Raw genomic sequence first — 83,281 nt, forward strand, 5'->3', positions numbered from 1 at the left:
TCACCAGCCAGGCGCATGTCAACTTCAACGACCTGGCGCGTGAAGTCATTCGGGAAATCGGCTACACCGGCAGCGACACAGGCTTCGATGCCGATACCAGCGGCGTGCTGGTTGCCATTGCCAAGCAATCGGGCGACATCGCGATGGGCGTGAACAAAGCGCTGGAAGCCAAAATCGGCGAGATGACCGAGGAAGAAATCGAAGCCGTGGGCGCAGGCGATCAGGGCATGATGTTCGGCTACGCGTGCAACGAAACCGACGTTTTGATGCCCTTGCCCATTTACCTGGCGCACAAACTCACCCGCCGCCTGGCCGAAGCCCGCAAGCAAGGCTTGCTGCCGTGGCTGCGCCCCGACGGCAAAAGCCAGGTCACCGTGGAATACGCCTACGGCAAGCCCAAGCGGGTGCACACCGTGCTCATCAGCACCCAGCACGCGCCCGACATCAGCCGCTCCGATCTGGAAGAGGGCGTCATCGAGGAAATTGTCAAACCCATCATCCCGCCGGAACTGGTCGATGGCGAAATACGCTACCTGATCAACCCCACCGGCCGCTTCGTGGTGGGCGGCCCGATGGGCGACGCCGGCATGACTGGCCGCAAGATCATTGTGGACACGTACGGCGGCATGGGGCGGCACGGCGGCGGCGCATTCAGCGGCAAAGACCCGACGAAAGTGGACCGCTCCGGCGCTTACGCAGCCCGCTGGGTGGCGAAGAACATCGTGGCCGCGGGCCTGGCCGACCGCTGCGAAATTCAGGTGGCCTACGCCATCGGCGTTGCCAAACCGGTTTCGGTGAGCGTGGAAACCTTTGGCACCGGCCGCATCCCCGACGAGCAAATCGCCGAACTGGTGCAGCAGCACTTCGACCTGCGCCCCGGTGCCATCATCCGCGACCTGGATTTGCGCCGCCCCATCTACCGCCAGGTAGCTGCTTACGGGCACTTCGGCCGCGACGACCTCGACCTGCCCTGGGAACACACCAATAAGGCCGAGGCGCTGCGGGCAGCGGCAAACGTCTGAACTGCAGATTACACAGATGACGCAGATTTATTTAGAAGGGCGAGGCGATAGTCTCGCCCTGATTGCATCACTGAGCGTGTCAGGTGTCGGGGTGACAGCGTGTCAGGTGTCAGGTGTGTCAGGATACCCAGATGCCCGGATGCCCTGATGCCCAGTGCAACCAAGCAACCACCCGACTACCCAACCAAACGACTAAACGACTAACTGACCAAACGACTAAACGACCAAACGACTAAACGACCAAACGCCCCCCGACTAACTGACCAAACGACCAAACGACCACCCGACTAACTGACGACTTCGTGTAAAATAGAGCCATCCCTTCCCCAAGGAGCCTGCCATGCACAAACTTGCTGGAATCTACGCCGCCGCGGTCACGCCCGCGGACGCCCACGGCGCGCCCCAGCCCGAAGACCTGCCCCGCCTGCTGGATTTCCTGGCCGAACGCGGCTGCCACGGTGCGCTGCTGTTGGGCACCACCGGCGAAGGGCCTTCCTTTTCCCCCGAAGAGCGCCTGAGCATCATGCAGGCCGCGACCCACGTGCGGGAAACCCGCGCCGACTTCCGCCTGCTGGCCGGCACCGGTACCCCCAGCCTGAGCGAAACCATCGCGCTCACCCGCGCTGCGTTCGACCTCGGCTTCGACGGCGTGGTGGTGCTGCCGCCCTACTATTTCCGCGACGCGTCGGAAGATGGCCTCTACCAATGGTTTGCCGCGCTGCTGCAAGCCGCGGTGCCCGCGGACGGCGCTCTGCTGGGTTACCACATCCCGCAGGTTTCCGGCGTGGGGCTTTCGCTGGATTTGCTCGCCCGCCTGCACGACAGGTTCCCCAATTTCGTCGGCATCAAGGATTCCACAGGCAGCGCCGACCATGCCGCCGCGCTGGGGGCGCGCTTTGGCGACGACCTCTTGGTGCTCAGCGGCAACGACCGCCTGCTCACCCACGCGTTGGCACACCGCGCGGGCGGAGCGATCACCGCGCTGGCCAACGTCGCCTCGCCGTGGCTACGCGAGGTGTGGGAAGCCCACCAGCAGGGCCGCACCGTGCCCGCCGCGCAGGCAACTCTCAACCGTGGCCGCGATGCGCTGGAAGCCTACCCGCCCTTCGGTCCCACCCTCAAAGCCCTGCTGCATACCCTGCACGGCTTCCCGCAATGGGGGGTGCGCCCGCCACTGGTGCCGTTGGCAAGCACGCAGGCAGAAGAAGCAGGGAAGCAGATGAAGGAAGCGTTAGCGTGAGAAGATGCGAAATGACAATTGAAGATTTGCTCCCCCAATAACCCATATCCACCACTTAATACCCCAATATCCCCCGCGTCCAAACAAACGACTACCCCGGAGGTTCCCCATGCCCACCCACCCCTACGGCCTTTGGCCTTCACCATTTTCGGCGAAGATGCTCGCCAATTTCTACCGTTTCAACGACGTCCAATGGGCGCCCGACAGCACCCTGCTGTGGGCCGAGGGCCGCGGCGCGCAGACATTCCTGCTCGCGCAAAAGGGCACCGAAGCCCCGCGGGAACTCTTCCGCAACCTCAGCCTGCGCCCCGGTGTGGGCTACGGTGGCGGCGAATTCGGCCTGGGGCCGGATTTCGCGGTGTTCGTGGCAAACAACCGCCTCTACCGCCAGGCCCTCACGAGCGGCACGCCCCGCGCCATTACCCCCGCGTTCGGTGGCACGGCCTCGCCCGTGGTTTCCCCCGATGGCCGCTGGGTGGTTTTCGTGCACACGTACGAGGAAACCGACGTCCTTGCCTCCGCACCCGCGGACGGTAGCCAGTGGCCCCAGCGCATCGCCCAGGGCGCGGATTTCTACATGCAGCCCGCGTTTGCGCCCGATGGCCGTCACCTCGCGTGGGTAGAATGGGATTTCCCGCAGATGCCCTGGGACGGCACCCGCCTGATGCTCGCACAGTGGGCAGATGGCCGCGCCCACACGCCGCGGCACATCGCCGGCGACGACGACACCCCCATCTTCCAGCCCGCGTTCTCGCCCGATGGCCGCTATCTGGCCTATCTGGCGCAGGACGCTGATCGCGACACCCTTTACCTCTACGACCTGAAAGGCGGGGAAACCCGCGCGCTGCTGAGCGACAAAATCATGCTGCTGCCCGCGTGGGTGCAGGGGATGCGCGCATTCACATGGCTGAACGCCCAGCGCCTGCTGGTGCTGGAAAATCGCCTGGGCTTCAGCCGCATCTGGCTGGTTTCGGTAGACGGGCAGGCCACGGAAAGCGACCCCGCGCCCTACACATGGCTGCGACAGCCCGCGGCTGCCCCCGATGGGCAACGCCTCGCGTTCCTGGCTTCCGCGCCGCAGATTCCAGAACGAGTGGTGGTATGGCATCCCGCAAGCGGGCAATGGGAAACCCGCGCCCGCGCGGCCACCGAGAGCATTCCCGCTGAGCACCTGCCCGTGCTCAAGCCGATTTCCTGGCAGGCCGAGGACGGCACCACGGTGCACGCGCTGTATTACGCGCCTGTGCCCGCGGCGTGGCGCGATGACACGCCCCCGCCCGCACTGGTCAGCATCCACGGCGGGCCGACTTCCCAGCGCACCGCGTCGTTCAACGCGCAGGCGGCCTACTTCGCCAGCCGCGGCTACGCGTATGTGGAACTCAACTATCGCGGCTCCACCGGCTACGGGCGGCGCTACATGCTGGCCTTGCGGGAGCGCTGGGGCGACGTGGATGTGGAAGACGCGGTCACGCTGGCCAAGGTGCTGGCCGAGCGCGGCCTGGCCGACCCGCAGCGCATGGTCATCATGGGCGGCAGTGCGGGCGGCTACACCGTGCTCAACGTGCTGGTGCGGCACCCCGGCGTTTACAAAGCCGGCATGGAGTTCTACGGCGTGAGCGACCTGTTCGCGCTGGACATGGACACCCACAAATTCGAGCGGCACTACACCGCCACTTTAGTGGGGCAACTGCCAGAAGCCGCGGAGAAATACCGCGCCTGGTCGCCGGTGTTCCATGCGGACAAAATCCGCGACCCCATTGCAGTGTTCCAGGGGCTGGAAGACAAAGTGGTGCCGCCCAATCAGTCGGAAAGCATCGTGCAGGCGCTGCGGCGCAACGGCGTGCCGCACATTTACAAGACCTACGAAGGCGAAGGCCACGGCTTCCGCAAACCCGAAACCCTGGAAGACTTTTACAGCACCATGGAGCGATTTTTGCAGAAGCATGTGCTGTTTGCGTAAAAAGGCAGATGCCAGGGCGTGCAGTGATGCCCGGGGCATCGAGTGTCAGGTGTCAGGTATCAAGTGCCCTGATGCCCCGATGCTACGCTGGCTCAACGCCCCAACGCCCTCTTGACCGCCCGCCTCCCCAACCACGCGACCATCCGACCACATCCCCATGCCCCTCATCCAAAGTCGTCAAAACCCCAAAATCAAACTGGCGCGTCGGCTGCTGACCCGACACGGACGGCGTAAGCACGGCCTCTTTCTGGTCGAAGGCCTGCGCCACGTTGGCGCGGCGCTGGAAGCCGGCACCGAGATAGCCTACCTGCTCTGGGCACCCGACCGGCTCACCAGCGCCTTCGGGCGCCAACTGGTGGCTCAAGTCGAAAAACAGCGGCCAGTCCATGCCGTGGCTGGTGAAGTGTTAGACAGCCTCTCGCCGCGCGAGCACAGCCAGGGGCTGATCGCCGTTGTTCCCATCCATCCCACCCCGCTCGAAGCCCTGACGCCCGCCACACACCCCTGGGTGGTTGCCATCACCACACCCCAAAACCCCGGCAACATCGGCACAGTGCTGCGCACGATGGACGCCGTGGGTGCTGACGCCCTCATGCTGCTGGAAGGCGGTGCCGACCCTTACCACCCGGCAGCCGTCCGCGCCAGCATGGGGGCGCTTTTCTGGCTTCCGGTAGTGCAAACGCCGTGGGAAGCCTTCATTGCGTGGGCCCAGCACCACGGTTACCACCTTTACGGCTCGTCAGCCCACGGCACCACTGCCTACACTGACGTTGGCTACACGAAGCCCGCGGTGCTCTTGTTAGGCAACGAGCGCCACGGGCTTTCCCCCGCCCAGCAGGCCGCCTGCGAAACCATTGTGTCGCTGCCCATGGAAGGTCACGGCACTTCGCTCAACCTCGCGGTGGCAGCGGGCGTGCTGCTGTATGCCATGAAAGCACGTCTCACCCCCACACTCTGAGCACTTTCTCTACGCTTCCAAGCCACCAGGCCCCCAGAAATACAAAACCCGCCTCTCGGCGGGTTTTTGCTGTGCCCCCAATGGGATTTGAACCCATGTCGCGGGCTTGAAAGGCCCGTGTCCTAGGCCAGACTAGACGATGGGGGCAAGCGGCCTGAATTTTACCAGAAGGCCTTCAGAGGGTCAAGTTTTTGCGGGCAGTGAAAAACACCTCTTTTCTCGCCCTCCGCTATTTGCCGTACACCGCGCGCACGGCTTCCAGCCGGGCGACGGCCTCAGGCGGCAGGGGAGCAGGCTTCCCCACCAGATGCGCCCACAACAGCGTTTTGGCCGTGTGTTCCAGCACCTCCATACGCGTCACGGCTTCTTCCACCGTGCGGCCAACAGCCAAAGCCCCGTGACGGGCCAGCAAAATAACGTCGTGCTCACCAATCAAACCGGCAATGGCATCGCGGTTTTCGGGCGTGGAAGGCGTGGCGTAAGCCGTTGTGGGCACGTTGCCCAAAAGGAGCACCGCTTCCGGCAACACCGGCTCATCCAGGCGAATGCCAGCCAGGGTCAACGCCACCGCGCCTGCAGGATGTGCATGTACCACAGCCCCCACATCCTCCCGCTGGCGGTAGGCTTCCAGATGCATCGGCCATTCGGAAGTGGGCTTCAGGTCACGCCGCCCCGCCAACACGCGGCCTTCCAAATCCACAATCAACAACTCTTCCGGCTGCAAAGCGGCTTTAGGCACGCCGGAAGGCACAATCAGCACCCGCTCTGCATCGAGGCGCGCCGAAAGATTGCCAGAAGGGCCGGGCATCAACCCCTGGGCTGCCATCCGCCGAGCAGCAGCCACCAATTGCCGTCGAAGCGTCCATGTGCCATCCATCACTTTTTGCCTTTCTCCTGTAAGTGCATGAAAATGTCGATCTTGCGGCGATTGATCAGCATCCCCGGCGCTTCCACCCGCAAATTGGGGAAAAGCACCGCCTGAAGCACCCCTTCGTAAAAAGCCAGGAAATCGCTGGTACCCTTGACCAGAATGGCTGCCGGGTCGAACTTGCCTGCCCAATTGAACAAGCCATGAAACTCAAACACTTGCGAGACAGCAGCCACACGATAGCGCACCACACGCGTAAAACCGCCTCGCACCAGCCCCAGGGGGCCGACTTCATCGCGCGTGCGCACGCAAACCGCGTGGATGCCGCGCTTGGTCAACTCAGCCACATCATACTGGGCAGCGCGCTTGGTGGGCATATGCAAACGCGCCAGCGTCGCCTCGTACACTCGCAGGTAAGAAGTCGTCTCATCGTTGAGCATTCCCAACAACCCACTGCTTCCCACCTGCACCTTACCCACCACACGGTAACTGGCCGTAAAAATATCCACAGAAATCAAACGATTGGTCCAGCCCATAGCCCCTCCTAAAACACGCCGCGCCCTATTTTTCGGGGCGCGGGCGGGTGGAATGTGTAGCATGGCGTCGCGGGCGGTGTTGCATGGGCGGCGAAAGCAGCGTATAAAGCCAGCCTAACGCCCGCTCATCGTATTCCACATAGCCACAAATGTCGCACACCCATGCCGGGAAGTTCGGCACCACCAACATTTGGCCGTCGACGGTGGTGAAATAAGTCAATTCATGCGGCTGCAACACCCCCGCCCGGCACTTCGGGCAGGGGTATTCCACGTCGTGCGGCGTTTTGTCCCTCGTGGTCATGGCGCTATTTTACCGCATTCCCATCGGCCAAGCCATAATCAGGGCGGTGGAAAACGCGCACGGCTTCCGGCGGCCAATATACCAACACCGCCCGTCCCACAATGCGATTGATAGGCACCGGCCCAAAAACGTGGGAATCGGTGGAATTATTGCGGTTGTCGCCCAAAACGAATACCTCCCCCGGCGGCACATGCCACACACCGTGATAACGTGGTGGCTCGGCAATGTAAGGCTCGTTCAAGGGCTTACCGTTGACATACACCTTGCCGCCCTCCACGCGCACCGTTTCGCCCGGCAGGCCGATGATGCGCTTGATGTAATCATCTTCCGGCGCATGGCGTGGTGCATTAGGGAAAGCTTGCGGGTGGAAAATAACGATATCCCCGCGCTGAGGTTCAGAAAAGCGATACGCCAGGCGATAGACCAACACAAACTCGCCGCTCTTGAACGTCGGGCGCATGCTCATGCCCTGCACACGCACCCGGGCTGTGACAGCATTGATGCCCAAATAAAGCAACCCGGCAATGAGCAGCGTTTGAATAATTTCCCACACAAAGCGGAAAAAGGCACGCAGGCAGCCCCGGCCCTTTTGAGGATGTTGCTCCACTGGCGGGAACACCCCATCTTGAGGGGGTGTGGCATCAGGGGAGGAGGAAGAAAACGACACGGTCAGCCTCTCAACATAAAGATAACTGCAAACAGGCAGCATTATACGCCGAATGCCGCCAAAGAGCAAAAAATTGCCCTTAAAATCGGGGCATGCGTCGGGCGCACGCGGAAAGCCAAAACACGCCAATCTGCTGGCACCACGTTACAGCAACCCGTTCCTCACCTTGGGACTGCGCCCACCGGCTCGGCGAGAACAGCATGGCCCTGCGCCAGGGAATTTATGCCGCGCCACTGGCTTCGGCCACAATGCGCACGCCTGCGCTGGCCCCAATGCGATTCGCGCCCGCGGCAATCATGGCCTGCGCGGCTTCGTAAGAGCGAATGCCCCCCGCCGCTTTGACGCCCATTTCGGGGCCTACCACTGCCCGCATCAACGCCACATCTTCGACCGTTGCTCCCCCAGGCCCAAAGCCAGTCGAAGTTTTCACAAAGTCGGCCTCGGCCTGCTTTGCCAGCAAACAGGCCGCGATTTTCTCTGCGTCGGTGAGCAGCGCCGCTTCAATAATGACCTTCACCAGCGCCCCTGCGCCGTGCACCGCCCGCACCACCGCCCGAATATCCCGCGCGACCGCGTCGTAGCGTTTGCTCTTGAGCGCGCCGATATTGATCACCATATCTACCTCGGTCGCTCCGTCGGCAATGGCTTGCAACGCCTCAAAGGCTTTAACCTGCGGCGTGGTCGCCCCCAGAGGGAACCCCACCACCGTGCACACTTCCACTTCGTCAACATCGGAAAGCAAATCCGCGGCCAGGCGCACATACCACGGATTGATGCACACCGACGCAAAGCGATATTCCCGCGCTTCCTCACAAAGACGCACCACCTGTTGCGCCGTGGCCTCTGGCTTGAGAAGCGTGTGGTCAATCAGCCGGGCAATGTTTTCGGGAAGGGCTGCAACTTCTTGTACCAAGGGTGCGCCCGCCTTTTCCACGCGAGCCGTCACCACCTGGCCTGCAGCCAACACAGTGTGGGCACGCAAGCCCTGGGCTTCGCTTTTCACGGTTTCCAACGCCGGCGCGCCCTGCAAGGTCGCCAGCACTTCCTGGGTCACACGAGCAATGAGGGCTTCCAGGTTTTCCATGCGTCCTCCAAATTATTTGTTTTTCTTGCGCACAATCAGCCGGATGGGCGTTCCAGGGAAGGGGTAAGCCTCCCGAATACGGTTTTCCAGAAAGCGCAAATAACTGAAATGCACCAGTTTGGGGTCATTGACTTGCAGCACAAAGGTAGGCGGCGCTACGGCGACCTGCGAGCCAAAATAGATCTTCGGCAGCCGCCCGCCTTTGGAAGGCAAAGCATGGCGGTCGAGGGCTTCCTGCAAAACCCGATTGACGAAAGAGGTGGGCAGGCGGGTGAAGCGGGCTTCGTTGACTTGCAGCGCCGTCGGCAGAATGGTGCGCACACGCTGGCCGGTTTTCGCCGAGACAAAGAGGATGGGAACGTAATCCAAAAAGTGGAGTTTGCGGCGAATTTCCTGCACATAGCCCTGCATGGTGTAAGTATCTTTTTCCACCGCATCCCACTTGTTGACCACGACCACCACGCTTTTCCAGGCATCCAGAATAAAGCCCGCAATGTGGGCATCTTGCGCACTGATAGGGGTGGTGGCATCCAGCACCAGCAAAGCCACCTCGGCGCGGCGGATGGCACGGAATGAGCGCAAGACGCTGTACTTTTCCACACCGGGGTCAATGCGCCCACGGCGGCGAATGCCCGCGGTGTCAATGAGGGTGATCGGGGTCCCTTCGTAAGTCAGGTGAGTATCTACGGCGTCGCGCGTCGTGCCTGGGATGGGGCTGACAATGGCGCGTTCTTCCCCCAGCAAGCGATTGAGCAGGCTCGACTTGCCCACGTTGGGCTTACCCACGATGGCAATGGCGACGCTTTCGTCTTCCTCTTCCTCAACGGGGGCAGGGGGAAGCACAGCAACCAGCGCGTCGAGCATATCGCCAGTGCCGGTGCCATGAAGCGCCGAGATGGGGTACGGATCGCCCAGCCCCAAAGCGTAGAATTGCGCCGCCTCGGCAAAGCGCTCCACGGTATCGCATTTATTGACGGCCAGAATAATCGGCGGGAAAGGTTTGCCCCCACGCCGTTTTTGATAACGGCGCAAAATGTCGGCCACTTCGCGGTCGGCAGGGGTAATGCCGCTTTCCACATCGACCAGGAACAGCACCGCATCGGCATCTTCGACGGCCATCTGCGCCTGACGGCGAATTTCGCGGATGAACTGCGCAGACCCCACCGAAAGCGGTTGCTTGCCCGGCGAGGCCACCCCCGTGGGGTCAATGCCGCCGGTATCTACGACATCGAACATCCGCCCGTTCCACTCGGTTTCCGCGACCAGGCGGTCGCGGGTCGTGCCGGGGGTTTCATCCACCACCGCCAGCCGCTCTCCGGCCAGCCGGTTAAAGAGCGTGCTTTTGCCTACATTGGGCCGTCCAACCAGGGCAACCACGGGACGCGATTTTCGACTCATTCCGCTCAACCTCTTCTCGTGACCTGCAACATCGCCAGGGAATGCCCTCCAGGCACCCTGCGCGAAGTCAGCATCGGGCAGGATGTTTCAGGGCTTGGTCGTTACCGGTTGCAGGGTGACTTCCACCGTCACCGGCAGGAAGGATTCCACCTGCACCTTATCTTTGAGCACTTCAACACTGGGCTTGAGCTGGTAAGTACCTGCCGTCAAACCGCTCACATCGACAGTCACCCGCACAGCAGAAGGCTGCAGACCTTCCAGCACAGGCAAAGGGCCTGAAAGAATGACATCCACCAGTTTGGGAGAAATTTCTTTGACTTCCATGTCGGCGCTCAACCCGGTGACTTCCACCGGCAGCGACATTGTAACGCTGGTCTCAATGGCAGCCACATTCACCTGCACCAACACCGTGTCTTCCCCCACCAAACTGATGCCCTCGGGCAGCACCAGTTTGAGACGGGCGTCAATGTCATCGGTGGCGCCGGAAATATCCAGTGGTTCGGTCTCCACGAAACCAGGCAAGTTGCGCACTTTCTGCGGCTGCTGGGAAAACACCGTGACCACCGGCGGCGAGACAGTGACATTGGTAATACGGTAACCGTTGGCGACCTGACCGACCAGCCGCACCTTGACGGCCACATCGCGATAGCCGCCCAGTTGCCGCACCGCCACCGACACCGTGGCGTGGGAAGGCTTGATCGTCACGCCCTGCACCCGCTGGCCGTCGGCATCGATTGGCACCAGCGCGGTTTCCCGCTTGAACGACTCTCTCGCCCCTTCGATGGAAACCTGTGCCTGCACCGCGGTGACCTTGCTCACCGCTGAGGCGGGCCCCGACACTTCCACCGTGAGAGGATGCACCACCGGCGCGGAGGCGTAATAACCAACGGCCACTTCACCGCGCATATCCACCGTCACCGGCACTTCGCGCGTCAGGCGCTTGTCAATCGTAATTTCCAGGCGGGCCGGCGTCACGCTTACCACTTCCACCGGCTGGTAAGCCACCTGCACCTTCACCGGCACCGCGTACACCCCCGGCTGCAAGCCCTGCAAATCTACATAAGCCTGCACGGCGGTGGGGTCGCCCTCCAGGGAAGCCCACACACTGCGCGGTGCGCGCAGGGTAATGCGCACCGATGCGGGCAGGCCGTCGACCGTCATCAGCCCTTCCTCCAGCCCCACCGCGCTCACTTCCACCGCGCGCGGATACACCCGCACCTCGTTGGGGTCTTCCGAGAGCACGGCCGACACCCACACCGCGACGGCCAGCAGAAAAGACATCAACAAGGTGCCGAAATTGCGTTTCAACCAGCGCCACAGGCTCATCAGGCGTCATCCTCCGCAGGGGGTGAAGCCATCAACCGGCGGACAAAATCCCACAATGTTTGCCACACCGTACGCGATTGGGCCTTCTCGGGGAAGAACTCGGTCAACAGCCGCTGCAAGCGTTGGGGCGAGAGGCTGTGCAATATACGCCCATCGTGCGCCAGTGAAATTTTGCCGGTTTCTTCCGAAACGACCACAACCACTGCGTCGCTCACCTCGGCAATTCCGAGAGCCGCGCGATGGCGCAAACCCATCTGACGTTCCGGCGAATGGGTCAAAATGCCGCTGGAAGACAAAGGCAACACACAGGCCGCGGCACGGATGCGGTTGCCCGCAATAATCACCGCGCCGTCGTGCAAAGGGGTATTGGGGTAAAAAATCTGCAAGAGCAATTCGGGGCTGACGTAAGCATCCAATAGCACCCCGGTGGACTCGTACTCGCCCAACGGCGTCACCCGCTGGAACACAATCAGCGCCCCATGATGGCGTTTTGCCAGCCGCTCCACGGCTTCCACCACCTTGGGGGTTACACTGGCCGTAGCCGCAGCCCGGTCGCGGGGAAACCACATCTCTGCCTGCCCCAGGCGCTCTAACGCCTGCCGGATTTCGGGGGCAAAAATGACTGGAATAGCAAGGATCAAAGCAGGCAATGTCGCCCGCAACAGCCACGAAAAAGCAGGCAGGTTGATCACACTGGTCAACAGCACCACCAGGATGATCAGCGCCACCAACCCCCGCACCAACGCCATGGCCTGAGTGGTGCGCAGCCAGCGCAGCATCACGAAAAACACCAGCGTCACCAACAAAACGTCAATGGCGCTGGCCCACGTAAAGCGTTGCAAGAGGAAAAGCAGGTTGGCGACCCAGGTGGACATGGCATTCCTTCAGCAGCAGAAGGTCAAAAACACAAACAACCCCCCGCCGGGAACGGCGGCCCTCTCATTTTACCACCGGAACGCCCACAACGGCTTTCCTTCCACTCAACCGCCCAAGGAAGCGGTATAATAAAGCAGCACCTGGTTTTCCCCCCAAGGCGTCGCAGTGGCGACCGCCCTGTGCGCCCCGCAGCCGTCGGGCGCCGTTAGCCTCTCATCGCACGCTCTTGCCGACCCACGCCTGAAATCACCGTGACTCCTCTCCTGTTAGGCGAACTTGCTGCGCTCGCGGCTTCGGTGTGTTTTACTTTTGGCCCCACCCTTTTCACGTTAGCAGGGCGGGAAGTCGGTTCGTTGACCACCAACCGTTTACGGTTACTGCTGGGGGCACTTTACTTCGGCATCATCCACTGGTTGGTCTACGGCACACCCTTTCCCCATGCCCGCCCCGACGCCGTGGCCTACATGCTGATTTCCGGCATCATCGGGCTGGCGCTTTCCGACGCGTTCCTGTTCGAAGCCTTTGTGCTCATTGGGCCGCGCATTGCCTTGCTGGTGCTCAACCTCTCGCCGGCGCTGGCAACGGCCTTCGCCTGGATATGGCTCGGCGAGCGGCTCAGCCTTTCTCAGATCGCGGCTATTGCCGTGGTGTTGGGCGGGGTGAGTTGGGTGGTGCTGGAACGCCAGTCGCCCGACGAGGAAGGCCATCGCCAGCGTCAACACAACCCGCGGGGGTTGATCTTCGCCTTGATTGCTGCCTTCGTCAGCGCGCTGAGCATTCTGCTTTCTAAAATGGGGCTCAACACCGGCCTCCCCACCCTTTCAGGGGCTACCATCCGCATGTTTGGCGGTATGCTGGCCCTCTGGACATGGACCGTGCTTGCCGGGAAAGCCATCCCCACCTTCGCCACTTTCCGCCAGCACCCCAAAGCCTTGCGCACCGTCGCCATTGCCGTGCTCATCGGCCCGGTGCTGGGGATGTCGTTAGGGCTGTTTGCCATCAAAACCATTCCGGTGGGCATTGCCACCACCCTGAGCGCCCTGCCGCCCATTTTGCTGTTGCCGGTCGGCCACTGGTTCTTTCACGAGCGTATCACCCCCCGCGCAATCCTCGGCACCATCATCGCGACCGCGGGCGTCATCTGGCTGCTGATCTAATCCCCTCCGCTGCCCACCACCTGCAACTTGCAACTTGCTCCCTGCAACTTGCATCCTGCCCCTTGCATCCTGCATCTTGCATCTTGCATCCTGCACCTTGCCCCCTCCCCCATGTGCGGACGCTTCACCCTCACCTTAGACACCGCGACGTTGCAGCGTATCTTCCAGCAATTCATCATTCCGCCGGAAGTGCAGCCGCGCTACAACATTGCCCCCGGTCAGCCCGTTCTGGCCGTGCCCAACACCGCCGAGCGGCGGGCGACGCATTTCCTCTGGGGGCTGGTGCCCGCGTGGGCGAAAGACCCGCGCCGCTACCGCTTCATCAACGCTCGCGCCGAAACCGCGGCCCAGAAACCCGCCTTCCGGGCGGCCTTTCGCCGCCGCCGCTGCCTGGTGCTGGCCGACGGCTTCTACGAATGGCAACACAGCGGTAAAAAACGCACCCAGCCCTACTACTTCACCCTGGCCGACCGCCAACCCTTTGCCATCGCGGCGCTGTGGGAGCGGTGGGAAGGCGCAGACGGCTCGGTCATCCTCGGTTGCGCGCTGTTGACGACGCGCGCCAACGCGCTGGTGAAGCGGGTGCACGAGCGGATGCCGGTGATTTTGCCGCCCGAAGCGTGGGAAACCTGGCTGCACCCCGGCGAGCAGCCCGCGGGGGCTTTGGAAACATGGCTGCGCCCCTATCCGGCTGAAGCCATGCAGATGTGGCCGGTTTCACCAGAGGTCAACAATGCCCGCCTCGACGCGCCTCACCTCATCGAGGTGTACGCACCATGAACGATTGTCGCACGGTGGCAGGGGTGGTCCTGGCTGCAGGGGGTGCGCGTCGGATGCAAGGCCGCCTGAAGCAATTATTGCCCTGCGGGGGGGAAACGTTAGTGCATCGGGCTGCGCGCGTGGCACTGGAAGCCGGGCTGACACCGGTATGGGTGGTGGTCGGGGCCGGCGCGGCTGCGGTAGAGGCCGCGGTGGCCAACCTGCCCGTCCATGTGCTACAAAACCCGCAGTGGGCCCACGGCCAAAGCACGTCGGTGCGGGTTGCCATACAGGCCTTACAGGCCAGCGGGGCCACGGCTGCCGTCTTCTTGCTCAGCGACCAGCCCTTCGTGCCGCCGGCACTCATCCAGGCCCTGTGCCAGGCAGCAACGACAAACGACGCGCCCATCCTGACCCCCGTCATCAACGGCCAGCGCGCCAACCCGGTGCTCATTCGGGCGCGGTTGTTCCCATTGCTGGCCAACCTCACCGGCGACACCGGCGCACGGGCGCTGTTTGGGCGCTTTCCCCCCGCAGCAGTTAAATGGCACGACCCGCAAGTGCGGGTCGCGATCGATACACCAGAAGATTACCGCCGCTGGTGCCCCGAAGGGCAGGCCGAGGCTACTTCCGCGGGGGATTGAAGTAATTGTAAACCGCCTCGCCCAGGTCAGCCAGCAGTTTCGAGCCGTAATCCCACAAGAGCACCTTTTTGCGGTAGAGGTAAATCGAGAGAATGTAGTTGCCGCCAGGGGTGTAGATGATGCCCGCATCGCTGATGAGGTGAATAGCGCCATCAGGACCGCTCACCCAGCCATGCTTGTGGGCTACCCGCGTGCCTTCCGGCACACTGGCTTCCAACAACACGCCAATTTTGTTGTTCGCCAGCAGGTCAATCATGCTATTGCACTCGGCTTGCGTAATTTCACCTGGGAAGGCCGCGACCAACGCGCCGCCGCCGTTCTCGGCGCACTGGTAAATATCGGCCAGCAACATGCCCATTTCAGCAGGCGTAGTCTGGTTATAGGGGTCCGGGTTGGTCGAAACATCGGTGCGCTGGTTCCCCGGGGTGCGGAACACGGCCAACAGCGGCGCTCCCTGGTAAAAATACCCGGCCAGGAAGGTGTTTTCCAGCCCCAGGGTGCGCATATCTTTGGTGACTTCCAACGGCCCACGATCGCGGCTGATGACGTTTTCCATCAGCCAGTCGGCCGGGTCGTTCCCCGATTTGTCGATCATCTCTTTCAGCCACCGTTCTTCCTCCCCCGGCGGCCTGGTGCCATCGATGCGGCGGAACACCGAGACCATAATGGGAATTTTGATCGTGCTGGCCGCGGTAAACGACACATCCGGCGGAATGGGCACCTCTTTGCCGTTGTCGGTGACAAAGTAAATTTCCTCACCGGTTTGCAAATCGAGCAAATACAGCCCCATCACCCCATCGAAGCCTTCGACCCTGGCCGTCTGCTGCAAGAGCACCCGCAGGTTCTGAAAAGAAGGCCGCGGCGGAGAAACCCGACGCAGCGGCAAATCGACAGTGCGCTCGGTAGGCGAAAAAAGCGCCCGCTCAATCATCGGGACCGCGCTGTCAATATCGAGGGTCAAGCCCGGCTGGCCGGGTTTGAAATTGACCGTGCCCACAATAGGTTGCGGCGGCAAAGGCGGCTGGTCGTAGCGCGCTGCGATTTCACTCTTCAAATAAGAGCGCAAACGGGTTTCCGAGTAGTGAGCAACCAGCGGCACTTTCGGCGGCGGCGGCCAGCGCCCCCACAAAAAATCCCAAAAACCGCGCCAAAAACCGGTTTGGCCGCGCGCCTGCTCTACGGCGGCCAACATGGTGTCCATATCCAGTTTAAAGCCCACCACTGCGGGCGAAACATGGATCACCGCATCGCCATAGCGCAGTTCGATCGGCTGGTTGAACACTTCGGTCAACCGCTCAGCCGCCTCCTGACGGGTCAGGCCGCCCACCGGCACGCCCCCCATCGTCGTGCCCGGCGGCAGCAAAGCGCGGAAACGGCTATACCGCACCAGTTGGAACGCCAAAAGCCCCACTGCGCCCAACAAGGCCAGGGTAGAAAGCAATCGCACGGCAGAAAGCGGAGACCGGGAACGAGGAGAAGTCGAAAACATGAGAAAAGCGTATCCCAGATAATGAAAGTTTCAGGACAGCAACGTTTCGGCACAGGCACGCCCTCCTCTCGCGAAGAGAACGCCGGGCACGCCCGCCATCTGTGCTCAGGGTGCTAATTTTACCACTTTGGAGTAAAATTGCCCCAGCGCTGAGACGCGATCTTCCTCTGCAGGCCCAACCCTTGCCAACAAACGCCTGCCATCCCTTCCCACAGAGAGGTTCCCAATGCTTCGTGCCTGGCTCATTTATCTTTCCAAAGCAGCATGGGCTCAACGTCTCATGACCCATTGGCGCCCCGCCTGGCGAGTGGCTTCCCGCTTCGTCGCGGGCAGCAAACTGGAAGATGCCATCCGTGTCATCCAGGCCTTCAATGCTCAAGGCATGTTCGTCACCTTAGACCACCTGGGGGAAGCCACCACCAACCTGGACGAAGCCCAGCAAGCCACCGAACACATCCTCGCCATGCTGGACGCTATCGACCAAGCGCAAGTCAAGGCCAATGCTTCTATCAAACTGACCCAAATTGGCCTTGCCCTGGACCGAGAGGCCTGCAAAGCCAACCTGCGCCGCATCCTCAGCCGCGCCAGGGAACACAACATCATGGTGCGCATCGACATGGAAGACTCGCCGTGGGTGGATGCCACCCTGGAACTCTACCATGAAATGCGCGCCGAGGGGTTAGACAACGTCGGCGTGGTCATCCAGTCTTACCTCTACCGCAGCGAAGAAGACGTCCGCAAGTTGATGGCCGAAGGGGCGCGGGTGCGGCTTGTCAAAGGGGCTTACAAAGAGCCGCCCGAGATCGCCTACCCCAAGAAGCAGGATGTGGACGCCAGTTACGACCGCCTGACGCGCTTGCTGATCGACGGGGCAAAAGCCGCGGGCGCGCCCTCAGTGAGCGAGGATGGCAAATGGCCACCCATCCCAGCCATCGGCACCCACGACGAAGCCCGCATTGCCTACGCCAAAGAGTATGCGGCCAGTGTTGGGCTCCCCAAACAGGCGCTGGAATTCCAAATGCTTTACGGCATTCGCCGCGACCTGCAACGCCAACTGGCAGAGGAAGGCTACCCGGTGCGCATTTACGTGCCTTACGGCACCGAATGGTACCCCTACTTCATGCGCCGCCTAGCCGAGCGCCCGGCCAACCTGTGGTTCTTCATTTCAAACTTCTTCCGCAAATAATGCCAACGGGGAAGCCAAATGGCTTCCCCGTTGATTTAAGCCTCAACGAAGGCCTGAAGGGGGGGGGAAACCCGCCAAGTCTCCGGGGGTTTTACCACCCTTGCAGGAAATCCTCCCATTCGCGGTGGGATTCCAGATAACGGCGAAAGCGATACCACGCGCTGGCAGGCGGCGGGGCAGGCGGCTTCAGCAAATGCATGTGGGCCTCTTCCAACGTGCGCCCGCCTTTACGAGCGTTGCAGGCCGCGCAGGCCGTGACGAGGTTATCCCACGAGTCGCCCCCACCCAACCGCCTGGGCACCACGTGGTCAATCGTGGGATGCGCTACCCTGCGACCGCAATACTGGCAGGTGTAATTATCGCGGCGAAAAATTTCCAGCCGGTTGAGGGGCACGCGAGGCCGCGGCCGCCTCACCATGTAGGCCAGCCGAATCACCGAAGGCACCTCAAACACCTGTTGTACCGTATGAATAACCCCGCGTCCGTTGAGCACCAGATGCGCCTTGCCGGTCACCAGCAAAACAACCGCCCGCCGGACGGTACACACATCCAGCGGCTCGTAATTGGCATTCAACACCAACACCGGTGCACGCAATCGAGCAACCATCTTCCCACCCCGCGAGATTGTTTGCCATTATAGCACAACAGGGGTAGAATTGAAGCACACCACTGCGTTCCTATCTTTACCAAGGAGGCCTCACCATGGACATGACCGCATTTTGGTGGTTTTTCGGTGCCCTGCTGGTCATTTTCTTCTTCATCTTCGTGTTTTCGCTCTACGATGTCGGCCCGGCGGTCAAAGAATCATACCACCCCGCGCCCTCGCCCGTCATTCCCCATCATCACGCTGAAGAGGCACCGGCTTCCAAAGCCGCCGCGCCCGCCGCTGAAGATGACCTGAGAAAAATCGAGGGCATCGGCCCCAAAATTGAAGCCGCGCTCAAGCAGGCCGGCATCCGCACTTTTGCCGATTTAGCCGCCAAAACGCCGGAAGAATTGCAGGCCGTGCTCGACGCTGCGGGTTTCGCCCGCATCAGCAACCCCGAAACGTGGCCCGAACAGGCAGCCCTGGCCGCCAAAGGCGATTGGGAAGCCCTGGCCGCCCTGCAGGGAACCCTCAAAGGCGGTCGCCGCCGCGCCTGACCTTTCTCTTCCTCCCTGCCTTTCGTTACGCCCGGCCCGTTCCCTGGCTGATCAATGCAACAGGGGAACGGGCTATTGTTTCAAGAGCCCGCCTTACCGGAGATTATCATGGCCACATCCACACCTTCAACGGAACGCCCCTCCGATTCCCCCGACGCCATCGAAGAAAAAGCCCATTTGCATCAGGTTGGTCTGCAACACCTCGTGGCCCAGGAAGCCACCCTGGAAGAAACGGCTGTGGGGAAAATGAGCGCCGGTGACGTGAAGTGCAGCGAGACTGCCGTCGGCCTGCTGCGCGCCCGCAGCGCCACGCTGAACGATAGCATGGTTAGCGCCCTGGCCGCCCACCAGGTCTTTGCCGATGAAAGCATTGCCGCCGGCCTCCTCGCCGCTCGCCAGGTTGAAGCGCCAGAGGTAGAAGCCAAAATCCTGCTGGCAGGCGAAGTCAAAGGCCACGTGACCACGCTGCTCGACACCCCGTTGGCCTTGCTGGCAGGGGCCGCCGCGGGTGCAGTTTTTGCTCTGGTCACCTGGCTACTGCGCCGGAAGTAAACGACCGCTTTGCCCCCCGAAGATCGGGTGTAACCCCATTCAGCCCGCCAGCAAAAGCGCAAAGGCAAAGAGCGCAAAGAGCATTTCTGTCTCTTCTGTGCTCTGTGGTTCTCTTTGCCAAAGCCCAACAGTTACGCTCGGCTTCTCGGGTTTCCTCTCACCGCACACCGACAAAATACTGCTGCTCAACCGTTTGCCAGGTTTCGCTTTCCGGCAAAGCGAGGAAAGCCGCCAGCGCCGGCGCCACGGCGCCGATTTCCTCAGCCATGCGCCACGCCACCCGCCGAATGGAAAAATGGGCATTCGGTGCGGTGCGCAGCCGCAGGAAGTGGAAGGCTTCGCGCAGGTTGAAGGCCGCCAGCACCCGCCGGTTGAACCCGTTGGGCACCACATACGCCGCCACGTCGGGATTCCAGGCAGCCAGAACCTCGTAGGTCTCCGCCGCGGCTTCCATTGCGGCGCGATAGTCGTCTTCCAGGCCAATCTCGGCCACCAGACGCGGCACGGCATAGCCCAACCGCGCCGTCAACGCCTGCGGTGACTGGCTCATCATCCGGTGGCGCTTGAATTCGTAATAAGCCCCCTGATCCATCACCAGGTCAAACGTAAACGCCGCGTATTCCAGCGCCCGCGGCGGAATGTCGCGGAAATCCAGCGCGCCCAGCAATTCCGCCGCCAGGGTGCGCCGCGCCTCAGCCGAAAGGCCGCGAGCATAGTTGAGGTAATCAACGTAAGGGCGGTCACCGTGGCGGTAAAGCGCCGCCGCCAGCACGCGGGCTTCCGCCCCGCGGTCCCACGAAACCAGGTGGCACCAGTCTTCAGCATAGGTGCCGCCGCCGCGGAAATCGGCCGTGCGGGCGCGCAGGGCTTCCCGCGCCTGCTGCCAGCCGCGCACGGGCGCCACATGGCGCACCAGCGTGGGCGTTTCAGCCTCAGCCACCTGTTGCAGCACCGCCCCCAGCTGCCGCACCTCGGCGAAGGGGTGGGAAAGCATCTTTCGCAGGCTGTGCGCCAGCGCGCGGGCGTTGATGGTCATGCCCAGCGTGACCTGCGAAGCCGCGGGCAGCAGGAAACGGCAGACATCGGCATAGCGGGAACGGTGGCGGGCATCCCAGCGGGTGGGGTCTTCCCCCGCAGCGGGCGGGTCTCGGCGGGCGATTTCGGCACGCGCGCTTTCCATACAGCGGTGATACGCCGCGAAGAGCGCCTGCACGGTTTCCCGGTAGCGCGCCGTCAGGTCGGGGCGGGCTTCCAGTTCCGGCGGGGTGACGAAATCCTCCGGCCCGAAGGGCTGGTAGCGGCTGGATTTTTCGGTGTAGGATGCCAGGCGGTGCGATTCCACCACCTCGGTCGCCAGGCGAGAAAGCCCCTCTACGGCAATGTGCAGCACGGCATGTTCAGCCACCGACGCATGGCCGTAGCCGATGACCCACTTTTCGTGAAAGCGCGCGCTGGCAGCCTCGCTGAGTTCCTCCGCGGTGGCATCCAGCGGCTGCGGCGAGCGGGAAGCCTTCGCGAAGGCCACCGCAATCACTTCAGGGGCATAGCGGCGGGGGGAAAGCAAATAAACGCGCATGAGAGCCTCGTTACTTGAGGGCTTCGCCATCTGGCGGTGCGCCATGCGGGGCAGAAGAAAGCGTTGCCTCATGAGGCGGCCAGGGCATGGCCTGCAGCACCTCGCGCGCCGCGGCAACATCGCGGGCAATTTGCGCGGCCAACGCTTCGGCCGAGGAGAACCGCTGCTCAGGACGCAAGCGACGCATAAAATGCACGGTCACCGTCTGGCCGTAGAGGTTGCCGGAAAAATCGAGCAAATGGGCTTCCAGCCGCGGGGCAACAGGGCGCTGCTCAAAAGTGGGGCGCACCCCCAGGTTGACTACCGCCGGATGCGCCCCTGTCGCCGTTTCAGCCCAGCAAGCATATACCCCTGCCGCGGGCATCATACGCCGCGGCCACACGGCCAGGTTGGCCGTGGGAAAGCCCAAATGCCGTCCCCGCCCATCGCCCTGCACTACCTCGCCAGGTACAGCATAAGGCCGCCCCAACAGGCGCGCGGCCAGTTCAACTTCGCCGCGCGCCAGGGCTTTCCGAATACGGGTCGAAGAAACCACCTCACCATCCAGGCGGTAGGCTTCGACCACATGCAAGGTATAGCCAAGAGCCTCGCCCAACCGCCGCAGGGTGGGAATATCGCCTTCCCGATTGCGGCCCAGGGCAAAATCGTAGCCTACCCACAGCCGCCGCAGCCCCAGATGGGCGCGCAGGTCTTCCATGAAATCGCGCGCACTACGCCGGGCAATGCGCCGGTCGAAAGGATGCGTGACGAGCACATCCACCCCCAAACGGGCAATCCGGGCGGCTTTTTCTTCAGGGGTAGAGAGGTAAAAAGGGTTCGGGCGATTGCCCAACACCTCGGCGGGATGAGGATAAAACGTCACCACCACCGCGGGCGCGTCATGCGCCCGCGCCTCGGCCACAAAATCTCGCAAGAGGGCCTGGTGCCCACGATGCACGCCATCAAAAGCGCCAATCGTCACCCATGCCCCTTGCAAATGCAGCGGCTCCAGGGAAGTGAAATGCTGCATGGGTCAGGAAGCGAAGAAGACTTTCTTCGGTTGCAGTTCGTCGCTCTCGGCGATGTAAACCATTACCGCTACCAGGTCGCCCTGCTCGGTCAGCGCCCGCACCATTTGGCCGTCGGTGAGTTCCAGATCTTTGGGCTTGATGCGGTGGCCGTGGCGCACCCGTTCCACCTCATCGGGGTCGAGTTCAATCATCGGCCATTCGGTCAGGGCCTCAGCCGCGGGGATAAGGTAACGATACCACTCGCCTTTGCGGAAGGCTTCTTCCAGGCGACGCAGGGGCACAGCATCCCGCAGCGTAAAACGGCCGCTCTGGGTGCGGCGCAGGCCCACCAGGTGCGCGCCGCAGCCAAGTTCCTTGCCAATATCGTGAGCCAGCGAGCGCACATACGTGCCGGAGGAACAATGCACGTCAACCACCACTTCCGGCGGCGCCCATTCCAGCAGTTCCAGGCTATAAACCTTGATTTTGCGCGGCTGAAGGTTGACTTCCTCACCCTTGCGCGCCATATCGTAAGCCCGGCGGCCTTTCACCCGCACCGCGGAATAAGGCGGCGGCACCTGCTCGATCTCGCCCACGAATTTCTGCAAAATCTGCTCAAATTGCTCTTCGGTAATCGTTTCCCACGGCGCCGAGCTGGTGGTGCGGCCTTCAGCATCGTAGGTATCGGTGGCACTCCCCAGGCGAATGGTCGCCATGTAGCGCTTGTCGGAAGCGGAAACCCACTCGCTCAGGCGCACCGCGGGGCCAATCAGCACCACCAGCACCCCCGAAGCCCGCGGGTCCAGCGTCCCGGTATGCCCGGCGCGGCGAATGCCAGTGCCGCGACGGATGACCTGCACAACCTGGTGGGAGGTCATGCCTACGGGCTTGTCCACCACCAGTACCCCCGAAACAACATCGCGAATCATACTTTCAGTGTCCATCAATTACTCCCTCTCAAAAGTGTGGTGAGTTTCGTCAAGGGTTTTCGCCATCACAACAAGGCGCGTGTGGCTTCCAGCACCTTAGCCTGCACTTCAGCCAAAGTGCCGGAAATCGTCGCGCCGGAAGCCGGAGCGTGGCCGCCGCCCCCAAAGCGCACCGCCACCCCGGAAACGTCCCAACCCGGGCGGGCCCGCCAACTGACCTTGACGGTGTTGTTTTCCTGCTCGATGAAAATCACGCCGATGGCTGCCCCCCGCACGGTCACCAGGTAGCCCACCAAATCGGCGTCGTCATTGCCGCCGTAGCCGCTGATTTTGCGGTCTTCCAGCGTCAGGGAAGTCCACACCAGGCCGCCTTCCCGCTGAATGCGGCTCAGCCCCTGCCCCCAATAGCGCAGGGCTTCGAAACTGCGCTCCACCAGCGCCTTGAAATACAGTTCGCTGAGGGGTGCGCCGCGGTCAACCAGGTCGGCAGCAAGGCGCAGGGCCTGGGCGGTCATGTTCGACGTGCGGAAGCCGATGGTATCGGTCAACATGCCGGTCAACAGCGCCGAGGCGGCTTCCGGGGTAATTTCCAGCCCCCAGCGGGGCAGCAATTCGGCCAGCATGGCCGCCGTGGCCACAGCCTGCGGCGCTACAATGTTCACAGCAGCAAAGCGAGTGTTGGTTTTATGATGATCGATGTTGATGTCCACCGGCCAATCGGCCTGCCACGCCTTGCCGCCCCGTTCATGGTCGCCGCAGTCCACGAAAACCTTGCAATCGGCTTCAGGGTCGCCGCGGGAAACCACGGTGTCGGCGCCAGGCAAATGGCGGCAGCAGGAAGGCACACCATCGGCCAGCGCCACCGTGACGGTTTTGCCTGCGGCGCGCAGGGCCAGCGCCAGTCCCAGGGCAGAGCCCACCGCGTCGCCATCGGGGCTGACATGCGAAACAATGCTCACCGTGCGCGCAGCCCGCAGGCGCTCGCCGGCAGCGGTGACGGCTTCGGGCTCAAAGGTCATGGTTCCTCTCGTAGGCTATAGGGGCAATGGAAGGCTCAAGCAGCATCGTCATCGGCCTCGGTTGGGGCTTGTTCGCCGCGCGCTTCGCGCTCGGCCCGAATTTGCTCTAACAGGGCCTCAATGCGCTCGGCGCGCTCCGGGGTCGGGTCCCAGTGGAAACGCAGTCGCGGGAACTGACGCAGTTCCACCCGACGGGCCAATTCACGGCTCAGAAAACCGCGGGCGTGTTCCAGCCCTTCCAAAATTTCCTCGCGCCGTTCTGAACCCTCTACCGCCGAAACGAACACATCGGCATAGGCCAGTTCGCGATCCACGCGGACATCAGTCACGCTCGCGCCGCGCACCCGCGGGTCAGCCACTTCGTAAAGTAACAACAGGGCCAGTTCTTCTTTCAAACGTTCGTTGATGCGGCGGAGCCGCAATTGCGAAACCATGTCACCCTCCGATTACCAGCCGCTTTCTTCCACTTCGGTGCGCGTACGGGTGAAGCATTCGATGATGTCGCCCACTTTGAAATCCTGAAAGCCTTTGAGAGCAATGCCGCACTCGAAGCCTTCGCGAATTTCACGGACGTCTTCCTTTTCATGTTTGAGGGAAGCCAGGGGCCCCTCAAACAGCACCTCATTGCCACGCACCACACGGGCGAGGGCGTTCCGGCGAATGACGCCTTCCCGCACACGGCAACCGGCCACCTTGCCCGCCTTGGGGATCTTGAACACGGCCAGCACTTCGGCCTTGCCGAGGGTGGTTTCCTCTTCTTCGCCGCCCAGCATGCCTTTGAGGGCTTTTTCCAAATCCTCGGTCAGCCGGTAGATGATGTTGTAGGTGCGAATGGAAACCCCCAGGCTTTCGGCCAGTTTGCGCGCTGGGGCATCGGGGCGCACATTGAAACCGATCACCACGGCTTTGGAAGCCGCCGCGAGGTTGACATCGTTTTCGCTGATGTTACCCACCGAAGCGTGCAACACGCGCACTTTGATTTCACTCTTTTCGGCCACTTCCTGAATGGAATTAACCACCGGCTCGAGGGAGCCGTGGACGTCGACCTTGACGACCAAACGCAGTTCGTTGGTCTCGCCGGCCTGCACCTGCTCGAAGAGGTCTTCCAGGGAAATCTGGCGTGTTTCTTGCTGCGCTTTGGCACGGGCAGCGTCTTGCCGCCGGGCCACGATCTCGCGAGCGACTTTCTCGTTTTCCACCACGCGGAAGAGTTCGCCCGCGGCAGGCACATCCACAAAACCCAACACCTGCACCGGCATGGAAGGCGGGGCTTCGCGTACAGCCTTGCCATGCTCGTCGGTCATGGCACGGATTTTGCCGTACGTCGTTCCCGCCACAACCACCTGGCGGAGTTTCAGCGTGCCATTTTGCACCAGCAGCGTCGCCACGACCCCGCGCCCTTTTTCCCGGCGGGCTTCGATGACCGTCCCGATAATGCGCCCGCGAGGGTTGGCCCGAATTTCCATGCTGTCGGCCACCAACAGGATGGCTTCCAGCAGGTCTTCGATGCCTTCGCCCTGTTTGGCGGAAACCGGCACGACCATGGTTTCACCGCCCCATTCGTCGGGCACCAGCCCCACATCGGCCAGTTGACGTTTGACACGCTCCGGGTTGGCATTGGGGCGGTCGATTTTGTTGAGTGCCACGATGATGGGCACCCGGGCGGCTTTGGCGTGGTCAATGGCTTCCCGCGTCTGGGGCATCACACCGTCGTCAGCGGCCACCACCAGCACCACGATGTCGGCACCTTGCGCGCCGCGCGCCCGCATGGCGGTAAAGGCTGCATGGCCGGGGGTGTCGAGGAAGGTGATTTTGCGCCCATCGTGCACCACCTGATAAGCACCAATATGCTGGGTGATACCGCCGGCCTCGCGCTGAGCAACATTGGTGTGACGAATGGCGTCGAGGAGGGTGGTTTTGCCGTGGTCGACATGCCCTAACACAGCAACCACCGGGGGGCGGGGCTGCAGTTGGTCTTCCGGCTCGTCGGCAATCAGCCGCCGCCAGAGGGGAATTTCCGCCTCGGCCTCTGTTTCCAGTTCTTCTTCTGGTTCTTCCAACACCACTTCGTAGCCCAGTTCAGTGGCTACGATTTCTGCAGTTTCAAAATCGATCGTCTGGTTAATAGAAGCCATGACCCCATTCGCCATCAACGTTTTGATGAGGTCGATGGGGCTGGCTTTCAAAGCCTCAGCGAGTTGACGCACTGTCATGCTCGCCGGAAGCGTAATCGGCTCCCGCCCGTTCTGTGTCATGTTCACCTCCTTGGAGGTCCGCCCGTCGTGGCGGCCCTACGATTCCATTCCGGCGTCGGCCGAAATGCGCGCTTTAGCCAGCGCGTGATGATGCTTCCGCGGCGTCTTCCTCACCGTCGTCGGGAAGCACGGCCATAAAAGCCTTCAAGCGTGCAATATCGTCGTCGGTCAGCTCGACCCGCAGGGCGCGGGCCAGCGTACCTTTCTTGAGCGCCCGCTCCCAGCAGGCACGCCGATCGTGCAGGTAGGCTCCCCGGCCAGGCAACCGACCGGTGAGGTCTACCCGCACCCCTTCAGGGGTACGCACCAGCCGCACCAGTTGCCGCTTGGCTAAGGTCTGGTGGCACCCCACGCAGGTGCGCTGCGGTACGTGTTTGCCACGCCGTTTCTTCGCCATTTCCGCCTCCTGCGCGGCGGGCTAAAAGTCCCATTCTTCCCATTCGTCTTCGCGCTTGTGGCGCTTGACGGGGATCAAATCGTCTTCGCTTTCGCCGTAGGCCAGTTCCACATACTGGCGCGGCTTCTTCTTTTTCTTCTTTTTCTTCTTCTTGCGTGGTTTGTCGGCCGCCAGTTCTTCCTCTTCAGCCTCTTCGTCCACGGCCACCTCGTCGGCCGGAATTTCGACCTGGGCGAAGATGTCTTCCAACGAAGCGCTTTCTTCCACTTCTTCGGCTTCCTCCGCCGCTTCAGAAGCAGCCTCAGCCTCAGGTGTGGCCTCTTCCACCGCTTCTTCAACCTCCGCGGCTACCTGAGTCTCTGCTTCAGCCTCTGCCTTGGCTTCCTCAACGGGAGCAAGGGCCTCTGCTTCGGCAACGGCCTCCTCTTCCCCGAGATGGGGCTCTCCCTCAGCAGGGGCAACAGGTTCCTCTACCTCGGCCTGCGGTTCTTCCGTCGGGTGGGCTTCCTCAAAGAGGGCCAGGGTTTCCGTAATTTGCTCCATGGCCTTCGGACCAATGCCATCCAAAGCCAACACCTCATCGGGGTTGAGCTTCATTTGCAGCATGAGATCACCGATGGAATTGTAGCCCGCATTGGTCAACAACATGGTAATGCGCGGCGTCAGGCCCAAAACATCCACAGGCAGTTCAAAGGCCGCTTCGGGAATTTGTGCCCGGGCTTCGGCCAGGCGACGGGCCTCTTCGGAAAGTTCCTCAGCCCGGCGGGCAATCACGCCCCGCTCGACGCGGTCGACAAAGCGGGAAAGTTCGCGGTATTCTTCAGGAGCCAGCAAGCGGCCTTCCGCCTTCTTTGCCAAAATGGCCTCCACCACCGGGATGGTTTCAGCCTCAGCCTCGGCAAAAGGTGCGTATTGCGGGTCGTTTTGAAGTTTGTAAAGCGCCTCAGACGCTGCTTCGGAGACGTTTTTGATATCAATGCGCCAGCCGGTCAATTTGGCTGCCAGGCGGGCGTTTTGCCCCTGTCGCCCAATGGCAAGGCTCAGCTGGTCCTCGGGCACCACAACGGTCGCCGTGCGGCTCTCGTGGTCAAGGTACACGCCGGTGACCTGCGCCGGGCTCAAGGCTTTCGCGATGAAGACCTCGGGGTCGGGGTTCCACTCAATGACGTCAATTTTTTCGCCATGCAATTCGCGCATGATGGCCTGAATGCGCACCCCGCGCAGGCCGACGCACGCGCCCACAGGGTCAATAGTGGGGGCAATGGCCGAGACCGCCACTTTCGAGCGCCGCCCCGCTTCGCGGGCAATGGCGCGGATTTCCACCTCGCCACGGTAGATCTCCGGCACCTCGTCTTCCAGCAACCGGCGGAGGAAATTCTTGTGCGCTCGCGAAAGGATGACCTGCGGCCCTTTGCCCGTCGGTTTCACCTCCAACAGCAAGGCACGCACGCGATCGTGAACCCGGAAACGCTCACCGGGTATTTGCTCTCGGCGGGGCAACAAGGCCTCGGTGTTCTTCTCCAGGCCCACCGTGACCCCGTTAGGGCGCACAGCCTGGACAATGCCGTTGACGATTTCGCCTTCCAGTTTGCTGAAGTATTGATATTGGAGTTCCCGCTCAACTTCGCGGAGGCGCTGTTGCAACACTTGCCGCGCCGTCTGGGCTGCAACCCGCCCCAGGCGCTCGGGGGTGACGTCGACCATCACAACATCACCCAATTGCACCTCGGGGTCGATTTGCTCAGCCTCTTCCAGCGAAATTTCGGTGGCGGGGTTTTCCACTTCCAGCACGACCTCTTTCTCGGCCTTGACTGAGAAGTGCCCGTCGGCCATATCGATTTCCACTTCAACGTTCTGGGAAGACGGCGCGCCCGCCTCTTTACGGTAGGCTGCTGCCAGTGCCTTCTCCAACACCGAGGTCACCGCCTCAGAGGGGAGATGGCGTTCTTCCAGCAACTCGTTGAATGCCAGTAAGAGTTCACTTTTTGCCATAACCTCATTTTCTCCAGAACAAAATCTCGCCGCAGGGCTCTCTGCAGCGCAGGCAAAACGCAAGGGGCGCTTAATCACAGAAAAGTGGGGAGCACCCACTTTTCGGCCACGGAAACCCGCCGTGCTCCCCCCACGGAGCCTATTTTAGCATGAGGACAGGGAAGGCGCAAGGTTATCTTCGCGCTTCATTCAGAGCCTGCCTGAAAATTTCGTGCAGTGCGCTACTGCATGGCAGGTTTAGGGGTAACGAAGCATAAAGAGAATTTAAAAATCCGAAAAAACACCTTGACACGCTCTTGCCCTTATGCTACAGTATCAGCGCAAAGTTCAGCAAAAAATCTCCCACGGTTGCGCAACCAAGAAAGGAGTGAGGCCTTGGCTCAATCACGCACCCAACAACTCGTGGAACGTCTTCGCAACTTGCAGGCTTCCTCTCCAGACATTGAAGCCTCGGCAATTGTGAGCGTCGACGGTCTGACCATCGCTTCGGCACTGCCACAAGGCATTGAAGAAGACCGCGTCTCGGCCATGTCGGCAGCCATGCTCTCGTTAGGCGAGCGCATCGCCTCGGAACTGGGGCGCGGGGCACTGGAACAGGTTTACATTAAAGGCAACCAGGGGTATGTCGTATTGATGGCTGTGGGTGAAGAAGCCGTGCTGACCGCTCTGGCGCGCGAAGGTGCCAAACTGGGCCTGATCTTCCTGGATATGCGCAGGGCAGCCGAAGACATCGCCAAACTTCTCTAAACCGACCGGAGGGCGCGTCATGGATCCAATCCCCGAAAGTGGCTACTACTACCCGAACAAGATCGCGCGCATCATCTTAGAGGCCCTCGAAGATGTGATGGGGAAAAACGGCCTAAACGCCATTCTCAACCTGGCACATTTGCCCCACCTCATCGACAACATGCCTGCCGACAACCTCGACAAAGCATTCGACTTTGCCTACGTGTCGGCCATCAACCTGGCACTGGAAGAGATGTACGGCCCGCGCGGAGGGCGTGGGCTGGCGTTGCGCGCAGGACGAGCCGCCTTTGCCGAAGGGCTGCGTAATTTCGGCGCCCTGGCAGGAGTAGGCGATCTTGCTTTCAAGGTGCTGCCGCTGAAAGCCAAACTGCGCATCGGCTTGCCCGCGATGGCAAAAATCTTTACCCAGGTCAGCGACCAGATTACCACGGTCGAAGAAAAAGAACACGAATACATTTACACCATCCACCGCTGCCCGGTCTGCTGGGGGCGTCAAGGCACCACCGACAAGCCGGTATGCTACATGGCCGTGGGGCTGCTGCAGGAAGGGCTCAAATGGGTCTCCGGCGGCAACGAATTTCGCGTCAACGAGTCAAAATGCGTTGCCAAAGGCGATGAAGTGTGCGAATTCATCATCCAAAAAGAACCGATTGGCTGAAAAGTGGAAAGCAAACGTCACCGCCTCCTCATCATTGAAGACGACCTGGATGTTGCCGAGATGCTGACATCGTACTTCCGAGTGCAGGGGTACGATGTGCAAACGGCAAACTGGGGAGAAGACGGCATCCGCGCGTGCCAAATTTCGCCGCCTGACCTCGTCATCCTCGACATCCGCCTGCCAGACATCGATGGCTACCAAGTGGCGGAACGCCTGCGCACCAACGTGCGCACCTCTCGCATCCCCATCATCTTCCTGACCGAAAAGCGCGACCGCAGCGACCGCCTCAAAGGCCTCAAACTTGGCGCCGACGACTACATCACCAAACCTTTCGACATCCAGGAACTGCGCCTGCGGGTGCGGAACGCCCTGCGCCGGGCTTCTCTGGGCCCGGTGACCAACCCGGTCACCGAATTGCCCGAGGGGGCTTTGGTAGACGAAGTGCTTCAAGAACTGCTCGATAGCGGCAAAGAATGGGTGGCTCTGCTGGTTTCCGTCCGCAACCTGGATGCCTTCCGCGAGCGCTACGGTTTCGTCACTTCTGACGATGTGCTGCGCGCGATCAGCCGCATGCTTCAAAACGCCACTCGCGACGCGGGCTCTGGCAACGACTTCATCGGGCATCTCTCCCCCAACGATTTCCTCATCATTACCGAACCTCCCCATGCAAACGCCATTCGCTCCCGCATCGAGCAGCGGCTGGGGCAGGCGCTGGATTACTTCTACCCCCTGAAGGACCGCCTGCGAGAAGATTTCGGAGACCGCAAACTGGCGCTGCGCATTCGCGAAGTGCGCTCTTCACACGGCCCCTTCATCGATGCCGATGCCATCAAGGAGGCCTTCCAGGTCCGGTAACCATGCGCCTCCTTGTCGTCATTCCCACCTATAACGAAGCGGAAAACCTGCCCCGGCTGGTTTCCGCTTTGTTTGCTTTACCGCTCGACCTCGGTGTGCTGGTCGTGGACGACAACAGCCCCGACGGCACCGGCGAAATTGCCGAGGCGCTGAAAGCGCGCTTTCCGGGGCGGGTTGAAGTGCTGCATCGCGCCGGGAAAAGCGGGTTGGGGCCGGCCTACCTCGCAGGCTTCCAAAAAGCCCTCCAAATGGAAGGCGTGGCGGCCATCGCCCAGATGGACGCCGACTTTTCGCACAACCCTGCCGTGTTGCCACAAATGGCAACCCTGCTGGAAAACGACCAGGCCGACCTGGTGCTCGGGTCGCGCTACGTGCCCGGCGGTCGGCTTGACGAAGCCTGGCCGCTGTGGCGCAAAGGGCTATCGGCCTTTGGCAATTTCTATGCCCGCGCCATCCTGCGAATGCCGGTGCGCGATGTCACCGGGGGCTACCGCCTCTGGCGGCGAGAGACCTTAGCCAACCTGCCCCTGGCACGCGTCCACGCAGCGGGCTACCTCTTCCAGGTCGAAATGGCCTATCTCACCCACAAACTCGGCTTTCGTATTGCCGAAGTGCCGATTTACTTCCAGGAACGCCGTTGGGGGCAATCTAAAATGTCATTCGCCATTCAGGTGGAAGCCGCCATTGGCGTGTGGCAACTGCTGTGGCGGTATCGCGACCTGTAAATTCGGGTTTCCTCAGCCCAGGCCTGCCCCGCTCTTCCTTCAGTTTTTTTCCATCAACGGCACCACCAGCATACTGGTCGCAACGCGGTGCCGCAAGGTGCTGATGGTCGTGCCAAACACCAGGTCGGAAACTCCCGAATGGCCGTGCGCTCCCACCACGACCAAATCGGCCTCCACCTCGGTGACCATGCGCGCCAGTTCCGCCGCGGGGTTGCCCGTTCCCAAATGCCACGTCGCCTGCACCCCCAGCGCCTCTACCGAGGCCGCCAGGCTCTGTAACCGCTGGCGGTCCATTTCCACTTCCAGGTCATCGGCGTCAGGGCCCAAAGCGCGAGCCGCAGGGCTTTCCACGACGTGCATCAAATGCAACGTCGCCTCCGCGGGCGCTGCCACCCGCAAAGCGGCTTCCAGCAAGCGCCGGTCGTTGCCGGAAAAGTCCAACGCCACCGCCACCCGCCGGTAAGGGGTCAACGCAAACGAAAGCGGTGCCACCGCCGAGCGCCCCAACGCCTTGTGCGGTACGGCCAGCCGGCGCGGCCACCTGCCCGCGGCGCGGCGTCGTTTCAGCCACGGGTGCACGGTCACATACACCAGCAACCCCAGAAAAGCCGCCGCCAGCGGGAAAAGCGTGCCCCGCACCAGCCACCCATAACGGCCGGCATGGGCTGCCCACTGACCGATTTCATCCCCCACCAGTTTTACATTCAGCCCCAAGATGATGCTGGCCACGCCCCACGCCAACACCTGCATCCAGCGCGGAATGATGAAATCTCCCATGCGTTCCCGGTCGGCCACGGCATGCACCAAAGGAATGACGGCAAACGGCAATTGCAGCGAAAGCACAACCTGGCTTAGCACCAGCAATTCCCCGGTGGCGTTTTCCCCGGCATAGTAAATGACCAATATTGCAGGCACAACGGCCAGCAAGCGGGTGATCAGGCGGCGCAGCCACGGGCGAATGCGCAGGTTGAGGTAGCCTTCCATCACGATCTGCCCGGCCAGGGTGCCCGTAACGGTCGAACTCTGCCCGGAAGCCAACAGCGCTACCGCAAAAGCAATGGGGGCAATAGAAGCCCCTAACAAGGGTTCGAGCAGATGATGGGCATCTTGAATTTCGGCCACCCTGAAGTAACCGTGACGGTAAAACACTGCTGCCGCCATCACCATAATGGCCGCGTTGACCAAAAACGCCAAATTGAGCGCAATGCCAGTGTCAATGTTGTTCCAGCGAATGGCTTCCTTGATGGCCTCTGGCTCGCGACCAATCTTACGCGTTTGCACCAGTGCCGAATGCAGGTAAAGGTTGTGCGGCATCACCGTTGCGCCCAAAATGCCAATGGCAATGTAAAGTGCGGTTGCATCGGGCAAAGAAGGCACAAACCCGCGCACAATGCCGCCCCAATCGGGCTGTCCCAGCGCGATTTCCACAAAAAAAGCCGCCCCAATCGTTCCCACCAATGCCAGCACCACGCTTTCCAGTTTGCGAATGCCAAAACGGGAAAGCACCAGGAGCAGCAACGTATCCAACGCCGTCAACAGCACACCGTAAATCAAAGGAAGGCCAAACAGCAACTGCAAGGCAATGGCCGAGCCGATGACCTCGGCCAGGTCGGTTGCCGTAATGGCAATTTCCGCCAGAATGTAGAGGGGAATGTTGACAAAAGAGGGATATTCCTCCCGGCACACTTGCGCCAGGTCGCGACGGCTGACGATGCCCAGGCGCGCCGCCAGGCTCTGGAGCAAAATCGCCATCATGTTCGACATCAACAGCACCCAAATCAAGGCATAGTTGTAGCGGCTGCCGGCGGCAATGTCGGTCGCCCAGTTGCCGGGGTCCATGTAACCCACTGCGGCCATGAGCGCGGGGCCGGTAATGGCCAGCCAGCGCCGCCACCAATGGCCGCGCGTGGGCACGACGACGGTCTCATGCACCTCCGAAAGGGACTGATGCCGTTGTTTCACCATATTGCCTCCCTCACGGGCTAAATTCCACAAAAATGGCCTCGGCCAGCGCAGGGCCTATCACCACGGCCTCATCGCGGCCTTCGACGCGCAAATACACCAGATTATCGCCAGCGGTGCGCTGCTCTACCCCAAAGCCCACCCCCGGACGCAGCCCCAACGCCGAAAGCCGCCGCAGCACCGCGGGGTCGGCATCCGACACGCTGACAATGCGCCCGCGCTCCCCTGCCTCGGCTTGCGTCAACGGCACCGCGTGGGAAAGCGGCAGCGTGAGGTCGTGCCCCGGAATGGGATGGCCGTGGGGGTCGAAGGCCGGTTCCCCCAGCAGACGAGCGATGCGCGCTTCCATGCGAGCAGAAATAGCGTGCTCCAAACGCTCCGCTTCTTCGTGGACTTCATCCCACCCATAGCCCAGGATGCGCACCAGAAACAGTTCCAGCAAACGGTGGCGGCGCAAGGTTTCGAGGGCAATGCGCTCGCCCGCGGGCGTAAGCGTCGCCCCCCGCCGAGGGCGGTAGGCCACCAGCGGCGGCTGCTCACCAGCCAGCCGTTTGAGCATGCCCGTGACGGAAGCCGGAGCCACGCCCAACATGGCCGCGAGGCTGTTGGTCGTGGCCTGGCCCCCTTCGCGGGTCAATCGGTAAATGGCTTTGAGATAATCTTGCACGCTGGGGGAAGTCTCAGGCATCACTAAACCCCAATTTAGGATAGGCTAAATTCTACCACAAAATTCCCCCTCGCAACAAAAAAGGCCGTTGCACCCATGCTCGCGCATCGGCCCAACGGCCCAACCCACCCTCTTCGGGCTTGCAAACCCTCAAAACCCCAAAATCACACCACTGTGACCATGACTTCTCCCTGGTCAACCGTCTGCCCGTCAGAGACTTTCACCTTCTCCACTTTGCCTGCTTTAGGTGACTTGAGTTCATTCTGCATCTTCATGGATTCCAGGACTACCAGGACGTCACCTTTTTTCACTTCCTGACCTTCTGTGACGGGCACGGAAACCACCAGCCCGGGCATCGGGGCTTTGAGCAGGAACGGTCCACTATCCTTGCCGCCACCGCCTCCTGCCAGCCGCAAGCGCCGCAGTTGCTCGTCTTCCACCCGCGCTTCGTAAAGCGTACCGCCCATCAGCACCTGCCACTGCCCATCGGCTTCGTAAACATAGCCCTCGAAAGAGCGGTGGTCGGCCAGCAAAGAATACAACGGCTGGCCGCTCACGGCAGCCATGTCGACCTCATACACCCGTCCATTCACGGCCACGTGGCGTTCATCCAGAATTTCTACTTCAAATTCCTGGTCGTTGACGGTGGTAATATATTTCATACCGGGGTCTCCTCAAAGATGCAAGATGCAAGTTGCAAGATGCAGGATGCAAGTTGCAAGATGCAGGTTGCAGGTCAGCGGTGGATGCGTTCCCAGCGAGAATACCACTTCCAGTTGCTGGTGTCGCGCTTGGCGCTGCGGATGACGTGCGCCGCCCGCAGGGTTTCCTGATGCGCCACCAGGGTCGCCATAATCGCTGCAATTTCGGGGTAGGTTTCCCGCACTGCATCGGCCTCTTCCATCGAAAAGCGCTCTTCGACAAAACGGGTATCGAAACTGCCTGCAATGAAGCGGCTCTGCTTGAGCAAATTCTGGTGAAACGGAATCGTGGTGCGCACGCCTACAATTTTGTATTCTTCCAACGCGCGGCGCATGCGCTGAATCGCGTGGCCGCGGGTTTCGCCCCACACGATGAGCTTGGAAATCAACGAATCGTAGTAGGGGGAAATCTCAAAACCAGAATACACCCCCGTATCCACCCGCACACCGGGGCCGGTGGGCAGCAGCATGTGCTCGATGCGGCCAATGGAAGGCATGAAATTGTTGTAGGGATCTTCCGCATTGATGCGGGCTTCCATCGCCCAGCCGTGCATTTGAATTTGCTCCTGCGTGTAACTCAGCGGCCTTCCTCTGGCTACACGAATTTGCTCTTTCACAATGTCCACACCGGTCACATACTCGGTAATCGGGTGCTCCACCTGTAAGCGGGTGTTCATCTCCAGAAAGTAGAAATTCTTGTCCTTATCTACCAGGAATTCGATGGTGCCGGCGTTGATGTACCCCACCGCCTCCGCAGCCCGCACGGCCACGCCTCCCATTTTCTGGCGAAAGGCTTCATCCTGCCCCACAAAGGGGGAAGGCGACTCCTCAAAGAGCTTCTGATGCCGCCGCTGGATGGAGCATTCCCGCTCGCCCAGGTGGATGGTGTTGCCATGGGTGTCGGCCAAAATTTGAATTTCGATGTGGCGGGCGCCTTCGATGAGTTTTTCCAGATAGACGTTGCCATCGCCAAACGCGGCCTCGGCTTCCGCACGGGCCGAGCGCAGGGCCGCGGGCATCTCGTCCAGCGAGCGCACTTCGCGCATGCCCTTGCCGCCGCCGCCTGCCACGGCCTTGATGAGCAGAGGGAAACCAATTTTCGGCGCGAGGGCCAGCAATTCCTCGTCGTTCAGGTTGCCTTCGCCTTCCGTGCCGGGCACCACCGGCACGCCCGCAGCCGATACCGTGGCGCGCGCCATGGCTTTGTCGCCCATGGTGGCAATGGCATGAGGCTTAGGGCCGATGAACACGATGCCCTCATCCTCGCAAGCCTGCGCAAACTCGGCGCGCTCGGCCAGGAAGCCGTAGCCCGGATGAATCGCGCCCGCGCCCGATTTTTTGGCGACTTCCAGCAGTTTGTTCATCCGCAGGTAAGACTCGCGCGCCTGGGGCGGGCCAATGTAATAGGCTTCGTCGGCATAACGGACGTGCAACGCGTTGCGGTCAACGTCGGAATAGACGGCCACGGTCTGTAAGCCCAATTCGCGGCAGGCGCGGATCACTCGGACGGCGATTTCGCCACGGTTGGCAATCAGCACTTTGTTGAACATGGGAACCTCGTGAGTGGTGACTTGGTTGCTTCGCTGCCTGGTTACTGGGTTGCCTGGTCGTGGTAAGCGCGCCCGACCTCAAAGGCTTTGCGGTTGACTTCCACCGCCTTTTGTGGCACACGGCGCACGATCACATCCAGCCAGTATTCCGGGGGCACGTCGGACATTTGGGCAGAAAGCGCGCCCAGCAAAATCGTGTTGGCAACCTTGCGGTTGCCGAGTTCCTCGGCCAGTTTGGGCGCGGGGATGAACACAATGCGGTCGGTCACAGCACGCGCCGCGGCAAGGGCTTCCTCAACCTCAGGGTAGCGCATGTCGCTCAGCGTGAGGGAAGGCGGCGGCAGGGTTTCGCTGCTCAGCAAGAGCACACCACCGGGCTTGAGGTAATGCAAAAAACGCATCCCCTCGACGATTTCCTGGCCGATGAGGTAATCCACCTCGCCCACCGAAATCAGGGGGGAATGCACCCGCTCGCCCCAGCGCACGTGGCTGACCACCACGCCGCCCCGCTGGGCCATGCCGTGCACTTCGGATTTCTTGGCTTCCAGCCCTTGCGCCAGCCCCACCTGGGCAATGATGTCAGCGGCCAGCAGGGTGCCCTGCCCGCCGACGCCAGTTACGAGGAAATTGGTTACGGTCATGGCATCCCTCACAATTTGAACTCAATCGGCGCGCCCGGCTCAATGGCCTGACGGGCGCAAACATCGTAGCACTGGCCGCAACCCACGCACTGGGCGGGGTCAATCCACGCCTTGGGTCGGCCGCTTTCCACATCAATCACGTCGCTCTTCAAAATGGCCGGGCAGCCGATGCGGAAGCACAAGGTGCAGCCGTTGCACGCGTCCTCAATGATGCGGTAGGGCTCGCGGGTGTAGTGCTCGCGGAAGACGCAGATGTCGTGGCTGACCACCACCGCCGGGCCGGGGAAATCCAGCGCCTCGCGGATGGCCTTTTCCAGCGCCGGCCAGTCGCGCGATTCCACGGTCGCCACATATTCCACGCCCATGGCGCGCGCCACTTCGGCGATGTCAATGCGCTTGCCGGGGCGGCCTTGCAGGGTGTCGCCCGAGGCGGGGTTGCCCTGATGGCCGGTCATGCCGGTGTTGCGGTTGTCCAGCACGATGACGGTGACGGGCGTTTGGTTGTACACCGCGCTGGCGAGGGCTGGCAGGCCGGTGTGGAAGAAAGTGCTGTCGCCGATGACGGCCACGTTGCGCCGCGGGCGGCCGCGGAACTTGCCCAGGCCCGCGATGGTCATGCCGCTGGCCACGCCGATGCTCGCACCCATGCAGCCGATGGTGTCGGTGGTATCCAGCGGCGGCAGCACGGCCAGCGAATAGCAGCCGATGTCGGAATTGACCACTACCTTGAGTTTGCGCAAAATCCAAAACACATCGCGGTGCCCGCAGCCTGCGCACATCACCGGCGGGCGGGGCGGCAGGTCGGCCAAAGGCGGTGCGGGCTTGCGGCCGCTGGGCGGCAGCAGGCCGGCCTTTTCGGCCGATTCGCGCACCACGTCCAAAGTGAATTCGCCCACCATGGGGAAAATGTCCTTCCCGCGCACCTGAATGCCCAGCCGCCGCACCCAATCTTCAATGAACGGGTCAAGTTCTTCCACCACGATGAGTTGCTCCACGCCAGCGGCAAATTCCCGAATCAGGCGCTCGGGCAGGGGCCAGGCCATGCCTAGTTTGAGGAACGAGGCGTTGGGGAAGACCTCGCGGGCATAGTTGTAGGCCGCGCCCGCGCTGATGATGCCCAACTTGCGGTCGCCCCACGCAATGCGGTTGATTTCCGCGGTCTCCGCCCATTCCCGCAGTTTGCGGATGCGCTCTTCAATGATGGGATGGCGTCCGCGGGCGTTGGAGGGAATCATCACATACTTGGCCGGGTTGCGCTCGTATTTCCGCTGGGGGTGCACGGTGCGCTCGCCCAGCGTTACCACCGATTTGGCGTGCGAAACCCGGGTGGTGGAGCGAATCAGCACCGGGGTATCGTATTCCTCGCTGAGTTCGTAGGCGAGGATGGTGAAATCTTTGGCTTCCTGACTGTCACTGGGTTCCAGCATGGGCACTTTGGCAAAACGGGCGTAGTTGCGGTTGTCTTGCTCGTTTTGCGAAGAGTGCATACCGGGGTCGTCGGCGGTGACGATGACCAGCCCCGCGTTGACGCCGGTGTAAGAGGAGTAAAACAGGGATTCGGAAGCCACGTTCAGGCCAACGTGCTTCATGGTCGCGAGGGCGCGCTTGCCCGCGTAGGCCGCGCCGATGGCTACATCCAGGGCGACCTTTTCATTGGCCGACCATTCAGCATACACATCGTCGAACGTGGCAAAGGCCTGCAAAATCTCGGTACTTGGCGTGCCAGGATAGGCCGCGGCAATTTCCACGCCCGCTTCCCACGCGCCGCGAGCAATGGCTTCGTTACCGCTGAGCAGGGCTTTTTCCATCAAAACCTCCGGGGTAGTCAGTTAGTCGTTTGGTCGGGCAGTCACGTGGTCTGGCTCGTGAGGAAATCAAGCAGCAGGGGGTTGAAGGCTTCAGGGCGCTCTTGGGGCAGCATGTGCGGCGCATCGTGGATCAGGGCCAATTGGGCATTGGGAAGCGCCTCAGCAATGGCTTCCGCATGGCTGGGGGGCGCGTATTCGTCTGCAGTGCCCTGCACCACCAGCGCAGGGGCTTTCACACGCTGCAAAAGCGGGCGGGCATCCCAACCCAGCACGCCAGGGCGATGCCAGCCGTGGTACCACATCTCAAACACCGCTGCCCCGCGGCCCCGGTGGGTGCGGTCCAGCGCCCGGCGGAAGGCTTCCGAGGTTTCATAAGTCCGCCGCAGGGCTTCCATGCCAGGCTGCATGGTGGGGTCCACATACACATGCGCGGCCACGGTGACCAAAGCCCGCACGCGCTCGGGGTGCTGAGCGGCAAAATAAAGCGCGATGGTGCCGCCGTCGCTGTGCCCCACCAGCGCCACCTGGTCCAGCCCCAAGGCGTCGAGCAACGCCCGCAGGTCTTCCACATCAGGCTCAAACCAGGGCGTGTGCAACTGCGCCCGCGGCCCGGCTGCACCGTAGCCCCAACGGTCGTAGGTCAGCACCCGAAAGCCGGCTTTCACGAGCGCGGGCACCTGGGCGCGCCATGCAGCGCTGCTGCCCAGGCCGTGGTGCAAGAGCACTACGGGGAAGCCCTCAGGCGGGCCGTGGAAGGTGTGTGCGAGGCGGTGCATGGTAAAACAAGGTGCAAGGCGCAGGTTGCAAGGGTTACAGCGGAATGTTACCGTGTTTCTTCGGCGGGTTGGAATCGCGCTTGTTTTGCAGCATTTCCAACGCGTTGATGAGCACCGGGCGGGTTTCTCGCGGTTCAATGACGTCGTCCAGGTAACCGCGCGCCGCCGCGATGTAGGGGTTGGCGAATTTCTTGCGATATTCGGCCACCAACTCGGCCTTGCGCGCCACCGGGTCGTCGGCTTCTTCCAATTCGCGGCGGAAGATGATGTTCACCGCACCATCCGGCCCCATCACCGCCAGTTCCGCCGAAGGCCAGGCAATGTTGAAATCGCCGCGCAGGTGCTTGCTGCTCATGACGTCGTACGCGCCGCCATACGCTTTGCGGGTCACCACCGTCAGTTTGGGTACGGTAGCCTCAGCATAAGCAAAGAGCAACTTGGCGCCCGAGCGAATGATACCGCCGTATTCCTGCACCGTGCCGGGCATAAAACCGGGCACGTCTTCGAACGTCAGCAGAGGAATGTTGAAAGCATCGCAAAAACGGATGAAGCGAGCGGCCTTTTCCGACGCGTTGATATCCAGCACACCGGCCAGCACCGCAGGCTGGTTGGCAATGATGCCCACAGTGCGTCCGCCCAGGCGAGCAAACCCCACCACAATGTTCGGGGCGAACTGCTCATGGATTTCATAAAACTCCCCGTTGTCCACCACCAGGTGGATGACATCTTTGATATCGTAAGGTTTACCGGGGTCGTCGGGCACAATCGTATCCAGCGCGTCTTCCATCCGCAGCGGGTCGTCGCCGGTTTCCAACAACGGCGGGTCTTCCATGTTGTTCTGCGGCAGGAAAGAAAGCAGCCGCCGCACCGACATCAGGGTTTCGGCCTCCGAATCGTGCACCACGTGCGCCACACCCGACTTGGTGGCGTGAACATCCGCACCGCCCAAATCCTCGAAAGTCACATCTTCATGGGTCACGGCCTTGACCACTTGCGGGCCGGTGACGAACATGTAAGACGAACCGCGCACCATGAAAATGAAATCGGTGATTGCGGGGGAATACACCGCGCCGCCCGCGGCAGGCCCCATGATCACGCTAATTTGGGGCACCACGCCCGAGGCCAGGGTGTTGCGCAGGAAAATTTCCGCATAGCCACCAAGGGAATCCACGCCCTCTTGAATACGCGCCCCGCCCGAATCGTTCAAGCCAATAATCGGCGCGCCATTTTTCAGCGCCATATCCATAATTTTGATAATTTTGCGGGCGTGGGCTTCGCCCAAACTGCCACCCATTACCGTGAAATCCTGCGAAAAGACATACACCAGGCGGCCTTCGATCGTGCCCCAGCCGGTCACCACCCCATCGCCGAGATAGCGTTTCTCGGCCATGCCAAACTCGGTGGCCCGGTGGGTCACGAACATGTCGATTTCGCGGAAAGAGCCGCGATCGAGCAGCAAATCGAGGCGCTCGCGCGCCGTCAACTTACCTTTCTTGTGCCGCGCCTCAATGCGCTTGGGACCACCACCCAGGCGAGCCTGGGTCTTCATCTTTCGCAGGCGTTCGATTTTGGGGTCGGGATGTTCACTCATCGTCTGCTCCAAAAAGAGAATTCCAAATTGGCGGCGAGGTCAACACCAGCACCGCGACCACGATAACCGCTGTCAAAACGAGCGCAAAACGCTCATTCTGGCGAAACACAGCGTTTTGCGCCAGCACATAGCGGTCGAGCCACCAGAAAGCACTAAACAACGTGACCGTGGCCGCCGTGGCCGCCGCAGCCCACCGGTGGCTGGTCAACAGCATCATCCAGGTCATGAGGCCAGCAACCAGCCACGCTGCGCCGCTCACAGCCAGGTAAAGCCACGGCACCTCCAGCGGCAGGGCTTGCAACCACGCAGCGCCGCGCCACGCCGCGCCGAGACGCAAACCGCCCCAGGCCGTTATGAACAACACCACGACCTGCAAAAAAGTCGCGGCGAGAAACGAAATCGCCCTGGCCCCTGCAACGCGCCTGCTCATGGGATTTCCAGCGTAATTTTGCCCAACTGCTCACCTCGCGCCAGCCGCTCCTGCGCCGCGCGAGCCTCTGCCAGCGGGAAAGTTTTGTCCAGCACCGGCTTCAGTTTGCCCTGGAACACCAACCGCATGACGTCCCGAAAATCTTTCTGGGGCGACATAGTGGAACCAATCACGCTCAGATGCTTGCCGAAAATGTAGCGGTTGTCAATCTGGAACTTCGGGCCGCCGGTATTGCCCACGGTCAGCACCCGCCCGCCCTTGCGCGCGGCCTTGAAACTCAGCGGGAATGTGGTGCCGACATTGTCCACCACCACATCCACGCCGCGCTTGCCGGTCAGGCGATAAACTTCCTTTGCCCAGTTTTCGGTTTGCGAGCGGTCAATCAAGAAATCTGCCCCCAGCGCCTCGGCCAGCGCAAGTTTTTTTGCACTGGAACCCACCACGACCACCCGGCAGCCCGCGAGTTTGGCGATCTGAATGCTGGCGGTGTTCACGCCGCCCGAAGCACCAACGACGAGCACCCACTCGCCCGCTTTCAGGCCACCGCGGGTAATGAGGGAATGCCACGCGGTTTGGAACACCAACGCTGCGGCCGCGGCTTCGTGATAGCCGAAACCGTTGGGCAAGGCTATCAGGTTGGCTTCCGGCACGACCACATATTCGGCATACGTGCCCGCGCGGGTCTCGCCCAGCAACTGCCAGTGCTCGCAGAGGTTATCCTGCCCCGCGAGGCAGAACTCGCACTTGCCGCAGCCAATGTTAGGGTTGATGACCACCCGGTCGCCCACCTGCCACTGCGTGACGCCCGCGCCCACCGCGGCCACCTCACCCGCACCATCGGCGCCCAAAATGTGGGGATAAGTGAGGCGGATACCCGGCCAGCCTTCCCGCACCCACAGATCAAGCCGGTTGAGCGCTGCAGCGCGCAGCCGCACCAACACTTCCCCCGCGCCAGGCTCGGGGGTGGGCACGTCGCCATATTGCAACACGTCAGGCCCACCGTGCTCGTGGAAGAAAACGGCTTTCATGCATCACGCTCCGTATTTATTGCGAATTGCAAATTGCGAATTGCGGAAGCAACTTCCACAATTCGCAATTCCTCATTCCTTCATTCGCAACTACTCACACCCGCAAGCCGGTTTCCAGGCGGGCAATCACCAGGCGTTGAATTTCACTGGTGCCTTCGTAAATTTCCGTAATTTTAGCATCGCGGAAGTAGCGCTCCACCGGCAGTTCTTTGGAATAACCCATCCCGCCGTGGATTTGCACTGCCGCCCACGCGCAATACATCGCCGTCTCTGCCGCGAAGAGTTTCGCCATCGAGGCTTCCAGCGTATAGCGCTCCCCGGTTTTCTTGGCCTTCTCTTTAGCCAATGCAGCGTTGAAAGTCAAGGCGCGTGCGGCCTCAATGCGGCTTTTCATATCGGCAATCTTAAAGCCCGTGCCCTGGAATTCGCCAATAGGGTGCCCGAAGGCTTCGCGTTCCTGCACGTATTGGCGAGCGGCCTCGTAAGCAGCCTCTGCAATGCCCAACGCCTGCGCGGCAATGCCAATGCGGCCGGCATCGAGCACCGCCATCGCGATCTTGAAGCCCTGGCCTTCTTCGCCAATACGGTTTTCCACCGGCACCTTGACGTTCTCGAAGCCAATTTCGCTGGTGGCCGAAGCCCGAATGCCCAGTTTCGGCTCCTTGCGGCCGCGTACCAGGCCAGGGGTATCGCCATCCACGATGAAGGCAGTGATGCCTTTGTGCCCCTTGGAAGGATCGGTCATGGCAAACACCACGAAATAATCGGCCACCGGCCCGCTGGTGATCCAGTTCTTGCGGCCGTTGAGAATGTAATAATCGCCTTCCCGCACGGCACGGGTGCGCATGTTGGCTGCGTCGGAACCGGACGAAGGTTCGGTTAACGCGTAAGCGCCGATGGCTTGACCCGACGCCACCGGCACCACATACTTTTGCTTCTGCTCTTCGGTACCGTAGTGAAGAATACCGTGGCAGAAGAGCGAGTTGTTGACCGACATAATGGTGCCGTGGGCGGCATCCACCTTGCTAATCTCCATCTCTGCCAGCACATAAGCCAGGGTATCCATGCCCGCGCCGCCGTATTCTTCCGGCACTTCGATGCCCATAAAGCCCATCTCGCCCATCTTGCGGATGGTTTCCATTGGGAATTCGCCGCTTTCGTCGAATTCAGCCGCAATGGGGGCAATTTCTTGCTCGGCAAATTCGCGCGCCGCTTGCTGAATCATGCGGTGCTCATCGGTAAGAATGTGTTCAAACGCAAAACGGCCCATGTCAACCTCCGTCAAGGATAGATAACAATTAGTCAAGCGTTGCCATTATAGCACGGGAAGCCGCGCGACACGCTCAGCAAAGGCACCTTCAGGAAGCCAGCATCTCTCCCCGGCCAGCCCTACCGCCAGCGGCGCAAAGCCCCAAAGGCCAGCAACAACCCCAACAAGGCCCCTGCCCCATACAAGCCAGCCCGCGTCAGGGTTTCGGCGGGCAAGCGCGCCGGGTTAGGGGGAAAGGGTGTAGGCGTAGGCCAGCGGGGGGTCGCGGTGGGCAAGGGGGTCGCGGTGGCCGTAGGACGCGGCGTTCCCCCCACGGCAGGGGCAGGGGTGGGGGTTTCCACGGGGGTGTAATTGCGCACGCGCACCGGCACAGTGGCTTCCCATTGTCGGCCATCAGCGGCCTCCACCACCAGCCTGAGCACATAATCGCCATCGGTCAGGGTCGTCGTATCCCATCGGGCAATCAACCCCTCATGGGCAGGGATGTGCCGGGTGGCAATCCAAAACCAGGTGTGGGTGGGATCATCCGCATAGCCAAAATACAAGGTCGCCGTCTTAAAACCTGCCACATCGGTCACCCCCAAAACCCGCGCCTGCCCTTGCAGCGCCTGATGGGGTTTGGGCGCTGTAATTGCCACCGGGCCGGGGGTAGGCGTAGGCGTCAAGGCATGCGCCGGCCACACCCTGCCCAGCCATATCATCCCCAGCCCCAATATCACCACCCAGCGCCACAACTTCACGCAGCACTCTCCGCGCATTGGCTTCCCCAGAAAAAGCAAAAGCGCGCCACAAAGGGCGCGCTTCTGCTCACCAGGGTTCAGTCCGCCAGGTCAGAAACATCCTCCCCGGCCACGCCGCTGCCGACGTAATCCTCCAGCCGCGGCAGCACCACCACCGGCTTAATCGTGCGCGCCACCACTTCGCGCGTGCCACCGATTTTCAGCTGGTGGAACAGACGGTGGAACTGGGCATCCCAATCGGCGTAAACGGCTTCCTTTACCGCCTCGTCCAAAGCCCAAATCTGTTTCTTGAACGGCCCTAACGCCCGCTTGCGGGTCTTGTAATAAAACTGCTCGTCGGTCATATCGGGCTTGCGCTCATTCGCATGACGCTCCCGCAAATAGGCGTAAATTTCCTCTTTCAAATCGGCAGGCATGTGTTTGTAGAGGATATTCATAAAATTGGTGGCGAGGTGAATTTCGCAGGCTTCGGCTTCAGGGAATTTGCTGAACGCGTCTTCCGGCAGCGTCGAAGCGCCGTGCTGCACCGCGCCCGCCAGCCCATAGACTTCCCGCGCCACACGGCTGAGGTGCTTCAAAGTGTTGAAATCGACTTTGACTTTGGCAATCGAGCCATCGGGCAACACCACCCCGCCATGCGACGTGCCGGTTTGGATGCTGATTTTGCTCAAGCCCGTCGCGCCGGGGGCCAGTTCGGCCAGATGGGCTTTGTAGCCATCCATGTACGCCCGCAGTTCCGGCTCGGTGGAATTATGACCGCCCACTTCGCCGATTTCCCCGCCCACCGAGACATCAATGCCTTCCGGCTGAATGCTGCGGATGTAAGCCGTAAGTTCAGCCGAGAGTTTGTAGTTGAGTTCCTGCTGCTCGGGGATGGTGGGGCGAGAAAGGTCCACAAGGGTCGAAGTGTCAACGTCGATGTTGTAGAACCCTGCTTTGATAGCCTCCAGGCTCAGGTCGCGCACCGCTTGAACTTCGGCGTCGGCGTTCTCGGCAAAGCGCTTGGGGGAAATCTGAAAATGGTCGCCCTGGATGAACACCGGCCCGCGAAAACCCTCGGCAATCGCCGCGGCAAGCACTTGCGCGACGTATTCCGTGGGACGCTGGTCGGAATAGCCAATCTCGGAGCGGGCAATCTCAAAGATGAAAGCGCCGGCGTCGATCGCCAACGCGTTCTTGAAGACCGCGCGAGCGGCCCAAAAAGGCAACACCCGCAAATTCATGGCGGGAACGGTAAAGGACGGCGCGACCTCGCCGCGGCCACGTGCCAGGTACAGGTCGTTGATCGAGGAAGGCACAATGCCCAAATCCAGCGCGGCACCACGGATGAGGAACTGCGCCAGCCCTTTTTCGGGCTGCTCCCCCAACGCCGCGGCTTCCACCAACGTGCGCAAATGGGTTTTCAGGCGGGCTTCGTCTTCCACGTGCACCACGCCGTCGCGCACCACGACGGCGTGGTCGATTTTCGTCAGTAAGGCTTCCAGGGCTTTCATCAGGCATCCTCCTTGAATGTGAGTGCTTCAATTATAGCACGCCGTGAAGGCCATGCCTGCGTCTTTGCTTCGCATCGCCTGCCAATTCTGGCTATACGAAACGCATGACCTCTCCTCCCTGCTTTGCTTCAGGCAGTGGTATACTTTCCCCCGCTATGACCGAGCACATCCGCAATTTCTCCATTATCGCCCATATCGACCACGGCAAATCCACCCTGGCCGACCGCCTGCTCCAACTCACCGGCACCATTGCTGACCGTGAGATGACCGAGCAGGTGCTGGACGACATGGACCTGGAACGCGAAAAGGGCGTGACCATCAAGGCCTCCGCGGTGCGGATGCGCTACACCGCCGCCGACGGCCAGACCTACGAACTCAACCTCATCGACACGCCCGGCCATGTGGATTTTGGCTACGAGGTCAGCCGCGCCCTGGCGGCATGTGAAGGCGCGCTGCTGGTTGTGGATGCTTCCCAGGGGGTGGAAGCCCAAACTTTAGCCAACCTCTACCTGGCCCTGGAAAACGACCTGGAAGTCATCCCGGTAGTCAACAAAATCGACCTGCCCTCGGCGCGCCCCGACGAAGTGGCTCAGGAAATCGAAAACCTGCTCGGCACGCCCACCGACGAAGTGCTGCGGGTTTCTGCCAAGGAAGGCACCCACGTCGAACAAGTGCTGGAAGCCATCGTCCGCCAGGTGCCGCCGCCGAAAGGCGACGAAAACGCGCCCCTGCGTGCGCTGATTTTCGATTCCCACTACGATGCTTACAAAGGCGTGGTCATCTACGTCCGCTTGGTGGACGGCCGCCTGAGCGCCACCGATACGCTGCGGTTGATGGCCTCCGGCGCCACGTTCAAGCCTGTGGAAGTCGGCGTCTTTGCACCACACATGACGCCCACCGGCAGCCTGCGCGCCGGCGAAGTCGGCTACATCGCCACCGGCCTGAAAACCGTGCGGGAAGCCCGCGTCGGCGACACCGTCACCCATGCCCAGCGCCCCGCCGTCGAACCGCTGCCCGGCTACCAGCACCCCAAGCCGATGGTCTTCGCGGGCATCTACCCCGTGGAAGGCGAGGACTATCAGGACCTGCGCGACGCGCTGGAAAAACTGCAACTCAACGACGCCGCCTTAGTCTTCGAGCCGGAAACCTCGCAGGCCCTCGGCTTTGGCTTCCGCTGCGGCTTCCTGGGCATGTTCCACATGGAAATCGTGCAAGAGCGGCTCGAGCGGGAATACGGCCTCGACATCGTGGTCACCGCCCCCTCGGTGGAATACGAAGTCGTGCTGCGCGACGGCCGCACGATCGTTATCGACTCGCCAGCCGAATTGCCCGACGAAGCCCAAATCGAGGAAATCCGCGAGCCGTGGATGAAAATCCAGATCTTCACCCCCACCGAGTTCTACGGCCCGGTGATGGAGATGGTGACCAAACGCCGCGGCGTCTTCCTCGGCCAGGAATACCCCACCCCCGACCGGGTAGTGCTGAACTTCGAACTGCCGCTTTCCGAACTCATCGTCGATTTCTTCGACCAGTTGAAATCGCGCACCCGCGGCTACGCCTCGCTGGACTACCAGTTTTTGGAATACCGCGCCGGCGATCTGGTGAAACTGACCATTCTGGTCAACGGCGAGCCGGTAGACGCGTTAGCCACCATCGTTCACCGCGACGAAGCCTACACAAAAGGGCAGCGTCTGGTTTCCAAACTGAAAGAACTCATCCCGCGGCAATTGTTCGCCGTGCCCGTGCAGGCCGTGGCCGGCGGGCGGGTGATTTCCCGCGCCAACATCAAGGCGCTGCGGAAAGACGTGCTCGCCAAGTGCTACGGCGGCGATGTGACCCGCAAACGCAAACTGCTGGAAAAGCAAAAGAAGGGCAAGAAGCGCATGAAAATGGTGGGGCAGGTGGAAATTCCGCAGGAAGCCTTTCTGGCCGTGCTGCGGGTGGGGGAGGACAACCGTTGAAGAAACCCCAACGATTGCCGTGGCGTCGGGCGCTGCCGGGATTCATCGTCAGCGCAGCGGTGCTGGTGGTGGTGTTCGCCATCAGCGACCCGCGAACGCTGTGGCAGGCCCTGCGAAGCGTGCCGCTATGGGTACTGGCGGCGGCCAGCGTACTCCTTGCCCTTTCCCTGGTGCTGCGGGCGATCTCGTGGCAAGTGCTGCTGGGGCACCGGGTCAAATGGGCCGACGCCTTCTGGGCCTTGAGCACAGGCTATCTCATCAACAACATCATCCCTTTCCGCGCGGGGGAAGCCGCACGCGCCTTCCTGGTTGCCCCTAAAGCACGCGTCTCCTTCTGGCATGCGCTTTCCACCGTGATGGTCGAGCGGCTGTTCGATGTCGTGCTGCTGGCAAGCATGCTGGTCGGCTCGCTGCCCTGGGTGCTGGATGTCCCCTGGGCGCGGCAAGCCGCCTGGGGGTTCGGCGGCGCGGCGTTGGGCGTGTTGATCGCGTTGGCCATCATCGCACGCTATCGCGCCCGCCTGGCCCCCGCCCTGACTTCCTGGCAACAGCGCCACGCGCATTTCTCCTGGGGTAAACGGCTGCTCCACTGGGCGCTCTCCTTCCTCGACGGGCTGGAAGCACTGGCGTCCCCCACCTCGCTCACCGCAGTGACCTTCCTGCTGGCAGCCTCTTGGGGCGTGCAAGTCGCCGCTTACGGCCTCACCTTGCGGGCGCTGGTGCCCCAGGCTTCCTACCTGTGGGCTGCTTTTGCCCTGGGCAGCGTGGGCATGGGCGTCGCCGTGCCTTCTGCGCCGGGTGGCCTGGGGGTGGTGGAAGGCGTGATGGTCTTCGTGCTCGGCGTGTTGGGCGTAGGCCCTTCCGTCGCACTTGCCTATGCCCTGGCCATGCACGGGATTTACTACGTCGTGACCGGTGTACTGGGATGGGGCGGGGCAATGGTCTATGGTGTTTCGCTGCGCGGTGCCTTTGGGCAAGCCCAAAACTGGGAAAAACACCATGAGGCCCCAGAATAAGAGGCACTGGACCATCACTGTCATCGCCACGTTGTCGTGGTTGAGCCAACCCACATAGATCGAGAAATCTTATCCCTGCTCTTGGACCCAACGCTTGATCGCTTTCTCTAAAACCCTGGGAAGCAACCTGACCAGCATGAGCGAGTCAATTTTCCCCATCCTTTTATAAGAAACAGGTTTCGAGAGGTCCAGGATGCTCCCTGCAATGCTGCTGCTCTAATATTCGGCCTGCATGGCATTTGTGCAAGACAAACGCGTTTTTCCACACACCGCCCACCCTTGATTTGAAGGAGGAAGCGTGTCCCTGCACTACCTCATCACCGGCGGGGCCGGTTTCATCGGCTCCAACTATGCCGCCCGCCTGCTGGCCCGCGGCGAACAAGTGACCCTTTACGACAACCTCTCACGGGGCGGTGCAACCCGCAACCTCGCCTGGCTGCGCGAGCAGTTCGGCCCCACAGCCTTCCGGCTGGTGGAAGGCGACGTGCGCGACGCTGCGCTGCTCACCGCCACCGTGCGGGAAGCCGACGTCATCGTCCACCTCGCCGCCCAGGTTGCTGTGACCACTTCGGTGGCCCACCCCCGACTGGATTTCGAAATCAACGCCCTGGGCACTTTCAACGTCATGGAAGCCGCCCGCCTCTCGCCGCGCCGCCCCTTCGTGCTTTACGCTTCCACCAACAAAGTGTACGGCGGCATGGAAGACGTGGCCGTGGTAGAGGAAGCCACCCGCTACCGCTACGCCACCCTGCCCCACGGCGTGCCCGAAACCCAGCCGCTCGATTTCCACTCGCCTTACGGCTGCTCCAAAGGTACCGGCGACCAGTATGTGCGCGACTACGCCCGCATCTACGGCATCCCTACGGTGGTTTTCCGCCAGAGTTGCATCTACGGCACCCGCCAGTGGGGCGTGGAAGACCAGGGCTGGGTGGCGTGGTTCGTGATCGCCGCGGTAACCGGCCGCCCCATCACTATTTACGGCGATGGCAAGCAAGTGCGCGATGTGCTTTTCGTGGACGACCTGCTGGATGCCTACGACGCCGCCATTGCCCGGCGTGAAGCCGTAGCCGGCGAAGTCTTCAACATCGGCGGCGGCCCCACCCACACGATCGCCATCTGGCGGGAGTTCGGCCCACTGCTGGAACGCCTGCTGGGCCGCCCTATCCCCGTCACCTACGGCGACTGGCGGCCTGGTGACCAGAAAGTGTATGTTTCCGACATCCGCAAAGCCCAACAACGGCTGGGCTGGCAGCCCCAAATCGGTGTAGAAGAGGGTGTGCGACGCCTGGTGGCGTGGGTCCAGGCACAGCCCACCGTTTTTGCCGCCTGAGGTAGCCTATGAAAATTCTCATCATGCTCACCTACTACCGTCCGCACACCAGCGGGCTGACCATCTACGCCGAGCGGATGGCAAAAGCCTTAGCCGCCCGCGGCCATCGGGTCACCGTGCTCACTTCGCAATACGAGCGCAGCCTGCCCCGCCGCGAAACCGCCGACGGCGTGCAGGTGGTGCGGGTGCCGGTACTCTTTCGCATCAGCAAGGGCGTCATCATGCCCACCGTAGGGCTGGAAGCCACCCGCCACGTGCTTGCCAACGATGTGGTTTCCCTACACCTGCCCCAGTTCGATGCCGCAGGCGTGGCGCTGCGCGGTCGGCTGTTCCGCCGCCCCACGGTCATCACCTACCACTGCGATGTCAAACTGCCGCCCGGCCTGTTCAACCGCGCCGCCAACGTGGCCGTGCACCTCATGGATCACCTCGCCGCGCATTTCACCCACCGCATCGTCACCTACACGCAAGACTATGCAGATCATTCCCCCTACCTGCGGCGCTACCGCCACAAACTGACCACCATCCTGCCCCCCGTCACGCTGCCGCCGACCACGCCAGAGGCCATCGAAGCCTTTGCCCGCCAGCACAACCCCGAAGGCCGCCGCCCGGTCATCGGCATGGCCGCCCGCCTGGCTGCTGAGAAAGGGGTGGAATACCTCGTCGCAGCGATGGAGCGCGTGCTGGCAGTGTACCCCGACGCCTTGGTGCTCTACGCCGGGCCTTACGAAAACGTCTTGGGCGAAGAAGCCTACCGCCGGCGGGTCATGCCCGCCATCCGCAAACTGCAGGAAGGCGGCCACTGGCGCTTCGTGGGGCTGCTCTCGCCGCAGGAAATGGCCGCCTATTACCCCAACCTGGATGTGCTGGTGCTGCCCAGCCTGAACGCGACCGAAAGTTTCGGGCTGGTGCAAATCGAAGCCATGATGAACGGCGTGCCGGTGGTGGCTTCCAACCTGCCGGGGGTGCGCCAGCCAGTGAAAATGACCGGCATGGGCGAAATTGCCGAAGTCGGCAATGCTGCCAGCCTGGCCGAAGGCTTGCTGAAGGTGCTGGGCAACCCCGATGCCTATCGCGGCAACCCTGAAGAAGTGCGGCGCAAGTTTGCGCCGGAAGCCAACGCCGCGGCCTACGAAGCCCTCTTTCAACAACTGCTGGCCGAACTGGGCAGCAGCAAACCCGCTTGACGGCGCGGGGCTCTTATGCTAAAGTAACCTTGCAAGGCGGTAGTTTGGCGTGGCCGTGCCAGGCCCACCAGCGCCTGCCGAGCAATTTTCTTTCTGGAGGTGCTGCGGTGGCAGAGCGCCAAACCGGCACGGTCAAGTGGTTTAACGCCACAAAAGGCTACGGCTTCATTACCCCCGACGAAGGTCGCGACGTGTTCGTGCACTACAGCGGCATTCGGGGCGAAGGCTATCGTTCCCTGGAAGAAGGGCAGCGGGTGGAATTCGAAGTCGTAGATACCCCCAAGGGCCCTCAGGCCCAAGATGTGGTTGTCCTTGGCTGATTGAACCATCTTGACCAACGCGAGCCGAGCCTTCCCGGCCCGGCTCGTCGTGTTTAAGTCACTTTTACGGCATTCACAGCCCCCAACTACGGCGCTTCTTCCTCCGAAGGAGCGTAAAACACCAGTAACGTGCTGCCATATTTCCGCTGGTCGAAGGGTTCCAAATGCTCCAGCGCCACGTCGCGATATTCGGTCGGGTGAATCTGCACAATAACCCAACCGTCTTCGGCCAGCCAGTCGGGGTGAGCGTCAATCAGCCGCAAGGCTTTCTCCCACAAGCCGTGATATTGGGGCGGTGCGATGTAGATATAGTCGAAAGCCCGGTCGGCAGGCTGCTGGAGGAGTGCAAAAGCATCCATAAAACGCACCTCCGCCCGATCGTCATCCAGCCCGCAATGCCGCAGGTTCTTCTTCACTGTTGCCAGAGCCGGACGGCTCCATTCCACAAAGCGGACAAACGCCGCACCCCGGCTCAACGCCTCAATCCCCACGCCCCCTGTGCCGGCAAACAAATCCAACAGGCTGGCCCCCACAATATCAGGCCCCAGAATGTTGAACAAAGCCTCTTTGACGCGGTCGGTAATCGGGCGGGTGCCCGTTCCCGGCACGCTGTAAAGCTTGCGGCCTTTCGCCAGGCCGGAAATCACTCGCGGCATCGTCTTCTCCCAAAGGGAAGTCAGGCTTCCCGCATGGCCTCGGTCAACAAAGCCTCTTCATCGGCGCGTTGCCTGGCATAAGAAGCCATAAAATCGGAACGGCGGAAACGCAACGCCAGCGGGGCCACTTTCCGCAAATCGTCAGGTGTCACTTCGGTGCGCCCATCCGCCGCCGCATGGGCTCGGGCGGCTTCAAAAAGGGCCACTTCAGCCCGCAGCGAGGGAATGCCCAGGCGAGCAACCCACTGCAAGCCCAAGGCAGCCACCTCATCGGCAATTTCCACTTCAGGCAACCGCTGGCGGGCTTCCTGAATTTCAGCCCGCAGCGCCTCGGTCTCTTCGGCATAGCGGGCAAGGAACTGCCGCGGGTGCTCCCGATAGGCGCGCGCCCGCCGGTAGGCCTCCAGCCGCTCAGCGGGGTCGGTCAATCCCTGCACCCACAGCCGCAATCCAAAGCGGTCGAGAATTTGCGGGCGCAGCGCCCCCTCTTCGGGGTTCATCGAAGCAATGAGCACAAAGCGCGCCCGATAAGTAGCCGCCAACGCCCCCCGCCGCACAGTGTAGTGCCCCTGTGCGGCGGCGTCTAAAATGGCATCGGCCACGGCGTCTTCCAGCAGGTTCACCTCGTCCACATACAGCAGATTGCGGTCGGCCAAAGCGAGAATGCCTTTGCGAATGCGGTGAGGGTTCCGGGCATCGAAGCGGCCGAGGACATCATCCAAAGGAGCATGCAGGGGCAATTCCACCAGCCGCACGCGGTCCATCACGGCCAGCGGTTTGCCTTCAGCATATTTACGGGCGCAATCGGGACAAACGGCATCAATGCCGCCCTGCTCAATATCTTCGGGAAGACAGCCATAGAAACACAGGCTGCGGGGCACTTTCGGCAGCAAATCGGCAAGAGCACGCGCTGCGGTCGTCTTCGCCGTGCCGCGCGCGCCAAAGAGCAGCGCCCCACCCACCGCCGGGTTGATGACGGCCAGCAACAGTCCCAGTTTCATCTCCTGCTGGCCCACGATAGCAGCAAAAGGGAAAGCCAGCGGCTCGGCAAACCCGGCGTCTTCTTCGGGCAACGGCTCACGCGGGCGGCCAGCCGCCCGGGCGGCCAGTTCCTTCAGCGAGTGAATGCCACCCGGAAGCCGTACCGGCTCACCGCCGGCGTCGTCGGGCGCAGGATACTGAGAGGCGTCAGAAGTCATGGCGAAAAAGAGGGCTGGGGAAGCCCCCCTTACTCGGCTTCCATCTGAGCGCGCTGCTGTAACCGGAAAGCCTGCCGGGCTTCGGCCTGTTCCATCCGGCGGCGGTCGGCCTCCGTTTCCGGAATCAGTCGCGGCACTGGCGCCGGTTGGCCCTCCTCATCCAGCGCCACATAGACCAAATAGGCCGTGTTGGTGTGCGTTTGCTCGCCGGTGATGGGGTTTTCTGCAACCACCCGCACTTCGGCTTCCATTGAAGTGCGCCCGGCATAAGAAACCTCCGCCGTCAGCGTCACCAGGTTGCCCACGTGAATTGGCTGGCGGAACATCATCTGATCGACGGCCACCGTGACCACCCGACGGTTGGCAAAACGCATACAGGCCAACGCCCCGGCCTCGTCCACCAGTTTCATGATCCAACCCCCATGCACCGAACCGGCGCTGTTGGCATGCTGAGGCTGCATCAACTGAGAAATCGTAATTCGCGAAGCACTCACGGGCTTGGCATCTGGGCGTTTCATCATCCACCTTCCTTGTAGGGGGGCAACAGCTGTGGCTGGGAAGCCAAAACATCCACCGTCCCTGCGGGGAGCTTGGGCGGCGGTGGCGGTAGGGGCACCGTCCAGGTCGTTTTAGGGGCGAAGGCAGGCGGCGTTGGCGGCTCGACCGGCGGGTGCAAATGCGCCGTCGCGACATGGCGCAAAATGCGGGCAAAACGGGGGTCGGGGTCTAAAAAACCGGCATACTTGCCTTCGACCGAATAAACCGCGCCATCAGGCGTTACGAAACCAATCCACTCTCCTTTAGTGTTGAAGAGGTAAGGGTAACCAAGGAAACCGGCCACCGTGCGTACCGAAGTGTAAATCGGAATCCAGCGAACACTTTCCTGCATCGCGCACCTCGCTTAAGCGCCCAAGGCGACGTCGTTGTAAGTCCACATGCGGTTAGCAAAGAAATTCCACACCATCACGGTAAGAATCACCACAGCGAGGGAAAGGTTGTTGCCCCAAAACGTGGGCGTCAAAGGCAGCGGCGGCACGAAATGCGCCATCAAAGCCACCAGCGGCGCGTGAATGAGCGAAAACAACAGGGTGCGAATGCCCAGCCCTACCGCGCTCACCGTGCCAAACTGCACCCACTGATGCACCGCACGCTTGCTGCGCGATTCGGGGAAGGTCCAATGGCGATGCCAGAGGAAATTGTGGGTCATCGCGGTCATGAAAGAAAACACACTACTCAACAGCGGCGGCAGCCCCACCCACTGCGTGAGAAGATTGAACACGGCGAAATCCACCGCCGCGCCCATAGAACCCACGAGGGCAAACTTGAGAAAACGTTGACGCTCTTTGCGATGCTGCAAAATCATGCGGCTTCCAGCCTCTGGCGGAAATCGTCAATGGTGCGTGCCAGCCCCTCTTCCAGCGAAATCTTCGGCTCCCACCCCAGCACATGGCGGGCGCGCGAAATATCGGGGCAGCGGCGCTGGGGGTCGTCGCGGTCGCGGGCTTCCTCGAGGAACACCACGCCGGCAGCATTCCCCAAAATGCGATTGACGGTTTCGGCAAGTTCCAAAATGGTGAATTCCGCAGGGTTGCCAATGTTGACCGGCTCGTGCTCATCCGAAAGCAGCAAGCGGTAAATGCCGTCAATGAGGTCATCCACGTAACAAAAACTGCGGGTCTGGCTGCCGTCGCCATACACGGTCAGCGGCTCACCCCGCAAAGCCTGCTTGATGAAATTGGGAATCACCCGGCCATCATCCAGGCGCATGCGCGGCCCGTAGGTGTTGAAAATGCGCACAATGTGCGTATCTACCCCGTGAAAACGGTGATACGCCATCGTCATCGCCTCGGCATAGCGCTTAGCCTCGTCGTACACCGACCGCTCCCCAATGGGGTTGACCCGGCCCCAATAGCTTTCCGGCTGGGGATGCACTTCAGGGTCGCCATAAACCTCGCTGGTGGAAGCCATCAAAAAGCGCGCGCCGTGGGCTTTGGCCACCCCCAAGGCGTGATGGGTGCCCATGGCACCGACCTTGAGGGTCTGAATGGGCAGGTTAGGATAGCCATAAGGCGATTTGCGGTTGGGGCTGGCGGGCGAAGCAAAGTGCAACACGGCATCCACCTTGCCCGGCACGAAAATGAACTCGGTCACATCATGCCGGATGAACGAAAAGCGTTCATGCCCCGCGAGGTGTGCCAGGTTTTGCGGGTCACCCGTGAGGAAATTATCCATTCCAATCACTTCATGGCCTTCGGCCAGCAAGCGGTCGCAAAGGTGCGAGCCCAAAAAGCCCGCAGCACCAGTCACAAGGATTCGCATGAGAGAAACTCCACACTGTGAGGTTGGGCGCCTGAAGTTCAAGCGCCGGTAGATTGCCATGCCACCACCACGCCGGCCAGTATCTCAGCGCCAGGCAATGACGGTGGTCAGTCCGTCGCCGGTAATTTGTTGGGCCTTGCCGGTCACGCTATCGACCAAGTAGATGTTGCCCTGGGAAAGCACTGCAAGGGCAAAATGGCCGTTGGCCAGCGGTGCAGGCGACCACGTCAACGGCTGCGGCACCAGCCCTAACGCCCCTTCCGGCGGGAACAGCACCCGCCGGTTCGAGCCATCGCGGTCCATCACCACCAGGCGATAGCGGCTAATATCGCTCTTCTGGGGGAAGATGGCCTGCAAGAAGGCTACCTGATAGCCGCCCGGTTGCAGCGGCGAAGGCGTGGGGGCTGCAAACATGCCCACATCCGGCACCAGGTCAATGGCCCGCTGAAGCGGCAACACATACGCCGTAAGGTCGAAGCGCGGCGAGGTTTCCTGCCCTTCGCCCGTGCCGCCGTGGGTGACGGTGAACAGCACCTGCCCATCGGGGCTCCACCCCAGGGGCGGCACCCACGCCCAATCGGCACGGGTCTGATAGGGCACAATCGAGAGCAGTTTTTCCAGCCCAACGTCGGGGTCGAAATCATACAGCCCCACGGCGTCAGGGCGGGCAAAGGCCATCCGCACGCCCACCGGCGCCCAGGCGAAAGTCGTGCCCCACCAGCCATAAATGCCGCCCGCGTTGGCTTCCAGCCGCAGCCGCGGCCCCGAAATCCAACCGGTAGTGCTAAAACTGAGGGTGTAGAGATCGTTGTTGGCCTGCCAGCCAGGGGCTTGCGGGCGCGGCTCGACGGTCGAATAGGCAATCGTATAAGAGGAATAAGGTGCAAAATCGGCGAAATGGGCAATGTTCTTCACGCCCAGGTCGGTCAGTTCAGACGGGTCGGTGCTCAAGTCAGCCACCCACAGGCTGTTGAGCGTATCTTTCGCCTTGCTCTTGCGAGTAAAGAGCAAAAAGCGGCGGTTCGGGGAAAGGGCAAACACCCGCCCATCCAAATCGCCGGTGGTCACCACGGGGCGGCGCTCGCCGGTGTTGCCATCCATCACCCAGGCATTGCCACCCGCCAGATAAGCCAGTTTACCAGGAATGGGCTGCGGCGAGAAGGGCGTTTGCACTCCCACCATCACAATCTCTGGCACCGGCTGCTTGACGACCACCGTCTTGACGGCCTGGTTGGAAACCTGCTGGCCGTCTTCCAACACCTCGCGATAGGTGACTTCCCGCCGCCCGTTCTCACCGGCCTGAATCAGGCGGGTTTCCCCTTCGGGCAGCGCCTCGTTGCGCAGCACTTCCCGCTCGAAGGGGATGATTTCTTCGCGCACCGTGAACTTTTCCTGCACCCGCACCACCCGCACCTGTGCGCCGTCATCGAGCACGGTGTAAGTCGGCGGCTCGGTGCGGTCCAGGTTGCCCAGTTCCACGCCTGCTGCCTCAAGCGCCTGCTGGGCCGTGCTTCCAGCAGGCAGGCGCACTTTGTAGGTATGCCCATCGGCCACCACTGTGACGGCAATCATGCCCTGCGCCCGTCGCGGCGCGGCGCAACCGCCCCAGAACAGGGCCAGGATGAAGAAGAGCAACCCAAAGGCAAAACGTGGCTTCATAGGCAGGGTGGTATAATCGGGCGTTAGCAGTTGAAAAGCCGCCGCCGCTTTCAGCACCAGCCGATGCCGCGGCCTTTCCACAACCCTCAAATTATAGCATGAGCCCAGCCCAAACACCCCTTTCGTTAGAAGCCCGCCTTGAAGCGCTGCTGTTCGCCGCCCCCGAGCCGGTCACGGTGCGGCGGCTGGCGCAGGCTTTGGGCATTTCACTGGCCGAAACTGAGGCCGCGTTGCAACGCCTGGAAAGCGCTTTACAGACGCGCGGCATCCGGCTGCAACGCCATCGCGACCGCTGGCAACTGACCACTGCGCCCGAACTCGGCACCCTGGTGGCCGACTTCCTGGGGCTGGAAGCCACCCACCGCCTCAGCCGCGCCGCTTTAGAGACCTTAGCCATCATCGCCTACCGCCAGCCGGTCACCCGCCCCCAGGTCGATGCCATTCGGGGCGTGAGCAGCGACGGCGTGCTGCGCTCGCTGCTCAACAAAGGGCTCATTGAAGAAGTAGGCCGCAGTGAAGGCCCAGGGCGGCCCATCCTCTACGGCACCACGGCGCTCTTCCTGGAAACCTTTGGCCTTCCTTCGCTGGCGGCCTTGCCGTCATTGGAAGACGAAACCGCACCGCCAGAGCCTACCACGCCAGTGCTGAAAGATTAGCCGCGCCGAAAGTTCCCGACAAACATATCCCTGCGAGGCAACGCGCGGCCAGCGAAACAGCCCCCTGCCCAACACCCCGGCACCCCCTACCGAGGAGCCTTATGCCTGAAGAACGCTTGCAGAAAATTTTAGCCCGCGCCGGCTTGGGTTCGCGGCGGGCGTGCGAAGAATTCATTCGCGCCGGCCGCGTCACCGTCAACGGCCACGTGGCCCAACTGGGCGAAAAAGCCGACCCTGCCCGCGACGACATCCGTTTAGACGGCCAGCGCGTCCAACCTGCTGAAGAAAAGGTTTACATCGCCCTTTATAAGCCCCGTTTTGTGCTTTCCACCACCGAGAGCACCGACGGCCGCAAAACCGTGCGCGACCTGGTGAGCGTGCCGCAACGCATCTTCCCGGTGGGCAGGCTGGATCTGGAAAGCGAAGGGCTGATGCTGTTGACCAACGACGGGGAACTTGCCAACCGCCTCACCCACCCGCGTTACGGCCACGAAAAAGAATATCGGGTGCTGGTAGCGCGCCGCCCCGACGCCCAACAACTGGAAGCCCTGCGCCGCGGCGTGGTGCTGGAAGACGGCACCCGCACCCGCCCCGCGGAAGTGCGGGTAGAACGCTTCCACGGCAAGGGCGCGTGGCTGCGCATCATCCTCAAAGAAGGCAAAAAGCGGCAGATCCGTGAAATGTGCCGCATGGTGGGGTTGCCCATTGTGCGACTGGTACGCATTCGCATCGGCACACTGCGGCTCGGCGGGCTGAAGCCCGGCGAATGGCGCCCGCTCACGGCAGAAGAAGTAGAAGCCCTGCAACGCGGCGCTTTCCCCAAAAGCAAACACCGCGCCAAAAACAAACGCCCACCCCGCCGCTAAAGCCCCGCCTTCACCAGCGCAGGAGTGCGCCAGCCCATTTTCCGAAACGGCCTTCACCTCCCCTCTCGCCTGCCGGTCGTGATTTTCCCACGGGCCTTTGGCAAAGCAAGAGGGAAAGGGAAGGCGCTTCGATGCAAAACCCAACGCCCCAAGCATCGTCTCACACCGTTTCCCGCGAGGCCGCCTATGCCTGAGAAAACCTCCTCCACCGCCGAAAACACCTCCTGGCTTGACCGCCCCCTGCAGGCTCTTTTTTCCATCCGGGTGGAAGTACTGATCTTCGCTCTCATCGTGTTGTTGGCCGCGTTCACCCGCTTTTACCACCTCGGCGACCGGGTGATGAGCCACGACGAAAGCCTGCACACCTATTTCTCATGGCAACTTTATAAAGGCAACGGCTACCAGCACAACCCCATGATGCACGGGCCGCTGCAATTCCACCTGATTGCGCTGTCTTTCTTCCTCTTTGGCGATAGCGACTTCACCGCCCGCCTGCCCCATGCCCTGGCCGCCGTGCTGGCCATCGCGATGGTATGGATGTGGCGGCGCTACCTGGGGCGCAAGGGGGCCTTGATTGCCGCCGGGCTGATGCTGATTTCCCCTTACATGCTCTACTACGGGCGCTACGCTCGCAACGAGGCACTTATCATGCCTCTCGCGCTGCTGACGCTGTGGGCCACCCTGCGCTACCTGGAAACCGGTGCCACGCGCTACCTCACCTGGCTAACCGTAGCCACCGCGCTGCACTTCGTCACCAAAGAAACCGCCTTCATTTATACTGCCCAGTTGCTCCTTTTCCTGGGGCTGTTGCTGTTAGACCGGCTGAGCACCGCCCGCTGGCAACGCCCTGCCCAGCGCACCAACTTCTACATTGCCCTGCTGGTGGCCGCCGGCGCGCTGGCCTTTGCCATCATCGCCGGAGCAGCACTCCAGAGCGGCATCCAACCTGCTCCCAACGCGCCTTCCCCCGGCCTCGGGCACGCCATTTTCGGCAACCCTCTTGGCAAACTCTTCCTGCTCATCGCGGCGGCAGCGCTGGCCGCCTCGGTTGCCTTCCTGTTGCGCGGCTACGGCTGGAAAGCCCTCTTGCAAGAGCGCGCTTTCGTGCTCATGCTTCTTCTGCTCACCCTGGTGCTGCCCCAACTGGCCCCCCTGCCTATGGCCGCTTTCCACTGGGACGCGCTGGACTATTCCCCCACCGGCATTTTCCACTCCGCGCTCTTCGTCATCCCCTTGCTCATCATCGCCATCTTGCTGGGTACCGCCTGGGATGCAAAAACCTGGCTGCTGGAAGCCGGCATCTTCTACGCCATCTTCGCCGTCTTCCAGACCACCGTGTTCACCAACGGGAGCGGCTTTTTCAGCGGGCTGGTCGGCGCGCTGGGCTACTGGCTGCAACAGCAGGGGGTGCACCGCGGTAACCAGCCGTGGTACTACTACCTGCTGATTCAAGTGCCAATTTACGAATACCTGCCGGCCTTGGGAAGCATTGGGGCGGTGATGTGGTGGTTCTACCGGAAAATTCGAGGCGCAGAAACCTCTGCGCCTACGGCTTCCCCGGATTCCCCGGAAACCACCTCGCGCGCGCCCGTCTTCGCCCTGTTGGCCTTCTGGAGCGCTACGTCCCTGCTGGCCTACACCGTTGCCGGTGAAAAGATGCCCTGGCTCACCGTCCACATCACCTTGCCGATGATTCTGCTCACCGGCTGGTTCCTGGGGCGCCTGGCCGACCGGATGGACTGGCACGACTTCACCGCCCGCCACGGCTGGGTGCTCATCGGGCTGGCGGCGATGTTCATTCTGGCAACCGCTCAAGCCACCGGCGCGTGGCTGGGGGTGCAGCGCCCCTTCCAGGGGTCTTCCCTGCTCCAACTGGAAGCCACGGCCAATTTCCTGGTTGGCCTAGTGGTGGCAATCGCCAGCGCGCTTGCCATTGCCTTCCTGAGCGCCCGCTGGCGCACCGCCGACCTGGTACGCCTTTTCACACTTACCTTCTTTGCCTTCCTCGGCGTGCTCACCTTGCACACCGCCGTGCAAGCCACTTATTACAACTACGATCAGGCCAACGAATACCTGGTTTACGCCCACTCAGCCCAGGGCGTGAAAACCGTGATGGCCCAGGTGCGGGAAATTTCCGAGCGCACCACCGACGGTCTGGGCATCGAAGTCGCCTACGACGACGCCATCGCCTGGCCGTTCACCTGGTACTTGCGCAACTATCCCAACCAGAAATTCTACGGCAGCCAGCCCACCCGCGACTTGCGGAACGCCCCCATCGTGCTGGTAGGTGCAGCCAACTACGGCAAGGTGGAACCCATCGTCGGGCAAGCCTTCGACGAATTTGATTACATCCGCATGGTATGGCCAAACCAGGATTACTTCAACCTCACCTGGAAACGCATTGCCCACGCCCTGAGCGACCCCGCCATGCGGGAAGCCCTCTTCCAGATCTGGCTCAACCGCGATTTCACCCTCTACTTCCGCCTGCAACGCGGCGTGGCCGATAACCCCACCGAGGCCGCCAAAGTCAACATGGCCAATATCCTCGCCGACTGGCAACCCTCTGACCGGATGCGGATGTACATTCGCAAGGACATTGTGGCGAAAATCTGGAATTACGGTGCCGCGCCGGTAACGCAGGCCGAAACCGACCCTTACGCCAAAAAGCAAGTCGTACTGGCAGCCGATAAAGTGCTCGGCAGCGCGGGCACCGCCCCCGGCCAGTTCCAGGGGCCGCGCGGCATTGCCGTCGCCCCCGATGGCTCGCTCTACATTGCCGACACCCGCAACCACCGCATCCAGCATCTTTCCCCCGACGGGAAGGTGCTGGCCGTGTGGGGACACTTCGGCGACCTCGCCCAAGGCGAAGAAGCCGCCCCTCCCGGCACCTTCAACGCGCCCTGGGATGTGGCCGTGGGGCCTGATGGCAGCGTATACGTCGCAGACACCTGGAACCACCGCATCCAGAAATTCACCGCCGACGGCAAGTTCCTCACCATGTGGGGCCGCCCCGGCAACGACGGCAACCTGCTTTCCCTCTGGGGACCGCGCGCCATTGCCGTGGATTCCCAGGGGCAGGTGTTCGTGACCGACACCGGCAACAAGCGCATCGTCGTCTATGACGCCAACGGCAAGCCTCTGGCCCAGTTTGGCACGGAAGGCGCGGAGGTCGGCCAATTTAGCGAGCCCGTCGGGCTGGCTTTCAACAGCGCCGACAACCTCTACGTGGCCGATACCTGGAACCAGCGGGTGCAGGTCTTCCGCGTGGGGAAGGATCTCACCTTCACCCCCTTGCGTCAGTGGGATATTTTCGGCTGGTTCGGCCAGTCGCTCAACAACAAACCCTACCTGGCAGTCGACGCCTCCGGCCACGTTTTCGTGGGCGACCCCGAAGCCTACCGCGTGCTGGAATTCGACGCTGACGGCAAACTGGTGCGCTGGTGGGGGCAGTGGGGCACACCGCCGGAAGGCATGGGGTTGGTCGGCGGGGTAGCAGTGGACGGCCACGGCGGGGTGTGGGTTGCCGACGCCGACCACGGCCAGATTTTGCACTTCACCCCCGCCGCGGGGGCGCCCGCCTCGCCGTGAAAGCCGATGACACCTTCCCTTGCACGCGCCGGGGCCTGGGCCTGCTGCTGGCCCTGACCCTCGCCTGGGCCGCCTGGGCGGTGGCAACAGCCCCGGCTGTGCCTTTTCACCCCGACGAAAGCACCTACCTCTACATGAGCGCCGACGGCGCGGCGCTGCTGCACACGCCCCTCAGCCTGGCTTATCATGCGGCTGCAGATGACCTGCGGCAGCATTACCGCCTGGTGAACGCTCCGTTGACACGCTACCTGGTGGCCGCGGGGCTGGCTCTGGGCAGGCAGCCCGCGTTGCGCGCCGATTGGGATTGGTCGGCCGACTGGCAAACCAACGTGACCCGCGGCGCGCTGCCCACCCGCGATCAACTGGCCGCGGCCCGCGGCGTGATGACGCTTTGCACCGCCCTCGCGGGCCTGCTGCTGGCGCTAACCGCCTGCCGTTTCGGGGGAATCTTTGCAGGAGCACTCACGCTGTTGCTCTTTCTGTTCAACCCGTTGGTGCTGCTGCATGGCCGCCGGGCCATGATGGAAGCCCCCATGCTGCTGGGCCTGGCGTGGCTGCTGTGGGAAATCACAGCACCGCGGCCACAAGCGTGGCGCGTCGGGCTGGCGCTGGCCTGGGGCATTTGGGCAAAATATTGGGTCGTGGCACTGGCGCCTGTGGCGCTATGGGCTGTGTGGCGCGCTGCAGCCCCCAACCGCCGCGCTCGCCTGCGCCGCACGGCGTGGGTGGCCGTGCTTCCTCTACTCATCGGCTTTCTGCTTCAACCTGTGCTCTGGAAACAGCCCTGGCGGGTGCTACCCCACATGGCCGCCGAGCGGCTGGAAGTCACCCAAACGCAGCGCGCTGCCTTCAAAGCCGTGCTGCCTGCCTACGCGCCCGATACGCCGGTGCAGCGGCTGGAGGTGATCCTCGGCCAGCTCTACCTCGCCCCCCCGGCTTACCTGGATTTGGGGAAATATCACGCTCCCCTCGCCAGCACCATCGCAGCCTACGACGCGCACCCCTGGGCACACTGGACGCATTCACTTCCCGTCGCGACGCTACGGCTGCTGTTCATGCTGCTTGGGCTGGCGGCCATGCTTGCCTGGGCCCGAAAAGCCGACCCGCGCGGCCACGCCGCCCGGCTGTGCCTGCTGGCCGCGGTCTTCCAGTGGGGGGTGTTGCTGCTCACCCTGCCGCTGGCTTTCCAGCGTTATGCCCTGGTCGTGCTGCCATGGGTGATTTTGTGGGAAACGGTGGGGGTTGTGGAAGCAGGGCGGCAATTGGCGGCCCGCACGCCGGTGATCAGCCGTCGCATGGCTTGAGCGGCTGGCAGTGGGGGCAAAAGTGGGTGCTCCGCTGGCCGACGACGATACGCTCAATGGGAGTGCCGCACGTGGGGCATGGCTCGCCGGTGCGGTGGTAAACTCGAAAAGCGTTTTGGAATTCCCCACCGCGATACATCCAATCGATGCTCGCGCCGTTGGCCGCCAGCCCGGCGCGCAGCACTTCGCGGATGGCTTCCAACAGGCGAGTGGCTTCCTCAACATCGAGGCAATGGGCGCGCGTCTGCGGATGAATGCCCGCGCGATGTAACGCCTCATCGGTGTAGATGTTGCCCAACCCGGCAAGGAAGGTTTGCGTCATCAGCAGCGGCTTGATCTGGCGGCGGTGGCGCTGCAAGCGGGCATGGAAATCGCCAGGCGTCAGGCGCTCATCCAGCGGCTCTGGCCCCAGGTTGCCGGTCACGGCTTCCAGCGCGGGCACCAGCCAGGTGCGCCCAAACTTGCGGGGGTTGTCGAAGGCCAAACGGCGTTCATCGGTGAAACGCAATACCCAACGGGTGTGCTTCGGCAAGGGGCTTCCCGACGGCACAATCACCAGGTCACCGCTCATGCGCAGGTGCACCACCAGGAAGCCCCGCGGGGCAAAATCCAGCCACAGATATTTGCCACGCCGCCCCACGCGTTGCAGCGTGGTACCGCGAAGGCGCTCTCGAAAGGCCTCAAGAGACGGCACCACCACGGTACGGGGCCAGAACACCCCCACCTCGGCCACCATAGCCCCCACGATACCGGCTTCCCCCCGCCCGCCTTCCCGCAGAAAGCGGGCAATGGTCTCGACTTCTGGCAATTCGGGCATGGGCTACTCGTTGAACAGCGCCCCTACACTCATGCCCTCATGGGCACGGCGAATCACTTCGCCCAGCAACGGCGCAATGGAAACGACCGTTAACCGATCTCCCAGTTTCGCCCGCTTTTCCGGCGAAATGGGAATGGTATCGGTGGTGATGATCTCCTTCACCGGCAGAGCCGCCAGACGTTCCACCGCGGGGGGCGAGAACACAGGATGCACAAACACCAAATAGACCTCGCGTGCGCCGTGCGCTTTGACCAGGTTGACGGCCTGCACCATCGAACCGCCGGTATCTACTTCATCGTCCACGATGATGACGTCGCGGTCTTCCACCTCGCCAATGATAGTAAGGGCCTCGGCGCGGGCATCGTTGCCAATACGGCGCTTTTCAATAAAGGCCATAGGGGTATGCAGCCGCTCGGCGTAGTTGCGGCCTTTTTTGGCAAACCCCAGGTCGGCGGTGACCACCACCGGGCGGTGCATGGCAGGCACTTTGCCACTCAGGTAGTCGACCAGCAGGTGGAAAGCCGTGAGCACGTCGCCGGGGATGGAGAAAAAGCCCTGAATTTGCCCGGCGTGCAGGTCAAAGGTGATGTAACGGTCGGCACCGGCGACCTCGATCATGTCGGTAATCAGGCGGGCGGTAATGGGCACGCGCGGCTGGTCTTTCTTGTCGGAGCGGGCGTAGCAGAGGTAAGGCACTACCGCCGTGATGCGCCCGGCCGAATCGAGCCGTGCGGTCTGAATCATGATGAGCAATTCCATCAAATTGCGGTGCACCGGGCTGGCCGTGGTTTGAATGATATACACATCCTGCCCCCGCACGCTGTGGTGCAGTTTGACGAACAGGTTTTCGTTGGGGAATTCGATGATGTCCAGGCCTTCCAGCGGAAGGTGGAGATAGTCGGCAATGTGTTGCGCCAGGCCGGGGAAAGATGTGCCGGTGAAAAGTTTAATGTTCCCGTACATACAACCCTCACAGGTATGTAAAAGCGTTCCAAGATGGCAGGGCTTTTAGCAGCCCGCATGGGGAGCAAGTTAAGAAAAGCCGCCTCTCCCTCAGGGGAGAGGCTACGGGGTCATGTCGCCTGGCCTTCCGGGCCATTGGCATCGGCAGCAAGCAATTGCGCCACCGCGTCGGTTGGTGCGAGGCGCCGGGTGAAAACCGCCTCCAAGATGCGGCGATAAGTTGCCTCGGTCACGTGCGAGCGCCAGCGTTGCATCAAAGCCTCCCGCAGCATGTTCTCCAATTCGGTTTGCAGGCGCACGCGGTCACGCACCTGCCACTCGCCGGTTTCCTCTAAGTGAGCGCGATGCCGCGCAATGGCCTGGGCCAGCGTATCCATGCCGTGGTTATCAATCGCCACGGTTTTGACCACCGGCGGAATCCACAGCGGGGCATCCGTTTTCCGCACCCCGGTGGCCACCGTCATGTGCTGGCCGTGGTGCATAATGGCTTCCTGGGAAGGATGCGCCAGTTTGAGCATTTCGGTCAGCGCCCGCAAGGTCGCCATGGCACCGGGGCGGTCGGCCTTGTTGACCACCAAAATATCCGCAATTTCCAGAATGCCTGCCTTGATGGCCTGAACATCGTCACCCAGGCCAGGGGCTTCGACAACCAACGTGGTGTGAGCCAGGCGGGCAATATCCACTTCGGCCTGACCTGCCCCCACGGTTTCGATGAAGATAATGTCGAAGCCGGCAGCATCCAGCGCCTGCACCACGCCAGCGGTGGTACGTGCCAGCCCGCCCAATGCGCCGCGCGAGGCCATCGAGCGGATGAACACACCCTGGTCACCCGCCAGGTCGCGCATGCGAATGCGGTCGCCCAAGATTGCGCCGCCTGTGAACGGGCTGGAGGGGTCGACCGCCACCACCGCCACACGCTTGGGCTCGCCTTCCGGCGGGTGGCGGTAGTAATAGGCCATGCGGTTGACAAGAGAAGACTTACCGGTTCCCGGCGCGCCGGTGACGCCAATCAGGTGGGCGCGGCCGGTATGAGGAAAAAGGGCACGCAGGGCTTCCTGCCCTTCAGGCGTGTCGTTTTCAATCAGCGTTAGCACTCGAGAAAGGGCATAGCGGCTGCCCGCCAGAACGTCTTCTGCGATGCTCACCACGCCCTCCCTCACGCGCTGGCCGTTTCCGCACCCAGGACGGCCTTCCGAATGTCGCTCACGATGTCGTCGGTGAGGGTGCCGGGGCCATAAACGGCATCCACCCCCATCTCCAGCAAGCGGGGGGCGTCTTCGTCGGGGATGATGCCGCCCACGAACACCTTGACATGCTCCTGGCCGTTCTGCTTCAGCAATTCCAGCACGCGAGGCACCAATGCCATGTGAGCGCCAGAAAGAATGGAAAGGCCGACGACGTCGACGTCTTCCTGCAAAGCCGCCTCGGCAATCATTTCGGGCGTCTGGCGCAGGCCGGTGTAGATGACCTCCATCCCGGCATCACGTAAGGCACGCGCGACCACTTTCGCGCCGCGATCGTGGCCGTCAAGGCCGGGTTTCGCGATGAGGACGCGAATTCTGCGCTCCGTCATGGTTTTGCTCCTTGCGAGGGGATGTCTGTGCACGCTCTTTCATTATACCCCAACGCCCGATTTTGCAGGGCGGGGAAGCGGGCAAATGCTAAAAACCGCGCGAACCTCACTTGACGCCACCCCCCAAGGCAGTTATAGTAAAGGCATCCTTACCAAACGCTTAGTAGCACAAAGGCAAGCGCAATGGGCCCAACTTCACATCCCCCCGTGGGCAAAGCCCGCATTCTGGAAACCGCGGAACGCCTCTTCCTCAAGCACGGCTACCGCGCCGTCTCGATTCGCGACATCGCCAACGCGTGTGGCGTGACCAATGCGGCGCTTTACTACTACTTTCCCAGCAAAGAAGCCCTCTTTTGGGAAGTGCTGCGTCAGCACCTCAATCGTCTGGCGGAAAACCTGCGCGCCGCCCGAGCAGCGGCCCCGCCCGACCCCCAGGCCCAACTCAGCGCCATGACCCAGGTCTACGCCGAATGGGTGCTCAGCCGCCGGGCTTCCATTTTTGCTTTGCGGCGCGACATGCTTGCCATGAAGCGCCAGACCTTGCACCAAAAGCACAAGCCTTTTTACGATCTGGCGCTCACCATCAGCCGCCCGTTTGAAGAAGTGCTGCAGGAAGCCGTTCAAAACGGCGTGCTCCGCCAGCCGCCGCTGGAAGCCCCCCTGAGCGGGATGTTATTGGGGCTGCTGCACGGCATTCTGCACAGCCAGGAAAACGTTGCCAATCCCAAAGCCCTGGCCAAAGCCGCTGCCCAGTGGGCAGTCGAAACCCTCTGGCACGGCATGGCTGCCTCTACTGCACCTTCCTCACCTGGAGAAACCTCATGAAACGACGCATCGTTTTGGCTCTCGGCGGTGGCGGCACCAAAGGCTACGCCCACATCGGCGTGATCAAGGTGCTCGAAGCCGCAGGTTACGAAATCGCCGCGGTCAGCGGCACCAGCGCGGGGACCTTGGTTGGCTCGCTGTATGCCGCGGGCTACACCCCCGACGAGATCACCACGCTGCTGAAATCGGTCGACCCACGGCACATTTTCGACCGTCGCAGCGGCGACCGCCCCTCCATCCTCGGGCTGCAAGGGGTGGAAAACATGCTGCGGGAAGCCTTAGGCGACCGCACTTTTGCCGACCTGCAACGCCCCTTCGGCGCCGTCGCGGTGGACATTCTCAGCGGCGACACCGTCTTTCTGCGCAGCGGTTCAGTGGTCGAAGCCGCGCTGGCTTCCAGCGCCATCCCGGGCCTCTTTCCGCCCGTGAAATGGGGCGACTGGCTGCTGGTCGACGGCGGCATGGCCGACAACGTGCCGGTGCGGCTGGCGCGGCTGCTGGCCCCCGGCCTGCCCGTCGTCGCCGTGACCCTGGGCATCATGCCGCGGCCGGTCACCTGCTTCGACGACCTGCCCCTCCCCATCCGGCTAAAGCGCTTTCAGCATGTGGTTGCGCGGCTGCGATACACCCAGGCCGTCAACACCTTCATCCGAGCCGCGGAAGTCTCTTTGGGCTACCACATCCTGCTCCGCCTGCAAACCGACCGGCCGGAAGTCATCATCAACCCGCCGGTAGATGATGTGGATGTCCTGGCCTCCCCCGAGGACCCCACCTTCATCATCCAGGCCGGGGAAGAATCGGCCCGCGCCACGCTGCCACATCTGGAAAGCCTGTTCTCGTGGCGGCGGTTCTTCCGCCCGCGCCCGCCCAAGCCGGAGATGTACCATGTCGTCGTGGCCGAATGACGCCGTGCTCTGGGAAACCCTGCCGCTGGAAGGCACCGTCGCCCGCATCCGTCGTCCCCAACAGGGGGAAGCCACCGGCCCCGTGGCTATCCTGCTCCACGGCTGGACGGGCGACGAAAGTTTCATGGCCCCTTTTGCCGAGATTTTACCGCCGGAGGTATTGGTGGTAGCCTTCCGTGCCCCCCGGCCTGCCCAATCGCCGCGGGGCGGGTACAGTTGGGTAGATTACGACCCCGACGACCAGCCGCCCGACTTTTCCCAATACCAGCCTGCCACGGCCCGGCTGGCGGCCTGGCTCGCCGCCCTGGGCGAGCGGTTTCCCCGTGCTCACTGGGAAAGCCAACACTGGATGGGCTTCAGCCAGGGCGCTTCCACGGCAGGCACCTACGCCCTGGAACGCCCGCGCGGGGTGGCTTCCCTCGCCCTGCTGGCCGGTTTCCTGCCCACAGGGGCGGAAAAATGGGCTTCCCGCCGCCCCCTGGAGGGGCTTCCGGCTTTCATCGCCCACGGCCTTCACGACGCTCTGGTGCCCATCCACCACGCGCACCACGCCGCGGACGTTCTCACCCAGGCCGGTGCGCGCGTCGAGTTCTGCACCGACGAGGTGGCGCACAAAGTCGGCGCGCGCTGCAAAAAAGCGCTCGCCGCATTTTATGCCGGTGCTTTGGGCCTAATGGGGGGATGAAGCCGGCCCCGAGGGCAAAACATGGAACTCGCACGGCGCCGTCGGCCCTTCTGCCACACGGGCTACCGGCACGCCCAGCAAGCGTTCCAGCAACATCGTATCGAGACGGCAGAGTTCGGGGTAATCGGCCACGAGCGGTGCGTAAGGGCAGCGGTGGAAAATGACCCTGGGGCCGTGGCGGTGGGCTTCCCAGCGTGGCTCGAAGTGCATCGCGGCCAAACGGTGCATCGCGTGCTGCAGCCGCTCGCGCAGGGAACGGGCCGCGTCAGGTGACTGATGGTCACACAGGGCGTCGCACAACAAAGCCTCGGCCGATTTCCCCTGACGGCGCAGAGCATCCAGCAAGGCCCGGGTGAGCGGCTCTAAGAACGGCTGCTGCGCTGCGGCCGTGAGGCGATATAACTTGGCAGGCCGCCCCCGCCGCGGCAGGCGTTGCGTTTCCGCCTGCGCTACCAGCCCCTTCGCTTCCAACAACCCCAAGTGGTGGCGGATGTTGGCTGCCGTCACCCCCAAAGCCGCCGCCATCTCGCTGGCCGAGGCCAACGTGTGGCTGCTGAGGTAATCGAGAATTTGCTCACGTGTCGTTGGGGCTTTGTCCATAGAATTATTATACTCGTCCCCCAAAATTGCACAAGCGGGTTTTGAAGAGGTGGCTGCCCCAAACCTGGCAGGACACAAGTCTCATCTCTCCCTCAACCGACACCGCCGGCCTCACCCCATGCTGACCATCAGGTTTCCGGCAGGGTGCCCAAAGGGTTCGCCCCCGCCGCACCTCCGATGAGCCTCACTTGCGCCTGGCTCATCGGAGGCAGGGAGGGATCTCGCCACGGGCAAGGCTATTCAGAAAGTCCCGCCCCGGGCTGCACAACCCAATACGCGAGCGCGCCCAGAAAGGGCACAACCACCACGAAGATCGCCCAAAGGGCCTGCGCCGTGGCGGGCAGCCGCCGCTTGCGGAGCGAAAAGAGAGCAGCAATACCCAGCACCAGCCAGCCCAGCACAAAAGTCAGGTTGAGCGCCTGCACCAGCACATAGCCCCAACTGAGGCCCATACTTTCCATCGCCGCCTCCCGACCATTTGACTACCCAACCATTTGGCTACCCGACCATTTGACTACCCGACTATCCGACTATCTTCCATCCATCCACGTCAAAATCAACTCCTTCGCCGCCTTCACCTCATCCACCCGGCCAAAGGGCGTGGCATGGGGGGCGCTGTGCAGCACTTCGGGGTTGGTATGGGCTTCCCCGGCAATCTGCAGCATCGCCTCGGCAAAGGCATCTAAGGTTTCCTTGCTCTCGGTTTCGGTGGGTTCGATCATCAGGGCTTCGTGCACGATGAGGGGGAAGTAGTTGGTCGGCGGGTGGAAGCCGAAATCCATCAGCCGCTTGGCAATATCCAGCGCGTGGACGTCGGGGGCATCTTTCCAGCGGCCTTCGGCCACGAATTCGTGCATGCAAATGCGGTTGTAAGGGATGTGGTAGACATCCTGCAGGCGCACGCGCAGGTAGTTGGCGTTGAGCACGGCGTCTTCGGCCACCTGCCGCAGGCCGCCTGCACCCAGCATCATGATATAGGCAAACGCCTTCACCATCACGCCAAAGTGCCCGTGGAAGGGCTTGACGCGCCCAATGCTCTTGGGCGGCATCCGGAAGCCGTACAGGGGCGGCAAATCGTCGGTGGCCTCCTCTTTGACCACCACCACCGGCCCCGGCAGGAAGTCGGCGAGGTGCGGCGCACACACCACCGGCCCGCTGCCCGGCCCGCCGCCGCCGTGGGGCGTGGCGAAGGTCTTGTGCAGGTTGAGGTGCATTACATCGAAGCCCAGTTCGCCGGGTTTGGCAATGCCCAGCAGGGCGTTCAGGTTTGCCCCATCGCCGTAAACCAGCCCGCCCGCGGCGTGTACGGTTTCGATGACTTCCAGCAAACGCTCCTCGAACAGCCCTAAGGTGTTGGGGTTGGTGAGCATCAGCCCGGCCACGGTGTCGTCGCATTCCGCTTTCAGGGCGGCCAGGTCAATGTTGCCGCGCTCGTCTGAGGGAATTTCCACCACCCGGAAGCCGCTCATGGCCGACGACGCAGGGTTGGTGCCGTGGGCGGAATCGGGCACCAGGATTTTGTTGCGCTGCGTGTCGCCGCGATCCTGATGGTAAGCCCAAATCATGTGCACGCCGGTCAGTTCGCCGTGGGCGCCTGCGGCAGGCTGCAAACTGCACGCCGCGAAGCCGGTGATTTCCTGAAGGGCTTCCTGCAATTCGTACATCAGCCGCAGCGCGCCCTGGGCGGTTTCCTCGGGCTGCAAAGGGTGCAGGTGGGCAAAGCCGGGCAGGCGGCTGACGGCCTCGTTGATTTTCGGGTTGTACTTCATCGTGCAGGAGCCGAGGGGGTAGAAGTTGATGTCCACCGCGTGGTTGAAATGCGAAAGGCGGGTGTAGTGGCGCACCACGTCCACCTCGGAAACCTCCGGCAGCGGCAGGTCTTCCCGCAGCAGGCCTTCAGGCAGGGGCGCGGCGGGCACATCCAGGTCGGGGAAGCGCACGCCTTCCCGCCCCGGCGAGGAAAGTTCAACAATAAGGGGTTCTTTCACCTTGAGGGGCATCAGTGCACCTCCCCTAACGCTTCGGCCAGCAGGTCAATGGCCTCGCGGGTGTTCATTTCGGTGACGGCCACCAGCAGCACATCCCGGAATGCCTCGCCGTAAACCTCGCCCAGCGGGTAGCCGGCGATAATGTCGTGTTCCAGCAGGTGGGCGGCAATCTCGTCGGCGGGGGCGGGGCAGCGGAGGGCAAATTCGTTGAAAAAGGGCGTTTCGGGGAACACAAGCGCGTAGCCGGGCAGCGCCGCCAGTTTGCGGGCGGCGTAGTGGGCGCGGTGGTAGTTGAGTTCCGCCACCTTCCGCAGGCCGCGCTTGCCCAGCAGGCTAAGGTACACCGCCGAGGCTAAGGTCATCAGCCCCTGGTTGGAGCAGATGTTGGAAGTCGCCCGTTCGCGGCGGATGTGCTGCTCGCGGGCGCTGAGGGTAAGCACATAAGCGCGCTGGCCGCGACTGTCCACGGTCTGCCCCACCAGACGGCCGGCCATCTTGCGGACATACTTTTTGCGGGTGGCGAACAGGCCAAGATACGGCCCGCCAAAGGAAAGCGGAATACCGAGGGGCTGACCTTCGCCGGTGACGATGTCGGCACCCATCTCGCCCGGCGGCTTGAGCAGCCCCAACGCCAGGGGGTTGACCGCCACGCCAAAGAGCGCGCCGCGGGCGTGGACTTCTTCGGCCAGGGCGGTGAAATCGTAAACCCGCCCGAAGAAGTCAGGGTATTGCACCATCACTAAGGCGGTCTGGTCGTCTACCGCGTCCAGCAGGGCTTCAGGGGGCGCGGCGGGCGGCAGGTCGTCGCCGGCAAACACGATGGGCGAGCCTTGCGTGTAGGTGCGGGTGGTTTCTCGATAGTGCGGGTGCAGTGAGGGGGAAAGCACCACCTTGGGGCGCTTGCCGCGGAAGACATGGTAAGCCATGATGGCCGCTTCGGCCACCGCGGTTGCGCCGTCGTAGTGCGACGCGTTGGCAACTTCCATGCCGGTGAGGGCACACACCATGCTCTGGTATTCAAAGAGGGCTTGCAGCGTGCCCTGGGAAATTTCCGGCTGGTAGGGCGTGTAGGCGGTATAGAATTCGCCGCGGCTGAGGATGGCGTCCACCGCGGCGGGGATGTAGTGGTTGTAAGCGCCCGCACCGAGGAAGGAAAGTAAATCGCGGGCGGTTTCGTTGTCTTCGGAAAGCGCCTGCAGTTCCTCGGCCACCTCCATTTCGGTCAGCGGCGGGGGCAGCCGCAGCGCCGGGTAGCGGTAGGCTTCCGGCACGTCGCGGAACAGCTCAGCCACGCTTTTCACGCCAACGGCTTCCAGCATGGCCTTGCGGTCGGCTTGCGTAAGCGGGGAAAACATCGCGCCTCCAGGAAATGGCGAATCAGGAATTGCGAATCACGGGGTGCAAGGGGCAAGATGCAAGATGCAAGATGCAAGATGCAAGATGCAAGATGCAAGATGCAGGTTGCAAGATGCAGGGGGCAGGTTGCAACCTGCAATTTGCAACTTGCAATTTATTCTTCGCGTTCCTTGCAATACGCCTCATACGCGGCGGCGTCCATCAAGCCGTCCAGTTCGGCGGGGTCGGCGATTTCCAGTTTGATGAGCCAGGCTTTGCCGTAAGGATCTTCGTTGACCAGTTCGGGGTTGTCGTCCAGTTCGGCGTTGACGGCGACCACCTTGCCGCCCACCGGCGCGTACACATCGGCCGCGGCTTTGACGGATTCAATGGTGGCGATGATGTCGCCCTGGGCCACTTCGTCGCCTTCGGAAACCACAATCTCTACGAAGACGACGTCGGAAAGTTGATCCTGGGCGTAGTCGGTGACGCCGACAGTGCCATCGGCGCGGATCCACTCATCGTTCTTAGTGTATTTCAGGTCAGCGGGGAATTCCATGATGAACCTCCTGGCAGGGTGTAGAAAAGCAAAAGGCGCACCAGCAAGGTGCGCCCTCTGTCCTGGAACCTGAGAGATGCACGCCGACGAGGGCGCTTGCTCCTTCGGTGCCGCGCGAAGCGGGCTCTCCAGAGGGAAGGCCGACGCCGGAGTCCTTTTACCTGAGAGATTCGCCAGAGAAGTCCTCTGGCTTGCCCCTTCGGTGCTCACCTTGCGGTGAGTCTCTCCCCCGGCGTCGTTGAATTGTCTGTCTTCATTCTACGGGGGGGCAAGGGAAAAGTCAAGCCCTTGAAGTTGGTATAATGAATCCCCGTTCTTTGCCCCCTTCACTGGAGGTTCCCATGCCGTTTAGTGTTCCCCCCCGAGCATCTTTGGCTCCCGACGAACTGCGCCGGTATGCGCGCCACATTCTGCTGCCCGAAGTCGGGCGCGAAGGGCAACAGCGGCTCAAAAGCGCTTCTGTGCTCATTGTCGGCGTGGGTGGCCTGGGGTCGCCTGCGGCGCTCTATCTTGCCGCTGCCGGGGTGGGCCACCTGGGCCTGGTAGATGGCGACCGTGTGGATGAAAGCAACCTGCAGCGCCAGGTGCTCTACGCCACCGCTCAGGTCGGCCAGCCCAAAGCCTTGATGGCACGTGAACGCCTGCACGCCCTCAACCCTCACATCCAAATCGACACCTACGCCCATCGCATCACGCCAGCCAACGCGTGGGAGATTGCCTCGGAATACGACCTGATTGTGGACGGCACCGACAATTTCGCCACCCGCTACCTGCTCAACGACACCGCGGTGTTGCAAAAAAAGCCCTTTGTTTACGGCTCGATCAGCCGCTTCGAGGGGCAGGTCAGCGTTTTCTACGCCGAAGAAGGCCCTTGCTATCGCTGCATCTTTCCCCAACCGCCGGCGCGCTATCAAACCTGTGCCGAGTTGGGGGTGTTAGGCGCTTTGCCCGGCGTCATCGGCACGCTGGAAGCCACCGAAGCGCTGAAACTCATCCTGGGCATCGGGAAGCCCCTGGTCGGTCGTCTACTCCTTTACGACGCGCTGGCGATGCAATTCGACATCATTCGCCTGCGCAAGAACCCCACCTGCAAAGTGTGCGGCGAGCACCCGGAAATCACGGCCATTCTGCCGGGTTATGAAGAAGCCGCTTGTGTCAGCCAGGCGGAAGAGCCTACCCTGCCCCCCGATGCCGACCTGCCGCCAGAGGCCCTGGCCGAGCGGCTGGCAAGCGACCAGCCCCCCTTGCTCATCGACGTCCGCAGCCCGGAAGAATTCGCCTTAGCCCATTTGCCGGGGGCACGCAACATCCCCCTGGAAAGGCTGGAAGCCTACCTGGAAGCCCTCCCCAAAGGCGAGGAAATCGTCACGGTCTGCCTGCGAGGGCGGCGCTCGGCCCATGCGGCGGCGCAATTACTCAAAGCCGGGTTCCAGCGCGTCAAGCGGCTGCACGGCGGGCTGGAAGCCTGGCAACAACGCGTCGACCCGAGTTTTCCCATCTAAGCCGAGCAGCGTTTCAGCGTTTCGACGACGATTGCTCCGCAATCTCCGCTCAACGCGCTCATCCAAAAAGCAGGTTCCACGCAGGCACAGCACTCAGCACGAACCATGACGGCGGCGTCTCGCCTTTCAGATTAATCCGAGCGCAAGGAGCATTCATCCGCTTGCCCCTTGCGCTCGGCGCTTTCACTTCCTCTGTTCCCCCGCCAAATTCTCTTGGCTATACGAAATGTCGTCGCTACTACGGCGCAGGCGTCGGGGCAGGCTCTTCACCCCACAGCGGGCTGCTGAGGTATTTATAGCCTGCATCGGGCAAAATCACCACGACCATGCCTTCCTGCAACTCGGCCGCCACCTCGCAAGCAGCCCACACCGCCGCTGCCGCCGAGGGGCCCACGAACAGGCCTTCCTCACGCGCCAGGCGCCGGGCCATCGCATGCGCCTGAGCCGCCCGCACATAGCGCACCGCGTCGGGCAAGCCTGCATCGTAAATCGCCGGGCGACGGCTGGACGTCGCCATATGCTTCAGGCCGGGAATGGGTTCATCTCCGCCAGCGGGCTGGACCCCAATCAAGCGCACGTCGGGCAACACCGAGCGCAAATAGCGCCCAATGCCCGTCAGCGTGCCTCCCGTGCCGGTGCCCGCCACCACATGGGTCACCCGCCCTCCCGTCTGCCGGGCAATCTCCGGGCCGGTGGTATGGTAATGTGCCCGCCAGTTAGCGGGGTTATCGTATTGATTAGCCCAGTAATAGCGGTCGGGGTGCAGTTCCGCCTGTCGGGCTACCCACGCCATGGCGCCATCCACCCCCGCTTCGGGGTCGGTCAGCACTAACTCGGCCCCCAGGCCGCGCAACACGGCAATCCGTTCCGGGCTGGCATTGGCAGGCATAGCCAACGTCACCGGCACGCCCCACGCAGCAGCAAAAGTGGCATAGGCAATGCCCATGTTGCCCGAAGTAGCGTCGAGCAAACGCCGCCCTTGCAAACGGCCTTCGCTCAACGCCTGCTGCAGAATTTCCCGCGCGGGCCGGTCTTTCACCGAGCCCGAAGCGTTGAACCATTCCGCCTTGGCCCAAAGGCTTACCGTGGGCTTATCCGACAACAACCGCCGTAACGGCAACAGCGGCGTATTCCCCACAACCGCCCCGGCGGGCGCGTCCACCCACGAAGTCGGGGCCTGACTTTCCAGCGTTTGCAACACCATTTCATCCTCCTCCAGCAAGATCATGACCGAGAAATACAAAAACCTCGCCCAAACAAAAACGGCACGGTCGTTCCACTTGGAACCCGTGCCGCGAGGGCGAGGCTAATTGCGCTTAAACCACCTTCACCAAAGACGGCTACGGGCCCCGTCTTTGGCAACAACCAGTCTGAAAGCGCACAACAAGCAAGGGTAACATCGCTTCACACACTCCGGTGGTTATGCTCTGCATTGTACCTGATTTTGGGGAAATGTCAAAGGTTTTGCACAAGCCAATCAACCACGGTGCGATACACCTCTTCCTTGCCTGGCTCATTGTGCACCTCGTGGTACATGCCTTCCCACAACCGGAAGGTGCATTTCTCGCCTGCACGCTGGCAAAATTCGCGGCTGGCCTCGGGAGAAGTCAGGTGATCATCAGCGCCGTGCATCAACAACAGCGGCACCTTGAGGTCAGCAGCATGTTCCAGCGCCCAAAGCCCGGCCTCATACGCCTCGAGGAACATCCCCGCCGAAATACGGTCATGCACCAGCGGGTCTTCCACATAGGCCTTCACCACCACCGGGTCGCGGGAAAGGTATTCCAGCTGCAGGCCGCTGGGCTGCAACAGCGTCGGCAGAAGTTTACCCACACTGCGCGCCAGAAACACTTTATAGGCCGGTGGCTCGAAAGCCAACCGCAGCCAGGGGCCACTGGCAACCGCGCCATGCAACTTCTCGACCGGCCGGCGCAGAATGTAGTTCAACACCAAATTCCCGCCCAAACTGTGGCCGTAGAGGAAGCGCGGAGCCTCCCCAAAGCGCCGTTGCGCCTCGTCCACCAAGCGGGTAATGTCATCGAGGGCATCGGCATAAACAAAATGCCCGCGCTTGCCGCCCGAGCGCCCATGCCCGCGCAGGTCAAAGGCCAACACCGCAAAACCGGCAGCATTCAAATGCGCGGCCAAAGGGGCATAGCGCCCGCTATGCTCGCCCAGGCCGTGCACCAGGCACACCACGCCCCGCGGGGGTGTCTCAGGCGTCCACGCCCGCGCAAACAAAGGCACAGCAGGCAACAGGGTAAAGGTCTCTTCCATCACACCCTCCTCAGCGAGCGGGCACATCGTAGCAATACACAGGGTAAACTTCCTCGGTCTCTCGGAAGCCCATACGGGCATAGAGGTTGAGCGCGGCGTCGTTGTTCCCTTGCGTGTTCAGCGTCACCTGCTCCGCACCGTTGCGATGGAAAAAGGTCAACACATCGGTCACCAGCCAGCGCCCAATGCCGCGCCCCTGCGCCTCGGGGTGGACAGCCAGGCGGGCCAGATGCCCTCCCAGGGGACTGGGCGTGCTCACCTGGAAACCCACCACTTCTTTCGTGGTCTCATCCTCAACAACCGTCGCCCACACCGAGCGGCTCAACCCCACTCGGAAGGCTTCTTGCGACATGTGCCAGAAATCCCCAAAGGCAGCCGCATCCACGCGGGTTACGGCCGCGAGGTCGGCTGGAATCATGGGGCGCAAACGGAAGCCCTCAGCCGGCACCACCCTGGCAACCGGCTGGCGCTCCCATACCAGCACTTCCACGTTTTCCAAAAAGTAGAAACCGTTGTCTTCCAACAGGTGGCGGAACCACTCGGCAAACGGCATGGCCGCCACCCAGCGCAAGCCATTGCGTTTATGAATGGCTTCCAAGGCGGCCGGGAAAAGCGTTTCCCAGGCCTGATGCGGCGGCACCGCCGCTGCCGAAGCAAACAAACGCACCCACGCCACGCCTTGGGTTTCCCGCAACACCGCCAGCGCCGCATCCAGTTTCCCCAACGGGGCTTCCCAGACCACAAACCCCGGCGTGCCCGCCTTATCCAGCGGGGCCTCCCAGGCAGGGTGCTGATGAACAAACGGCTCCAGGTGCACCAGTGCTGCCAGCCGCTGGCGGTCGTCCGGGCGGCTTTCCCGCACCTCGCGGGTGACGCGCACACGGTCGTCCGTCATCACTGCTGCTTTCGCCATCATCCTCCCCCCAGCAAGCGGAAAGGCATTTTCAACAAACGCTTGAGCAAGCCCCGTTTCAGCGAACGCGGCTGCTCATCCACGGCTTGTTGCATGGCAATGAGGGCATCCATTGGTTCATTGAGGCGCAGTTGCACAGCCGAAAGGGCCTGCAACACCGCCACCCGGGCTTCGCGATCGCCGGCTTCTTCCAGCAACACGGCCGCCTGCGCGTAGGCCTCGGCGGCTTCCTGCCAGCGTTTTAAACCTTCCAGCGCGCTGCCCAGGTTGCCCCATGCCAAGCCAGCGCGGCGCACATCGCCCGCCTCGGCAAAAATCTCGGGCGTGCCCTCCGCCGCCTCCAAAGCCTCCTGCGGACGCCCCGCCTGCACCCAAGCAACGCTGCTGTTATTGCGCATTTCCGCCGCGTCCAAAGGGCGCCCACTCGCCAGGAAAGCCTCGGCAGCCGCGGCAAACTGTTGCGCCGCCTGCTCGAAAGCCTCTTCGCCATAAGCCTTCCTGGCCTGCTCTGCCAGCATTTCAGGGGAAAGGGTTTCACTCATAAGGTAATCTCCAACAACCCTTCGGCAACCGCCCGCAATTTTTCAACCGACATCTCACTTAGCCGCTGGGCCAGTTCCAGGTAAGGGCGGTTCACCGGCTGGGAAACGAATGCCCGCAGTTCGGCTGGCAATTCCAGAAAATCAGCCACCTGCCGTTGCTCGGACAGCCATTGCCCAATCGGGCCTTCCGTATCCATAAAAACCTGCACCGACACGCCTAAAACCTCCGCAAGGGTCTCCAGTTCCGGCAGAGGCACCGCGCGCTCCCCCATTTCATAAGCCCGCAAGCGCCTGACCGGAATATCGGCCTGCCGGGCTACATCTACCAGCGTGAGGCCAGCGGCTTCGCGATACTGGCGCAAAGTCACCCCCACAATCCGCTGCCGCAACGCCACCAGCCGAGCCAGATCCACAGGCTCTCGCGCGGCCAGGGTTTCCGAAAGCATTTCGCCCCCCCAGAAATGCTCTAACGGCAGCCGCAAATGATAGGCCAGGGCTTCCAATTCGGGCAAAGAGGGTGCTTTGTCACCGCGTTCATAAGCCGCCAACCGCGACGACGAAATACCCAACGCCTCGGCCAATGCTTTCCGGCTATGGCCCGAAGCCAGGCGCGCATCGCGCAACAAGATGCCCAATTTCTTCATGCGCAAAGTACGAACCCTTGCTTGATCCATAAACACTCCTCACGAGGGGGAATAACCTGCCATTTTTCCCTCACGTTCACTCCAACTTCGGGGAAGCGCAAACGTAAAACGGCTGCCCTGCCCCACTTCCGACTCCACTTCCAGCGTGACTTCGTGAGCACCAAGGATCTGCTGCACCAGGGCCAGCCCCAACCCGGTGCCGCCGTAATGCCGCACGCTGGAATCTTCCAATTGCACAAATGGCTCGAAAATCCGCATCAGGTCTTCTTTGGCAATGCCGATGCCGGTATCTTCGACCGAAAAGAAAACCTGACCCTCTTCCGGCCAAACCCGCAACCAAACTCGTCCCCCCGCAGGGGTGAACTTGATGGCATTATCCAGAAGGTGCTGCAGCACCCAGCCAATTTTCTCACCATCGGCAAACACCACCAGCCCAGGCGTGACGTCTTCCTGGAAGTCCAGCGGCTTGGCCTGCAGCCGCGGCCTGATGAGCTCGACCACCCGGCGCACGAGTTCGTCCACCGACACTACGCCGATCGAGACTGACACCGAGCCGCGCGCCAGCAACGAAAAACTGATCAGGTCCTCAATCAGGCGGTGCAGGCGTTCCGCCGACTGCCGCATGACCTGCAATGCCCGCTGCTGGTTTTCGTTGAGTTCCCCCAAAGTGCCGTCGCTCAGCAAATCCAGATAGCCAATAATATGCGTCAAAGGCGTGCGCAGTTCGTGGGAAATGTTGGCAACAAAGTTCGCCTTCAAGCGCTGGAGTTCCGAAAGGCGCGCCAGCGCCTCTTGCAACTGCCGCGTGCGTTCTGCCACCTCTTTTTCCAGGCGTTCATTGGCACGATAGAGCGCCTCTTGCAGTTGCAAAATCGTCTCGGCGATCACCCGGTCCAGGGTGTCGCGATCTACAAAGCCCAAGCGCACCAGCACCTGGCCCAGGCGAAGGGGCGTTTCGCCCTTCGCTACCTGCTCGCGCTGATAAGCCAGTGCCTGCTCCAATTGTTGCGGTGTAATCACGCCCGCCTGCACCAACCGCTCCCCCAGCCGCGGTACAAGGGCATCTGTGCCCAAGCCGCCCGACGTGGTGACCTCTGCCGGGATGTGCACCAGCCTCTCGGCCATCACGGCGGCAATACCCAGGTTCACCCCGCAATGGGGGCAATACCTATCCTCCGCGGAGACAGGTTTATCACACCGCGGGCACCGCAAGGTGGCAGAAGGGTCAGCCGTGGTCTCAGAAGGCATAACGGTTATCGCAACAGGGCTTCGGCTTTATTATAGGCCTCCAGTGCTTCGCGCAGCCGATCGGCACGCATGTAAGCATCACCCAACGCCTGGAGCAAATCGACCTCCACCGGGTAGCGTACCAGCGCTTCTTCCAGGTCGGCAATGACCTCATCGAGGTAATATTTGCGGCGTATCAGGCGCGTGTAATGCTTGACAGCCACCGCGATGTCGCCCGAGGCCAATGCTGTGCGGGCTGCCTCCAGCCAATCTGCGCCACGGCCCCGTTTACGCGGCGACTTGGATTTCGAGGCCGGTTGCGCCTGCTCAGGTGCGGGAGAGGGTGTTTCAGCCTCCGGCGGCTGCGAAGCAGGCTCTAACGCGGCTTCAGGAACCCACTCAGCCGCGCGTGCCTCTGCCGGGGCAGGCTGTTCCGGCCACGGCTGCGGCGTTTCGGTGGCTTCGCCCTCGGTGGCCGTTTCTTCAGCCGCCTCCAACGCCGCCAACCATTCGGCGACATCGTTGGCCGGAGAAGAAGGCTTTTCGTCCGCCTCTGTTTCAGAGGCAGGGGTTTCGGGGGCTGGCGTCTCTTCCCAAGCGGCTTCCGCCAGCCATTTCGGTAAACGATCTTCGTCGGCTTCGCCCTCCGTTTCAGAAGTCCTCTCTTCACTTAGCCCTGCCAGCCATTCCGGCACTTCTTCTTCGGCAGGCGCTTCGACTTCGCTCAGCACAGGGGCTTCGGCTTCGCTCAGCCCGGGCGCTTCGGCTTCAGGAGTTTCTTCCTCAGCAACTGGCGTCTCGGCTTCAGTAGGCGGCACTGCTCCTTCTTCAGCGACCGGCGCAGTGGTTTCTGGGGGCACTTCTTCTGCTGCGGCTTCCGCCAGCCACTCCGGAAGGCTCTCTTCTTCAGCTTCGCCCTCGGTTTCAGCCGATACCTCTTCACTCAGCCCTGCCAGCCATTCCGGCACTGCTTCCTCGACAGGCGCTTCGGCTTCGCTCAGCACAGGCGCTTCGGCTTCCGAAGGCGCTTCCTCCGCACTTTCGGCCATCTCCGCCACCCACTCCGGCGGTTGCTCGCCCCGCGCTTCCGGTGCAGTCAGCAGTTCCTCTTCCGCCGCACCGTGCTTCGCCGCCAGGCTCTCCAGCCACGCCAGGGCATCGTCTTCGCTTTCCGGCGGCGCTTCAGCAGCCGCTTCGGCTGTGCTCAGCGCAGGCGCTTCGGCTTCGCTCAGCCCAAGGGCTTCGTCTGCGCTCGGCCCAGGCGCTTCGGCTGTACTCAGCGCAGGCGCCTCGGCTTCGCCCGCTTCGGGCTCGGCCGTCGGCGGTTCCTCAGCCGCGGCTTCCGTCAGCCATGCCGGCAGTTCTTCTTCGCCTTCACCTTCGGCCTCAGCAGACACTTCTTCACTCAATCCCGCCAGCCATTCCGGCACGGCTTCTTCGGCAGGCGCTTCGGCTGTGCTCAGCGCAGGGGCTTCGGCTTCGAGAGATGGCGCTGCTTCTTCGGCAACCGGTGCTTCGGCTTCGCTCAGCACAGGCGCTTCGACTTCGCTCAGCACAGGGGCTTCGGCTTCCGAAGGCGCTTCCTCCGCGCTTTCGGCCATCTCCGCCACCCACTCCGGCGGTTGCTCGACCCGCGCTTCCGGCGCAGTCAGCAGTTCCTCTTCCGCCGCACCGTGCTTCGCTGCCAGGCTCTCCAGCCACGCCAGGGCATCGTCTTCGCCTTCCGGCAGCGCTTCAGCAGCCGCTTCGGCTGTGCTCAGCACAGGGGCTTCGGCTTCGCCCGCTTCGGTCTCGGTCGTCGGCGGTTCCTCAGCCGCGACTTCCGTCAGCCATGCCGGCAGTTCTTCTTCGCCTTCACTCTCGGCCTCAGCAGACACTTCTTCGCTCAATCCCGCCAGCC

General features: G+C 62.1%; 80 protein-coding genes, 1 tRNA gene and 1 riboswitch (1 of these 82 running past the window's edge). Of the genes, 27 read left to right on the plus strand and 54 right to left on the minus strand.

All coding sequences use genetic code 11. From position 1 onward, the window contains the following. The 4 genes from ENJ54_09395 to ENJ54_09410 form a co-directional block, all read left to right on the plus strand. On the plus strand, positions 1 to 1,022 hold the 3' portion of the coding sequence (locus ENJ54_09395; protein HFC10044.1) for a methionine adenosyltransferase. 190 nt of this gene lie to the left of the window's left edge; 1,022 of the gene's 1,212 nt are visible here — the last part of the coding sequence; its start codon lies beyond the left edge, outside the window; its stop codon occupies positions 1,020 to 1,022. Between the two features lie 340 nt (positions 1,023 to 1,362). After that, on the plus strand, positions 1,363 to 2,262 hold the full coding sequence (locus ENJ54_09400; protein ID HFC10045.1) for a dihydrodipicolinate synthase family protein: 900 nt from the start codon (positions 1,363 to 1,365) through the stop codon (positions 2,260 to 2,262). A 109-nt stretch (positions 2,263 to 2,371) separates the two neighbouring features. Then, a complete protein-coding gene (locus ENJ54_09405) occupies positions 2,372 to 4,222 on the plus strand; it encodes a S9 family peptidase (protein HFC10046.1) in 1,851 nt (616 codons plus the stop codon). Between the two features lie 157 nt (positions 4,223 to 4,379). Further along, positions 4,380 to 5,180 carry an RNA methyltransferase gene (locus ENJ54_09410; GenBank protein HFC10047.1) on the plus strand — a complete coding sequence of 267 codons (801 nt, stop codon included), beginning with the start codon at positions 4,380 to 4,382 and terminating at the stop codon, positions 5,178 to 5,180. 72 nt (positions 5,181 to 5,252) lie between these two features. Here the strand turns inward: ENJ54_09410 and ENJ54_09415 are convergent. The 9 genes from ENJ54_09415 to ENJ54_09455 form a co-directional block, all read right to left on the minus strand. Next, positions 5,253 to 5,327, minus strand: a tRNA-Glu gene (locus ENJ54_09415). A gap of 82 nt (positions 5,328 to 5,409) precedes the next feature. Beyond that, entirely contained in the window at positions 5,410 to 6,057 is a 648-nt protein-coding gene (locus ENJ54_09420; protein HFC10048.1) for a class II aldolase/adducin family protein, read from the minus strand. Beyond that, entirely contained in the window at positions 6,057 to 6,584 is a 528-nt protein-coding gene (locus ENJ54_09425) for a hypothetical protein (protein HFC10049.1), read from the minus strand. Before ENJ54_09425 ends, ENJ54_09420 begins: the two co-directional genes overlap by 1 nt. A 25-nt stretch (positions 6,585 to 6,609) precedes the next feature. Further along, positions 6,610 to 6,885: a YgiT-type zinc finger protein gene (locus tag ENJ54_09430; GenBank protein ID HFC10050.1), complete on the minus strand. Its 276-nt coding sequence runs from the start codon at positions 6,883 to 6,885 to the stop codon at positions 6,610 to 6,612. A gap of 4 nt (positions 6,886 to 6,889) precedes the next feature. Further along, positions 6,890 to 7,594 carry a signal peptidase I gene (gene lepB, locus ENJ54_09435; GenBank protein ID HFC10051.1) on the minus strand — a complete coding sequence of 235 codons (705 nt, stop codon included), beginning with the start codon at positions 7,592 to 7,594 and terminating at the stop codon, positions 6,890 to 6,892. A gap of 178 nt (positions 7,595 to 7,772) precedes the next feature. Continuing rightward, positions 7,773 to 8,636: a deoxyribose-phosphate aldolase gene (deoC, locus tag ENJ54_09440; protein HFC10052.1), complete on the minus strand. Its 864-nt coding sequence runs from the start codon at positions 8,634 to 8,636 to the stop codon at positions 7,773 to 7,775. A 12-nt stretch (positions 8,637 to 8,648) separates the two neighbouring features. Next, on the minus strand, positions 8,649 to 10,034 hold the full coding sequence (locus ENJ54_09445) for a ribosome biogenesis GTPase Der (protein ID HFC10053.1): 1,386 nt from the start codon (positions 10,032 to 10,034) through the stop codon (positions 8,649 to 8,651). Positions 10,035 to 10,121: 87 nt separating this feature from the next. Next, a complete protein-coding gene (locus tag ENJ54_09450; GenBank protein HFC10054.1) occupies positions 10,122 to 11,360 on the minus strand; it encodes a hypothetical protein in 1,239 nt (412 codons plus the stop codon). Further along, the gene (locus tag ENJ54_09455) at positions 11,360 to 12,235 is read right to left on the minus strand and encodes a TIGR00159 family protein (GenBank protein HFC10055.1); all 876 of its coding nucleotides are present in this window, start codon (positions 12,233 to 12,235) and stop codon (positions 11,360 to 11,362) included. Before ENJ54_09455 ends, ENJ54_09450 begins: the two co-directional genes overlap by 1 nt. Before the next feature lie 252 nt (positions 12,236 to 12,487). On the opposite strand from ENJ54_09455, the gene ENJ54_09460 reads away from it, so the two are divergent. The 3 genes from ENJ54_09460 to ENJ54_09470 all read left to right on the plus strand — a co-directional run bounded on the left by ENJ54_09460 (position 12,488) and on the right by ENJ54_09470 (position 14,796). Continuing rightward, on the plus strand, positions 12,488 to 13,393 hold the full coding sequence (locus tag ENJ54_09460) for an EamA family transporter (GenBank protein HFC10056.1): 906 nt from the start codon (positions 12,488 to 12,490) through the stop codon (positions 13,391 to 13,393). Between the two features lie 111 nt (positions 13,394 to 13,504). Then, the gene (locus ENJ54_09465) at positions 13,505 to 14,173 is read left to right on the plus strand and encodes an SOS response-associated peptidase (GenBank protein HFC10057.1); all 669 of its coding nucleotides are present in this window, start codon (positions 13,505 to 13,507) and stop codon (positions 14,171 to 14,173) included. After that, positions 14,170 to 14,796, plus strand: coding sequence for a nucleotidyltransferase family protein (locus ENJ54_09470; protein HFC10058.1), 627 nt, complete (start codon positions 14,170 to 14,172; stop codon positions 14,794 to 14,796). The genes ENJ54_09465 and ENJ54_09470 overlap by 4 nt, the downstream gene beginning before the upstream one ends. Here the strand turns inward: ENJ54_09470 and ENJ54_09475 are convergent. Continuing rightward, complete coding sequence (locus ENJ54_09475; protein HFC10059.1) at positions 14,777 to 16,285, minus strand: class A beta-lactamase-related serine hydrolase; 1,509 nt, start codon at positions 16,283 to 16,285, stop codon at positions 14,777 to 14,779. The genes ENJ54_09470 and ENJ54_09475 overlap by 20 nt on opposite strands. Before the next feature lie 226 nt (positions 16,286 to 16,511). On the opposite strand from ENJ54_09475, the gene ENJ54_09480 reads away from it, so the two are divergent. Beyond that, positions 16,512 to 17,471, plus strand: a complete 960-nt coding sequence (locus ENJ54_09480; protein ID HFC10060.1) for a proline dehydrogenase — start codon at positions 16,512 to 16,514, stop codon at positions 17,469 to 17,471. Positions 17,472 to 17,562: 91 nt separating this feature from the next. On the opposite strand, the gene ENJ54_09485 is transcribed toward ENJ54_09480, so the two are convergent. Beyond that, positions 17,563 to 18,078 (minus strand): HNH endonuclease, encoded by a 516-nt coding sequence (locus ENJ54_09485; GenBank protein ID HFC10061.1) that lies wholly within the window; start codon positions 18,076 to 18,078, stop codon positions 17,563 to 17,565. A 95-nt stretch (positions 18,079 to 18,173) separates the two neighbouring features. Here ENJ54_09485 and ENJ54_09490 point away from each other — a divergent pair, with 95 nt between their 5' ends. After that, positions 18,174 to 18,614 (plus strand): hypothetical protein, encoded by a 441-nt coding sequence (locus ENJ54_09490; protein HFC10062.1) that lies wholly within the window; start codon positions 18,174 to 18,176, stop codon positions 18,612 to 18,614. Between the two features lie 108 nt (positions 18,615 to 18,722). Further along, complete coding sequence (locus ENJ54_09495) at positions 18,723 to 19,166, plus strand: hypothetical protein (protein HFC10063.1); 444 nt, start codon at positions 18,723 to 18,725, stop codon at positions 19,164 to 19,166. Between the two features lie 157 nt (positions 19,167 to 19,323). Here the strand turns inward: ENJ54_09495 and ENJ54_09500 are convergent, their stop codons facing one another. The 8 genes from ENJ54_09500 to nusA all read right to left on the minus strand — a co-directional run bounded on the left by ENJ54_09500 (position 19,324) and on the right by nusA (position 28,323). Then, positions 19,324 to 20,862 (minus strand): FAD-dependent thymidylate synthase, encoded by a 1,539-nt coding sequence (locus tag ENJ54_09500; GenBank protein ID HFC10064.1) that lies wholly within the window; start codon positions 20,860 to 20,862, stop codon positions 19,324 to 19,326. Then, the gene (locus ENJ54_09505; protein HFC10065.1) at positions 20,753 to 21,751 is read right to left on the minus strand and encodes a bifunctional riboflavin kinase/FAD synthetase; all 999 of its coding nucleotides are present in this window, start codon (positions 21,749 to 21,751) and stop codon (positions 20,753 to 20,755) included. Before ENJ54_09505 ends, ENJ54_09500 begins: the two co-directional genes overlap by 110 nt. Before the next feature lie 3 nt (positions 21,752 to 21,754). Then, positions 21,755 to 22,675 (minus strand): tRNA pseudouridine(55) synthase TruB, encoded by a 921-nt coding sequence (truB, locus tag ENJ54_09510; protein ID HFC10066.1) that lies wholly within the window; start codon positions 22,673 to 22,675, stop codon positions 21,755 to 21,757. 50 nt (positions 22,676 to 22,725) lie between these two features. Continuing rightward, positions 22,726 to 23,679, minus strand: a complete 954-nt coding sequence (locus ENJ54_09515; protein HFC10067.1) for a bifunctional oligoribonuclease/PAP phosphatase NrnA — start codon at positions 23,677 to 23,679, stop codon at positions 22,726 to 22,728. Positions 23,680 to 23,714: 35 nt separating this feature from the next. Beyond that, positions 23,715 to 24,113, minus strand: a complete 399-nt coding sequence (rbfA, locus tag ENJ54_09520) for a 30S ribosome-binding factor RbfA (protein HFC10068.1) — start codon at positions 24,111 to 24,113, stop codon at positions 23,715 to 23,717. Between the two features lie 12 nt (positions 24,114 to 24,125). Further along, positions 24,126 to 25,934 carry a translation initiation factor IF-2 gene (locus ENJ54_09525; protein ID HFC10069.1) on the minus strand — a complete coding sequence of 603 codons (1,809 nt, stop codon included), beginning with the start codon at positions 25,932 to 25,934 and terminating at the stop codon, positions 24,126 to 24,128. Between the two features lie 73 nt (positions 25,935 to 26,007). Further along, positions 26,008 to 26,331, minus strand: coding sequence for a YlxR family protein (locus tag ENJ54_09530; GenBank protein ID HFC10070.1), 324 nt, complete (start codon positions 26,329 to 26,331; stop codon positions 26,008 to 26,010). Between the two features lie 21 nt (positions 26,332 to 26,352). Continuing rightward, positions 26,353 to 28,323, minus strand: coding sequence for a transcription termination/antitermination protein NusA (nusA, locus tag ENJ54_09535; protein ID HFC10071.1), 1,971 nt, complete (start codon positions 28,321 to 28,323; stop codon positions 26,353 to 26,355). Between the two features lie 228 nt (positions 28,324 to 28,551). Here nusA and ENJ54_09540 point away from each other — a divergent pair, with 228 nt between their 5' ends. From ENJ54_09540 to ENJ54_09555, 4 genes are read left to right on the plus strand one after another with little or no spacing between them, the layout of a single operon-like run. Continuing rightward, positions 28,552 to 29,070, plus strand: coding sequence for a hypothetical protein (locus ENJ54_09540; protein HFC10072.1), 519 nt, complete (start codon positions 28,552 to 28,554; stop codon positions 29,068 to 29,070). A 19-nt stretch (positions 29,071 to 29,089) separates the two neighbouring features. Then, positions 29,090 to 29,728 (plus strand): 4-vinyl reductase, encoded by a 639-nt coding sequence (locus ENJ54_09545; protein HFC10073.1) that lies wholly within the window; start codon positions 29,090 to 29,092, stop codon positions 29,726 to 29,728. Between the two features lie 3 nt (positions 29,729 to 29,731). Next, positions 29,732 to 30,583: a response regulator gene (locus tag ENJ54_09550; GenBank protein HFC10074.1), complete on the plus strand. Its 852-nt coding sequence runs from the start codon at positions 29,732 to 29,734 to the stop codon at positions 30,581 to 30,583. 2 nt (positions 30,584 to 30,585) lie between these two features. Next, positions 30,586 to 31,308, plus strand: coding sequence for a polyprenol monophosphomannose synthase (locus ENJ54_09555; protein ID HFC10075.1), 723 nt, complete (start codon positions 30,586 to 30,588; stop codon positions 31,306 to 31,308). 39 nt (positions 31,309 to 31,347) lie between these two features. Here the strand turns inward: ENJ54_09555 and ENJ54_09560 are convergent, their stop codons facing one another. The 13 genes from ENJ54_09560 to ENJ54_09620 form a co-directional block, all read right to left on the minus strand. Next, a complete protein-coding gene (locus ENJ54_09560; GenBank protein HFC10076.1) occupies positions 31,348 to 33,273 on the minus strand; it encodes an iron/manganese transporter in 1,926 nt (641 codons plus the stop codon). Positions 33,274 to 33,283: 10 nt separating this feature from the next. Continuing rightward, on the minus strand, positions 33,284 to 33,958 hold the full coding sequence (locus ENJ54_09565) for a metal-dependent transcriptional regulator (protein HFC10077.1): 675 nt from the start codon (positions 33,956 to 33,958) through the stop codon (positions 33,284 to 33,286). A gap of 143 nt (positions 33,959 to 34,101) precedes the next feature. Continuing rightward, positions 34,102 to 34,599, minus strand: coding sequence for an acetyl-CoA carboxylase biotin carboxyl carrier protein subunit (locus ENJ54_09570; protein HFC10078.1), 498 nt, complete (start codon positions 34,597 to 34,599; stop codon positions 34,102 to 34,104). A gap of 74 nt (positions 34,600 to 34,673) precedes the next feature. Next, on the minus strand, positions 34,674 to 36,188 hold the full coding sequence (gene accC / locus ENJ54_09575) for an acetyl-CoA carboxylase biotin carboxylase subunit (GenBank protein HFC10079.1): 1,515 nt from the start codon (positions 36,186 to 36,188) through the stop codon (positions 34,674 to 34,676). Between the two features lie 41 nt (positions 36,189 to 36,229). Beyond that, a complete protein-coding gene (locus ENJ54_09580; protein ID HFC10080.1) occupies positions 36,230 to 36,829 on the minus strand; it encodes a hypothetical protein in 600 nt (199 codons plus the stop codon). A gap of 8 nt (positions 36,830 to 36,837) precedes the next feature. Then, entirely contained in the window at positions 36,838 to 38,637 is a 1,800-nt protein-coding gene (iorA, locus tag ENJ54_09585) for an indolepyruvate ferredoxin oxidoreductase subunit alpha (protein ID HFC10081.1), read from the minus strand. Between the two features lie 41 nt (positions 38,638 to 38,678). Then, positions 38,679 to 39,413: an alpha/beta hydrolase gene (locus ENJ54_09590; protein HFC10082.1), complete on the minus strand. Its 735-nt coding sequence runs from the start codon at positions 39,411 to 39,413 to the stop codon at positions 38,679 to 38,681. A 34-nt stretch (positions 39,414 to 39,447) separates the two neighbouring features. Continuing rightward, positions 39,448 to 41,004, minus strand: a complete 1,557-nt coding sequence (locus tag ENJ54_09595; protein HFC10083.1) for an acyl-CoA carboxylase subunit beta — start codon at positions 41,002 to 41,004, stop codon at positions 39,448 to 39,450. After that, on the minus strand, positions 40,997 to 41,434 hold the full coding sequence (locus ENJ54_09600) for a hypothetical protein (GenBank protein ID HFC10084.1): 438 nt from the start codon (positions 41,432 to 41,434) through the stop codon (positions 40,997 to 40,999). The genes ENJ54_09595 and ENJ54_09600 overlap by 8 nt, the downstream gene beginning before the upstream one ends. Further along, positions 41,431 to 42,462, minus strand: coding sequence for an alcohol dehydrogenase (locus tag ENJ54_09605; GenBank protein ID HFC10085.1), 1,032 nt, complete (start codon positions 42,460 to 42,462; stop codon positions 41,431 to 41,433). The genes ENJ54_09600 and ENJ54_09605 overlap by 4 nt, the downstream gene beginning before the upstream one ends. A 94-nt stretch (positions 42,463 to 42,556) precedes the next feature. Beyond that, the gene (locus tag ENJ54_09610) at positions 42,557 to 43,687 is read right to left on the minus strand and encodes an acyl-CoA dehydrogenase (protein HFC10086.1); all 1,131 of its coding nucleotides are present in this window, start codon (positions 43,685 to 43,687) and stop codon (positions 42,557 to 42,559) included. 164 nt (positions 43,688 to 43,851) lie between these two features. Next, the gene (locus ENJ54_09615) at positions 43,852 to 44,472 is read right to left on the minus strand and encodes a hypothetical protein (protein ID HFC10087.1); all 621 of its coding nucleotides are present in this window, start codon (positions 44,470 to 44,472) and stop codon (positions 43,852 to 43,854) included. Between the two features lie 77 nt (positions 44,473 to 44,549). Beyond that, positions 44,550 to 45,965 (minus strand): aldolase, encoded by a 1,416-nt coding sequence (locus tag ENJ54_09620; protein ID HFC10088.1) that lies wholly within the window; start codon positions 45,963 to 45,965, stop codon positions 44,550 to 44,552. 155 nt (positions 45,966 to 46,120) lie between these two features. Here ENJ54_09620 and ENJ54_09625 point away from each other — a divergent pair, with 155 nt between their 5' ends. The 5 genes from ENJ54_09625 (at position 46,121) to ENJ54_09645 (ending at position 51,779) form a co-directional block, all read left to right on the plus strand. Further along, a complete protein-coding gene (locus tag ENJ54_09625) occupies positions 46,121 to 47,926 on the plus strand; it encodes an elongation factor 4 (protein HFC10089.1) in 1,806 nt (601 codons plus the stop codon). Next, positions 47,923 to 48,942: a flippase-like domain-containing protein gene (locus ENJ54_09630; protein HFC10090.1), complete on the plus strand. Its 1,020-nt coding sequence runs from the start codon at positions 47,923 to 47,925 to the stop codon at positions 48,940 to 48,942. The genes ENJ54_09625 and ENJ54_09630 overlap by 4 nt, the downstream gene beginning before the upstream one ends. A gap of 304 nt (positions 48,943 to 49,246) precedes the next feature. After that, a complete protein-coding gene (locus ENJ54_09635; GenBank protein ID HFC10091.1) occupies positions 49,247 to 50,272 on the plus strand; it encodes an NAD-dependent epimerase/dehydratase family protein in 1,026 nt (341 codons plus the stop codon). An 8-nt stretch (positions 50,273 to 50,280) separates the two neighbouring features. Continuing rightward, entirely contained in the window at positions 50,281 to 51,459 is a 1,179-nt protein-coding gene (locus tag ENJ54_09640) for a glycosyltransferase family 1 protein (GenBank protein HFC10092.1), read from the plus strand. 107 nt (positions 51,460 to 51,566) lie between these two features. Next, complete coding sequence (locus ENJ54_09645; GenBank protein ID HFC10093.1) at positions 51,567 to 51,779, plus strand: cold-shock protein; 213 nt, start codon at positions 51,567 to 51,569, stop codon at positions 51,777 to 51,779. 86 nt (positions 51,780 to 51,865) lie between these two features. Here ENJ54_09645 and rsmD read toward each other — a convergent pair whose 3' ends face one another. The 7 genes from rsmD to ENJ54_09680 form a co-directional block, all read right to left on the minus strand. Then, positions 51,866 to 52,435: a 16S rRNA (guanine(966)-N(2))-methyltransferase RsmD gene (gene rsmD, locus ENJ54_09650; protein ID HFC10094.1), complete on the minus strand. Its 570-nt coding sequence runs from the start codon at positions 52,433 to 52,435 to the stop codon at positions 51,866 to 51,868. A 20-nt stretch (positions 52,436 to 52,455) separates the two neighbouring features. After that, positions 52,456 to 53,436: a magnesium chelatase gene (locus ENJ54_09655; GenBank protein ID HFC10095.1), complete on the minus strand. Its 981-nt coding sequence runs from the start codon at positions 53,434 to 53,436 to the stop codon at positions 52,456 to 52,458. Between the two features lie 227 nt (positions 53,437 to 53,663). Further along, positions 53,664 to 54,155 carry an acyl-CoA thioesterase gene (locus ENJ54_09660; GenBank protein HFC10096.1) on the minus strand — a complete coding sequence of 164 codons (492 nt, stop codon included), beginning with the start codon at positions 54,153 to 54,155 and terminating at the stop codon, positions 53,664 to 53,666. Then, positions 54,152 to 54,523 carry a hypothetical protein gene (locus ENJ54_09665; protein ID HFC10097.1) on the minus strand — a complete coding sequence of 124 codons (372 nt, stop codon included), beginning with the start codon at positions 54,521 to 54,523 and terminating at the stop codon, positions 54,152 to 54,154. The genes ENJ54_09660 and ENJ54_09665 overlap by 4 nt, the downstream gene beginning before the upstream one ends. A gap of 12 nt (positions 54,524 to 54,535) precedes the next feature. Next, positions 54,536 to 54,997 carry a GtrA family protein gene (locus ENJ54_09670; GenBank protein HFC10098.1) on the minus strand — a complete coding sequence of 154 codons (462 nt, stop codon included), beginning with the start codon at positions 54,995 to 54,997 and terminating at the stop codon, positions 54,536 to 54,538. After that, entirely contained in the window at positions 54,994 to 55,953 is a 960-nt protein-coding gene (locus ENJ54_09675) for an SDR family oxidoreductase (GenBank protein ID HFC10099.1), read from the minus strand. Before ENJ54_09675 ends, ENJ54_09670 begins: the two co-directional genes overlap by 4 nt. 84 nt (positions 55,954 to 56,037) lie before the next feature. Beyond that, positions 56,038 to 57,693 carry a DUF348 domain-containing protein gene (locus ENJ54_09680; GenBank protein HFC10100.1) on the minus strand — a complete coding sequence of 552 codons (1,656 nt, stop codon included), beginning with the start codon at positions 57,691 to 57,693 and terminating at the stop codon, positions 56,038 to 56,040. Between the two features lie 17 nt (positions 57,694 to 57,710). Here ENJ54_09680 and scpB point away from each other — a divergent pair, with 17 nt between their 5' ends. The 4 genes from scpB (at position 57,711) to ENJ54_09700 (ending at position 64,026) form a co-directional block, all read left to right on the plus strand. Then, positions 57,711 to 58,268, plus strand: a complete 558-nt coding sequence (scpB, locus tag ENJ54_09685; GenBank protein ID HFC10101.1) for an SMC-Scp complex subunit ScpB — start codon at positions 57,711 to 57,713, stop codon at positions 58,266 to 58,268. A 101-nt stretch (positions 58,269 to 58,369) separates the two neighbouring features. Then, positions 58,370 to 59,134 (plus strand): rRNA pseudouridine synthase, encoded by a 765-nt coding sequence (locus tag ENJ54_09690; GenBank protein HFC10102.1) that lies wholly within the window; start codon positions 58,370 to 58,372, stop codon positions 59,132 to 59,134. Positions 59,135 to 59,320: 186 nt separating this feature from the next. Continuing rightward, entirely contained in the window at positions 59,321 to 62,722 is a 3,402-nt protein-coding gene (locus ENJ54_09695; protein HFC10103.1) for a TIGR03663 family protein, read from the plus strand. After that, positions 62,719 to 64,026, plus strand: coding sequence for a hypothetical protein (locus ENJ54_09700; GenBank protein HFC10104.1), 1,308 nt, complete (start codon positions 62,719 to 62,721; stop codon positions 64,024 to 64,026). Before ENJ54_09695 ends, ENJ54_09700 begins: the two co-directional genes overlap by 4 nt. On the opposite strand, the gene mutM is transcribed toward ENJ54_09700, so the two are convergent. The 4 genes from mutM to ENJ54_09720 form a co-directional block, all read right to left on the minus strand. Continuing rightward, positions 64,007 to 64,843 carry a bifunctional DNA-formamidopyrimidine glycosylase/DNA-(apurinic or apyrimidinic site) lyase gene (gene mutM, locus ENJ54_09705; GenBank protein HFC10105.1) on the minus strand — a complete coding sequence of 279 codons (837 nt, stop codon included), beginning with the start codon at positions 64,841 to 64,843 and terminating at the stop codon, positions 64,007 to 64,009. The genes ENJ54_09700 and mutM overlap by 20 nt on opposite strands. A gap of 3 nt (positions 64,844 to 64,846) precedes the next feature. Further along, on the minus strand, positions 64,847 to 65,806 hold the full coding sequence (locus ENJ54_09710; GenBank protein HFC10106.1) for a ribose-phosphate pyrophosphokinase: 960 nt from the start codon (positions 65,804 to 65,806) through the stop codon (positions 64,847 to 64,849). A gap of 110 nt (positions 65,807 to 65,916) precedes the next feature. Then, positions 65,917 to 66,951, minus strand: a complete 1,035-nt coding sequence (gene meaB, locus ENJ54_09715; GenBank protein ID HFC10107.1) for a methylmalonyl Co-A mutase-associated GTPase MeaB — start codon at positions 66,949 to 66,951, stop codon at positions 65,917 to 65,919. Positions 66,952 to 66,962: 11 nt separating this feature from the next. Then, entirely contained in the window at positions 66,963 to 67,379 is a 417-nt protein-coding gene (locus ENJ54_09720; GenBank protein ID HFC10108.1) for a cobalamin B12-binding domain-containing protein, read from the minus strand. 183 nt (positions 67,380 to 67,562) lie between these two features. Here ENJ54_09720 and ENJ54_09725 point away from each other — a divergent pair, with 183 nt between their 5' ends. The 3 genes from ENJ54_09725 to ENJ54_09735 are packed head-to-tail and all read left to right on the plus strand — an operon-like array spanning position 67,563 to position 69,794. Next, positions 67,563 to 68,204, plus strand: coding sequence for a TetR/AcrR family transcriptional regulator (locus ENJ54_09725; GenBank protein ID HFC10109.1), 642 nt, complete (start codon positions 67,563 to 67,565; stop codon positions 68,202 to 68,204). Beyond that, positions 68,201 to 69,109: a hypothetical protein gene (locus tag ENJ54_09730; GenBank protein HFC10110.1), complete on the plus strand. Its 909-nt coding sequence runs from the start codon at positions 68,201 to 68,203 to the stop codon at positions 69,107 to 69,109. Before ENJ54_09725 ends, ENJ54_09730 begins: the two co-directional genes overlap by 4 nt. Beyond that, positions 68,940 to 69,794, plus strand: a complete 855-nt coding sequence (locus ENJ54_09735) for a hypothetical protein (protein HFC10111.1) — start codon at positions 68,940 to 68,942, stop codon at positions 69,792 to 69,794. Before ENJ54_09730 ends, ENJ54_09735 begins: the two co-directional genes overlap by 170 nt. Here the strand turns inward: ENJ54_09735 and ENJ54_09740 are convergent. The 5 genes from ENJ54_09740 to gcvH all read right to left on the minus strand — a co-directional run bounded on the left by ENJ54_09740 (position 69,780) and on the right by gcvH (position 74,276). Continuing rightward, the gene (locus ENJ54_09740) at positions 69,780 to 70,394 is read right to left on the minus strand and encodes an ArsR family transcriptional regulator (GenBank protein ID HFC10112.1); all 615 of its coding nucleotides are present in this window, start codon (positions 70,392 to 70,394) and stop codon (positions 69,780 to 69,782) included. The genes ENJ54_09735 and ENJ54_09740 overlap by 15 nt on opposite strands. A gap of 236 nt (positions 70,395 to 70,630) precedes the next feature. Continuing rightward, on the minus strand, positions 70,631 to 70,855 hold the full coding sequence (locus ENJ54_09745) for a hypothetical protein (protein ID HFC10113.1): 225 nt from the start codon (positions 70,853 to 70,855) through the stop codon (positions 70,631 to 70,633). Between the two features lie 69 nt (positions 70,856 to 70,924). Beyond that, the gene (locus ENJ54_09750) at positions 70,925 to 72,394 is read right to left on the minus strand and encodes a glycine dehydrogenase subunit 2 (GenBank protein ID HFC10114.1); all 1,470 of its coding nucleotides are present in this window, start codon (positions 72,392 to 72,394) and stop codon (positions 70,925 to 70,927) included. Then, complete coding sequence (locus ENJ54_09755) at positions 72,394 to 73,737, minus strand: aminomethyl-transferring glycine dehydrogenase subunit GcvPA (protein HFC10115.1); 1,344 nt, start codon at positions 73,735 to 73,737, stop codon at positions 72,394 to 72,396. Before ENJ54_09755 ends, ENJ54_09750 begins: the two co-directional genes overlap by 1 nt. Positions 73,738 to 73,892: 155 nt before the next feature. Then, positions 73,893 to 74,276, minus strand: coding sequence for a glycine cleavage system protein GcvH (gene gcvH, locus ENJ54_09760; GenBank protein ID HFC10116.1), 384 nt, complete (start codon positions 74,274 to 74,276; stop codon positions 73,893 to 73,895). Positions 74,277 to 74,415: 139 nt separating this feature from the next. Next, a riboswitch (glycine riboswitch) is annotated at positions 74,416 to 74,516 on the minus strand. Between the two features lie 101 nt (positions 74,517 to 74,617). On the opposite strand from gcvH, the gene moeB reads away from it, so the two are divergent. Then, on the plus strand, positions 74,618 to 75,778 hold the full coding sequence (gene moeB / locus ENJ54_09765) for a molybdopterin-synthase adenylyltransferase MoeB (protein ID HFC10117.1): 1,161 nt from the start codon (positions 74,618 to 74,620) through the stop codon (positions 75,776 to 75,778). A gap of 238 nt (positions 75,779 to 76,016) precedes the next feature. On the opposite strand, the gene ENJ54_09770 is transcribed toward moeB, so the two are convergent. From ENJ54_09770 to ENJ54_09795, 6 genes are all read right to left on the minus strand, one after another. Further along, positions 76,017 to 76,982: a cysteine synthase family protein gene (locus tag ENJ54_09770; protein ID HFC10118.1), complete on the minus strand. Its 966-nt coding sequence runs from the start codon at positions 76,980 to 76,982 to the stop codon at positions 76,017 to 76,019. Between the two features lie 251 nt (positions 76,983 to 77,233). Further along, positions 77,234 to 78,055: an alpha/beta hydrolase gene (locus ENJ54_09775; protein HFC10119.1), complete on the minus strand. Its 822-nt coding sequence runs from the start codon at positions 78,053 to 78,055 to the stop codon at positions 77,234 to 77,236. A 10-nt stretch (positions 78,056 to 78,065) separates the two neighbouring features. After that, positions 78,066 to 78,971, minus strand: coding sequence for an N-acetyltransferase (locus ENJ54_09780; protein ID HFC10120.1), 906 nt, complete (start codon positions 78,969 to 78,971; stop codon positions 78,066 to 78,068). Beyond that, on the minus strand, positions 78,968 to 79,510 hold the full coding sequence (locus tag ENJ54_09785) for a hypothetical protein (GenBank protein HFC10121.1): 543 nt from the start codon (positions 79,508 to 79,510) through the stop codon (positions 78,968 to 78,970). Before ENJ54_09785 ends, ENJ54_09780 begins: the two co-directional genes overlap by 4 nt. After that, entirely contained in the window at positions 79,507 to 80,184 is a 678-nt protein-coding gene (locus tag ENJ54_09790; GenBank protein HFC10122.1) for a helix-turn-helix domain-containing protein, read from the minus strand. Before ENJ54_09790 ends, ENJ54_09785 begins: the two co-directional genes overlap by 4 nt. Positions 80,185 to 80,193: 9 nt before the next feature. Continuing rightward, positions 80,194 to 81,402, minus strand: a complete 1,209-nt coding sequence (locus ENJ54_09795) for a hypothetical protein (GenBank protein HFC10123.1) — start codon at positions 81,400 to 81,402, stop codon at positions 80,194 to 80,196. Between the last annotated feature and the right edge of the window lie 1,879 nt (positions 81,403 to 83,281).

The organism is Chloroflexota bacterium, assembly GCA_011322445.1.
Lineage (GTDB): Bacteria > Chloroflexota > Anaerolineae > Anaerolineales > DRMV01 > DRMV01.

Excerpts from the sequence above, each read along its gene's own strand:
- ENJ54_09400 (HFC10045.1), top strand. The coding sequence starts at position 1,363 with ATGCACAAACTTGCTGGAATCTACGCCGCCGCGGTCACGCCCGCGGAC.
- ENJ54_09405 (HFC10046.1), top strand. The coding sequence starts at position 2,372 with ATGCCCACCCACCCCTACGGCCTTTGGCCTTCACCATTTTCGGCGAAG.
- ENJ54_09410 (HFC10047.1), top strand. The coding sequence starts at position 4,380 with ATGCCCCTCATCCAAAGTCGTCAAAACCCCAAAATCAAACTGGCGCGT.
- ENJ54_09420 (HFC10048.1), bottom strand. The coding sequence starts at position 6,057 with ATGGATGGCACATGGACGCTTCGACGGCAATTGGTGGCTGCTGCTCGG.
- ENJ54_09425 (HFC10049.1), bottom strand. The coding sequence starts at position 6,584 with ATGGGCTGGACCAATCGTTTGATTTCTGTGGATATTTTTACGGCCAGT.
- ENJ54_09430 (HFC10050.1), bottom strand. The coding sequence starts at position 6,885 with ATGACCACGAGGGACAAAACGCCGCACGACGTGGAATACCCCTGCCCG.
- lepB (HFC10051.1), bottom strand. The coding sequence starts at position 7,594 with ATGCTGCCTGTTTGCAGTTATCTTTATGTTGAGAGGCTGACCGTGTCG.
- deoC (HFC10052.1), bottom strand. The coding sequence starts at position 8,636 with ATGGAAAACCTGGAAGCCCTCATTGCTCGTGTGACCCAGGAAGTGCTG.
- ENJ54_09445 (HFC10053.1), bottom strand. The coding sequence starts at position 10,034 with ATGAGTCGAAAATCGCGTCCCGTGGTTGCCCTGGTTGGACGGCCCAAT.
- ENJ54_09450 (HFC10054.1), bottom strand. The coding sequence starts at position 11,360 with ATGAGCCTGTGGCGCTGGTTGAAACGCAATTTCGGCACCTTGTTGATG.
- ENJ54_09455 (HFC10055.1), bottom strand. The coding sequence starts at position 12,235 with ATGTCCACCTGGGTCGCCAACCTGCTTTTCCTCTTGCAACGCTTTACG.
- ENJ54_09465 (HFC10057.1), top strand. The coding sequence starts at position 13,505 with ATGTGCGGACGCTTCACCCTCACCTTAGACACCGCGACGTTGCAGCGT.
- ENJ54_09470 (HFC10058.1), top strand. The coding sequence starts at position 14,170 with ATGAACGATTGTCGCACGGTGGCAGGGGTGGTCCTGGCTGCAGGGGGT.
- ENJ54_09475 (HFC10059.1), bottom strand. The coding sequence starts at position 16,285 with ATGTTTTCGACTTCTCCTCGTTCCCGGTCTCCGCTTTCTGCCGTGCGA.
- ENJ54_09480 (HFC10060.1), top strand. The coding sequence starts at position 16,512 with ATGCTTCGTGCCTGGCTCATTTATCTTTCCAAAGCAGCATGGGCTCAA.
- ENJ54_09485 (HFC10061.1), bottom strand. The coding sequence starts at position 18,078 with ATGGTTGCTCGATTGCGTGCACCGGTGTTGGTGTTGAATGCCAATTAC.
- ENJ54_09490 (HFC10062.1), top strand. The coding sequence starts at position 18,174 with ATGGACATGACCGCATTTTGGTGGTTTTTCGGTGCCCTGCTGGTCATT.
- ENJ54_09495 (HFC10063.1), top strand. The coding sequence starts at position 18,723 with ATGGCCACATCCACACCTTCAACGGAACGCCCCTCCGATTCCCCCGAC.
- ENJ54_09500 (HFC10064.1), bottom strand. The coding sequence starts at position 20,862 with ATGTTGCCGCGGCGCGCGAGGTGCTGCAGGCCATGCCCTGGCCGCCTC.
- ENJ54_09505 (HFC10065.1), bottom strand. The coding sequence starts at position 21,751 with ATGCAGCATTTCACTTCCCTGGAGCCGCTGCATTTGCAAGGGGCATGG.
- truB (HFC10066.1), bottom strand. The coding sequence starts at position 22,675 with ATGGACACTGAAAGTATGATTCGCGATGTTGTTTCGGGGGTACTGGTG.
- ENJ54_09515 (HFC10067.1), bottom strand. The coding sequence starts at position 23,679 with ATGACCTTTGAGCCCGAAGCCGTCACCGCTGCCGGCGAGCGCCTGCGG.
- rbfA (HFC10068.1), bottom strand. The coding sequence starts at position 24,113 with ATGGTTTCGCAATTGCGGCTCCGCCGCATCAACGAACGTTTGAAAGAA.
- ENJ54_09525 (HFC10069.1), bottom strand. The coding sequence starts at position 25,934 with ATGACACAGAACGGGCGGGAGCCGATTACGCTTCCGGCGAGCATGACA.
- ENJ54_09530 (HFC10070.1), bottom strand. The coding sequence starts at position 26,331 with ATGGCGAAGAAACGGCGTGGCAAACACGTACCGCAGCGCACCTGCGTG.
- nusA (HFC10071.1), bottom strand. The coding sequence starts at position 28,323 with ATGGCAAAAAGTGAACTCTTACTGGCATTCAACGAGTTGCTGGAAGAA.
- ENJ54_09540 (HFC10072.1), top strand. The coding sequence starts at position 28,552 with ATGGCAGGTTTAGGGGTAACGAAGCATAAAGAGAATTTAAAAATCCGA.
- ENJ54_09545 (HFC10073.1), top strand. The coding sequence starts at position 29,090 with ATGGATCCAATCCCCGAAAGTGGCTACTACTACCCGAACAAGATCGCG.
- ENJ54_09555 (HFC10075.1), top strand. The coding sequence starts at position 30,586 with ATGCGCCTCCTTGTCGTCATTCCCACCTATAACGAAGCGGAAAACCTG.
- ENJ54_09560 (HFC10076.1), bottom strand. The coding sequence starts at position 33,273 with ATGGTGAAACAACGGCATCAGTCCCTTTCGGAGGTGCATGAGACCGTC.
- ENJ54_09565 (HFC10077.1), bottom strand. The coding sequence starts at position 33,958 with ATGCCTGAGACTTCCCCCAGCGTGCAAGATTATCTCAAAGCCATTTAC.
- ENJ54_09570 (HFC10078.1), bottom strand. The coding sequence starts at position 34,599 with ATGAAATATATTACCACCGTCAACGACCAGGAATTTGAAGTAGAAATT.
- accC (HFC10079.1), bottom strand. The coding sequence starts at position 36,188 with ATGTTCAACAAAGTGCTGATTGCCAACCGTGGCGAAATCGCCGTCCGA.
- ENJ54_09580 (HFC10080.1), bottom strand. The coding sequence starts at position 36,829 with ATGACCGTAACCAATTTCCTCGTAACTGGCGTCGGCGGGCAGGGCACC.
- iorA (HFC10081.1), bottom strand. The coding sequence starts at position 38,637 with ATGGAAAAAGCCCTGCTCAGCGGTAACGAAGCCATTGCTCGCGGCGCG.
- ENJ54_09590 (HFC10082.1), bottom strand. The coding sequence starts at position 39,413 with ATGCACCGCCTCGCACACACCTTCCACGGCCCGCCTGAGGGCTTCCCC.
- ENJ54_09595 (HFC10083.1), bottom strand. The coding sequence starts at position 41,004 with ATGAGTGAACATCCCGACCCCAAAATCGAACGCCTGCGAAAGATGAAG.
- ENJ54_09600 (HFC10084.1), bottom strand. The coding sequence starts at position 41,434 with ATGAGCAGGCGCGTTGCAGGGGCCAGGGCGATTTCGTTTCTCGCCGCG.
- ENJ54_09605 (HFC10085.1), bottom strand. The coding sequence starts at position 42,462 with ATGAAAGCCGTTTTCTTCCACGAGCACGGTGGGCCTGACGTGTTGCAA.
- ENJ54_09610 (HFC10086.1), bottom strand. The coding sequence starts at position 43,687 with ATGATTCAGCAAGCGGCGCGCGAATTTGCCGAGCAAGAAATTGCCCCC.
- ENJ54_09620 (HFC10088.1), bottom strand. The coding sequence starts at position 45,965 with ATGAAAGCCCTGGAAGCCTTACTGACGAAAATCGACCACGCCGTCGTG.
- ENJ54_09625 (HFC10089.1), top strand. The coding sequence starts at position 46,121 with ATGACCGAGCACATCCGCAATTTCTCCATTATCGCCCATATCGACCAC.
- ENJ54_09640 (HFC10092.1), top strand. The coding sequence starts at position 50,281 with ATGAAAATTCTCATCATGCTCACCTACTACCGTCCGCACACCAGCGGG.
- rsmD (HFC10094.1), bottom strand. The coding sequence starts at position 52,435 with ATGCCGCGAGTGATTTCCGGCCTGGCGAAAGGCCGCAAGCTTTACAGC.
- ENJ54_09655 (HFC10095.1), bottom strand. The coding sequence starts at position 53,436 with ATGAAACTGGGACTGTTGCTGGCCGTCATCAACCCGGCGGTGGGTGGG.
- ENJ54_09660 (HFC10096.1), bottom strand. The coding sequence starts at position 54,155 with ATGATGAAACGCCCAGATGCCAAGCCCGTGAGTGCTTCGCGAATTACG.
- ENJ54_09665 (HFC10097.1), bottom strand. The coding sequence starts at position 54,523 with ATGCAGGAAAGTGTTCGCTGGATTCCGATTTACACTTCGGTACGCACG.
- ENJ54_09670 (HFC10098.1), bottom strand. The coding sequence starts at position 54,997 with ATGATTTTGCAGCATCGCAAAGAGCGTCAACGTTTTCTCAAGTTTGCC.
- ENJ54_09675 (HFC10099.1), bottom strand. The coding sequence starts at position 55,953 with ATGCGAATCCTTGTGACTGGTGCTGCGGGCTTTTTGGGCTCGCACCTT.
- scpB (HFC10101.1), top strand. The coding sequence starts at position 57,711 with ATGAGCCCAGCCCAAACACCCCTTTCGTTAGAAGCCCGCCTTGAAGCG.
- ENJ54_09690 (HFC10102.1), top strand. The coding sequence starts at position 58,370 with ATGCCTGAAGAACGCTTGCAGAAAATTTTAGCCCGCGCCGGCTTGGGT.
- ENJ54_09695 (HFC10103.1), top strand. The coding sequence starts at position 59,321 with ATGCCTGAGAAAACCTCCTCCACCGCCGAAAACACCTCCTGGCTTGAC.
- mutM (HFC10105.1), bottom strand. The coding sequence starts at position 64,843 with ATGCCCGAATTGCCAGAAGTCGAGACCATTGCCCGCTTTCTGCGGGAA.
- ENJ54_09710 (HFC10106.1), bottom strand. The coding sequence starts at position 65,806 with ATGTACGGGAACATTAAACTTTTCACCGGCACATCTTTCCCCGGCCTG.
- ENJ54_09720 (HFC10108.1), bottom strand. The coding sequence starts at position 67,379 with ATGACGGAGCGCAGAATTCGCGTCCTCATCGCGAAACCCGGCCTTGAC.
- ENJ54_09725 (HFC10109.1), top strand. The coding sequence starts at position 67,563 with ATGGGCCCAACTTCACATCCCCCCGTGGGCAAAGCCCGCATTCTGGAA.
- ENJ54_09730 (HFC10110.1), top strand. The coding sequence starts at position 68,201 with ATGAAACGACGCATCGTTTTGGCTCTCGGCGGTGGCGGCACCAAAGGC.
- ENJ54_09735 (HFC10111.1), top strand. The coding sequence starts at position 68,940 with ATGATGTGGATGTCCTGGCCTCCCCCGAGGACCCCACCTTCATCATCC.
- ENJ54_09740 (HFC10112.1), bottom strand. The coding sequence starts at position 70,394 with ATGGACAAAGCCCCAACGACACGTGAGCAAATTCTCGATTACCTCAGC.
- ENJ54_09745 (HFC10113.1), bottom strand. The coding sequence starts at position 70,855 with ATGGAAAGTATGGGCCTCAGTTGGGGCTATGTGCTGGTGCAGGCGCTC.
- ENJ54_09750 (HFC10114.1), bottom strand. The coding sequence starts at position 72,394 with ATGCCCCTCAAGGTGAAAGAACCCCTTATTGTTGAACTTTCCTCGCCG.
- ENJ54_09755 (HFC10115.1), bottom strand. The coding sequence starts at position 73,737 with ATGTTTTCCCCGCTTACGCAAGCCGACCGCAAGGCCATGCTGGAAGCC.
- gcvH (HFC10116.1), bottom strand. The coding sequence starts at position 74,276 with ATGGAATTCCCCGCTGACCTGAAATACACTAAGAACGATGAGTGGATC.
- moeB (HFC10117.1), top strand. The coding sequence starts at position 74,618 with ATGCCGTTTAGTGTTCCCCCCCGAGCATCTTTGGCTCCCGACGAACTG.
- ENJ54_09770 (HFC10118.1), bottom strand. The coding sequence starts at position 76,982 with ATGGTGTTGCAAACGCTGGAAAGTCAGGCCCCGACTTCGTGGGTGGAC.
- ENJ54_09775 (HFC10119.1), bottom strand. The coding sequence starts at position 78,055 with ATGGAAGAGACCTTTACCCTGTTGCCTGCTGTGCCTTTGTTTGCGCGG.
- ENJ54_09780 (HFC10120.1), bottom strand. The coding sequence starts at position 78,971 with ATGATGGCGAAAGCAGCAGTGATGACGGACGACCGTGTGCGCGTCACC.
- ENJ54_09785 (HFC10121.1), bottom strand. The coding sequence starts at position 79,510 with ATGAGTGAAACCCTTTCCCCTGAAATGCTGGCAGAGCAGGCCAGGAAG.
- ENJ54_09790 (HFC10122.1), bottom strand. The coding sequence starts at position 80,184 with ATGGATCAAGCAAGGGTTCGTACTTTGCGCATGAAGAAATTGGGCATC.
- ENJ54_09795 (HFC10123.1), bottom strand. The coding sequence starts at position 81,402 with ATGCCTTCTGAGACCACGGCTGACCCTTCTGCCACCTTGCGGTGCCCG.